Origin of the sequence: Staphylococcus sp. FSL W8-1207, assembly GCF_038003745.1 — a bacterium.
Lineage (GTDB): Bacteria > Bacillota > Bacilli > Staphylococcales > Staphylococcaceae > Staphylococcus > Staphylococcus equorum.
The window spans coordinates 692,056-807,398 of sequence record NZ_JBBOPU010000001.1 but is presented as its reverse complement, the minus strand read 5'-3'; the positions used below and the strand labels follow the sequence as shown (position 1 = coordinate 807,398).

Genomic DNA, 115,343 nt, shown 5'->3' with positions numbered 1-115,343 from the left:
ATTAATTAAATTAGCAATTGCTTCAACCGCAGCCTGTTTCATTGCTTCATTAATTTGTGTTGCTTCTACATCTAAAGCACCTCTGAATATACCCGGAAATGCTAAGACATTATTAATTTGATTTGGAAAATCTGAACGGCCTGTTCCTATTACTTTTGCACCTGCTGCTTTTGCAACATCTGGCTGAATTTCTGGGTTAGGGTTTGCCATAGCAAAGATAATTGGATCATCAGCCATAGATTCGACCATCTCTTTTGTTAATAAATCTGCAACAGAAACGCCTATAAACACGTCAGCATCTCTGATGACATCATTTAAGCTACCCTCAATTTTCTCTCTATTAGTCCACTTAGCTACGTATGCTTTCGTATCATTCATACCGAAAGCACGATCTTCAAAAATAGCACCTTTAGAATCACACATAATCATATCTCTAACACCATAAGAATATAATAATTTAACAATAGCCATACCAGCTGCACCGGCACCATTAAGAACGACCTTAATGTCTGACAAATCTTTATCCACTATTCTTAAGGCATTGATCATACCTGCTACTGTAACGATTGCTGTACCATGTTGATCATCGTGAAATACTGGTATTTTAGTTTCTTTTTTCAAACGCTCTTCTATTTCAAAACAGCGCGGCGCTGAAATATCTTCTAAGTTAATGCCACCATAATTCGGTTCTAATAATTTCACAGTATTCACTATATCATTTGTATCTGTAGTATTTAATGCAATAGGCACACCATCGATACCAGAAAAACTTTTAAATAACACTGCTTTCCCTTCCATTACTGGGATACTCGCTTCTGCACCAATATTTCCTAATCCTAAAACAGCTGTACCATCTGTTACAACAGCTACAGTATTGCCTTTCATGGTATACTCAAAAACTTTTCGAGAATCTTCATGTATTTCTTTACAAGGCTCTGCGACACCTGGTGAATAAGCTAAACTTAATTCTTCTTTATTAGTAACTTGTACCTTAGGTGTTACTTCCAACTTTCCTTGATTTCGTCTATGCATTTCTAATGCTTCGTCTCTCAATGTCATGTAAATCTACCCCTTTACACTCAACTAGTATAAAAATCAGTTCATATATATTTTTATTACAATCTAACTTAAATTACAAATGATATTGCTAACAAGATGTCGATTTAACTCATACAGTTAATATTTGTAATAAAAATATATAGATTGATTTGACATTAAATAATTATTATTTTTAATTTAGTTAGAATTAAAACTGACGGCAAGTTTATGCTTAACCATCAGTTTACTATACCATAGTTCATAGCGCTATTAAAGTTAAATAATTCTTATATCCCAAGGGGAAAACCGTTGTATAAATGTATTTAATACGTCGTTATCACGTGTGATATAACCTATGATTTTGAACTTATTTTGCTCCTCTTGGAAATACTTAACAGGAATATAGTTACTATTTTCTGTTTGAGTTAAAAATTGCTTTAATTCTGTTTCATCGCTTAGGTTTCTAATTACAATTTGTTTCGCTTGTTCAAATGTACTCACTTCAAAAGCTTCAACCGTCTCTATCTGATTAATAATAAGCTGCTTCTTATTATTCCTATTTTCAAACTTACCTTTTAGGATAAATGTCTCATCCGTTTTCAAATCTGTTTCATATTTTTTGAATGTATCTGGAAAAACGACCCCATCCAAACTATTAACTCCATCATTTAGTGTTACAAAAGCCATATTTTGACCGTTTTTGGTACGTATACGTTTAATATTATCAATTTGAACAAAAATCGGTTGATTATCTCGTGCATTGGTAAGTTTATATATACCGAGATATTGCTTTTGTTCAAAAGCTTTTTCGACAGGGTGTGTTGAAACATAAAAGCCTAAATATTCTTTTTCATAATCACTCAATACTTTATCCGGCAATTCCTCTTTGTCTTCATATGTCGCTTTAGGCGTTAATACATCAAATATAAAGCCGTCTTGTTCAATATCAGATGAACTATCAAGTACTTGATCAATTGACTGTAGTAGTGTAGCACGATTTTTGCCAAAGGTGTCGAAAGCGCCTACTAATATGAGCGCTTCAAGTAATTTTCTAGATTTAATCCTTTTAGGAATACGTCTTGTAAAATCAAAAAAGTCTTTAAAATGCCCATTTGTTATGCGTTCATCAACAATTAACTTAACGCTTTGATAACCTACTCCTTTAATCGCACCGATTGACAAGTAGATACCCTGTTTAGTTGCTTTATAGAACCAGTGACTTTGATTAATATTCGGTGTTAAAATATTGATTGATTGATGCTTTGCTTCATCAATAATTTGCGCTGTCTTCTTCTCGCTTCCGATAGTATTGCTCAAAATATTAGCGTAAAAATAGTTAGGATAATGTACTTTTAAATAGCTCATAATATAAGCGATTTTAGAATAGCTTACAGCATGGGCACGTGCAAAGCCATAGTCTGCAAATTTTAGAATCAAATCAAATATTTGTTTACTTAAACTTTCATCGTAGCCATTTTTCAAAGCACCATCCACAAAGTGTTGACGTTCATTTTCTAATACAGCACGGTTCTTTTTACTCATCGCTCGTCTTAAAATATCCGCTTCTCCATAACTAAAGTTTGCGAACTTACTGGCAATTTGCATGATTTGTTCTTGATAAATGATAACGCCATAAGTGTTACTTAATATCGGTTGTAAATCACTATGCAAATATTGCACTTTAGATGGATTATGCCTTCTCGTAATATAGGTAGGTATTTCCTCCATAGGACCTGGTCTGTATAAAGACGTTACGGCTACAATATCTTCAAAATGTTCAGGTTGTAATTTTTTCAATACATTTCTAATACCATCTGATTCAAGTTGGAAAATACCTGTAGTATCACCTTGAGATAATAATTGAAAGACTTTGCTATCATCAAAAGGTATTTGCTCTATATCAATATGTGTATTCGTGTCTTTTTTAACTTGTTTCACAATTTGATGAATAATGGATAAATTCCGTAACCCTAAGAAGTCGATCTTCAACAATCCTATTCTCTCTGCTTCCGTCATCGTCCATTGTGTTAATAATCCAGTATCACCTAACGTCAATGGTGCATATTCATATAATGGGTGATCATTAATAATGATACCTGCAGCATGTGTTGATGTATGGCGAGGTAACCCCTCTAATTTTTTACTAATTTCAAACCATCGTTCATGCCTATGGTTTCGGTGTACAAACTGTTTAAAATCATTTTGTTCGTAAGCTTGATCTAAAGTTATACCTTGCTTGTGTGGTATTAATTTTGAAATTTCATTCAAAGTAACCTCATCAAATCCCATAATTCTACCAACATCTCTAGCTACTGCTCTAGCTAACAAATGACCGAACGTTACAATACCAGCAACATGATTATCACCATATTTTTCCTGGACATATTGAATAACTTTATCTCTATGCGTATCTTCAAAATCAATATCAATATCCGGCATTGTTACACGTTCCGGATTAAGAAAACGTTCAAACAATAAATTATATTGTATAGGATCAACCGTAGTAATATTTAAAAGATAACTTACCAATGACCCTGCCGAAGAACCACGACCAGGTCCTACTAATACATCATGCGTTTTCGCATAGTGTATTAAATCACTTACTATAAGAAAGTAATCTTCAAACCCCATGCGAGTAATGACTTGATACTCATGAACAAGTCTTTCTCTATAAGTGTCGAATTGGTTATGATTTAAATTAAGTTGATTTAAGTTTTCTTGTAATACTTGCCATAAATAATCTTTTGATTGCTGATTATCCGGCGTTTTAAATTTAGGTAATAAAGACTGATGATATATCATTTCAGCCTGGCATACTTTTGCAAGTTGATTTGTGTTATCTAGCACTTCCTTACTTAAATGAAGTGTAGTCAAATCGCTATAATCGTATAAATGTGCATTATAATCAGGTTGTTCACTCACTAAATCTAATTTAGCGTTATCCCTGATGGCAGCGAGCGCAGTAAGCGTATCAGCATCTTGTTGGTTAAGATAACGTGTACTTTGAGCCCAAACCATTGGTAATTCCAATGTTACTTCACTCGTATGATTTACATAAACATGTGTATCATCAGTAAAATTAGCTACAATAGCTTCATTTGATGATGATACATCTTTAAAAATAACAACAATATGCTGTAGATATTTTTTCAGCCACTCTATAGGTGTTTCAGTTTTTTCTTTCATTTTTATAGCAGACGACAGCTTAAACATATCTTTTAGTCCTTGCTCATTTTGCGCTAGCACTATCGTTTCCACTGACTCTAAACCATCTGTCACAAAAATCGTCATACCGAAAATAGGATGAATATTTGCTGCAATACACGCGTCATAAAATTGTGGGTAACCGTATAAGACATTTGTGTCTGTAATCGCTAACGCGGTGTACCCTTCTTTAGCGGCCTTAGCAACAACATCTTTTATTCTCAAACTAGAATGTAATAAGTCGTATGTTGTATGAATATTTAAATGCGTAACCATCAGCAAACACCTCCTATATACTTACAACTTATTATTTAAAGCTTCAGCCAATGACTTAAATTCATTCCAGTTTGCAACAGAAACACCTGATGCATTTGGATGGCCTCCACCACCAAATTCACTTGCAATATCATTAATCACAATGCCTTTTGAGCGGATGCGACATCTTATTTCAGTGCCTTCATCAACAGCAAAGACCCATATCTTCAAGCCTTGAATATCTGCAATCGCATTTACAAATAATGAAGCTTCGTTAGCCGCAATATGAAACTGCTTAAGCACATCTTGTGTAATAATTATTTTACAAAATCCATTTTCATCTAACTCAAAGTTCTGTAATACATATCCTTGGAAGGGTAAGAGTTTCGGGTCTTTTTCGCCCATTTGATTAAGCTCTTCATTATGATTAAATGGATATTTGAGTAACTGGCTTGCAACTTCCATCGTATGGGACGTCGTATTATTAAATAAGAAACGACCTGTATCACCAACAATTCCTAAATATAGTACGCGTGCAACAGAGGCATCTATCACTGTTGTGTCATTAAAATGCGCAATAAAGTCAAAGATAATTTCACTTGTAGAAGAAGCCTGTGCATTCACATAATTAATATCACCATATTGATCCACTGCTGGGTGATGGTCGATTTTAATTAGGGAACGACCTTTATTAAAGCGCTCATCACTAATCCTTGGTGAATTAGCCGTATCACAAACAATCACTAATGCATCTTTGTATTGTTCATCTGTAATTTCGTCAAAAGTTCCAATAAAATCTAACGAAGGCTCTGCTTCCCCAACTGCAAATATGTTTTTTTCTGGAAACTTTAATGTTAAATAGTGTTTCAAACCAAGCTGTGAACCATAAGCATCTGGATCAGGTCTGACATGTCTATGTATAATAACTGTTTCAGCTTCGTTAATTTCACTCATAATTTGATTGAATTCTTTAGTCATTTATATCTTCCTTTTCATTAGTTATATAAAATTCGTTTAGTCTATCATCTGGCAGATAATCATTGCTTTCGCTACATGATGCTCATCAGTAGACATTGTCACTTCTAATTTAGCAAAGTTTCTTCCTACATCTAACATATCATAATGCACATCGATTTCTGATTCGATTTGTACTGTCTTAATATATATGATGTTCAAACTTTCTATCATGACTTCAAGTTTTTTTAACTTTCTCATTTCATAGCGTACTGTTTCTTCAATTATAGCGACAAATACAGCTTTACTTAAAGTACCATATTGATTCGTTAATAACGGGGTTGTTTGTACTTGAATACCATTATTTGTAATGTTGATATGTTTTGCAATTTGATCATTAATAGTTTCTCCCACTTGAGGTTGTCGACTTAATAATTGCATCGCTGTTAATACATCTTTTCTCGTTATAACACCTATAAGTTTTTTGCTACTTGTAGTCACTGGTAACAGTTCTATACCTTCCCAAATCATCATATGGGCACAGTTTGCTACTGTGGTAGTTAATTGGACATTTATAGGTGCCTTCGTCATAAACTGAGCTATCGTGTCATAATCATCCATTTTAATAATTTCTTTGCTCGTAATAATACCTACTAATTTCCATTGTTCATCAATAACTGGAAATCTTGAATGTCCAGTAGCTCTTGCTTTTTCTTTATAATCAATCAACTTCATATTTTCAAAGATTACTGTGCTCTCTTTCACTGATTTTACAATATCTTCAACGACCAATATTTCTTTACGAATCATTTGGTTATACATTGCTCTATTAATGATGTTTGCTACTAGATATGTGTCATAATTAGAAGAAAGTATTGGTAGATCATGTTCATCCGCATACTTTATAATTTCATCAGAAGTTCTAAAACCACCTGTAATCAGCACCGCACTTCCTCTTTTTAAAGCTGCTAATTGTACATCTTTACGATTACCAACAATTAATAATGTATGCGTACTTAAATATTTTACTACATCGTCTATCTCCATCGCACCTATGGCAAACTTGGTTAGTGTTTTAATTAAACCGTTTCTGCCACCTAACACTTGACCGTCTATAATTTTTACAATTTCACCAAATGTAAGTTGTTCAATTTGTTCGCGCGTTTTCTTTTCTATGCGAACAGTACCTACGCGGTCAATTGTTGCTACCAAGCCAATTTGACCAGCATCTTTAATCGCTCGGTAAGCTGTACCTTCAGATACACTTAAATCCTTCGCTACTTTTCTAACAGAAATTTTTTGTCCTACTGCTAGAGATTCTATATATGATAAAATTTGCTCATGCTTTGTCATTTAAATAACCTCATTTTTATTGAACAGTTTCTATGCCATTATAACTTCTTATATCTAAAATTGCGATGTCACAATTCAAATTATGGTAGATTATAACTTTATAATGTTGAACTGCACCTTTTAAATAATATAAATAATTCTTTTTAAGAAATTAATATGTAAGATTTTATATTATAATTGGATTTATCAAGGAATTTTGATTAGAATGATATCAAGGAGGGATGAACAATGTTCAAAAATATTTTACTTGGTGTAGATACAACACTTACTAACGAAAAAGCACTTAAAGAAGTATCAAAATTAGCAGGTGAAGGAACGACGGTCACTATTTTAAATTCAATTAGTGAACAAGATGCACAATCATCAATTAAATCTGGTATTCATTTAGATAAATTAGTTGAAAAGCGCAGCAAAGGACTTGAGCCAACACGTAAGGCTTTAGATGAATATGGCATCAAATATGATGAAATTATTGTTCGTGGCAGTGCCAAAGAACAACTAGTTAAACAAGCAAATAGTGGCAAATATGAAATCGTCGTACTCAGTAACCGCAAAGCTGAGGAAAAGAAAAAATTTGTCCTTGGTAGCGTCAGCCATAAGGTGGCGAAAAGAGCAAACATCCCTGTTCTTATTGTAAAATAATATAAAACTCAAACACCTTTGTATTAATTTGAGTTTATCATCTAAACAAACCTAGCGCACAAATGCATTGGGTTTGTTTTTTTAGTTTATATTCTTAAAAATTTGAAATATAAATGAATGCTTAGAATAATTCTTATAAATAAACATAAAAATGTCGACAAAATAATGAAATTTTGTCGACATTTTATTTTATTATGAATTCTAATCCATTAAAGGTTTTAAAATTTAACTGATTCTCCAGGTTTTAAAATTTGTACCTCTCCTACCGTAACAGAAGATTTAAATTCATTTGGATCTTGTTCAATCAATTCAAATGTATCATAGTGCACAGGTACAGTAATTTTAGGTTTTATAAATGTGTTGATTGCATAACTTGCATCATCGATACCCATAGTAAAGTTATCACCAATAGGTACAAAACAAACATCCACAGGATGACGTTCTGCAATTAATTTCATATCGCTGAATAATCCTGTATCTCCAGTGTGATAAATTGTTTTGCCTTCAACTTCTATAATAACCCCCATCGGCATGCCAAGATAAACTGGAATACCATTATCGTCAGTTAAACTTGAACTGTGAAAAGCTTGTACAAATTTCACTGTACCAAATTCAAATTCAACTTTACCACCAATGTTCATTGGTCTTACATTTTCAACATTTTTATTTGTAGTTAAATAATCACCCAGTTCTGCCGAACCAATTACAGTTGCATTATTTCTATTAGCTAATTCGACTGTATCTCCGAAATGATCACCATGACCATGCGTTAAAATGATATAGTCTACTTCTATAGCATTTGCATCTAAATCTGACTGACCATTGCCAGTAATAAATGGATCTACAATTACTTTTTTACCGTTCGCTTCAAAATAAATCGTTGATTGTCCATGAAATGATAAGTTCATTATATGAATTCCTCCCATAAATCTGTTTATTTACTACATACCACATTCATGCCATTTTATAACATATCCGTTCATTTTATATAGCGCTTTTATGCATATTTTTAAAACATTTAGCTAAAATAGCATCATTATAACATTTTATTTTTGAATTCCGTAATGAACTAACATAAACTTAGAATGATAGTATTTTTAGGAGGATGATGATAAATGAAATTAGAACAGATTACCGCAGAATTAAAATCACAACAAGCTGGAGCAGCATGGATTACAACACCATTAAACATTTTTTACTTTACAGGCTATTTAAGTGATCCTCATGAACGTTTACTCGCATTATTAATCAAAGAAAATGGTGAACAAGTATTATTTTGTCCACAATTAGAAGTTGATGAAGTAAAATCCTCTCCTTTTGAGGGCGAAGTAATTGGATATTTAGACACAGAAAATGCATTAGACAAATATACGTTCACTGTAAATAAATTATTAGTTGAAGCTGAACATTTAACAGTAAAACGTCAACGCGAACTCGTTGAAGCATTTAATGTACAAACTTTTGGTGATATTGACCAAACAATTAAAGACTTACGTAATGTTAAAAGCGAAAATGAAATTGCTACTATTAAAAAAGCATGTGAACTTGCTGACAAATGTATTGAAATCGGTGTAGACTTTTTAAAAGAAGGTGTCACGGAACGCCAAGTTGTCAATCATATTGAGAATGCAATCAAAGATTACGGTGTGAATGAAATGAGTTTCGATACGATGGTACTCTTCGGCGATCACGCTGCTTCACCACATGGTACGCCTGGTGATCGTCAATTACAAAAAGATGAATATGTACTATTTGATCTTGGTGTTATTTATAACAATTATTGTAGTGATATGACTAGAACCGTTAAATTTGGCGAACCAAATGATAAAGCTCAAGAAATATATAATGTTGTTTTGAAAGCTGAACAAGAAGCAATTGCAGCAATCAAACCAGGCGTTACAATTAAAGATGTAGATGATATTGCACGTAATATTATCAGTGATGCAGGTTATGGTGATTATTTCCCTCATCGTTTAGGACATGGATTAGGCTTAGAAGAACATGAGTATCAAGATGTTTCTAGTTCAAATACCAACCAATTTGTTGCTGGAATGGTTATCACTGTTGAACCAGGCATATACGTTCCCGGCGTTGCAGGTGTACGTATTGAAGACGATATTTTAGTAACTGAAGATGGTAATGAAAGTTTAACGGGTTACGAAAAATGATAAAAGAAGCGGTTGTTGAAACAATTCAACAAGTTGAACAAGCAATAAGCAATGGTGCTGATCGTATAGAATTATGTGATAATTTGAGTGTCGGAGGAACAACACCTAGCATCGGAATGATTGAAATCGCGACAGAAATTTGTCATACCAATGAGGTTGAAATCGCAGTAATGATTCGCCCGCGTGGTGGTAATTTCGTATATAATTTATATGATTTTGAAATCATGCAACGAGACATGAAAGCAATCAAACAACTTAACGTAGATTACTTTGTATTCGGATGTTTGACAGAGGATAATGTCTTAAATGAATGGCAAATGAAGACTTTGAACAACCTAGCATCACCTGTACCATCCGTGTGTCATATGGCGTTCGATGAAATTCATTTACATGGTCAAATCAAAGCGCTACATCAGCTGATTGATATTGGCTTTGTTAGATTACTTACACATGGTGGTCCATCAGGGACTGATATTTTCGATAATTTAAATCAACTCGGCAAGCTTGTGGTTAATACAGGCGGACGTATCGAAATCATGCCTGGTGGCGGGTTAAATAAAGATAATTTGCAAGATTTAATATCTTCTTTCCCTTTCCAAGAAGTACATGGTACAAGAATCGTTTAAAACTTGTCATTGATAGTTTAACTTCTTAAAACATAAGATCTTATAGAGTCAATAAAACAGGCTGGGACATAATTACATGTCTCAGCCTGTTTTATTATATTGGCAGCAGCTGACTGAATTGAAAATACGCTTATAACAAACTTTTAAAGAACTACTACTGGCCATATAACACTACTAGACAATTATGTATAAAAAGTGCCGACAAAGTCAGTTACTTTGTCGGCACTTTAGAGTGAGATACATAAATATATGTCCTACTCTTATTTTATTTACATCAATTTAATACAATCAATTCGTTATGGTTGAGTTGTATTATAGGTGTTTTTATTTTAATGCACTTTCAATATCGGTATATGATAAGTTTAATGCATCTGCAACACCTTTATTAGTTAATTCACCATTAATCGTACTTAAGCCTAAAGATAAAGCTGGATTATCTTGTAGTGCTTTTAAATAGCCTTTTCCAGCTACTTGTTGCGCATATGGTAACGTCGCGTTGTTTAATGCGATTGTTGACGTACGCGGTACTGCACCAGGCATATTAGCTACTGCATAATGTACTACGCCATGTTTTTTATAAGTTGGGTCATCGTGTGTAGTAATACGATCTGTTGTTTCGAAAATGCCACCTTGGTCGATCGCAATATCAACAATCACTGCCCCATCTTTCATTTGTTTAACCATTTCTTCAGTAACAAGTTTTGGTGCTTTTGCGCCTGGAATAAGCACTGCACCAATGACTAAGTCACTATTTTTAACGCATTGCTCTATGTTTAATGGGTTTGACATGATTGTATGTACTCGACCACCAAACAAGTCTTCTAATTGTTGTAAACGTTTAGGGTTAACATCTAAAATTGTAACGTCAGCACCTAAACCTAAAGCAATTTTCGCAGCATTAGTACCGGCTTGGCCACCACCAATAATACTTACGCGTCCTTTTTCTACGCCAGGTACACCACCAAGTAGAATACCCATGCCACCTTTATATTTCTGTAAGAACTCAGCACCAATTTGAGCAGACATACGACCTGCCACCTCACTCATTGGTGTTAATAATGGTAAAGAACGATCTGGCAATTGCACTGTTTCATAAGCGATACTAATAACTTTGTTTTCTAATAAAGCTTTAGTCAATTTCTCTTCATTTGCTAAATGTAAATAAGTAAATAAAATTAATCCTTCCTCAAAGAATTGGAATTCTTCTTCCAATGGTTCTTTAACTTTCATAACCATATCTACGTTCCATACTTCAGCTTGTTCATTTACAATTTTTGCACCAGCTTCAGTATAGTCCACATCATCAAAATAAGAGCCTAAACCAGCAGATTTTTCAACAACAACATTATGACCTTGCTCAACTAATGCATGCACACCACTTGGGGACAAACTCACCCTGTTTTCATTGTTTTTAATCTCTTTAGGAATACCTATAATCATTTCATCCACCTCCAAATTTATAGTAACGTGTATTCTATGAAAGCGCAATCAAAGAATAGAGTACTTTTACAACAGTGAATTATGTTAATATTCTGTAAATGGTGGTATAATATATATAAGAAGAATAAGGAGGTCATTGATATGCTAACTTATAAAAACATTTTAATTGCGGTAGATGGTTCACACGAGGCTGAATGGGCGTTTAATAAAGCTGTAGATGTTGCAAATCGTAACGAAGCAAAATTAACAGTTGTGAACGTCATTGATTCACGAACATATTCATCATACGAGGTTTATGATGCACAGTTCACTGAGAAATCTAAAAATTTCTCTGACGACTTGTTAAAAGGTTATAAAGAAGTTGCAACAAACGCTGGTATTAAAGATGTTGAAACTCGCTTAGAATTTGGTTCTCCAAAAGCAATTATTCCAAAAAAATTAGCGTCTGAGGTAGAAGCTGATTTAATTATGTGTGGTACTTCTGGTTTAAATGCTGTAGAAAGATTTATTGTTGGTTCTGTATCTGAAGCAATCGTGCGCCACTCACCTTGTGATGTACTCGTTGTACGCACTGAAGAACTGCCAGAAGATTTCCAACCACAAGTAGCAACAGACGAACTTAGATCGCAACACCAAGCTCACTAAAATATACTAGTTTAATTTTATAAAAATGATTTAGTTACATTTAAAGTCTAAACAAAAGTTATTAATTTGTTTCGCTAGGATAGTTTGTTCATTTATTTAGAGCAATCTATCCTTTTTAATATCCAAAGGAATGAGCATGTAAAGTTATATTGCGCATTCAAAGTGATTTTTACAAACTCCTTATCAAAACTTCATATACACTTTAAACAAAAGATATATGATTGAAGTGAAACGCATAATGAAAGGAGTATGAACAACTTATGAAACCGATGCATAAAGCACTTATAACAAGCATGTTCACATTATTTATTTCGAGCACATCATTACATAGTGAAATAATTGCTGCAGAAAAAGACAATACAACACGTACAGAAGATCGTCTCAAATTAATAGACACTAAAATCTTACCGTTTGATAAAACTTACAAAGATACGAAAGTTGGCGGATTGTCTGGTATAACGTATGACCCTAAAAATGATAAATGGTTACTTATTAGCGATGACCGATCAGAACACAATCCAGCAAGATTCTATGAAGCTGATATTGACTATAATAGCAATGAATTCAAAGACGTCAAATTTAATGGCGTCCACAAGTTAAAACAACCGAATGGCAAAGATTACATCAATAAAGAGCAATATAAGAACGACGATGATAATATTGTTGCTGACCCAGAATCGATACGGTTCGACCCACATACTAATGAGATTCTATATACTAGTGAAGGAGATCGTTCCTTAGGATTGAATCCATTTATTCGTAAAGCAACTGAAGATGGTAAATATTCAACTGAAATTCCTGTTAAAGATACAATAAAAATGGATAAACAAAATAAGAAAGGTTTCCGTAATAATCAAGCTATTGAAGGTAGCACTTTTTCTCAAGATGGTAATACGTTATGGACTTCTATGGAGGGCCCTCTAATACAAGATGGCCAAAAACCTACACCTGAATCAGGCGCTTTATCACGCATCACACAATATGATCGCGAAGGCAACATATTATCTGAATTTGCATATCCACTTGATGCCATTCCTAAAAAACCTGGCAAAAACAAACAAGCTGATAATGGAATCACAGAAATATTAGCCATTAATGATCATGAATTTCTCACTCTAGAACGTGCATCTGTACAAGCAGAAGATGGTTCATTTAGTAATTATGTGCGTATATATAAATTAGATGTTAGTAAAGGAACTGATATCAAAGATATAAATTCACTCAAAGAGACAAACGCAAAACCTTTAAACAAAACGCTGGTTGCTGATTTAAATGAACAAGATATTGGTAAAGTTGATAACATTGAAGGCATGACTTTTGGTAAAAAACTGCCCAATGGTAATGACAGTCTAGTATTGACAGCCGATAATAACTTTAATGAAACACAACAATCTCAAATTATTGCTTTTGAGGTTAAACCAGAGAAAAAATAATCCATTTTAAAAACTGATTAATAAAATAATAAAAGCACCCTTTCATTATTTTTTCTAATGAATGGGTGCTTTTAATTTAAGTATAAATATTTACAACTCATACTCATTTAATGAATCTGGGTTTACTTCCAGATTATTTTACGTTTCCAAAATCTACAACATCGCGAGCAATCATTACTTCTTCGTTTGTAGGAATAACGATGACTTTTACAGGTGAATGTGGATAATTAATGAAACCTTCAGAACCATGGATCATTTCATTTTTCTTAGCGTCCCAATAAACACCCATAAACTCTAAACCTTCTAAGACTTTTGCTCTTACAGGATCAGAATTTTCACCTACGCCAGCTGTAAATACAATAACGTCTACACCATGCATACGCGTCGCATATGAACCGATATATTTGTGAATACGAGATGCAAAGACGTCAAGCGCTAATTGGGCTCTTTCTTTACCCTCTTTAGAATCTTCAATGATATCTCTTAAGTCACTTGAAGTACCTGAAATACCTAATAATCCAGATTCTTTATTAAGTGTATTTAATACTTCTTCTGCATTTTTACCCGTTTTTTCCATAATAAATGGAATTAAAGCTGGGTCAATATTACCTGAGCGTGTGCCCATTGTAACACCTGCTAATGGAGTGAAGCCCATAGATGTATCTACAGATTCGCCACCATCAATAGCAGCGATTGAAGCACCATTACCGATATGACAAGAGATAATACGTAATTCTTCAATTGGTTTATCTAAAATTTCAGCTGCACGTTGTGAAACATATTTATGACTCGTGCCATGAAAACCATATTTACGAATTCCGAAGTCTTCATAATATTGATATGGCAAACTATATAAATAAGATTTCTCTGGCATTGTTTGATGGAATGAAGTATCAAACACAGCGACATGTGGTGTCTCTGGTAAAAGTTTTCGGAATGCACGAATTCCCATTAAGTTTGCTGGGTTGTGTAACGGAGCTAATTCACTTAACGATTCAATTTGTTTTTCTACTTCATCAGTTATATAAACTGATTCTGGGAATAATTCTCCACCATGAACAACACGGTGGCCCGTACCATCAATATCATTAATACTTTCAATGATACCATGTTTTTTAAAGCTTTCTAACATAATGTTTACTGCTACTTCGTGATTAGCAATATCATTGGTATCAGTAATTTTTTCTCCATTTACTTCAATAGTAAAGACAGAGTTTTTTAAACCAATACGTTCAATTAGTCCTTTAGTAACAACTTTTTCTTCCGGCATTTCAATAAGTTGGAATTTCAGTGACGAACTACCAGCGTTAATGGCCAAAATTAATTTTGACATAAGCTTGTTGCCTCCATTTTCAATTAAGTTTTAATATACCTATCTATTTAATCATTAATACAGTTTATTTTCAAGAATAATACAGTTTAATTTTCAGGATGATTTTCTTCCATCCACACATTTAAATCTTGTAAAAATGCTTGGAATTGTTGAGGACTTTTGAAGTCAGGAATGTTCGCTAATAAAACCTCTACTGGTTTAGTAACGTTTGTTTCTTTTTTCTGTAGTACAAGAATAGATTTGCGTGCTTTTTCATTTTTAAATAATGTCGAAGGTAAATTTAAAAATGCTTGCATTTCTGTCTCTGTAGCAATGAAGTTTTGTAACTGTTTCACATTTGAACCTTCGAAAATATTACTTGGAACAACTAAAAATGCATAACCTGATTGTTTTAAAGCTACAACAGCTTGTTCAATTAATAAAAAGTGAGAGAAACTGTGACCTTCTTCAAATCCTAAAGCCATTTCCTTACTTCTCTCATCTGCTGGATAATAGCCAACAGGTAAATCACCAATAACAACATCTGTCTCTTCAAAAGGTAATGGCATAATTGCGTCTTGTGGATAAACATCAAATGGTATTTCTAAAAAGTTGGCTAGATGAACGCTGACTCTTGATAATACTGGATCAACTTCTAAAAGATGATGCATCACCGTATGTTCAGTTAACACTTCATGCACAGACGCACTTAGATGGCCTGCCCCACTTGCGATGTCTACAACGTGTAATTCTTCTTTGTTTTTTAAGAAGCGTTGAGATAAAAAGCCTAAAATTAAGCCAATAGAGTCTGGTGTAATTTGATGGTTTGCTTGAATATCTTCATTTTGCATTAAGCTTAAGTAAGCAAACTGAAATGCTTTTCTTCTATCTTGCAATGTAGCTTGTTCTAACAAGTCTCTTTTACTTGTATAAATGTGTTCCATTGCTAGTCCTAAGTTTTCAATAAAACTTTGACCATTATTTTCATTTAAAGCTTTAGCTTTTTCGTCGAGTGTTTGGAATAACTTTTCCATTACTGTTTCTTCTTGTGTCATTTAATAGTCCTTTCTAAAAAAACTGTCCATAATTTGTTTGAAATTAAGTCAGTTCATGCTAACTTATATTACCAAATAATTATGGACAGTATACTTTATAATGTCAATGATACTGTTTGATTGTTTAACTTCAAATCAAATGACAAATTTTATATTACCTATATTTAATTTAAATAGCACGGTATGCTTCTAAAGCAGCATCGAAGTCTGGGAAATCAGTGCCCTCAGAAACAACTTCAGTATATACTACTTTATTATTTTCATCTAAAACAAAAACTGAACGTGCAAGTAAACGTAATTCTTCCATAACTACGCCATAATTGTTACCAAATGAAAGCTCTTTATGATCACTTAAAGTAACCACGTTATCTAAGCCATTTGATGCGCACCATCTTTTTTGTGCGAATGGTAAGTCAACAGAAATAGTTAACACGACGCCATCTTCCTGCGCTGCTTCTTCGTTGAATTTACGTGTTTGTTTATCACAGACACCTGTATCAATAGATGGTACTACACTGATCAATTTCTTTTGACCATCATAATTTGATAAAGTTACTTCATTTAAATCATTGTCTAACACTGTAAAATCTGGTGCTGTTTCACCTTTTTTTACTTGTGATCCTAATAATGTAATTGGTTCTTGTTTAAATGTAATTTGCGCCATTTGAATGCCTCCTATAAAAAGTGCTTACTCAATAATTATAACTGTTTAATCAGATGAAATAAACCTTAAACCCTTTGAAACATAACAATCTACTTCAAATAAAACAATTTTTCAAATTTATTTTTTATTACGACAGTATCAGCAAAATAATCATGTATACCTTTGTGTTTATCTGTAAATATTGTTACTAAATAAGGTAAATTAGCAAATACGCCACTGACAATGCGACCAATCCATTCTCTAAATAATACGTCTACCCAAGTTAAAGATTGTCTATCTGCACGTTCCACTCTAATATTCAAAATCATTTTACCAATTGTTTGTTTAAAATATTTCGTTAATAACACAAAATACAAATAAAATACGAGTGCATCTAATACGTGACCTACACTAAAATAATCAATCCATAACTTTGCATTATCTATATGTGTGAAATGATAGATTGGTTTCAATATAATACTTTGAATACCCAAAATGATGAGTAAATCAATGAGAAAGCTACAAAATCTTATACCAAATCCTGCATATAGTGCTTTTGCTAATTGATTATGTGCAAGTGCATCTGACTCTGTTTGGGCTTCGTTTGAACCTGCAACCTTATGTGCAGTATCATCTTGTTTCATATTATCCATTATTACACCTAACCTTCGTATAGATACATAGGTTCAGCTTCAGTATCATTTTTAATTATTGATTTAACTTCATTGAATTCATTTTTAAATTGAGCAATACTCGCTTTTGCATTACTAAACGATGAGAAGAAACTACCTTCTTCACTATACTCAAATACTTCTGCATCTTTTGCTTTCATATCTTTTTTCATTGCTTTTAATGTTTCATCTTCATAACCAATTTCGTCAATTAACCCGTTATCTTCCGCTTGTTGTGCACTGTATATTCGTCCATCAGCTAACTCTCTAACTTTACTTTCAGACATATCCCTACCGTCTTTAACTATATTCACAAATCGATCAAAACTATCATCTAATACAGATTGTAAAATATCTTTTTCTTCACTTGTCATAGCTCTTGAGCTACTTAATATGTCTTTATGATCTCCTGATTTTATAACATTTTCTTTAACGCCTATTTTTTCTTGTAATTCTGAATAATCAACACTAGACATAATAACACCGATTGATCCTGTCATTGTTTGAGGACCTGCGTATATTTTGTCTGCTGGTGCTGAAATGTAGTATCCACCAGATGCTGCCATACTACCCATATGTACATAAATCTTTTTATCTTTTTGCTTAATTTCTTTTATCTTTTGATAAATTTCATCACTTGGATATGTGCCACCACCAGGAGTATTCACAGATAACAACATACCTTTGACTGTGTCATCATTTTTTACGTTTTCTAATTGTTTTAAGAACGCCTCATGGTTGTAACCACCACCACCAAACATGCCTCCACCTGTACCTTCAGCTATTTGGCCATCTAATGTTAAATGTGCAATTCGTTTACTTGAATTGCCCTCTTTTTCTACTTTTTCTGTAAATGGGTCCATTTTAGATGTAGCTTGTTCATCAAATAAAGATGAAAAGACCGCTGAAATTGAACTCATCACGATGCCGCCTAACACGATGACAACCGCAAGTATGATTGCGATAATCCTTTTCTTCGACATTTACGCTCACTCCCATAATTTATTTTCCTTTTAACTCCATCCCCAATTTAACCATAATCAATTAAGCTATGTATACCTTATCCCAAATATATATTAAAAGAGTTTTAAAATATAATAGTGTTTTATCAGAATTACAGTAAAAAAGTACTAATAATGCGAAGTGACACTATGCCGTATTTTATAAAACTGTATACAAAAAAGAGCGGGAATACGAAATCAAAATTTGATTTCGTATTCCCGCTTCTATAAGGCTGACAAATAAAGGAAGACAAGCGTTGAGGCTCTTGTATAAGAACTAGTTTATTTTAATATATTTTTGTAATTGCTACATGATTTGCATTAAATAATCGTACGCATTTTTCAAAATTAAAATAGCAGTAACTACAATAAACAGACCTTTGACATAACCAACGCCTTTTTTAATTGCAAATAAAGCACCCAAATATGATCCGCAAATCATACTACCAGCCATGATAAAACCATAAAAATAATCGACTTGATCTAAGAATATAAATAATATTAATGCCCCTAAATTGGATGCAAAATTTAATACTTTGGCATTCCCTGCTGCACCTAGAAAATCAAATCCAAACATTAATAAAACAAAAAGCATAAATGAACCTGTGCCGCCACCTAAAAATCCATCATATAGACCTATTAAGCACATTAAAGCTGCAAATATTATAGCTTTACCGGTAGTGAGTTTTGTAAAAGTACGTATACTACCCCAATCTTTTTTCATTAATGTATAAATCATGACAAGCGTTAAGATAATGATTACCACTGGCTTCAATAGTTCAGACGGTAAAAATGTCGCCACGCTCGCACCACCCATAGCCATTAAGAATACAAATGGGAATAACTTCCCAACAACTTTCAAATCGACATTGCCTGACCTTAAAAAACGAAATGCACTGGTCATCGACCCAAATGCACTAGCTAATTTATTAGTACCTAACGCCATAGCTGGTGGCATACCCACTGCCAAAAGTGCAGGGATAGAAATTAATCCCCCACCACCGACAACTGCATCAATAAACGCTGCTAAAAATCCAAGAAGTATGATGATAATTACAATTGAAATGTCCCACTCTAACATGCGCCAACCCCTGTCTGTTTAAATCATGTTAACTGATTATTCATTATAAATTGAACATCTAAAACTAAGTTTTATATTTTTTAAATGATGCTTACTATAATTTAAACTCGTATTTAAAATAAATCCTCTGCCAAAGTTTGTGTCTCTGAGTCTTTATCACTTTGGTAGTCATTTGAAATTTCTATTGTTTCGATTTGATCCACAGCTTGTTGTACTAATGGTTCAAAATCAAAAATATTTTCATATTTTTCCACTTTTTCAATATCAGGTTCAGTTACAGGATTTTTTGGTGTGAAAATAGTACAACAATCCTCATAAGGTTGTATAGAGACATCAAAAGTTCCAATTTCTTTAGCTCTTTTAACGATATCTTCTTTATCTAATGTGAGTAATGGACGTAACACTGGCGTCGAAGTTACGCTATTAATTGCGTACATACTCTTTAAAGTTTGACTCGCTACTTGACCAAGATTCTCACCATTTACAATGGCATGTCCGTCAATTTCATGTACAAGTTTATCTGCTACTCTCATCATCATTCGACGTGTAGATGTCATTGTATAACGTTCATGTACAACTTTATTAACTTGTTTTTGTAAATCTGTAAAAGGTACAATGTGTAATTTAATTGGACCTACATGAGAAGCTAAAATACGTGTTAATTCAATTACTTTTTCTTTAGCTTTTTCACTTGTAAAGGGCGGGCTATGAAAATGAATTGCTTCAATCATCGCACCTCTTCGCATGACTTCCATACCAGCTACAGGAGAATCAATACCACCTGAGAGCATAAGTAATGTTTTTCCACCTGTTCCAACTGGCAAGCCACCAAGTCCAGCTATAGTTTTGTCATAGACATATATGGCATCTAAACGCACTTCTACTTTTATATTGTGATCTGGATTGTGGACATCGACAGTTAAATCCTTTGTTGCATTTAATACCGCAGCACCAATGCCACGTTGTAATTGATATGTGTCATAAGGAAAGTTTTTATCTGAACGTTTCACGTCTATCTTAAACGTATCTCCGTTTGCGTAGTCTTTTGCAAATTGAACGGCTTGTTCATTTGCCGCTTCTACAGTTTTATCAATTTTTAATACAGGACTAATAGAATAAATGCCGAATACTTTTTTTAGTCTATTACACATTTCATCTATGTCTGCACCTTCATCTAATTCAATATACATTCTATCTCTATTCGCTTTTACTTTATAGCCTTGCAATGGCATTAATGAACGCTTAACATTTGCGCGTAATTTATTCACGAATATTTTACGATTTGCACCTTTTAATGTTAATTCGCCATACCTTACTAATATATGATCATAAATCATACTAACAGCTCCCTTACTTCTTCATATACTTTATAAAAATTATCTTTAAATGTTTGAATATCTTCTTGAGTCGTATTGGCTCCCATTGAAATTCTGATACTACCTTCAATTTGTTTTCTAGGCACATTCATCGCTAAAAGTACTTCGTTTAGACTCGCTTTTTTAGACGAACATGCACTTGTGGTAGATAACATGATATTGTGTTTTGAAAATGCATTGACCAATACTTCACCTTTTACGCCTGATAAACCAACATTAAGAATGTGTGGCGCTGAATTTTGAGGTGAATTCAGCTTGACGCCGTGAAACCCTGTAAGAAATTGACGTAAGTCAGCATTAAATTCATTTAAAGTATGGTTAAGTTCTGTGGTATGATTCACAGCTGCTTTCATGGCTTTAACAATTGCAATATTCATCGGTAAATTAACTGTACCACTTCTCACACCATACTCTTGTCCACCACCGTGAATAATAGGTTCAAGTTGATGAATATTTCGAACAAATAATATACCTTGCCCTTTCAAACCGTGAAATTTATGCCCACTTAAACTCAATGTATCTACACCTTCAAAGCATAATGGCACTTTACCAATCGCTTGTACTGCATCTACGTGAAAATGTGCCTTGGGATATTGGTGCACAATATTTGCAGCCTCTTCTATTGGTTGGGTTTGACCCATAATATTATTAACATGCATACAGGTTACTATAGCAACATCATCCGACATCAATGTTTTTAAATGGTCCAAGTCGATTTGACCCTCGTCAGTAACATCAACATATTTAATAATAAACCCTTCCGTTTCTAATGAACGTACAACTTCTAATACAGATGGATGCTCAAGTACTGAAGTGATGATTTCATTAGCAAAAGCTTTTTTCTTATATGCTACGCCTTTAAGCGCCATATTATTAGATTCAGTCGCACCACTTGTAAAAACAATATCAAATTTTCCATCTAAATTAAACAAATCTTTTATTTGTTTTTTAGTTTGTTGTAACAATTGGTCTGCTTGTAAGCCGGCTTGATGCGGACTATTAGCATTAGAATACAATGATTGATTTACTTTTACATAAGTATCCAACACGTCTTGGTTTGGCTTTGTCGTTGCGGCGTTATCAAGATATATCAATTCTTTCACTCCATTTCATTTTATCATACACACTTATTTAAGAAGTGATACTAATTTTATATTTATATTTAAGTTATTGCATTAATAACAATACTTTTCTGTCATTTTAAAATTAATTTTATACTTTCCCTTTAAGCATTATACTCGCTTTTGATAAAAAGAAAAGACACGAAATCATAATTCATTTCGTGTCTTACTGGTGTTATTTATAATAATTAAATAGTTTAACCAATAACTTGATCCTCTATTTGTTTGGTAATTCCTGGTTCAACACTTTCTAAAGCTTGTTCAGATATTTCAATTGAACGTTTGTATCTATTATTTTTAAATAGTCTTTCAGCCTCATTAAGGCTTTTATCTATGTTCGAACTATCTTTACGGTAACGGTTACCATATTCAATAAGTTTCTCAGCATAAACTGCATTAACAAGCACATCCGTAGCTTCATCTTCAAATTTATTCATTTGTAGCACTACTTTAGATACTTTATCTTTCAATTGTTTAACATGTATTGGACGTACACTGAATTTCTTGTTTACTTCACGCACTTCATAATCAATTTCATTTTTCATTATAATGAAACGTTCTGGTACGCTTGGTAAGTTAGAAGCTAATAGTTTTCTATAAACTTCTTCTTTTTTACTTTGTACACGTAAGATATTTTCTTCTGCTTCTGCTTCATCTTCGCGTAGTTGAATTAAGTGATTTTGTAATTTTTCTTGTTTTTCATTAATCACAGCTACATGCTCTTCGATATATTTCAAGTTATCTTGAACTTCACTGTAGCGTACTACAGATTTGGCCATTTCTTTTAGAATTTCATCATAAACAGCTATTAAGTTTTGAATTTCATTTTCAAACTGTCTTACATTCTGTACATCACTTTCATTTATATAGTAATTTTCACGTACATATTCAATTTCAGTTTGTAAAGTATAATTCATTTCTTTTGCTCTAAACAAATTATCTGTAATGACTTCTTTTGATTCTTCTACTTCATTTTTCGCTTTAACTTCGTGCTCAATTAATTCATACATTTCATCAAGACGATCGTTAATATTATTTAATTTTTCATTCGCTTCATCAAGTTCCAATCTACTAATCATCGGTTCTACAAAGCTAAGTTCTGTTTTAAGCGTTTGTAAAGTGCTATCAATTTTGACATGATCTAAATCATAGCCTTCTACTTTGAGATCTCTACATCCGTATTTCATATCTTGGAACTGTCCAGGTAATTCTTTTTGTGCTTCTCTGATTAACTCAGGAATTTCTGACATATCCTTTTTTAAAAAGTTCATATCTTCATTTAAAGTTTTGATATGTTCATGTGCGTATACATAATTACCTTCTGCTTTATATGATTCATAGCTTTCCATTTCTGGTACGAATGCTTCAATTTCATGTTCTAACGGCACTGCTGCTTCACCGAACTGATGTCTGTTCGCTAACACGTCGCGCTTCATTTCTCGGTAATCCACTTTACATTCTTCATATAAGTGATCACTCTCTTTATGTACACCCATAATATCTTCGACATCTGTAGTTAATACATTGTAATTTTCTTCGTATTTATCCATCAATTCGTGTGCTTCATCAATTTCAGTTTGCGCTTGCGAAAATTTAAATTTATCAAGTAAACCTTCCGCATTGTGAATCTTTTCTTCTAATGGTAACAAATATTGATTTTTACTATCTAAAGACGTTTGTTTTAATCTATCATAAGTAGATTTTGTTTCACCTGTTAAAGTTAAATCAGATAATTGAGATAAACTTTCATCATAGGGTAATTGCTCTACTTGTAATTTTCGTTCTTCAGCCTTCTCAATCATTTGGCTTTTATTTGAACGCATATAGAATAATACACCGACAATAATCAGTATAATAACAATAATTGCTAGAATGATATACAATACCATATGTTTTCTCCTCCTATTTTATCACTATTCATTATAACGTAATTTACCCATGCATTAAAAGAGAAAATGAATTAATCATTGATAATATTTTAAATTTCATAGTAAATCTATCTCTGTTAATATTATGTATCATATTGCAACTAAAAAAAGCCCTTACAAATCATTTGATTGATTACTATTAAAACAGTCTTTATACTAAATGAAAAGTAAAAAGTGAGGTTTTATTAATATGACAGAGGTAAAAGAAACAAATTACGATTTATTACAAAAGCAAGTTGCTAGTCTAATCGAAGATGAATCAAATTTAATTGCTATACTTAGCAATGTCTCTGCTTTACTAAATGATTCGTTAGATCAAATTAATTGGGTTGGCTTCTATTTAATAGAAAATAATGAATTAATCTTAGGACCGTTCCAAGGTCATCCTGCTTGTGTACATATTGCTATCGGCAAAGGCGTATGTGGCACAGCTGTAGAAACAAACGAATCACAACTCGTTGAAGACGTTAATGCTTTCCCAGGACACATTGCATGTGATGCGAATAGCAAATCAGAAATTGTTGTTCCTATTCATAAAGACAATCAAATCATTGGTGTCTTAGATATTGATGCCCCTATTACAAATCGCTTTTCAAACACAGATAAAATTGCTTTAGAAGAAATTGTTAAGATCCTAGAACAGCAAATAGCTTAATATTTAACAATCGTCTTTCTATAGGTAAATCTGGGTTTACTATTGACAGTAATTCAGAACATGGTACAATGTTCTTTGTGTGAATAAACGAAATTAGCAGTTGCCTATTAGTTGGCTCTATGTTGTTCCCAACGCGGACGTGTCGTGTAACCGTAGCTATGAGGTGAGGATACATAAAACAATATATCCAAATAAGCATGCAACACTCTTTTTTGTTTTTTCATAACAACAAAAGAGAAAAAGGAGGAGTCTATTATGGCTCGATTTAGAGGTTCGAACTGGAAAAAATCACGTCGTTTAGGTATCTCATTAAGTGGTACTGGCAAAGAATTAGAGAAGCGTCCATACGCTCCAGGCCAACATGGTCCTAACCAACGTAAAAAATTATCAGAATATGCATTACAATTACGTGAGAAACAAAAATTACGTTATTTATACGGAATGACTGAAAGACAATTCCGTAACTCATTTGAAATTGCTGGTAACCAACATGGTGTCCATGGTGAAAACTTCATGCAATTACTAGCTGCTCGTTTAGATGCAGTTGTATATTCATTAGGTTTAGCGCGTACGCGTCGCCAAGCTCGCCAACTTGTTAACCACGGTCACATTTTAGTAGATGGTAAACGTGTTGATATTCCATCATATACTTTAAAACCTGGTCAAGAAATTTCAGTACGTGAAAAATCTTTAAAATTAGATATCATTGCTGAATCTGTTGAAATCAATAACTTTGTACCTGAGTACTTAGAATTTGATGCAGACAACTTAAAAGGTAAATATGTACGCGTTCCTGAACGTAGTGAATTACCTGCCGAAATCAACGAACAACTTATCGTTGAGTACTACTCAAGATAAGCGTTTTAATTTCAAACCAAGAAGTCCTTTCGAGGATTTCTTGGTTTTTTTATTACTATATAATTAACACCTTTCATCCAAATATTTAATTATAAGTAGAAATCCTTTTAACCCCCTCACTCATGGCACAATATCTTTTTACTTTCTTATAATAATTACTGTATGCTTATGAATAAAGGAGTGTTAAATTTGATTATTAGAGCATTAGAAGAAACAGATTTAGATTTTGTACATCACTTAAATAACGAATATTCCATTATGTCTTATTGGTTTGAAGAGCCCTATCAATCATTAAGTGAACTTCAATCATTATATAAAAAACATTTATTAGATGAGACTGAACGTAGATTTATTATTGAAAAAGATCAAACACGAATCGGTGTAGTTGAATTAGTTGAAATCGACTTTATACATAGTAACTGCGAAATTCAAATTATTATTGATTCAGAATATGGTGGCAAAGGATATGCCAAAAGTGCATTTAAAATGGCTATTGATTATGCGTTCCTAGTACTTAATCTCCACAAAATATATTTATTTGTTGATGTTAACAACGAAAAAGCTGTTCATATTTATAAAGCACAAAACTTCTCCATCGAAGGTACATTACAAGAACATTTTTATACTCGTGGTGAATATAGTGATTGTCATGTGATGGGATTATTAAAAAAGAATTGGGTAAATCATCATGATAATGATTTATCTCACATTAAATAATATACATTTCATTTTTATTAAAACTAGAAAAAGCTTAAATGAACCCTTTAAATTCATTTAAGCTTTTTTAATATTTTCATTTTTATAAAATATCATTTGGATTATCTGAAATCAATCCGTCTACACCTAGTTTTTGCAATACTTTTGCTTGTTCATGCTCATTCACTGTATAGGGCATCACTGACAATTTATACTGATGTGCATTTTTTAAAAACTTCTCTGTAACTAAAGCATAATTTGGATTTACATAATCCGCATAGGCAGCAATGCTTTTGAATGGAGGTAATTTATACCAATATTTCTTTTTACTAATCAATACACCTAGTTCATAGCCTTCATTCATATCAAATATTTTTTTCATACTTTTTTGATTGAATGATTGTACAATCACTTTATTTTTTGGTAAATCTGATGCATTTAATGCATCTATTAATTCACTTTCAATTCCAGGATAATTCTGTGGCTGTTTTAATTCTATTAGTAACTTTTGATGATAATCTCGAATTAAATTAATTACTTCATCCAAAGTCGGTATTGTCGCTCCCGCAAATTGCTTATCTTTAGTTATACCATAATCAAATTGTTGCAATTCCGCTAAATTCATATCCTTGATTTTTCCTGATCCATTCGAAGTACGATCAATCGAATCGTCATGAATAACTACGAGATGGTTATCTGATGTCCTGTGTATATCTATTTCTAATATATCAATATCACTTACAAGTGCAGCTTTAAAAGCAATCATCGTATTTTCAGGAAAATATGTAGCAATACCACGATGTGCCACTAATATGAGCTTGTTCTCATTATTATATATTGTCATTAAAGTTGCTCTCCTCTTTCTTTATATCTTATTTTCATCTAAACTTAAATTATCATAAATCAACTGGAGGTCAATCGTTATGGTTCAACATGAATTCAAAGTAAACACACAATGGTCTGGTGGTCGTGAAGCTGTAGGTCAACTTAACGGAGACGTATTAGATGAACAAATATCTATACCATCAGGTTTAGGCGGCAATGGAACTGGTACAAACCCAGATGAATTATTAGTTTCAGCTGCATCTTCTTGTTATATTATCTCACTTGCAGCTGTACTCGAACGTTCTGGTTTTAATAATATAGAAATTCAACAATCTTCTATAGGTACAGCTGTATTTGAAAATGCCAAATTTCGTATGGACAACATTATCCACTACCCTGTTATTGAAGTTGAAACTGCACAAAAAGATAGCTTAGTAAGAAAATTACCTAAACTCTTAAAGGTTGCAGACAATAATTGTATGATTTCAAATTCAATTAAAGGTAATGTCACTGTAAAAATAGAACCAAAAATAAAATAATTTAAAAAATTTTATATATGACGGAATATGAATGCGATAACAATGTATGCCCTTTCATGATATTTTATTTTGTTTATTTACATAATCTTTTAACTTTTGCACTTTTATATTTTCTGAAAATTTGATAAACTAAGACAATCATAAGCATTGGGGGAATCACATATGAAATACTATCGTCCTATGTTACTTACACCAGGACCAACGCCAGTACCAGATGAAATTTTACACGCAACACAGTCACCAATGGTCGGACACAGATCAAGTGACTTTGAAACAATTGCTGAAGAAGCATTTCGTGCTCTAAAACCAATATTCGGTGCGCAAAATGAAGTAATGATATTAACTTCTAGTGGGACAAGCTCTTTAGAAGCAAGCATGTTAAATATTGCAAATCCTGATGACAACATTGTTATCATTGTTTCAGGTGCTTTTGGTAATCGTTTCAAACAAATTGCAGAAACATATTACGAAAACGTACATATTTTTGAAGTCGAATGGGGCAAGGCTGTAAACGTGCCTGAATTTATTGACTTCTTAAAATCATTGAACACAGATATTACAGCAGTTTATAGTCAATATTGTGAAACATCCACTGCAGTGTTGCATCCTGTCCATGAATTAGGACATGCCCTTAAAGCATACGACGAATCGATTTACTTTATTGTTGATGGCGTGAGTTGTATCGGTGCAGTTGATGTAGACTTACAACGAGATCAGATTGATGTGCTTATTTCTGGTAGTCAAAAAGCTATTATGTTGCCTCCTGGTTTAGCGTTTGTAGCTTATAATAATCGTGCTAAAGAACGATTTAGCCAAGTTACGACGCCAAGATTTTATTTAGATTTAAATAAATATTTGAAATCTTTAGAAGCAAATTCAACACCTTTCACACCAAACGTTTCGTTATTTAGAGGTGTGAATGCCTACGCCAAATTAGTTGAAGAAGAAGGATTAGACCAAGTTATTGCACGTCACTATGCAATACGTGATGCTTTAAGAAAATCACTCAATTCACTAGGCTTAGATTTATTAGTCCAAGATGAGTTTGCTTCACCTACTGTTACGGCCTTTGTGCCTAAATCAAAAGAAGAACTCAACTTCATTAAAAATGAACTTAAAAACCGTTTTGCTATAACGATTGCAGGTGGACAAGGTCATCTAAAAGGAGAAATTCTACGCATAGGTCATATGGGTCAAATTTCACCTTTTGATATTTTACAAGTCGTATCAGCATTAGAAATTCTATTAACTGAATTCAGAAAAGAATCATATATTGGTACAGCAATTACTCAGTACATGGAGGTCGTAAAAGCATATGTATAAAATTTTAGTATCTGATCCAATCTCACCAGAAGGTTTAAAAAGTTTAATTGACCATAAAGACTTCGAAGTCGAAATCAATACAGAATTAAATGAAAGCGAACTCGTTGAAAAAATTGGTGATTATCAAGGCTTAATTGTTAGAAGCCAAACACAAGTCACTGCAGAAATGATTGAAGCAGCACCAAATCTAAAAGTTATTGCTAGAGCTGGGGTCGGTGTAGACAACATTGATGTCGATGCAGCTACCAAAAATGGTGTTATCGTAATTAATGCACCAGATGGTAATACTATTTCTGCTACTGAACACTCTATGGCTATGATTTTATCAATGGCACGTAATATCCCACAAGCACATCAATCATTGAAAAATGGAAAATGGGACCGTAAAACATATAGAGGTACAGAACTTTATAATAAAACGCTTGGCGTCATCGGTGCTGGTAGAATTGGTTTAGGCGTTGCAAAACGTGCACAAAGTTTCGGTATGCATATTTTAGCTTTTGACCCTTACTTATCTGAAGATAAGGCAAAAGAACTAAATGTCACACGTGCAACGGTTGAAGAAATTGCTGAACAAGCAGACTTCGTTACTGTACACACACCATTAACTCCAAAAACTAAAGGTATCGTTGGTAAAGACTTTTTCGAAAAGGCAAAACCAACGTTACAAATTATTAACGTAGCACGTGGTGGTATTATTGATGAAACAGCGCTATTAGACGCTTTAAACAATGATCAAATTCAAAGTGCGGCAATAGATGTATTTGAAAGCGAACCAGCAACTGAGTCCCCTCTTGTTGATAACGATAAAATTATTGTTACACCACATTTAGGTGCATCGACTGTCGAAGCTCAAGAAAAAGTGGCTGTTTCAGTAGCAAATGAAATCGTTGATATTTTCGAAAATGGTAACGTCTTAAACGCGATTAACGCACCAAAAATGACTTACAGTGAAATCAATGATGAATTGAAGCCTTATATTGAATTAAGTAAAATGACTGGTGAAGTCGGTATTCAATTACTTGAAAAAGCACCTCGCGAACTACAAATCAAATACGAAGGTGACATTGCATTAGATGATACAAGTTTGATTACAAGAACACTTGTATCTGGCGTCTTACGTCAAGATTTAGCAGAACGTGTAAACTTAATCAACGCCTTAGTACTCTTAAATGAACAAGGTGTATCTTATAATATTGAAAAGAATACAAAACATCGTGGTTTTAGTAACTATATAGAATTAACATTAATTAATAAAGATACTCAAATTAAACTTGGCGCAACTGTACTCAATGGTTATGGTCCAAGAATCGTACGTATCAATGATTATCCAGTAGACTTTAAACCAGAACATCACCAACTAGTAATAAATCATAACGATAGACCAGGCATTGTAGGCCGCACAGGACAAATTCTTGGCACATATGATATCAATATCGCTTCAATGCACCTTGGTCGTACAAACCAAGGTGGTAACGCCCTAATGGTATTATCAATTGACCACCCTGTTACACCAGATGTTATTGATGCATTATATCAAATTGAAGGATTTAATTTGATACGAAGCGTTGAACTGGATATTCAAAGTGATGCAAACTACAATATTTAAATATTGAATCATCATAAAAGAACTTAGAATATAAATAACTTATTTCTTAAATTAAAAATACCAGTCTATTAGTTTTCTAATGGATTGGTATTTTTTGTTGGCAATAAAAAAAGATACTGACGCATTATTATTTAGTCATCAAATAATAAGCGTAGTATCTTTTAATTACAATAATATTTCTCTAATATCTCCTACATGGTCTACGATATATTCAGCATCGTAAGACTCTAATTCTTCACGTGCATTCTGTCCTTTCAAACCTGTCAATGGACCAATGAAAGTCGCCCCTATTTTTTTAGAACTTAACAGATCTGCCAATGAATCTCCTACCACAAAAACATCATCTTTATTAACACGATTTTCTTGATTTGTAGCATATTTTTCATAATTTTTTAAATGATTACCTTCTAATGTTGCTAAATAGCTAAACGGATTAGGCTTACCTAATGGTTTTAACTTAGGATATTGTTCCTCAGCGATTAATACCTCACTTGCAGTAACAATATGTAAATCATCAAATAAATCTTTGATACCAATTGCTTCAAATGGCACTAATGTTTCTGTTCTAGGTCTACCAGTTGCAATGGCTATATGATAGCCAGCAGCTTTCAAATCTGTTAATAACTGTTTAATTTCAGTTACAGGTCTTAACACAACTTCGTTATATATGTAACCTTCTTTAAATTCTGTACGGTTAGGCTTTTGTTCTACTTCGTTAAATAACTTAGAACCTAAGTACCACTCTTGGTAAACCTCTTGAGCTAGCGTCCAAAACGGACTTTTCAGTTCAAATAATGCTGTTTGCTTTGTATTTAACTGATCACCAGCATGCGTAACAAGTGTTTGATAAATATTATCTTTTCCTGAACTTATACCATCTAAAAACGATAATGGTGACTCAAAGTTCAATTCTATATCAAAAATATTTCCACCAATTTGTTGCAATGTTTCTTGATTAAAGCTTTCTGGATTTAAAACTTCCACTAATTTTTCTTGGGGTAATGTTTTACATATTTCAATAAAGTGAATGGCTACAACTACAAATAACATATCCCAATTTGAATTTAATCCAAGTGACTTTAACTTAGTTAAAATTTCATCATGGTAGAATACGATTTCTCTTATTTCAGTAATTTGTTGATCACTTAAATCATCAAATTGTATAGATGGATCTAAGCCCATATAATTTTTACTCATAAGAATTTCGTAAACCGTTAATGCAGATACATCAAAACACCTTTCTTCACTTAAAAAAACACCATCAACATCAAATAATACCGACTTCATGTCATCTACTCTCCTTAAATCAGAAAATTCTGATACTAGTTCATCGTACTATTTACCCATGAAAAGAGCAATGTATTTTCATCATTTTATCAAACAAATCATATCGTTAAATATTTAATTTTTTTAGATAAAAAATACGCCTTACAAAGTTCCACTTTTCAGTGATAACTATGATTAGGCGTATCCTAAAATAAACTTATTTAGATATTATTGCGTCTCCATTATTTTTGCTGCTCTGATTCCATTTGTACTTCAATTTCATCAGCTACTTGCTGAACTTGAGTGCCGATAATAACTTGGGCATTATGTTTACCACTCTTTGTCACACCGACAGCTCCTGCCCCCTTAATCTTAGCTTCATCAATAATGCTATTATCATGTAATTCCATGCGTAATCTAGTAGCACAGTTTGTTAATGATGAAATATTCTCTTTGCCACCTAATCCATCTAAAATTTGGCTTGCTGTATTTGTATATTTATTAGTTGTCGTTGTAGTTGCTCCTTCTGAATCTGCAACATCTCCCGTTGACGCTTCATCAGAAGTTGGATCTGCTAGTAAGTTATCCCCACGACCAGGTGTATTTAATTTCAATACTTTAATAGCAAATCTAAATACAAAGTAATATATAACAAAGAATACAAGTCCTTGTACTAACAACATGTATGGTTGACTTGATACAGGATTAATTAATGATAATACATAGTCTATTAAACCAGCACTAAATGAGAAGCCTGCTGTCCACTCGAACAATGCTGCTATAAACATGGATAAACCAGTTAAAAATGCATGTATCACAAATAACACTGGTGCCACAAACATGAATGAGAATTCAATTGGCTCAGTAACCCCAACAAAGAATGCTGAAACTGCGCCACCAAACATTAAACCATAAACACGTTTTTTCTGTTTAGATTCTGCTGTATGGTACATCGCTAATGCTGCAGCCGGGATACCAAACATCATTACTGGGAAGAAGCCAGCCATATAACGTCCTGTAATACCATGTACTGCACCATCACCAGTTTGGAATTTAGCAATGTCATTAATACCTGCTAAATCAAACCAAAACACTGAGTTTAACGCGTGATGCAATCCAGTCGGTATCAATAATCTGTTAAAGAAACCATATAAGAAAGCACCTCCTGGACCTAAATCTAAAATCCATGTCCCAAATATTACAATTGCTGAATAAATAAATGGCCAAACAAATAACATCAATACGGCCAATATAATACTAAAGAATGCTGTTAAAATTGGTACTAAACGTTTACCACTAAAGAATGATAACGCTGTAGGTAATTCAGTTTTACTAAATTTGTTGTAAGTATACGCTGCGATTAAACCAATCAATAAACCAATAAACACGTTAGAATTATTCATTTGTTCAAAAGCTTCGTTTACGCTTGTTTCTTTAACACCTAATAATGGTGCTAATTTTGCTGGACTTAAAACAACTGTAGTTAAAAAGAAACCTACTGCAGCCGCGAGTGCTACTGCGCCATCATTTTTCTTAGCCATTCCTAATGCTACCCCAATTGCAAAAAGAATACCTAGTTGTTCAAGAATCGTCGAACCGGCAGAAGAGAAAAACGCTGCTACCGTTGGTAAGACTCCCATTGCTGTTAATGCGTTACCGATACCCGTAATAATTGCGGCGGCTGGTAACACTGCAACAGGAAGCATAAGAGACCTACCAAGACGTTGAAAGAAACTAAACATAACAATTCCCCATTTCAAAATAGATATTTACACAAACAAACACCACATGCACAATATGTCCACGTGGTGTTTCTAAACGTTTTACTTGCTGTCATTGTACAGTTACATAATAACACAAGTTTAAAAAAATTCGTATATAAATTAAAATGTCTAACTATTTAAAAAATATTGAAACTTACTATTTATGATTCACATAATCATTTAATTCATTTTGTAATTGTGTCGTTCTACTTTCTAATTCTTTTGTTAAATATTCTAATTTTTCATTGCGCTTCATGTTTTTTGGTAAATGCTTCGTTTCGATAGGTTCCCCAAATTTAACAATCGCTTTACCCGTAACAAGTCCTTTAATTTCTTTAGGTCCTACATATGCAGCTGGTAAAATAGGAGCTTGGGCCATCAAAGCAATAGTTACTGCGCCACGTTTCATAGGTGATCCCTCATCATACTTCATGCGATGACCAGTTGGGAATATTCCTACTGTTTTATTTTCTTTTAATAATTTAACCGGTTTTTTCAATGTGCTAGGTCCTGGATTTTCTCTATCTACAGGAAAAGCATTTAAAGAAGTTAAAAACTTACCAAACCATTTATTATTGAATAACTCTTTTTTCGCCATGTAATGTGTTTGATTTGGGTAAATCGCAGTAGCTAACATGATAACTTCATTATAGCTTTCATGCGTACAAGTCACTACATATCTGTGAAGTTGAGGTATATTTTCTTTACCTTGCACTTCTAATGATTTACTTAGCTTAGTAATAATTATATTTAACAAACCGCTAATGAATTTATACATTTCTCCACCTACTTCATTTTCCATTATATTTACCTATTGATTCTATCATTTAGTCACCTTATGAACAAGAATATTTATATTTCAGTCTAAAGTTGTATAGTGCTATACTAGAAAAAGTTGTATAAACCTATCATAATAGGTTATATAGAATAAATCGGAGGTAAAGTATGTCAGATTTTAATAACGATCATAACTCTAATGAAACACAAAACCCTCGGCAGCCGCAACAACCGGAACAAGCTCACAATAAAAGGTCAAAAAACAAAACCAAATTCCCATGGTTTAAAACGATAATTGTGGCCTTAGTTGCCGGTATTATAGGCGCACTTTTGGTATTAGGTATTGGGAAAATCATGGAAAGCACAGGCTTAAATGATAACGGTTCTTCCGTTCAAGAAGCTTCTAATAGTAGTAATGGTGGCAATACACTCGATGGAAAAAGTGAAAAATATGATTCTGTGAACCAAATGATTAACGATGTCTCCCCTGCTATTGTAGGTGTTATTAATATGCAAAAAGCTCAAAATTTAGATAGTTTGCTAAAAGGTGATTCTTCTAAATCAGAAGAAGCTGGTGTTGGATCAGGTGTCATTTATCAAAAAAATAATGGTTCTGCATATATCGTAACGAATAATCACGTTATCGATGGTGCGAATGAAATCAAGGTACAATTGCACAATTCTAAACAAGTCGATGCGAAATTAGTAGGCAAAGATGCCTTAACTGATATAGCAGTACTAAAAATCAATGATACGAAAGGCACTAAAGCAATTGACTTTGCCAACTCTTCAAAAGTAAATACAGGAGATAGTGTTTTTGCAATGGGTAATCCCCTAGGTCTAGAATTTGCTAACTCGGTGACTTCAGGCATTATTTCTGCTAGCGAACGTACAATTGATACGAAAACATCTGCTGGTACGAATAAAGTAAACGTATTGCAAACAGATGCGGCAATCAATCCTGGTAATTCCGGTGGTGCACTCGTAGATATTAATGGTAATCTCGTAGGTATTAACTCAATGAAGATTGCAAGTGAACAAGTTGAAGGTATTGGCTTTGCAATCCCAAGTAATGAAGTTAAAGTTACCATTAAAGAACTTGTAGAAAATGGCGAGATTGAGCGCCCTTCCATTGGTATTAGTTTACTTAATGTAAGTGAGATACCAGAACAATATAAAGAAGAACTGAATACAAAACGCAATGATGGTGTCTATATTGCCAAAGTTCATGCTGATAACGAGCTTAAAGAAGGTGATATCATCACTGCGATAGATGATAAAAAAGTCAAAGAAGATGCTGACTTACGCTCTTATTTATATGAAAATAAAAAACCTGGTGATTCAGTAGAAATGACTATTGAAAGAAATGGTAAGGAGCAAACAGTGGAAGTACCATTAAAAGAACAAAAATCAACATCTTCAGAGTCATCTGAAAAAGAAAATGAAAGTCCTGCACCATTTAATTAAAACAATAACTTAAACTTAATAGTTATTTTGAACCAATCAAGTAAGATTAGTTTACTTGATTGGTTTTTTATATTTTATAAATTATCCTTATCTAGTTCTCTAATAATATTTGTTTCAGTATAAAGTATGTTTAGTTCAATACTACATAAAGTATACAAAATGACAATTTTCATTTTAAAAATTGACAATGCTTTAGGCCTACTACTACAGGAAATACACTCGCAGAGGAATCCAAGATGAGTCTATTCCAAGAAAAACTTACACAAAAATAGCCAACAAAATCATAAGGTTTTGTCGGCTGTTTTGACGATAATTTATATATATATCGCGTTATTCATCTATCTATCTTCAAATATTATTTATAATTAACCATGAAATATTTTTTCTTACCACGACGAATAATAGTAAATTCATTCTCGATTATATCGTCATCGTTTAATTCATAATTCACATCTTGTTGTCTTATACCATTGATATAAATTGCACCATTATTCACATCTTCACGTGCTTGACGCTTAGATGATGAAATACCAGTTTCAACAATCGCTTCAACAATATTTGTAGTTTCTTTACTCAATTCAACTTGTGGCACATCCTTGAATCCTGCTTTTAATTCTGAAGCTGACAATGATTGTAAGTCACCTGCAAATAATGCTTTTGAGATACGAATTGCATCATCTAATGCAGCTTGACCATGGATGAAACGTGTGACATTTTCTGCTAAAGCTTTTTGTGCTTCGCGTAAATGCGGTGCTTCATTTAAGGATTTTTCTAATGCTTCAATTTCTTCTTTTTCTAAGAATGTAAAATATTTCAAGAATTTGATTACATCATCGTCTGTAGTGTTAATCCAAAATTGGTAAAATTCGTATGGACTCGTTTTTGTAGCGTCTAACCAAACTGCGCCACCTTCTGATTTACCGAATTTTTTACCATCTGATTTAACGACTAAAGGAATCGTCAGTCCGTATGCTTCTGTTTGACCGTACATACGACGCATTAATTCAATTCCACTTGTGATATTGCCCCATTGATCAGAACCACCAACTTGTACTTTACAATTGTAAGTTTTGTTTAAATGACCAAAATCAATTGCTTGGAGTATTGTATATGTGAACTCAGTGAACGAAATGCCGTATTCTAAGCGACTTTGAATTGAGTCTTTACCCAACATGTAATTTACACCGACATGTTTACCGTAATCTCTTAAGAAATCAATCAATGAAATTTGGCTTAACCAATCTTTATTATTAACAAGTTTAGCACCTTTATCAGTACCAAATTCAAAAATTTTATGCATTTGTTCACTGATACCCTGTACGTTTAATTCAACTTGTTCTTCTGTTTGTAAGACACGTTCTTCAGATTTACCTGATGGATCACCAATCATTCCTGTTCCCCCACCTATTAATACAAGTGGACGATGCCCATGTTCTTGGAATCTACGTAAAGTTAAAAATGGTAATAAATGACCGATGTGTAAACTATCTGCAGTTGGATCGGCACCACAGTATAATGTAACTTGTTCTTTATTTAATACATTTTCTATACCAGATTCGTCTGTTTGTTGATAAATTAAGCCTCTCCATTTTAAATCTTCTAATAATGCATTTGTCATTGTATTTACCTCCTATATTTATTAAGATATTATTTTGAATAGATTTTAAATACCGTCCAAAGTTCAAGTCACTTTTAGCAAGTACGACCGAATAACACTTAAAAAATAAAAAAACGCCCCTACAAATTAATGTAAGGGCGCATGCGCACGGTACCACCATACTCTAAGTCAAACAACTTTATTAATGATACGTTCATTAACTTAAACGTTTGGATGATTGAAATCATTAAGGTGTATTCACATATTAATCATCGTTAGTTCACAGCAACCACTAACTCTCTGAAGATGACACCATATGTTACTTCTCCTTTATCCAAAAACGATATCGAATTGATATTAATTATAAGTAACTCTATTTTAAAAGTCAACATCATTTATTATGTTATAATATTGCATACGTAAGGAGGTCAAACATGGAAAATCAAACACATGAAAATAATGTTCACAATCATTTACATAACTCTAAATTCTCTAAATTTGAAATTATCTATAAAAAATTAAAGCATCTTTTCATTGGCTTGTTTGCAATTTTCGCATGTACCTTTATTATTTTATTGGCCATATCAGTATTTTACTTCCAAAGTTTGACTGATGAATCTGTAAACATGTCAGATAATGAATTACGTACAAAATTGCTGAGCATTGCTGGTAACCAAGATATAAATTATAACAATAAGCATATTTTAGCAGAATACAATAAATCGACAAATTCACTCATCGTAGGACCTAAACATGTAAATAGCAACGTGATAAAGGCATTGACTTCTTCAGAAGACAGCTTATTTTTCTATCATAATGGTATTTTACCAAAAGCTATCATTCGAGCAGTTGGGCAAGATATATTTAATACAGAAGCTGCAACTGGAGGTAGTACCATCACCCAGCAACTCGTAAAAAATCAACTACTGACAAATGAAAAAACATATAATCGCAAAGCTAATGAACTTATCTTATCTATGCGAACTGAAAAGATTTTAACCAAAGATGAAATTATCTATACTTATTTGAATATCGTGCCTTTTGGACGTGATTATAATGGTTCTGATATCACAGGTATCGCTTCAGCATCTTATAGTTTATTTGGAAAAGCCGCTACAAACTTAAATATTGCTGAATCAGCCTATCTGATTGGACTTTTACAAAGCCCTTATTATTATACCCCTTATGACACGGATGGTTCACTCAAATCTGACGCTCAGATACAGATTGGTTTGGATCGCCAACACTATGTGCTCAAACGGATGTTGGTTGAAGGTGAAATTACTGCTTATGATTTTAAAAAGGCTGAAAAATACGATATCAAACAACATTTAATGACAAAATAAAATGGCTAGTTCATAAACTACTCAGGCAAATAAAAAATAGCTGTGAAGAAATCTATCGTTATAGATTTCCTTACAGCTATTTTTAATATGTTTGTATCATATAATAGTTAAAATTTAGAATAGTCCAATTGCATGTCCATCATCAGTAACATCCATGTTTAATGCTGCTGGTTTTTTAGGGAGACCAGGCATAGTCATGATTGCTCCAGTCAATGCAACTATAAATCCTGCGCCTGTTTTAGCTTCTAATTCACGAATAGTGATTTCAAAACCTTCAGGTGCGCCTAATTGTGTTGCATCATCTGAGAATGAATACTGTGTTTTAGCCATACATACTGGATAGTTATCCCAGCCATTTTCTTTAAACTGTTTAAGCTGTTTCTGTGCTTTACTACTAAATGTGACTTTTGATCCACCATAAATTTCTTTAACAATTGTTTCGATTTTTTCTTCAAGTGGTAAATCTAATTCATATAAATGTTTGAAATCTTGTGGTTCATCAAGTACTTCTAGCACTTCATTCGCTAGATCGACACCACCTTTGCCACCTTTTTCCCATACTTCAGTTAAAGCAAGTCTCACACCATTCTCTTTTGCCCATTGTTGTACATATTGTGTTTCTTCTTCAGTATCATGTACGAACGCATTCAATGCAACTACAGGTTCTAAACCATATTTTTTAACATTTTTAACGTGGCGTTCTAAGTTCACGATACCTTTTTTAACCGCTTCAACATTTTCTTCTTTTAAGTTGTCTTTAGCTACACCACCATGCATTTTAAGCGCACGAACTGTCGCAACTACTACAACTGCTGAAGGTTCAAATCCTGCTTCACGTACTTTAATATCGATGAATTTTTCAGCGCCTAAATCTGAGCCAAAGCCTGCTTCAGTTACAACGACATCTGCTAAATCTCTCGCAGTTTCTGTCGCTAAAATTGAATTACAACCATGTGCAATATTTGCAAATGGCCCACCATGTACAAGAGCTGGTGTGCCTTCAATTGTTTGTACTAGGTTTGGTTTAATTGCATCTTTAAGAATCATCGCTAATGCGCCTTCTACTTTTAAGTCAGCTACAATAACAGGTTTACGTGATCTAGTATAACCTATAGTAATTCTACTGATTTTTGCTTTTAAATCATTAAGGTCATTAGATAAACAAAGAATTGCCATTATTTCAGAAGCAACAGTAATATTAAAACCATCTTCTCTTGGGACCCCTTGCGTTGGTCCACCTAAACCTACATTTACGTTACGTAATGCACGGTCATTCATGTCTAAAACACGTTTCCATTCAATACGTCTTTGATCGATTTCTAATTCATTACCTTGATGCATGTGGTTATCAATAAATGCTGACAGTGCATTATTTGCAGTAGTGATTGCGTGGAAGTCGCCATTGAAGTGTAGATTTATATCTTCCATTGGTAATACTTGTGCATAGCCACCACCAGTTGCACCACCTTTTATTCCGAAAACAGGACCTAAAGCCGGTTCACGTAACGCTACCATGACGCTTTTCTTAAGTTCGTTGAATGCGTCTGCTAATCCAACTGTAACTGTTGATTTACCTTCACCTGCTGGCGTTGGACTCATCGCAGTAACTAATACTACTTTACCCTTACCATTTTTTTGTTGAACTTGATTAATATCAATTTTAGCTTTATAGTGCCCGTATGGTTCTAATGCATCTGCAGGGATACCCGCCTGTTTAGCAATATCTCCAATCGGTTTTAATGTTGATTGATTTGCAATATCTAAATCAGATAAGTGTGCCAAATTCGTTCGCCCCTTCTTAAATAAATTTTAAATCAATAAATATATTTCCCATATATGCTACTGATAAAAATAAATCCTTACATATTAATATTAACTAACTTATGTTGTGTTGTCGATTAATAGAGAAAGCGCTTTCAAAATAATTAGTGAATATTTTCACCTTATGTGTCCTATGTTACGCTAAAAATGTTATTTTACACCAAAAAAACTCCCTAGATATCATCATAATCTCTAGTGTGTCGAATAAACACATACTTAAAGTTGATGATATAAAGGGAGTCTGGAAATAACTTGCTTAATTTTAAATTGGAAATACAGGTTAGCTATTTCTGATTAAACTACTATTTTGTTTAATTAGTCTTCCATTGTACTTAAATCGCCTTCAGGTAAATCAAGTTCCCAAGCTTTAAGGACACGACGCATAATCTTACCAGAACGTGTTTTAGGAAGTTTTTCTTTAAATTCTATTTCGCGTGGTGCAGCGTGTGCGGCTAAACCTTCTTTGACAAATACACGAATTTCTTCTTTCAGTTCATCTGATGCTTCATACTCAGGTCGTAAAGCAACGAACGCTTTAATAATTTCTCCTCTTACTGGGTCTGGTTTACCAATCACACCTGCTTCTGCAACCGATTCATGTTCCACTAATTTTGATTCGACTTCAAATGGACCGACACGTTCGCCTGCAGTCATAATAACGTCATCTACACGACCTTGGAACCAATAATAACCATCTTCATCTTTATAAGCAGAGTCTCCAGAAACATACCAATCACCAATGAAGTATGAGTCATATTTTTCAGGATTTTTCCAAATGGAAACCATCATAGATGGCCATCCTTTTTTAATTGCGAGGTTACCCATTCGATTCGGTGGCAACTCGTTACCTTGATCATCAACAATAGATGCTTCTATGCCTGGTAAAGGTTTACCCATAGAGCCTAATTTAACATCCATGGATGGATAGTTAACAATCATATGGCCCCCTGTTTCAGTCATCCACCACGTATCTAAGACACGTTTGCCAAAGACATCTTTGGACCATTTAATGACTTCAGGATTAAGTGGTTCACCTACGGATAAGATACTTTTTAGTGATGATAAGTCGTATTTGTCTATAACATCATCGCCTGCACTCATCAACATTCTTAATGCCGTTGGCGCTGTGTACCATATTGTAACTTTATACTCTTCAATCATACCGTACCAAGCTTCAGGTGAGAATCTACCACCAACAATACAATTTGTCACACCATTTAACCAAGGACTGAAAATACCATATGAAGTACCTGTTACCCATCCAGGGTCAGCAGTACACCAATATACATCGTCTTCTTTAAAATCTAGTACATATTTACCAGAAATGTAATGAACGAGCATAGCTTTTTGAGCATGTAGCACGCCTTTAGGTTGGCCTGTTGAACCTGAAGTATAATGCAATATCAAACCGTCATCTAAGTTTAGCCATTCTGTTTCAAATTGATCACTAGCATTTTTTAATTCACTATTAAAATCAACATATTCACTTTCTACTTCCTCATCTACAACTACAATCGTTTCTAAATGTGGTAATTTATCTTTAGGAATACGTGGCAATAATGCATTCGTTGTCACAATCACTTTTGCTTCACTATTTTCTAGTCGATCTGCAACAGCTTTTTCCATAAATGCTTCAAATAATGGTCCTACAATTGCACCTATTTTTAATATACCGAATAAAGCAAAATAAAGTTCTGGCGTTCTAGGCATAAATACAAAAACACGATCACCTTTTTCAATATTTGCTTTATCTTTTAATACATTTGCCGCTTTATTAGAATTTGATTTCATTTCTTCAAAAGTATAACTTTCTTTACGTTTATCATCTTTATAATGTAACGCAACTTTTTCACCATTACCTTCATCCACATGGCGATCAATACACTCGTGTGCCATATTGATCTTACCAGTTTCTGACCATGAAAATGCTTTTTCTATTTCTTTCCAGTCAAAATTAGCGTACTCTTTTTCATAGTCTTTAAGGTTAAAATTTCCATTTTCCCCTTTGTATACTTCTACTTTCATTTTGAATCCCCCTCTTAATGAAATCGCTTGCTTAAAAATTATTATAACTAATATTGTCAAAATTTTCAAAATAATAGTGTGTAAACGAATACATTATTGTGTTATTTTAAACTTTTTTAACTTATAATAGACTTATATTAGATTGTTTACTGTATGTGTATGCGGTAGTTTGGAGTGAAAAAATGGAACATATAAAAACATATCAATCTCAAACTTATCACTTGGATGAAGGAACATTTGTGATAGAAGGTCCTGTTTTAAGAAGTAGTCTTGAATCTATGACATTTGATGATGGGCTCTTTGCATTTCGCCCACCTACGGATCAATTTGAAGCAATAAAAGAAATTAGTGAATTAGAAGAAGGTAGAATTTTTGTGTTGCGCAATTCACAACACATTATCGGTTATGTCACTTATCATTACCCAGATCCATTAGAACGTTGGTCTAGTGGTAATTTGGAATACTTAATAGAATTAGGAGCTATAGAATTAAGTTTAGCTTATCGCGATTTACATTTAGGAAGTGAGCTTATCAAAGTCAGTTTAGCTGCTGATGAATATGAAGATTACATCGTGTTAACTACTGAATATTATTGGCATTGGGATTTGAAAAATTCTGGGCTTGATGTATATGAATATAAAAAATTAATGCAAAAACTGATGGGTTATGGGGGCCTTGAAGTATTTGCCACAGATGACCCAGAAATTACAAGTCATCCTGCTAATTGTCTTATGGCAAGAATTGGTTCAAGAATTTCTATAGAACAATTACAAGCATTTGATGACATTCGCTTCATGAATCGCTTTTTCTTTTAAAGGGGAGAAACATATGAGTAATACGCAACAATCAACGGGCTTTGTCTATTCTAATGAAATACTGCAATATCGTTTTAGTAATAGCCATCCATTTAACCAAATGAGATTAAAATTAACAACAGAATTATTAACAGATTTAGGTTATTTAAAATCACATCATATTATTAAACCACGTATAGCTAATGATACCGAATTATCATTAATTCATTCTCATGATTATATCCAAGCTATCAGACGTGCTTCACATGGTATTTTAAGTGACAATGAAGCTAAGAAGTATGGATTAGACGGTGATGATACGATGCAATTTAGAATGATGCACAAGCACAGTGCACGTATTGTGGGTGGAGCATTGAATTTGGCTGATCACATCATGGATGATACAGTCACCAATGGCTGCCATTTAGGTGGCGGTTTACACCATAGCCTACCAGGTCGTGCGAATGGATTTTGTATTTACAATGACGTTGCAGTTACTATCGCTTATCTCATACAAAAATATGACCAACGCGTGCTATGTATTGATACAGATGCACATCATGGTGATGGAACACAATGGAGTTTTTATACAAATGATCAAGCTTTAATTTATTCGATACACGAAACTGGAAAATTTCTTTTCCCTGGATCAGGACGTTACACGGAACGAGGTAGTGAACAAGGTTTCGGTTATACAGTAAATATTCCACTTGAACCTTATACAGAAGATGATTCATTTTTAGAAACCTTTAAAGAAACGATAGAACCTATAGTGGCATCATTTAAACCAGATATTATTGTGAGTGTACATGGCGTTGACATTCACTACTTAGATCCACTCACGCATTTGAATTGTACTCTAGAATCACTCTATGAAATTCCATATATCATTAAAGATTTAGCAGATAAATACACAAAAGGTAAAGTATTAATGTTTGGTGGCGGCGGCTATAATATATGGAAAGTTGTCCCACGGGCTTGGAGCCACGTTTTTTTAGCTTTAATCGGAGAAAAACCACAAACTGGCCGTTTGCCTGATAAATGGTTAACAAAATGGCAACAATACGCGCCTTGCGAACTACCACAAACTTGGACCGATGAAAAAACTGACTATCAAATAATACCTAGGCAAAAAGAAATTACAGAAACAAATTTAAAATATGCCAAACAAGTACTGAGTTGGTTTTAAATAAATCAACATCTTATCATACTGGTTTAAGTTTTCAATTTAAATAAAAAAACGAAATTCTTAATTAATAAGAATTTCGTTTTTTATATTTCATTATCATTTATTAACACTGAAGTTATTGTTAATTATACATTGTTGAATCTATAAAAAATCTATTTTGTAGTACCTCTATACTCAACTCTATGAGGTAAAATCACATTAGGCTCTTCGATTTCTTCATCATTCATATATTTAGTAAGAAGTCTCATACCCACTGCCCCAATATCGTATAACGGTTGGATTACACTAGATAATTGAGGTCTTACCATTTCAACAAGTCTAGTATTGTTAAAACTTACAATTTGTAATGACTCTGGAACGTTAATACCTGCATCTTGAGCAGCATGAACTAGACCTATTGCTTGTTCATCACTGATTGATAGAATTGCATCTGGCTTAGCAGATTTCAATGCATCAAATGCACGTAGACCATCTTTATATGTTTCATTACCATTAAAAATCAATGATTCATCTAATGAAAGTTTATGCTCTGCTAAAACGTCTTTTAATCCTACTAGCACATCTTCTTGTGCTTTTTTAGAATAATCGCCACCGACAAAAGCAAATGTTTTTGCGCCGTTTTCGATTAATTGGTTCGTGATTTGTTTAGCTGCTGATTTAAAATCAATATTTACAGATGAAATACCTTCATCTTTACCATTTGTACCTGAAACTACTACAGGTACTGAAGATTTATTAATCAATTCTTTAATTTCTTCAGAAATTGTTCCACCTAAGAAAATAATACCATCTACTTGTTTACTTAAAAGATTGTTAAAAATTTCTTTTTCTTTACTTGGATCATTATCAGAATTTGAAATAATTGAATGATATTTATACATTGTTGCTATATCTTCTAACCCTCGAGCAAGTTGCGAATAATAGACATTAGAAATATCTGGAATAATAACGCCTACTGTTGTAGTTCGTTTACTAGCTAATCCTCTTGCTACTGCGTTTGGACGGTAGTTCAATTTATTAATAACATCGTTTACTTTGTCACGTGTTTCGGGTTTAACATTTTGATTGCCATTAACAACACGTGAGACAGTTGCCATAGAAACTCTTGCTTCTCTAGCTACATCATATATAGTTACAGTCATAATTTCCTCCTTGAAAGCGATTTCTTTATTATTATACTCTGTTTTCATAATATTTTCAAAGTTTACCATATTTTTACTAAATGTAAAATAGTTTTGTTTTGAATGTCATAATTATGTCATCTTATAAAATTATAAACCTACTAAATGTATTATATTTCTTATTTCCAGTGAAAACAAACCTTTTTCGTTTAAATTTTTATGTTTTTCATTAAAATCAAGCGTAATATGATGATTCATCATTTATTTTTTATTTTATATTTAAATACTCTATACATTTGTCATATCACTCCAAAGTATGAGCATTTTATAAATTGCTAACATTATACTTCATTCATTTTAAAAACAATATGAAAGCAAAAAAACCCCTATTACAGTTCACTACTTAAGTAGTAACGTAACAGGGGCTTTTTTATATTTCTTATTTTAATTGTTTGTTATTGTACATATCAGCTAATGGTCTAATTTCATTATAGAAATTCTCGAATTCATCGAAGTCCATTTGTTGTCCACTATCACTTAATGCAACTGATGGGTCAGGATGAACTTCAGCCATAATACCATCTGCACCTACTGCTAAGCCAGCTTTAGCTGTTGGTAACATGATATCTTTACGTCCTGTACTATGGGTAACGTCAACCATTACTGGTAAGTGAGTACCTTGTTTTAAAATAGGTACTGCAGAGATATCTAATGTGTTTCTTGTTGCTTTTTCGTAAGTACGGATTCCGCGTTCACAAAGAATAATGTTTTCATTACCTTGAGAAGCAATGTATTCTGCTGCAAAGATAAATTCTTCAATTGTTGCAGATAAACCACGTTTTAATAATACTGGTTTATTTGAACGACCTGCTTCTTTTAATAATTCAAAGTTTTGCATATTACGTGCACCAATTTGGAATACATCTAAATAATCATCTGCTACTTCAAAATCTGCAGGATTTACAATTTCACTTACTACATTTAGACCGTATTTATCTTTAGTATTTTTAAGAATTTTAAGACCTTCAACACCTAAGCCTTGGAAATCATATGGAGATGTACGTGGTTTGAAAGCACCACCTCTAATGAATTTTTCGCCTCTAGCTTGTAAATTAGCTGCAACTGCATCAACTTGCTCTTGAGATTCAACTGAACATGGTCCAAATACGAATGATTTGTTACCACTTCCAATAATACCTCCATTATCGAATTGAACGATTGTATCTTCTGGTTTTAATTTTCTTGATACATATAAATGTTTTTCATTTTCAGATTTTTGTAAATCAGTAGAGGCTTTAAAAATTTCCTTGAATAATTGTTTGATCACATTATCGTTAAATGGACCTTCATTTTTATCTATTAGTTTGTTAATCATTTCTTTTTCACGTTGAGGATCGTACACAGCTGTACCTTGCTTACGTTTTTCCTCACCAATGTTTTGTGCTATTTTTCCTCTTTTAGATAAAAGATTTAAAATTTCTTCATTAATATTAACAATCTCGCTTCTGAATTCTTGTAATTTGTCTGTCATTTTATTCACCTCTATGAAAAATTTAAAATCGATATTTTATTCTGCTTTAAAGCGATAAAATATTTGTTAAACGTAATTCTAACAATAACTAGTTATAAGTTCAAGTCATGATTGTTAAAATTTCACTTTCTGCAAGTGAATATCCCTAATGGTAACTGAATTTTCAGTCATTTACCAGTAATATTTTACACTATTCATTCATTTTCTATACTTTATTAACTTAAGTTTCATTTAATTCAATTTATTTTTCATATAAATGCTGAATTGTACTTTCTAAATGATGATTTAATCATTCATCTATTAAATAAATACATTTATGTCACACAGTTTTTTCCTTTAAAAAGCACTAAAAAAAAGGTTCTCGTTAATTTTAAGCGTCCGATTAAATTTTTAAAGCATATTGCACGTTGAGGCATCAAAATATAGCTATATCGTCTAATCAATCAAATATATGCAATAAAGCATTTATAAGCATTCTAGATGACTTAAATAATGTTCTAGATGCATCCTAGTTATTTGTGTAATTATAATACTTCAAAAATGGCAAAATAATCGTTTCAAGAGACACAATGAGTATAATAAATTCTAATTCGTATTACACTTTACATAACCTAGATCCTAAAAAGTATAAATTAAAAAGGCATCGAACAAGTTTTGTTCGATGCCTTTTATTATATTTCATTTGTAGTAATGATTAATCATTAAAAGTTCTTTTATCTATTTTACTTTGAGATTTTTCTGATTTTTTCAATTGCGATCTGTTTTTAGAGTAAGTTGGTTCATTATCTACATCTTTACTTTGTTGTGTCTCACTATTATTTGTTGTTTTATTAGTTTCTACTTCATCATGCACAAGGATGCCATCTTTAAATGATGATGTTTTATCTGTTTCATTTGTAGTGGCTTCGTTCTGTTGCTCTTTGCTTGCACTTTGATTGCTAATATCAGTTTCTGCTTTATCATGCACAAGGATACCATCTTTAAATGTTGACGTTTTATCTGTTTCATTTGTAGTAGCTTCGCTCTGATGTGCTGTGTTTGCAGTTTGATTGCTAAGACCAGTTTCTGCTTCATTATGAACAATAATACCATCTTTGAAATTTACAGATTTATGTGTTTGTTTTACACGTTGTTCAGCTTTTTCTGGTTTTACAATCGCATTACTTTTATTTTTGTCTGCAGAGTTTTCTACTTTATCAGTTGATTCTACAGCATGACCAACTTTTGGTGTTACTAAATTAGGCACATCTTTTTTGATGCTTTGTTTAGGTGATTCTGGTTTTAATAAACTTGCTGTGTTTTCTGCAACTTTATCATCGTCATTTAAAGCTTTGTTTTTATTTTTAGCTGCTAACGCTAATCCAGATGCTGTGACAGTACCTGCTAAAGCGCCTGCTTTCAAATGACTATTATTTTTGCTTTCATCTTCTTTTGAGTTTTTAGTTTCTAGGTTAGGCGCATCTTTTTGAGTATCACCTTTCGTTGTTTCTTCAGATTTCAAAAGATTATCAGTGTTTTCTGAAACTTGTGAATCATTATTTAATGATTGCTTTTTATCATGTGCAACTTTAGCTAAACTACCTGCTGCTATTGCACCACCTGTTGCTGCAGCTGCAGTTTGTGCACCATTATTATTTGAAGGTGTAGTACTAGAATCAGCTAAGTTATTATCTGCAGATTCTTCTTTAATAGCATTCTGTTGCGCATTGACCTCGTCCTCAGTCGGTTCTGAATTAGGATCAATATGTGTTGTTGTATCGTCACTCTGCTCCAAATTATTATCATCTTGAAGGTCTTGTGCTTGTGGTGACGTATCTGCTAAATTGTTGTCTGAAGTTTCTTGCTGAATTGCCACTTTTTGAGCAGCAAGTTCAGAATCTGTTATTTCAGTATCTTTGTTTTGCGCATCTGCAACAGTAGATTTAATACCATCTACTTGTTGTTCAGCGTCAGCTTGTTCACTTTCAGACTGCTCAATAATACTAGATTTAAAGCGTGATTCACCTTCAGAATCAACTTGAGATTTATCTTTAGTGCGTGACTTGCTTATAGAAATTAAACCAACAGCTGAACCAATAAATGCGCCTATGAGAAATCCGTAAACAAAATCATTTCTGGCACCTTTAGTAAAATATTCCGGTACTTCATAGCTTTCTACATTTCTTTCGTAATTATCACGGTTATAGTACTTCATAATTGAATGCCCCCTATAACAAATGCACTTAAATAAGTTTCATACCTCATTTAAGTGCATTTGTTTGTTTAAATATACGAATTATTTATTATCTACACGTGTAGTATAGCTATGATTAGAATCATCTGCTACACTGCTCGCTTTATAATTTGCACTATCTCTACGATTTCTTCTGTTTTGCCATTTGTCAGCAACTTCCATTGCTACATTTGACCATTGAACTACTTGAGAAATTTTATCTTCATTTTGAGAAATATTGTGCGTGATTGAGTTTGTAACTCGATCAACTGAACCATTTAACGTTTGAGCTGATTCGCCGATGCCTTTCACTGCATCAACTACAGAATTCAAACGATCTGATTTGTCTTGGATATCTTCAGTTAAGCGATTTGCTTTATGAAGTAAGTCCGTAGATTCACGTGTAATACCTTGAATTTGTCCTTCAACACCATCAAGAGTTTTTGCAACGTGATCTAAGTTTTTCTTAACTGAAAGTAAAATTACAACGATACCAATTACTAAAATAAGAAAAGCAATCGCCGCAATAATACCAGCTATAGGTAAAATCCATTCCATTTAAAACGCCTCCTATTAATCATATGTTGTTATTTAATATAAATACCCAAATCATTTTAACATAAACATATTAAAATGAGGTAGTAACACCCATTTCTTTCATATAAGCACGTTGAATCTTCTGAATATCGCCCGCGCCCATAAATAAAATAACTGCATCACTATATTGTTCTAACGCATTCACAGTGGTTTCATCAATTAATGTCGCATTATCAATTCTTTGGAGTAAATCTTGAATTGTTAAATTACCAGTATTTTCTCTTATTGAACCAAAAATTTCACATAAGAAAGTTTTATCTGCTAAATTTAAACTTTCAGCAAAATCATCCAAGAATGCTTGCGTTCGACTAAAAGTATGAGGCTGGAATACAGTTACAACTTCTTTATTTGGATATTTCTTTCTAGCTGTCTCAATTGTAGCACTAATCTCTCTAGGATGGTGTGCATAATCGTCAACTAATACTTGTTTTCCCACTTTTGTCTCATTAAATCTTCTTTTTACGCCACCAAAAGTTTCTAAGGCTTCTTTTATATTATTTACATCTAAACTTTCAAGATAGCTAACTGTAATAACGGCAAGTCCATTTAATATATTGTGATCTCCAAATTGTGGAGATAAGAACGTATCATAATATTCATCTTTAATGTATACATCAAATTTAGTTCCATTTTCACTAATTTGTAGGTTATCCGCATATACATCATCATTTTTTGAAAAACCATAATAATATACTGGGACATCTGCTTCTATCTTACGTAAGTGATCATCATCACCCCACGCAATAATTGCTTTTTTTACGTTATGTGCCATTTCTTGGAAAGCACTAAACACGTCTTCAACATCTTTAAAATAATCTGGATGATCAAAATCAATGTTTGTCATAATAGCATAATCTGGATGATAGCTTAGGAAATGTCTACGGTATTCACAAGCTTCAAATGCGAAATAATCACTTGCAGGAATACCTAAACCAGTGCCATCTCCAATTAAAAATGATGTCTTTTTATCCCCATTCATCACGTGTGACAATAAACCGGTTGTAGATGTTTTACCATGTGCACCTGTTACAGCTACAGATGTATATTGACTGATAACATGACCTAAAAAGTCGTGATAACGTATGACATCAAGTTTTAATTCATTCGCCTTAACAACCTCTTCGTGTGAATTTGGAAATGCGTTACCTTGAACAATTACCATGTCTTCTTTTATATTATTTTCGTCAAAAGGTAATATTTTAATACCTTTATTTTGTAATGCCACCTCTGTAAAAACATAATTATTTATATCTGAACCTTGTACTTCATTTCCAAGATCATGCATTATTTGTGCTAATGAACTCATGCCGGCACCTTTTATGCCGACAAAATGATAATGTGTCATTGTAACACTCCTTTATCTCTATTTAATTCTCATTCAAATCTAATTCTGTAATGTATACATCTCTTGGTTTTGAACCATTTGCTCCAGAAACATAACCTAATTGTTCTAATTGGTCTACAATTCTCGCTGCACGATTATAACCGATTTGGAAATGGCGTTGGACTAATGAAGTGGAAATATGACCTTCTTTCAACATAAATCTACATACATCATCAAATAAACTATCCTGAGGTTGTGCTTCCGTTTTTTTCAATAATTCTTTTTCTTCAAATAAATATTCTGGATCTCTTTGTTGTTTTATAAAATCAACAACATCGTCAATTTCATCATCCGATACAAATGTGCCTTGAACACGTATCGGTTTATTCATACCACTGCCTAAATAAAGCATATCTCCATATCCTAACAAGCGTTCAGCACCGCCACTATCTAGAATTGTTCTTGAATCGACACTAGACGATACCATAAATGCAATTCTTGTAGGTATATTTGCTTTAATTAAACCTGTAATGACATTCACTGATGGGCGTTGTGTTGCTACTAACATATGAATACCACAAGCACGTGCTTTTTGTGCAATACGTGCGATAGATTGTTCTACTTCTTGTGGAGCCATCATCATTAAATCAGCTAATTCATCTATAACTATAACAATTTTTGGCATTCTATCTTCATATGTTGCTTTCTTATTAAAAGCAGTAATATTTCTTACGTGATATTTTGCGAACACTTTATAACGACGTTCCATTTCTTCTACAGCCCATTTTAAGCTTTGCGTAGCCGCTTTTACGTCAGTAATTACAGGCGCTACCAAATGTGGTAAATCATTATATGGTGCCAATTCTACCATTTTAGGATCAATAAGTAATAATTTTAGCTCTTCTGGATGATTTTTATATAATAGTGACATTAAAATACTATTTATACATACAGATTTACCAGAACCTGTTGCACCAGCAATAAGTGCGTGTGGCGTTTTAGATATATCCATAAGTAATGGTTCATTATTAATTCTAAGCCCCATAGCAACAGTTAATTTAGACTCTGCATTTTTAAATGTAGGATCTTCAATAATTGAACGTAAATTGACTGTGGCAGGATTCTGATTAGGAACTTCTATGCCCACAAGGCTAGTACCAGGAATTGGTGCTTCTATACGAATATCTTTAGCTGCTAGCGCCATTTTAATGTCATCTTGCAATGCAGTTATTCTAGAAACTTTGACACCTTTTTCTACTGACAATTCAAAACGTGTGACACTTGGTCCTTCAGTAACATTTTGAACTTCAGCTGGAACATTAAAATAATAAAATGCATCATTAAGCTCTTGTTTTTTATCTTCGATCCAAACGTTATCAATTTCGTGTTGTTTAGGTTCTTCTAATAAATCTAAGTTAGGCAACTTAATATTAGGCCCTCTTCTAATTGTTGGCTTACCACTGTCATCAGTTGTCTTACTAGCATCTAACTGATTGTGTACCTTCTCAGGTTTTAATTTTGGTTCTTGATTTTGTGTTATTTGTGACACATGTTCATTATTGTTTTTATTAAATTTAGTTTCATCATGGCTTACGTATTGATTGCCATCCACTGAAGATGGATTCATTTCATTGTCATGTTTTTCTGACGTTCCATGATTGATAGATTGTTCACTATGATTTGATGCATCTATTGAATTTGATGGATGTTCTGTCGTTTCGGACGTCGATGTCAGATTTTGCTGTGGTTGCTCTTGTCCAACTGTTTCAGCTTTAACTACGCTTTCAGTACCAAGGTCATTGGATTCAATTTCTTTACTTTCATTTCGTGACGATTGTGATGTGTTACTTGAATTTGTAAAATGCTGATTACTATTCTTAAGTTTTTTAGCATCCATCATACGTTTTTTATCAGAAGGTGTCATAACAACATTAAACGGTTTGCTACCTTTTCTAATTGATGTTTGATTTCTGTTTGAAGTCAATTCGTTAGATTCAGTTGTTTCATTATCAAGTGCATTTGATTGCGTACTACTAGAAAGGAGCTGTGTTTCTTTACTAGCAACTTCATCTTCGGTTTCAACTTGATCAGTATCAGATTGCGCTGTATTGTATTGTGCTGAACCTTGTTGCACTTCAGCTATTTCATTAGATACAGACTCCGATGACATGTCTGATTCTGATGGTTGTGTCATATCTTGAGCACTGTTTAGTTCTGTTTCAGTCGCTGATTCCTGATCTTCAAACTCTCTCTCTGTCTCAGACTCAAGTATAATACTTTCCGCTTCTGGTGATTCATTTTGTGGCATTGTCACTTCTCTATATTGAGCGTCTGATATATCGTCATTATCTTCTACTTCTACATAAAGATCTTCATCAGAAATATTTTCATTATTATCTTCAACTGTATTTAAAGTATCATCGTTTGAAATGGTTGTTTCGACATCATCATTTAGTGATTTGTGTTCAGCTGATGTATGATGTTCAATGTCATTATCACTATCAGGTGATTCTGATTCTAAATCTGCATCTACATTTACATATTCATCATTAATTTTATGTACATCGCGCACATTATCTAAATCAATTTCTTCATAATTAAATGGTGATGTAGCACCTATACGGGTATCATCCTCATTTTGTTGACTATCATCAGATAGTTGAGCGTCTTGAATCGATGCTTCTGTTTGATTTTCAGAAACATTTTTGGCTTTGCTCTCTTCGTCTAAAGAACTTTCACCAATAAAATGGTGTGCTTGTTTGGCATACATTTCATCTATTGCTTTTTGTATGCTGTCTTCGTTATTATCTTGGTTTTCTTGACGTTTTTGTTGCAACGCTTTTTTGAATTGGCGTTTTTGAAGTACTTTACGTTCACGTTCTCTTCGAATTTCTTCTACGATTTGTGATGCGTAAATATTTTCAATATTAATTGTGTTGTTTACTTTAGGTTGTTCATTTGAAGATTGCTGCTTTTGTTCAGAAGGTTGTTGTGGTTGTTTATTATCTTTTTCCACTTGCGCTTCTATATAGTCATTACCTTCAAAAGAGTATGGTTGCTTATTATCAACTTGTGAAGTTTCGTCGTCTGCTACATCAATTGATGGTTCTACAAATTGATCATTATAAATTTTAGTGTCATGTATTTCAGAAGATTCCTGTGCTGAAGTTTGCGATTGCGTTTTGTTACCTTCATAATTTGAAACTTGCTCGTTATTGCCGTTTTCAGTTTCATCTGAAGGTTTTATAACACCATTTTCCAGCGGGTGGGGTTTTTGAGTACCAAATATAGCAGATGGCACTTCACTCGCTTTAAAATCACTCTCATGATACATAGGTGTATCTCTTTTAGTTTTCTTAGAAGCATTTGCACGTAAAACATCAGTTTGTATTCTCATTCGTTGACCTTTATGAGATTTTGATTCTCGTTTTGGTTCTGAATATGTTTCTTTTGGTGACTCCTGATTTTCTGTTTGTGTATTAACATCATTAGAAGCTGTCTTATCATACAAATGTCTACGTCTTCTCTGCTTATGATTGGCATTTATAGAGTCTGAAGTATGACGATCACTGTGTTGTTGATCACTATGATTCGAACTATCTTTTGAAATTGAATCTTCTTCTGGATGCTGTGCTTCATTCGCTTCTTCTAAAATACGCATTGGAAACCTGAATTTTCCTTTGGGTCTTTCATAAACATCATTGTTCTGAGGAAGTAATGAATCTTGTTCTTGTTGTGTAGCTTTTTGACGTCGTTGGTTTCTTTTACTAAGATAATCTTCTGTAGAATCATTATCTTCTCCAAATAACTTGTCGAACCAGCTCATTCGTACATTACCTCCTTCTATTCTTCAAAAAATGCTTGGCCAACTGTGTAATCATCAGATAAGACCATAATCCCTTTTTCTTGAGGTGCATTTGGTAAATCAAGTTCCTTCATAGAACAAATCATACCACTTGAAGCTACGCCTCTTAACTCAGCATCTTTAATAACCATACCGCTTGGCATTACAGCACCTACTTTAGCTACTACTACTTTTTGTCCAGCATCGATATTAGCTGCACCACAAACTATCTGTAACTTTTCAGAACTTACATCAACACTGAGTACACTTAATTTATCTGCATCTGGATGTTTTTCTTTAGTTTCAACATAGCCTACAACAAACTTAGGAGACAAATCTGCATTTAATTTAAATGTAAATCCAGCATCTTCAATGGCTTTTTGAAATTCATTAACTAGTGTTTCAGTTAACTTAACATGCCCATTTCCACTTATAGTTGATTTTTCTGATACATTAAAAATGTTATAACCTACAACTTGAGATTCATTTTTAATTTCAACAACATCACCTTTATACTCATAATTGAACTCACCACTAGCTGGTTCAACTTGTAGAAACGCAACGTCTCCTACTGCTTCTTTGTTATAAAATAAATTCATGTCTATAGACTCCTTATTTCTTATCTTTATTTTCGTATTGCTTTCTTGTTGCTTCTAATCTTTGTATCACGTTAGGATCTCTTTTTTGTTTATTATTTTTTCCTAATATAAAAATAGGCTCAAAATGACCTTTGTCGTAACCTAATGATAATGATGTAATTGGGACTAAACCTTTTGTAAAGAATTCCATAGTTAAATGCGCCATTACGTCATAACCCGTTTTATTACGGATATCTGCAATAATTAACACATCCTGATGTGGCACTGCAACTAACATTTCACCTTCACATTGGTCTTGGATTTCATTTAAAAACGTCGTGTTTAAGATTCTACTCGCATCATAGCCATCGTTAGAGTTAATAAAATAAAATATATTGCCTTTTACTTCATCCGTAGTATATTTATTATCTAATTTTCGCACATTAAATAAGGCCATTTCTTTTAATTGTTGCTTAGATAACTTCATTGACTCTAACATTTTTTCATCCATAAGACGATATGATTTCCCTAGATCAACTACGTAGTAAATATTTGTTTCTGCAGTGTGTTCTTCTATAACAAATGCATTACCATCTTTATCTTTTTTATCAAAACTTGGGGATCTCAATACTGGCATGATTTGGGCACTATTAACCTCTGATAGCCCCTCCCCTTTCATTTGTTCAATAGCTTCTTCTACATAATATACAATTTCATCTACTATATTTTCTTTTTGTTCTTTATATTTAGCTACTATCGTAGCAACTTTTACAGTGACACCTTTGCCATTGTCTACTCTAGATATACGTAGCGTTTCATCTTCTCGATTAAAAGTAAACTTCACTTCTGGTTTGCTTAATCGATCTTTTAATTTATCTCTCATTTGAAAGACATTCATTGTTAACACTCCTATTTACGTGCCTTATTATAGTTTACAATAAATACACCCTTAGGAACAGAAAAAATGTAAGTTCTAAGGGTATATATTTTTATATTTCAACATGAATTATTTACAAAATAAATTTTTTTATAAAGATGCTAAAAAGTCATCAATTTGTTCGATGGATTTTCGCTCTTTTCCAATATAACTACCGATTTGTGAGCCGTTACGAAAAACTAGAAAACTCGGTATGCCCATAATGCCATTTTCCACACAAATATCTATAAATTTATCTCTATCAACTGAAATGAATTTATAATCAGTGTATTTATCCTCTAACTGTGGTAATTCGGGCTCAATCACTTTACAATCAGGACACCAATCAGCCGTAAATAAAAATACTGTTTGCTCGTTTTTAAGTTGCTCAAATTGTTGTTCAGTTTCTAATTGTTGCATCTAATCTCTCCTTCATGTGTTATTTATATTGTAATTCTTCAATTTTCGAATCATCTAATTGGGTAGTAGCTTGTGTTAATAATTCTCTTGCAGCTTCGTAATCTCTTATATCAAACACTGCGTTTGTACTATGAATATATCGTGCACAAACTCCAATTACTGCGGTTGGGATACCGATTTTTGCTTTGTGAATTTCGCCACCATCAGTGCCACCAGGTGAAATATAATATTGATGCTTAATTTTAAATTCATCAGCTAAATCTAGTAAGTAATCTCTAAAAGTTGGCTTAAGTAGCATCGTACCATCTTTAATTCTAATTAGTGTACCTGCACCTAATTCTCCAGATAAATTTTGTTTACCCTTCATATCATTGGCTGGTGAACAGTCTACTACAAAAGCCACATCAGGGTCTATCAATTCAGCAGATGCTTTAGCTCCTCTTAAACCAACTTCTTCTTGAACATTGGCACCTACATATAAGTCATAGCCAAGCTCTACATCTTTTAATAATTCCAATAATTCAATACCAAGCAAACAACCATAACGATTATCCCACGCTTTACTTGAGAAACGATGCTCTGATAATTGTGTGAAGGGTGTTTCTGGAACAATTGAATCACCAATTTCAATGCCACGTTTTCTTACATCTTTTTGATTTTCACAGCCAATATCTAAAAGTAAATCTTCAATTTTCGGTGCACCTTCATTACCTGTTCTAAAATGTTTAGGTATATTCGCAACCACACCGGTGATTTCTTCATTTTTACGCGATTTTACTTTAAGTCGTTGACCTTGCCAAATATCTGTAGCAACGCCGCCCAAATTTGTAAATTGTATCATACCATTTTCTGTAATATTTGTGATCATAAAACCAATTTCATCCATGTGAGCAGCCACCATTACACGCTTTGGATTCTTTACTTTCGAACGTTTAACACCGTAAATGCCACCCATGCGATTATAAACAAAATCATCTACGAATGGTTCTAATTCTGTTTTCAAGTATGCTTTTACATCATCTTCGAAACCAGGTGCGCCATGTAATTCTGTTAATGTTTTCATTCTAGCTAATGTTTTATTATTGTCTATATTCAATGTCTCTCACTCCTTACTATTTATTATATCATCTTCGTTATGGTAAACTATAAATATGACTTTATTGGAGGTAGATTGTGTTATGTTAAATAAAAAGAATAGGCTTATCATCTTATTTATTTCACTAACAACAATTGTCGGAGCGACTTATTTTTATAAACGTCAAAAAGATCTACAATATCACGATCCAGATAAAATTATTACTGAAGTAAGAACATACTTTATGAATGTTGTAGGATCTTATATATTGAATGAACCGATTACGTATAAAAAATCCGATAATAATTTTATTGTTTTTCAAGGTGGTATTACCACACAAAACAATAAAACATTAACATATTATGACTTTTTTGCAGATGCAAAAAGTGGAGAAGTTATAGATATTCTTGAATGTGAATCATAAAAGTAAAAGGTTAAAGTTTTGAACATGTAATGTATCAATCGCTTAAAGCACTGATTATACATTACGAGAGATAAAGATTAACGCTGTTTAGACATAGGACTACACCCATCCTTTTTTAAAACAGTAATAGTCCGTATCTCTTCGTTCATAACTTTAGCCTTTTTAATTTCTCGTAATATAAGTTTCTATCTCATTCAATTTATGCTTATCAAATTTCACAGCAAAGTATTTCGCATCATGATAATATAAGAACCAATAATCTTGCAAGATATAATTTGGAATTAAACGTTCTTTCTCTCTTATGGATTGCATAGGATAGTCATCATATGCTGTTACCCACAATGGATTTCTATGAGCTAGCGTCGGGAAGATGTCTCCCATGTGCACTGCTTTTTCTCCTTCACTTTCTATTGTGACTACTGAATGTCCATAACTATGCCCTCCAGTATGACGGATTTGAATGCCAGGATATATTTCTATCTCGTCCTCAAATAATATTAATTTATTTTTAAAATCTCCATTATTTTTCTGCCAGTAAGTCGATTTACTACGTATATTGGGACTTTGGAATTCATGCCATTCATCTTGTTGAAGGACATGTATTGCATTACTGAAAATAGCATGTCCATCGTTATCCGTTAGCCCAGCTGCATGGTCAAAATGAAGATGAGTCATTAATACATAATCAATATCCTCTAGTGTTAGATTTAATGCTTTTAGATCATTTTCCATATCACTCTCATAATGGACACCAAATATTTTACGTTCTTTATCAGTTAATTTTCCAGTACCAATACCAGTATCAACAATAATATTTTTATCCTCAGTTTGGATAAGTATCGGATGTGTAGGTAATGGGATTTGATTTTTTTCGTTCACCTCGTATTTTTTTGTCCATAGTGCTTTTGGTACAACGCCAAACATTGCACCCCCATCAATATGAGTAATACCCCCGTTTAAATAATGTACTTTATAATTGCCTAATTTCATCATTTAATTCCTCCTCATCTTCCATTTAACAACGTCGATTACTTTCTATAGTAATACAATACATTTACTACGTAAAATAATGGATATGATTTGAAAACACTGATTCTTCAATTTCCTTCCTCTACGCAATCAATACTATTATGAATAATATAAAAAATGCCAACAAAGTTATATAACTCTGTTGGCATTTTTTAATAATTATAAATTTTTATGGAATTTTGCTTCCATGCGATAAATTCTTGAGCCCTTGTCAGAAAACTTTCTTTCATACTCAGTTTCTATATTATCTTCGTCATCTTCCTGATGAAGATTTAAATTGAGTTTAGTAAAATACATACCGAATTGAGACATACTCTCTAAACTATAAGCAAATAGACCTCTGTTGTCAGTTTTAAAATGAAGTTCCCCATCTTCTTTCAAAACTTGCTTATACAGTGCTAAAAACGTATGATACGTCAATCTACGCTTAGTATGTCGTTTTTTAGGCCATGGATCTGAAAAATTCAAATATATACGATCAATTTCGCCATCTTTGAAATATTCATTGAGCTCCAGTGCATCATTACATATCAATTTAATATTTGTAAGGCCAAGTTCTTTAACTTTATCTACAATATTAACTACTACACTTTTTTCTCGTTCTAAAGAAATAAAATTTATATCAGGATTTTGACCAGCAAGTGTCGTAATAAACTGTCCCATTCCTGACCCTATTTCAATATATATTTCTTGATCTTTATCAAACCAGTCACTTATGTGCCTTGCATGACTACCATCCATATCCACTAATTCAGGATGTGATTTTAAATAATCTTCTGCCCAAGGCTTGTAACGCATTCTCATTCTGATAACTCCTTATATAAAAGCATTGTTATTCATTACTTCATTTAAGAATTTAAGCCACATATTCATATCTTTGTAGCGCTTTTGTTCTTCGTACCATTGAACCATACCTATAGACTGGATAACTGTATACCATTTCATACGTTTTTGTAAGTCCATTGAATCTTTTGTTCCATATACATCTAACCAGTGAGGCCATTTCTTTTCAGGAACGTAATTGTATAGCAGCATACCTAAATCAATTGCAGGATCAGCAATCATCGCACCTTCCCAATCAACCAAGTAAAGCTCGTCACGATCTGATAATAACCAATTATTATGGTTGACGTCGCCATGCACAACCGTAAAGAAACGTGGATCTAAATTAGGCATATGATCTTCTAAATACGTCAATGCTTTTCTTACTACATGATGCGTTAAAACTTCTCTAGATAATGAAGCGTTAATTTTGTTTAACAAAATATCGGGTGTGATCGGCTCCATTTCCATTCGTTTTAACATATTCAATAGTGTTCTTGAACTATGAATTTTTTTCAATAAATTAGCTACTCTTTGTTCGTACATTTCATTGAAAGTAAGTTCTCTACCATTTTTCCAATGCTGCGCCGTTACAACTTCTCCAGTTTCGATACGTTTCGTCCAAACTAGTTTTGGCACAATACCTTCAGCAGATAAGGCTGCAATAAAAGGGTTTGAATTTCTTTTTAAAAATAATTTCTGTCCATCCTGTTCAGCCATATAAGCTTCACCAGATGCACCACCTGCTGAATCAAGCGTCCATCCTAATTGATAAAACTGCTCCAACACGTTCACCTCACTTTCAACTAGAAAATGGCTCCTGAAAAGAATTTTCGAGAGCCATATATAATAATTTTTAATTCAAAATTATAAACTCCAACCAAAATTGTGCAGCCTCAAGTTTTATGACTGACACATTGTCCCATCGTGGTTCAAGTCCTTTTTAATTTATTAATACTCATACTGTCTGAGCTAATTTACAATAACTTTTACATCATATCATAAATTAGCTCTTAACAGAGTATTAATTTAATATTTCTTTATCTTTTTTTGTGAAATTTTTTACTTCCAAATTTCATGACATATAAAAGATTTTATAATCTTTAATACTTTATTTCAACTATAAATGAGAAATTAAAATTCACATTTTGATTCCATACCTTTATGGAATTCTATTAAACGGCTCAGTAAGAATTATAACATAATTTGACCTTAATATATGTTACATTTTCTATCCATTTATTGAAATTATTAACTATGCGTGTCAATATATCTATTAAATCCTTCTTGTAACGATTTAGTGATTGGTCCTACTTTTCCATCACCCACAGCTTCACCATTTAATTTAACAACTGGCATCACTTCAATTGATGTACTTGAAACCAAAACTTCATCCGCATTTTTCAAAAAATCTAAAGTAAATGTTTCTTCTTTAAACGAAACACCTTTTTCTTGAGCAATTTCTTTTATAACCATACGTGTAATGCCGTTCAAAATATAGTTGTTGATTGGGTGTGTATAAATCACTCCATCTTTAATTGCGTAAACATTACTTGAAGATCCTTCTGTAACAGTTTCACCACGGTGCTGAATTGCTTCTTGTGCATTATATTTAACAGCATATTCTTTTGCTAATACATTGCCTAATAAATTCAAGCTTTTTATATCACATCTTAACCAACGGATATCTTCAGTTGTCACGGCATTTATGCCTTCTTCTAATAGCTTATATGGACGATCATAAGTCTTTGTAAAAGCTGTGATGTTCGCTTTTACTGATGGCGTAGGAAAGGCATGGTCACGTGGTGCAGTACCACGTGTTACTTGAATATATACACCGCCATTAACTACACCATTTGCAGCTATCAGTTCGCGTACGAGTTCTATAAGGCCATTAACAGTATAGTTTAATTCTAAGCCAATTTCTTTAGCACTTCTTAATAATCTTTCAAAATGTGCATTGGCAGTAAAGGGATGATTGTCATAAACTCTTATATATTCATAAATACCATCACCAAATACATAACCTCTATCGTTATAAGCTACATTTGCATCTTTTTCTTCTAGTAATCTTTCGTTTATTAACACTTTTGTCATATTTATTCCTCCACACACAAAGTATATAGTGACTCTAAATAGATACTCGTCGCATCAAATAATTGCTTCTTACTGATATATTCATTTTTTTGGTGCATTAAATCTTCAGAATCATTGAACATTGCTCCAAAGGCAACACCTTTATCTAAATTACGGGCGTATGTGCCACCACCAATTGTGTATGGTTCAGTTTCATCGCCTGTTTGGTTTCTATAGGCTTGTACGAGCGTTTGAACAAATGGATCATCTTTTTCTACATAGTGTGGTGTTTGATTTTTACCTAATTCAATTGAAAATCCAAGTGATTGAACTTCACTCTTGAAACGCGTCATTGCTTCTTCAAATTCAAATCCTTGCGGATATCTTAAATTAACACCAAATGTCCCACCTTTGACATTGTCATAAGACATAACACCAATATTCGTCGTTAAATCACCCATAACATCTGTGTGGAATTTCATACCCATTTTTTCTCCGAAATGAGAATTGAATAAATATTTTTCACTGAAATCTACGAAATTAGCTGCTGTTTTATCTAAATCTAGGCTTGATAAGAAATTTAACAAGTATAAACCAGCATTGACACCGATAGAAGGATCCATACCATGTACAGCTTTTCCTTGAACTTTTAATACAAGTACACCACTATCAACGATACTTTCCCCTTCAATATTGTTCTCTTGAACAAATTGTTCGAAATTTTGAATGACATCAGTCATGTTTTCTTTTACAGATACATTTGCCACGGCTTCATCAGGTACCATATTATATCTTTGACCTGAGTTAAATGAAATTAATTCATATTCTGGCTCGTCTTGGTCTTCTGCTTTTTCATTTTGTATCACATCAAAAGTAGTAATACCTTTTTCGCCGTGAATTGCAGGGAATTCTGCATCCGGTGCAAATCCTAATGCAGGCATTTCTTCAGTTTCAAAATAACGCTCAGTGCATTGCCAATCAGATTCTTCATCAGTACCTATTATAATATGTATACGTTTTTTCCAATTTACATTCATATCATTTAATATTTTAACTGCATAGTACGCTGCAATTGTTGGACCCTTATCATCAAGCGTACCTCTTGCAATAATTCTATCGTCTGTCACAACTGGATCAAATGGATCAGAATCCCAACCTTCTCCAGCAGGTACAACATCAACATGGCATAATATACCAAAAACATCTTCTCCAGCACCCGCTTCAATACGACCAGCGATATGGTCTACATCATGTGTGCCAAATCCATCGCGTTCAGCTATTTTGTACATGTAATCTAAGGCTTTTCGTGGACCAGGTCCAACTGGATATTCTGCTGTTGCTTTATTATCTTCCCTAACACTCTCAATAGATAATAAACCTTTCAAATCATCAACGATTAGATCTTCATACTCTTTCACTTTGTCTTTCCACATTTGTGATCCACTTCCTTCTCCAAACTTATATATTTAATATTTTACATGAAGTGTGGAAGAAACTACAGTGAGATGTCATTATTATTTAAAAATTCCAACTGTTTAGTCAACAAAGAAAACAGTTCAACCTATATATATTAATATATTTCAAAAACTGTATTAATATAAAAAAGAAGTGAGACAAAATACATGTCTCATCCTTAATTATTATATTGGCAGTGACTGACTGAACTGAAAATGCGCTTATATTAATCTTTTAAAGCACTACTACTTCATTTATGAAGACAAGTAGGTCTTATGCAAGCGCTCCAGCTCATGTATTCGATTTTCTAGTTATCTTTGTGGGACTCGGCTCATACGACGAAATCTCGTTAAAAAATATAAATTTCTGTCGCACTTACATAAAAAAACCTAGTTCACTAAAATGAACTAGGCCGTCAAAACGTAATCTACTACTTATTATCACGTTTATTACTATTATTTTTTAATTCTTCTTCAGTTACGACACGTAGATTATTAGAAGGATCTCCGCCTTCATCATCGAATCTAGCTTCTTCAATTTCTACGTCTTCTTTTTTGACACCATTTTTGAAATGATTTTTTTGATCTTTAAGGTAACCTTTAGGGTCTTGTTTTACTTTTGAAGCATAGCCTTTAGGATCTTGTTTTACTTCACTATAAGTTTCGCCTGCTTTTGAACTAATTTGACTAGCGATATCTTTCGCGTTTTGTTTATATGATTCTGGATTAGACTTGTATTTGCCATACTCGTCTTTTAATCTATCTCTATTTTCTTTTTTAGAAAGAACAACTGCAGCCGCTGCTCCGCCGATACCTAATACTGCTTTAAATAAATTTGACATAAAAACACCTCTTCATTATTTTAATCCTAATTGTTTAAAATCTTGTTGAGTTAGATGACGATATTCTCCTGGCGCTAATGCTGAATCTAGCTTTAAGTCGCCAATGCTAATACGTTTCAAAGCTAAAACTTCATTATCTATAGCATGAAACATACGCTTAACCTGATGATACCTTCCTTCGTATATTGTGACAAATGATTTGTTCTTTTCATCACCTTCAACTAATTGAGCAGGTTTCGCCAATCCCTCATTTAATTCAATACCCGTTTTAAAGGATTCTATATCATTTTTTGTAATAGTTTTTTCAGAAATTACTTCATATGTCTTAGAAACATGCTTTGTTGGACTCATCAATTGATGGTTAAACTGCCCATCATTAGTGATGAGCAATAACCCTTCAGTATCTTTATCCAAACGTCCAACTGGAAATAGTTCTAAATATCTAAATTCTTCTACTAAGTCTATAACTGTCTGTTGATTATTATCTTCAGTAGCCGATAAATACCCTTTTGGTTTATTTAACATCAAATAGATTTTATCTATATACTGAATTTGCGTTTCATTAACGCTTACAGTATCCGTATCTGGATTGATTTGTGTTTTTGGTGATTTCTCTTTTTTATCATTCACGGTAACATTGCCTTTTTTTAGTAGTTGTTTCACTTCTGTACGTGTTCCTACGCCCATATTAGCTAAGAATTTATCTATTCTCATTCTGCGATACCTAATTTACGTCTAATTTTCTGTGGAATATCACCTAAAAACTGATCTGCAAGTCTTGTCTTCATAGTCATGCTAGCATAAACTAACATACCAACAATCACACTAACAATAATTATAATCAGCGATCCAAATTTAGATTGTGTTGAAATAAAGAATTGTAAGATAAAGAATGTTAATTCAACTGATATCATCATAATTAAGCTATACAAGAATATTTTACCAAAGTGTAACCATGTTTCTGAAAAATCAAATTTAGCATGTTTTTTAAGTATATACAGATTACATGACACTGCAAATAATAATGCAATTGCCGTACTTAATATCGCACCAGCAGAATGGAACGCTATAATTAATGGTGTATTTAACACTACTTTTATTACAACTGCCGCTAATATAACAAATACTGTTAATTTTTGTTTATCAATACCTTGTAACATCGATGCTGTTACACTCAATAAACCAATTAGAATTGCTACTGGCGCATAGTAGAATAGCATTTGGCTACCATCAACATTATAACTATAAAAGACTGTATATAATGGTAACGCTAATGCCATAATACCTAAACTTGCAGGCACTGTGATGAACATTAGAACCCCTAATGACGTACGTATTTGTCTGTGCATCTCATGTAATTCACCTTTTGCATACGTTTTAGTAATAAATGGAATTAAACTTACTGCAAAACCAGCTGATAGTGCTGTTGGAATCATAACGATTTTATTTGTCGTCATATTTAAAATTGTAAAGAAATAGTCATGCATATTGCTAGACACACCTGCTAAACCGAGTGCGCTATTATGTGTAAATTGATCGACTAAATTAAATAATGGGAAATTCAGACTCACGATGACGAACGGAATACTGTAAGAAATAATCTCTTTGTACATTTTACCGTATGATATATCAATGCCCGTTGTATCCGTTGCAACCATTTTTTCAATATTAGGTTTTCTTTTTCTCCAGTAATACCATAGTGTGAAAATCCCTGCAATTGCTCCTACAGCCGCTGCAAATGTAGCAATACCATTAGCTGCAAGTACACTGCCGTTAAATACATTAAGAACTAAATAACTACCAACTAAAATAAATAGTATACGTGCAATTTGTTCAATAACTTCTGACACTGCTGTTGGTCCCATAGATTTGTAACCCTGGAACACACCGCGCCATGTAGCAAGTAGCGGAATAAAAATAACTACCATACTAATAATTCTAATAATCCATGTAATTTCGTCTACTGACCACCCGCCATTTGCACCTGCTTTATTTGCTAAAGTAATAGATGCAATTGTTGGAGCTAATAAATATAAGATGAAAAATCCTATAAATCCTGTTACAGTCATAACAAGAAAGCTTGATTTATACAGTTTTTCACTGACCTTATATGCACCCATTGCATTATACTTAGAAACATATTTAGACGCTGCTAATGGGACTCCCGCAGTTGCAATAGCAATCGCTATATTATACGGGGTGTATGCATAGTTGAAAGGCGCCAAATTTTCCTCTCCACCAATAATCGAGTAGAATGGAATAATATATATAACACCTAAAACCTTAGTAATCAAAATACTAAGCGTAATTAAAAAGGTGCCCCTCACTAATTCTTTACTTTCACTCATTCAGATCTTCCTATCTCAAATTAATTTTTACACTCATAACTTTAATAATAACGTTATAACTACTTTTTTTCAAAAGTATATTACTATAAAATAACACTATATAGCTAAGGGAGGCAATAAAATGTATCAAACAATTATAATCGGTGGTGGGCCAAGTGGACTCATGGCTGCCGCTGCAGCAAGTCAAAATAGCGAAAATGTTTTATTAATTGAGAAGAAAAAAGGATTGGGTCGCAAGCTAAAAATTTCTGGTGGCGGCCGCTGTAATGTTACTAACCGCCTTCCTTATGATGAAATTATTAAAAACATACCTGGCAATGGAAAATTTTTATACAGTCCTTTCTCTGTATTTGATAATGAATCCATCATTCAATTTTTCGAATCAAGAGGTGTAGGTTTAAAAGAAGAAGATCATGGTCGTATGTTTCCAGTATCTAATAAAGCACAAGACGTGGTAGATGCCCTCATTCATACGTTACAACAAAACAATGTAAACGTTAAAGAAGAATCTACTGTCCAATCTATTGAATATACACCACAACAAACGTTTCAAGTTACACTAAATGAGCAACAACAATTTGAAAGTAAGAGTCTCATTATTGCGACTGGTGGTACTAGTGTACCCAAAACGGGGTCTACTGGAGATGGTTATAAATTTGCTAAACATTTAGGTCATACGATTACAGAATTATTTCCGACCGAAGTCCCTATTACGTCTTCTGAACCTTTTATTAAGAACAAGCGTTTAAAAGGTTTAAGTTTAAAGGATGTTGCACTATCCGTATTGAAAAAGAATGGCAAACAACGTATCACACATCAAATGGATATGTTATTCACACATTTTGGTATAAGTGGACCTGCCGCACTGAGATGTAGTCAATTTGTATATAAAGAGCAAAAAAGTCAAAAACAAAAAGAGATACAGATGCAACTTGATGCTTTTCCAAATCTGAGTGTCGCTCAATTAGAAGCACAAATTAGAAATATATTAAAAGATACACCTGACAAATATATTAAAAATAGCTTGCACGGGTTAATCGAAGAACGTTATTTATTATTCATTATTGAACAAGCACAAATTAGTGATGACTTAACTGCCCATCATATTTCAAATGCACAAATTAATAAGTTAGTTGAATTATTTAAAGGTTTTACTTTTACTGTCAACGGAACGTTGCCCATCGATAAAGCTTTTGTAACTGGTGGTGGTGTGTCATTAAAAGAAATACACCCTAAAACTATGATGTCAAAACACGTACCAGGGTTATTTTTGTGCGGTGAAGTATTAGATATACATGGTTACACAGGTGGATATAATATCACAAGCGCTTTAGTCACTGGTAATGTTGCTGGCTCAAACGCGGGTGAATTTCATCTTTAATACTTAAATATAATCTTCACAAATCAAAACAAACAAAATGCTCTTATAGCATTTTGTTTGTTTTTTTGATTTATATTGTCATCGAGACAATATTTGCCTTTGACAAGTTCATAGCTGAAGACTATAGGATGACGCTGCGCTTGTGGAATACTTGCACAAAAAAATGCCAACAAAGTCAGAGACTTTGTCGACACTTTAAAATTACAATTAACGCTCTAAAAAGAAAGCTAATTAGAATTTATTAAATCAAACATTTTCAATTCAATATTTTAAGCTTTATTTCAACTTAAATACTATTGATTTCTAAACCTTCGTCGCCCCACGCGTCCATACCGCCTTCAACATTAACTGCATGTATATCGTTTTGTTCAAGGAATTGAACAACTTGTGCACTACGTCCGCCCACTTTACAAATGATATAATATGTTTCATCTTTGTTAAAATGATTTAATTTATCTGGAACTTGATTCATTGGTATTTTTTCTGCGCCTGGTATTACACCCATAGCTGTTTCTTCATCTGTTCTAACATCAACGATATGAATTGGATCAGAATTTAGGACCTTATCTTTCAACTCATCAATTGTAATAGATTCCATAAATAATTCCTCCTACTATTATTTAGCTACAATGTTAACTAATTTTTTTGGTACTGCAATGACTTTCTTGATATCTTTACCTTCAATTTCAGCTTTAACATTATCATTATCAAGTGCTAATTGTTCCATTTCTTCTTTTGAAGTGTCTTTTGGAATATTAATCTTAGCACGTACTTTACCGTTCACTTGAACAACAATTTCGATTTCATCATCAACGAGCAATGATTCATCATATGAAGGCCATGGTTGATAAGTGATTGTTTCTTCATGTCCAAGTTGCGTCCATAATTCTTCAGATATATGTGGTGCAATTGGTGCCAACATTTTAATGAATCCTTCAATATATGGTTTGTAAATTTCATCTGTTTTATAACAATCATTGATAAATACCATAAGTTGACTTATCGCGGTATTGAAATTCAAAGTATTATAATCCTCAGTAACTTTTTTCACTGTTTGATGATAACTTTTATCTAAAGCTTTATTATTAATATTTACCACTTTATCGGAAATCAAACCATCATCAGTAACTAATAAGCGCCAGATTCTGTCTAAGAAACGTCTTGAGCCGTCTAAACCATTTTCACTCCATGCAATTGCTGCATCAAGTGGTCCCATAAACATTTCATACATACGTAAAGTATCAGCACCATGTGATTTCACGATATCATCTGGGTTGATTACATTACCTTTTGACTTACTCATTTTTTCATTACCTTCACCGAGTATCATGCCTTGGTTAAATAATTTTTGGAATGGTTCTTTCGTAGGGACTACACCTAAATCATATAAAACTTTATGCCAGAATCTCGCATATAATAAGTGAAGTACTGCGTGTTCTACACCACCAATGTATAAATCAACCGGTAGCCAGTGTTTTAATTTTTCTGGATCAGCAAGCATTTGATCATTATCTGGATCAATATATCTTAAATAATACCAACAGCTACCTGCCCATTGTGGCATAGTATTTGTTTCGCGACGACCTTTCATTCCAGTTTCTTCATCAACCACATTAACAAAATCAGCAATGTTAGCTAATGGAGATTCGCCTGTACCTGAAGGCTTAATTTCATCCGTTTCAGGTAAAAGTAACGGCAATTCTTCTTCTGGAACAGTGGTCATTGAACCATCTTCCCAATGAATTACAGGTATTGGTTCGCCCCAATATCTTTGACGACTAAATAACCAGTCTCGTAATTTATAATTTACTTTTCTAGTACCCGCACCTTTTTGTTCTAACAATTCAATTGCTTTAGCAATCGCTTCTTCGTTATATAAACCGTTCAACTCGCCAGAATTAACATGTGGTCCATCTCCATCATAGGCTTCTTGCGATAAATCGCCACCTTCGATAACTTCTAAAATTGGCAAATCAAATGTTTGTGCGAATTCATAGTCTCTTTGGTCTCCACTTGGTACTGCCATAACTGCACCAGTTCCGTATGTGGAAAGTACATAATCGGCAATCCAAATTGGAACTTGTTGTCCAGATAAAGGATTCGTTGCATATGCACCAGTGAATACTCCGGATTTTTCTTTAGATAAACCTGTACGTTCTAAGTCTGACTTTTTAGCCGCTTCTTGCTGATAATCTTTGATAGCCACTTCTTGATCTGCTGTTGTAATTTGATTTACAAGTTCATGTTCAGGACTTAACACTAAGAATGTTGCACCGTACACAGTATCTGCACGTGTTGTAAATACTTCAATTTGGGCATCATTGTCTTCTACATCGAATGAGATAGTAGCCCCTTCTGAACGACCAATCCAGTTACGTTGCATGTCTTTTAATGATTCAGGCCAATCTAAGTCATCTAAATCTTCAAGTAAACGATCTGCATATTCAGTAATTTTTAATACCCATTGTTTCATTGGTTTTCTTACCACAGGGTGACCGCCACGTTCGGACACACCGTCAATAACTTCTTCATTTGAAAGTACTGTACCAAGTTCTGGACACCAGTTTACTGCAACTTCATCAACGTAAGCGAGTCCTTTATTATATAATTGAATAAAAATCCATTGCGTCCATTTATAATATTCTGGGTCTGTAGTATTCACTTCTCTATCCCAATCATAACTGAAACCTAATTCTTTAATTTGACGTTTAAACGTCTCAATATTTTTTTTAGTAAATTCACGAGGATCATTACCAGTGTCTAAGGCATACTGTTCTGCAGGAAGACCAAATGCATCCCACCCCATTGGATGTAACACATTATAACCTTGCATACGTTTATAACGAGAAATAATATCTGTAGCTGTATAACCCTCTGGATGGCCTACATGAAGTCCTGCACCTGATGGGTATGGAAACATGTCTAGCGCATAGAATTTTTTTTGACCTAAATTATCGCTCGTTTTAAAAGTTTTATGTTCTGCCCAATAATCCTGCCATTTCTTTTCAATTTCATTATGATTGTAGTTCACTACTTTTCCTCCTATTCAATAAAAAAACACCTCAAACTATTATCGATTTCAAAAGGGACGACTTTTACCGCGGTACCACCCAGTTTCACATTAAATGTGCGCTCATTTAAATTAATAGTTAGAGATGTTATAAATTCATTTAAGTCCTGGTAAGTTCACTCAATGCTTAACACTAGGTTCCACCTTTCCTAGTTCTCTGTAGAAAAGCTTTCAAGTTACTACTCCTATACATTACTAATGATATTTGAAAAAAGGTTTTATTTCAAGTGGAAAACGCGAAATAAAGCTACACTAAAAGTTTCTAAGTTGCGATTTATTAGTTTTTATAAAAAAATCGAACAAGCAACCTTACACCTGTTCGAGAAAATGATTATAATTTTTATTTTCCATGTAAAATTTATACATCTTTTGGTAATTTCCTATCATAAATCATTAAGAAAAACACTGCGATAACAAGTAAACCTATCATACTTAAAAACATCGCTTGCATATTAAATGTATCTACAAGAACTCCGCCTATAAGCGGACCAAAAGCCTTGCCTACAGTTGCTGCTGAGTTAACATACCCTTGAAACGCCCCTTCTTTTCCTTTTGGAGCTAATTGATTTGCAATTGTTGGAACGGCTGGCCAAACAAACATTTCACCTAATGTTAGTATAATCATACCTATCATGAACACTGAAAATTGTTCAGCAAAACTTGTCACTAAGAACGACATTATAAAAATCGCTATACCTACCAACATTTGATATTTTAAATTACCTTTTAGTAACCTGATTACCGGCATAATTAGCGGTTGTGCAACCAGAATCATAATACCATTAACAGTCCATAACAAACTGTATTGGCTCATTGACATATTAATTTCTTGAGTGAAAGAAGCAATCGTACTCTCCCATTGAATGTATGCAATCCAACAAATACTAAACATCACACATAAAAGTGATAGCGCAATAAATTGAACTCTGTTTTGTTTAGATAATAAGGACATCGTATCATTCGATTTTACTTTCACATCAAGTTTAATATTAAATTGTGTGATTGCTACAACTGCAAATGCTACATACATTAATAAGTTTGCTATAAATATGTAATTGAAACTCAACTCTGCCACAAAACCTCCGGATGCTGCTCCTATAGCGACGCCTAAATTTTGCGCTAAATAGATTGCGTTAAATGTTTGGCGGCCACCTTGAGGCCATGCAGCGCCTGCGAGTGCATAAACAGCTGGAATAATCATACCCCCGCCAAAACCTAATGCTACGAGCCAAACCGCATACCAAGGCCACCCATGGAAGAAATTTAATAGCGTTGTACTGATTAAACATATAACTGTACCTATCATAATCGTTGGGTAGCCACCTAATTTATCAAATAAATTACCACCTAATAAATTACCAATAACCATACCAAACGAATTGATCATTAGGACAAAACCAGCCATTGTAAGACTTTTATCTAATTGTTCATTCATATAAATTGTATTTAAGGGCCATAAAAAACTTGAGCCAGTGATATTTAATGCCATCCCAATAACTAACCACCACACTGATTTAGGCATTTTCATAACAGTAAGCTCCTCTCTATTTTTAAAATTTCTAATTTTACACTAAACACTATATCATTAAAATATGTTAAAATCTTTAACTAGAATGAATTCAGAAAGGAAAATGTTTTATGGGACAATTTTTCCCTTACGCATTCGAGAATAAAAGATATCACACTTGGAATTATCACTTAAAAAATAAATTCGGACAAAAGATTTTCAAAGTAGCAATTGACGGTGGCTTTGATTGTCCTAATAGAGACGGTACTGTAGCACATGGAGGATGTACTTTCTGTTCAGCTGCAGGTAGCGGAGATTTTGCAGGTAATCGTGTGGATCCAATCGATGTACAATTTCAACAAATTAAAGATAGAATGCACGAAAAATGGAGTGACGGTCAATACATTGCTTACTTCCAAGCATTTACAAATACGCATGCACCTGTCGAAGAATTACGTGAAAAATATGAAACTGCTTTGAAGGAACCTGGTGTTGTTGGCCTTTCAATAGGTACACGACCTGATTGTTTACCTGATGATGTGGTTGAGTATTTGGCAGAGTTAAACGAGCGTACATATTTATGGGTAGAACTTGGTTTACAAACAGTTCACCAAGAAACATCAGATTTAATCAATCGCGCGCATGATATGCAAACATATTATGAAGGTATCGCCAAATTACGGAAACATAACATTAATATTTGTACACATATTATTAATGGTTTGCCAGGCGAAGACTATACAATGATGATGGAGACGGCTAAAGAAGTCGCTCAAATGGATGTCCAAGGTATTAAAATCCATTTACTACATTTACTTAAAGGCACACCAATGGTGAAACAGTATGATAAAGGCATGTTAGAATTTATGTCACAGGATGAATATACTAAATTAGTTTGTGACCAATTAGAAATTATTCCAAAAGAAATGATTGTTCATAGAATTACTGGTGATGGTCCGATTGATTTAATGGTAGGTCCAATGTGGAGCGTAAATAAATGGGAAGTACTGAACGAAATCGATAATGAACTTGGTCACAGAGAATCATATCAAGGAAAACATTTTGAAAGTAAGATAAAATCATGAAATTAGAACGTATTTTACCATTTGCGAAAATGTTGCTTCAACAACATATTACATCAGAAAGCATTGTCATAGATGCTACTTGTGGTAATGGCAATGACACACTTTTTCTTGCGCAACAAGTGCCTCACGGTAAAGTATATGCAATGGATATCCAAATAGAAGCTATTAGCAATACAAAACTAAAAACTGAAGGTTATCACAATGTAACGTTGATTCAAGATAGCCATGCACATGTAAAACAGCATATTCCAGATATTGAAGTTGGTAAAGTGGATGCTGCCATTTTCAATTTAGGATATTTACCTAAAGGTGATAAATCGATTGTTACCCAACCTGAAAGTACATTATCAGCTATCAACGCAATTTTTGATATATTGGCTCCAGAAGGCGTCATTATATTAGTGATTTATCATGGTCATGATGAAGGCAAGTTAGAACGTGATGCTTTAATTGATTATTTATCACAGTTTGACCAAACTAAAGCACATGTATTGCAATATCAATTTATTAATCAACAGAATAACCCGCCGTTTATCTGTGCACTTGAAAAAATTTAGACTGTGAATACCTCATGATTTCAAGGTATACTTTCTTAACGCAACCACGGTTATTAACAATTTATTCGAAGATAAAATAACTATTTTAAATCTCAAACAAACCAAACTTGTATTATTTACGTTTAGTTTGTTTGAGATTTTTAATTACTATCAATGATTTAGCACGACTCCTGTGTGGAAGGATTGAGCTAAAGACTATAAGCTAAAGCTAGTCCTGAAGAAAGTATGCACAAACCTTATTTATAATAAAATAAAAAAGACAAACAAAAGCCTCGGTATTTGACTACCGAGGCTTTGCTTATTCCCTATAAGTTAATGATAGATTTAAGACTAGTTTGAATGCTAGTTGATTTTGATTCAATTTCTTCTTTGAAGAAATTTAAAAGGCTTTCCCGTTGCGCTTTTAAATCTTCATTGAAATGAATGATAACTGTACGTTCGTCATTTTGTGGTCTTTCTTTAATGATCCACGCTTTTTCCACTAAATCATTATAAGTTCTTGTACGCTTATAAGATTTAATGTGCACAAAATCATCCATTTCCTTTAAAGTCATCGATCCTTCTTTCCAAAGCGTTAAAAGAATCAAAATTTCTTCTTTCGACATCTTGTACTGCTTTTGAACTTTGTTAAAGATATCTTCGATGTCATTCAACACCATTTCTAATCTTAAAACACCATCAACATTATCAGTAAATGTCTTCCCCATAGAATAATCCCCCAATCATAGTATAAAGTTAAACATGTAAAATTAATTTATCAAAAAACATCATTCTTAGTAAATAAATTCTTCACTGAATTAACATTAGAATTTTTAATAAAATTAATCTTATATACAGTTTAAATTTAAACTATGAATTATGCAATTATATGAGTTATTTTATTTTGCATTTCTTTCAAAATAGTGGCTGATTTTTCGAATAATTTGCGCTCATGGCTGTCTAGAGGCATTTCAAAAACTTTTACAGCACCTTCTTTATTTACTTGTGTTGGTACACCAATATAGACTTCTTCTTGGTTGTATTCACCCTCTAAATAACTAGAAACTGTTAATACAACATTTTGATTATTTAAAATTGCTTTAGTAATGTGTAGTAACCCCATTGCAATCCCATAATACGTCGCACCTTTTGCTTGTATTATATCGTAAGCTGCATCACGCGTGTTTGTAAAAATCTCTTCAACTCTGTGTTGCTTTTCAGGATCATCTTTTAAAAGTTGATATAAAGATTGACCAGCAATATTAGCTTGAGACCATACCGCCAATTCTGAATCACCATGTTCACCGATAATTTGACCATGCACGCTTCCTGATGAAACGCTAAATTCTTCAGCTAACTCATATTTAAAACGTGCTGTATCTAAAATTGTTCCAGAACCTATCACTTTTTCTTTTGGTAAACCTGATACTTTGTATGTCACATATGTTAAGACATCTACTGGATTTGTAGCAATCAATAAAATACCATCGAATCCAGATTTCATAACTTCAGAAACAATTCCTTTAAAAATTTTGGTGTTTTTTTCAATAAGATCTAAGCGTGTTTCACCTGGTTTTTGAGCTGCACCAGCAGTAATGACGACTAAATCTGCATTTGTACATTCATTATATGTACCTGCTTTGATTTTCACTGGTGAATCACCATATGGCGCACCGTGATTTAAATCCATGACGTCGCCCTTAACTTTTTCTTCGTCTAAATCAATAATTACTAATTCATCTGCAACACCTTGAGCTACTAACGCAAAAGCATAACTTGAGCCTACTGCCCCATCACCTATTAAAACTACTTTATTATTTTTAACTTGTTTCATTATATGACGCTCCTCACGTATTCAATCGTTAAGTTATTATTTGTGATTTATTTCACAATATAAATATAACAGTATTCTATGAGTTTTTCAATAAAATTATGATTTATTTCACAAAATTATTTCAATAACATTCATTATAGCGAAGTACAAGCTCTTTATTCTAAATGATATTTTATAAGAAAAGCGTCAGATACCATAAAATGTTATCTGACGCTTTTCTTACTCTATTTTAGTGTGGTGATGCTTTTAATTAAGATACTTCATGTTCATCATGTACAATAAAGCCGTTATTGCTTGCACTATTATTTAAAAATGCCAATATATATCTCATTACTTCATCTCTTTCGGGTTCATTATGTACCTCATGATAAAGTCCTTCCCATGCTTTGAAATATAATTCATCCGTTTTCACTTTGTCTTTAATTAATTCCATTGTTGATGTATCTGCAACTTGATCTTCTAGACCATACATTAACAGTAGTGGTAACGGTTTAATATCAGTTAAATGTGTTACTGTTTCTTTCATAATTTCTATGATTTGTTTATACCAGTGATAAGTTACTTTCTGCAACATCAACTGGTCATTTTTTGTTTCTTCAATTACTTCTTCGTTTCGTGTTAAGTCTTCAACCGTGATTCCCACTTTAAATCTTGTGTCTTTAGCTACTTTACCTATATTTGAAATTATTTTGTCTTTACGAGATTTATTACTCTTTTTAAATTCTAAAAGTGGAGATAAAAGCATCAAACCTTCAATTGGTACTTCTACTTTTTCAAGTAAATTAAGTGTAATTAAACCACCTAAACCGACACCTAACACGTAAGTAGGTATTTTATACTCATTCGCTATTCTAATCCACTCTAAAATATGCTCATGATATACATCAAAACTGTCAATTTGACCTTTGTTAGAACGTGACGTTTGCCCTTGGCCAGGTAAATCGCCCATAATAACATGATATCCATTTCGGCGAAGCATCGTAATTACATATGCGTATCTTCCCGTATGTTCAAGCATGTTATGTGCAATTACAACGACACCTTTAGCTTCCTTTTCGGTTTCCCATTTCCACATAATACATACTTCCCCTTCTCGTTAAATTTCATTATATTTATTGTATCAAAATATGATGTACTTTTTCCATTTTAAAGATAGCCATGGACGTGAAAAACTCAATTTGTTTTAAAAATAAAAAGCATCTTATAATCAACACTTTGCTATAAGTGTATTTAATAAAATAAAGTGTAATATATTCTATTGCAAACGATTTCATTCCCTTTAGATTCATGCTACACTTATATTGAAAGATCAGCTGTAAGCAGAATGGGAGGAATTAATATGCCAATTGTGAAAAATTTTTTTATCGGGTTATCTAACAACCCTTTTTTAAATAAGACTGCTAAGGAAATCGGTCCAATGCTCGGCGCTAATAAAGTGGTTGCTGGCAATACAATCGAAGCCTTATTAAACACAATTGAACGTCTAAACAGCAAGGGAATTACAGTTACTGTAGATTGCCTTGGAGAATTTGTTGTAACTGAAGGTGAAGCAATTCAATCAAAAGATCAAATATTAGAAGTGATGTACGCTATTTATAATAATAGCTTAGATGGTCACATGTCTATTAAATTAAGCCAGTTAGGCTCTGAATTTGATTTGGATCTTGCTTATCGCAATCTACGTGAAATATTATTAAAAGCGAATGAGTTTAATAATATGCATATTAATATCGATACTGAAAAGTATGATAGTTTATTTGACATCACGCAAGTGTTAGATCGTTTAAAAGGTGAATTCAAAAATGTAGGTACCGTAATTCAAGGTTATTTATATGAAGCTGATACACTTGTAGAAAAATATCCAGAATTACGATTGCGCATGGTTAAAGGCGCATATAAAGAAAGTGATACAATAGCTTATCAAACTAAAGAAGACATTGACGAAAATTACATACGTTTAATTGAAAAAAGATTATTAAACGCTAAAAATGTAACGTCAATTGCAACTCATGATGATAAAGTTATTACACATATAAAACAATTTATCAAAGATAATAATATCGAAAAAAATCAGTATGAATTTCAAATGTTGTATGGTTTCCGTACTGATTTAGCGGAGAAAATAGCTGGGGAAGGTAACAATTTCTGTATTTATGTACCATATGGGGATGATTGGTTTAGTTACTTTATGAGGCGACTAGCTGAACGACCTCAAAATTTAAATTTAATGTTTAAAGAATTAATGAAACCCGAAGTAATGAAAAAAGCGGGCGTTGTTACAGGTATAGTTGCAGCCTTTGGGGCAGCTAGTGCCTTAGTATATCGCCTTTTCAAAAAATAATAGTGAACAAAAAAGAATTGGACTTAACGAAATCGTTATTGTCCAATTCTTTTTATTTTAGTAGAAACGCCTATATCCAGTTATATAAACGTTGACGTTTCAATCTTATTCTATTATATTTCTTTTAATAAATTAGCCATTTCTATTGCACTAATTGCTGCGTCTGCACCTTTATTCCCTGCTTTTGTACCTGCACGTTCTACTGCTTGTTCAATATTTTCAGTTGTTACAACACCGAAGATAACTGGTATATCAGCAACATCATTTGCCTTAGAAACACCTTTCGCCACTTCATTACACACATAATCATAATGAGAAGTAGATCCTCTTATTACACAACCTAACGTAATCACTGCATCATATTCACCTTTTTGAGCTAATTTCTTAGCTACTAATGGAATTTCAAATGCGCCTGGTACATATGCCACATCAATATTTTCTTTTGGTACTTCGTGTCGTACTAAAGTATCTTTTGCACCATCTAATAAACGGTTTGTAATAAAATCATTAAACCTACTTACAACAATTGCTACTTTTAAATCGGAACCTATTAATTTACCTTCAAAATTCATCCTATTGACCTCCTATATTAAATGACCCATTTTTTCTTTTTTCGTATCCATATAATCTTGATTAAATTTATTTGTTGGAACTACAAGATCAATTCTTTTATTAATATTCACACCATAAGTTTCTAGACTTTCAAATTTTTTGGGATTATTACTTAACAAATTCACGCTTTCAATGCCAAAATATTTTAAAATTCTCGCGGCGTCTTTATAATCTCTCAAATCTTCGTCGAAACCTAAAGCAATATTAGCTGTGACAGTATCATAACCTTGTTCAATAAGTTCATATGCTTTTAACTTATTAATTAAACCGATACCTCTACCTTCTTGAGGTAAATATAAAATAATGCCACCATGCTCACTTATATATTTCATTGAAGCTTCAAGTTGTTCACCACAATCACATCTTTGACTATGAAAAATATCGCCTGTCAGACAAGAAGAATGAATACGCACATTTTCTGTTTTCTTTATGTCTCCACTTACAATAGCCACAAGTTCTTCTTCATTCGTCTGAGAAGTAAAACCATACATATCAAACTTACCTTGTTTAGTAGGCAACTTCACTTTTGCTTTTGCTTCTAACTTAGATGTTAATGATTTTCTATATGTTTCTAAATCTTCAATAGAAATCATTACAAGCTCATGCTTCTCCTTAAAGGCTTCTAATTCTTTACCTTTAGCCATAGAACCATCTTCATTCATAATTTCACAAATTAATGCTGCTGGTTTTGCGCCAGTTAGTTTAGCTAAATCTACAGATGCTTCTGTATGGCCACGTCTTTCTAACACACCATCATCTTGTGCAATTAAGGGGAATAAGTGGCCTGGTTTATTAAAATCACTAGCTGTTGCATTTTCCTCTATTAACGCTTTTGCTGTCATTGTTCTTTCTCCAGCACTGATACCTGTCGTCGTATTAATATGATCGACACTCACAGTAAATTGCGTACCATAGATATCAGAGTTATCACTCACCATTGGATTGAGTTCTAACTTTCCAGCTATACCTTTGCTAATTGGCGCACAAATGAGTCCTCTACCATATTTCGCCATGAAATTAACGGTATTGTCTTGCATCCATTCTGTCACAGCTACTAAATCGCCTTCGTTCTCTCTGTTTTCATCATCAACGACAACAATACTTTTACCTTTTTTCAGTTCTATAAGTGCTGTCTCTATACTATCTAATTTCATACTACCCCTCCTAAAATCCAAATGCTCTAAGTTTTTCGGTATTTAATCCTGATTCATTATTACTGACAATTCTCTCTACATATTTGAATAACATATCAGTTTCAATATGGACCGGATCACCTACACGTTTTTGATTTAAAATAGTCGATCTTCGCGTTTCAGGAATGAGATGGATATCGAATTCAGCATCTTTTAATTGAAAAATAGTTAAGCTTACGCCATCTACAGTTATGGACCCTTGTGGCACCATTTGTTTAATAAGCGTAGTAGTAGGCTTAATTGTTACAATTTTAGAATTATCTGATGCTTGTATACGTGTAATCTTAGCTACTTCATCTACATGTCCTAGCACAAAGTGACCTCCAAAACGACCTTGACCACTCATCGCTCTTTCTAAATTCACTTCTGTAGATTGGTTTAAATGATTTAGATAAGTCTTATTTTCTGTACCTTTAATTACTTGTACAGAGAACGAATGCTTATTAAAATCAACAACAGTTAAACATGCGCCATTCACACTTATAGAATCTCCTATATGCATGTCTGATAAGATGGTCTCGCAATCAATTGTTAAGTTAACTACAGATTGTTGTGTCGTTATTTTTTTAATCGTGCCTATTTCTTCAACAATACCGGTAAACATGGTTATTCACTTCTTTCGCAACTCTAATTTAATGTTTTGCTCAAGCATTTGGGTATTAACAATTTCGAATTGTGGTACTTCTGATAATCCAAAAATATTTTTAGTTTGATAAAATTGATAATTACCAGAACCACCTATAATTTTCGGGGCATAATATAAGATAAGTTCATTCGTATATTGAGATTGAAGAAATGCTGAAGTTACGGTTGGACCCGCTTCTACCAATAATTTTCCAATTCCCTTTTGATATAAATCTATTAAAATATTTTCAATTGAACAATCAGTTAAAATAATAATTTCCACCTGTTCAATATCTGTTTTTAAGTTTTCATTTTGTGTATAAATCCAAATAGGTGTATGAGTATTTTTGAACATGTCTAATTCAAAATCAATTTGGCCTGATTGCGATAAAATTACTTTTGTTGGATGCTTACCTTCCTCAATTCGTGTTGTATATTGAGGGTTATCTGCATCTAATGTGCCTCTACCTGTAAGTACAGCATCATGCGTATGACGTAAGTTGAATACATCAGCTTTGACGGCTTTATTCGTAATCCATTTACTTTCACCTTCGTCAGTAGCCTGTTTACCGTCTAAACTACAAGCAACTTTAACTGACACTTCAGGTACCTCTTTACTTTTGCTTATAAAGAAGTCTTTATACAAGTCTTCTGCTTCTGTATTATGACGAAATTCAACTTCTATTCCTGCATGTTGTAATATTTCGTCACCGTTAGATGGTAAAGTCGTATCTTTAACAGCATATATGACTTTCTTTATGCCAAAATCGATAATTTTATTCACACAAGGTGGCGTTGAACCAAAGTGTGTACATGGCTCTAATGAAATAAATATAGTAGCATCTTTAGCTTCATCTTGTGCCATATCTAACGCTTGTACTTCAGCATGTTTATCGCCTTTTTTCAAGTGTGCGCCCATACCTACGATTCGTCCGTCTTTAACAACTATCGCGCCTACAGGTGGGTTTACGCCCGTTTGACCACTTACCATTTTTGCTAATTGGATTGCATAATTTAAATATTGACTCACATTATCACCTCTAAATAATAAAAAACACCTGAAATAAAATATTTCAGGTGTGGGATATATATTGATATAACATCATTAGCTTCAAACTAAATACACTTATCCACTTTCAAATATAAGTGTATGCCAAATAAACACTTAAAAAGTGTCATTTTTGTTATACTTCATTCTTTCTCCCATCCAGACTTTACTGTCGGCTCTAGAATCTCACTAGATCAGCCACATTTGAATAATCAAATGCAGGTCGCAGGCTTTGTTTACTGCCGGTTGGGAATTTCACCCTGCCCCGAAAGAATATCTATGAAATTGTAAATAATGATTGAGTCAAGTAACTCTTATTAAGTTACATCAATATCGTACTACATTTTAGGCAGTATGACAATTCATATTATCTAAGTCGGCTTTATTTTCAACGTATTATTATTATTAAAATGCTTTAAATACTAATAAGAAAAGCTTTTTACTCAAATCAATAAAAAATAAATTAATTTTTATTATGACTTTTATCCCCTTTATAATTTAGTTATTATTAAAAAATTAAACTCTCACAAAATATACTGCTAAAGAATTCATTTTACAATCACTTATCTGCTAACAACTGATTTACTACGCTAACCGCTTGTTTAACTATCATAGCTACACCATTACGAGACTGATTGATTCCATTTGTTAGTTGACCTAATGCGTACATGTGTTTAAGAGTTCCGTAGCGTGGACTTATAACTTGATTTGTTTCAGCAATAATTTGGATACCACCAAGCGGATGTGCTTGTATAACCTGTCTATTTTCAAGATTTAAAATTAATTGATCATCACTATCAAGATCTGAAAGTTGCGTTTTTGAACCAGTAGCATTAATTACGACATCGAATTTATGAAGTGCCTCTGTTTCATTTTTGTATTTGAAATAAAATTGGCTTGCTTCATACTGAACATTCTCTAAACCACTTTTAATTTCAATAGTCCCATTTTCAATATGATCTATTATTAATTTAGCCGTACGTGGAGGCATGGGGTTAGAATTATCCTTTAATATAGATTGGTAATCTTTTAAAAATTGTTGTTGATCTTCTCTACTAAAACTATTCCATATCCAATTTAAATTTTCTTTTACTAATTCAAGTATACTTTGGAATGTCCCTAATTCAGTTTCGTGTTCTAAATCATATGTTAAATCCTTCACCGGGTCATTTTGTCTACGGTGCACTAATTTTTCAATTGCAACATTATAATATGCACAATCTTTCAAAAATAAACTTAGCGCTTGTTCCAAAGGTACGTTTCCGAAATTTTCATTCTTTATTGCATTAAAATTTTCAGGTGTTAAGTATTTAAATTCAATGTCAGGCATTTCACCTCTTACACTTGGCAATTGACCTTTGCGACTAGTTAAAGTAATTGGTAATTTAGGATGATGTGCAGTAACATAACGAATTACATCTAAAGATGCTAAACCTGTGCCAATGATTGCAATTCTGTCAGTTTCATTTACATCATCTAACGTATTATAAGTTGGATAAGGTGTATGAATATATCCTTTTTTCCCTTTCAAATGATACGGGTCATGGTATGACATTGTACCAATTGTTAAAAATACAACATCATACTTTTGACAATTTGACATGTCTTTCGAAGTACAAACATAATATTTAACATCTATTTGACCTACATCAGCTTCAATGAAAACTTCTGACACTTCTTCTTTAATCATCTGGATATTTTCAAATTGGTGATTATATTTTTCTAAAAAATCTTTCATATAATGTCCAAATATAAACCTAGGTAAATACTCCGGGTTTGAAAACTTAAATATCGATTGTGATTTGTACCATTCATAAAACTCGCCTTGATTCTCTAAATTCAAAGTCATTTGTTTGGCAGGTACATTTATTAATAATTGATCACTGTCATTTTGAAAAGGTACACCTTGCCCCATATTTTTAGGATTATCGTACATGTCTATATTCATCGTTGCAAAATTATCATGTTTCACTAATTCTTTCAGCAAGCTTACACCTGCTGTGCCCATTCCTATGATAGCTATTCGCATTGTACACATCCTTATTAAATTTATTTATATTCATTATAGCAATGATTAACCTTATATTACATGCTAATCTATTCAACTACCGTACAATTTAGCGTTGTTATAATATTTTGATGAATATGTTAATATTAATATATTCATCAAAATATTATTTCTGTACTTATTTTAAGGAGCTAGACAATGAAATTTTCAAAACATTTATTTTTTTAATTATAGCAAGCACAATATTATTATCCGGTTGTGGATTGCCAGGGCTTGGTGGAAGCCAGTCAAAGGACGAGATTAAAGTTTCAGCGTTGGCTACGAGTGAATCTCAAATCATGGCATATATGATAATCAACCTTATCGAACATGATACAGAAGGTGAAATTAAAGGTTCAATCATTAATAACTTAGGCTCAGCAACAATCCAGCATAATGCACTAATGAATGGCGATGCAGATATCTCGAGCACCCGATATACTGGAACAGATTTAGTGGGTGTCCTTGAGTCTGAGCCCATTACTGATCCTAAAAAAGCGATGAATTTAACTAAAAAGTTGTTTCAGCAAAAATTTAATCAGATCTTTTTTGATTCATATGGTTTTGAAAATACCTTTGCCTTTATGGTAACTAAAGAAACTGCAGAAAAATATGATTTACAGACTGTTTCAGATTTAGAAAAAGTAAAAGATGAAGTAGACGTAGGAACAGATACAACTTGGATTAAACGTGGTGGTGATGGATACGCACCTTTCCAAGAGCATTATGGTTTTGCTTTTAATTCAATTAAACCGATGCAAATTGGACTCGTTTACGATGCTTTGAAAAGCAAAAAATTAGATGTTGCACTAGGCTATACGACCGATGGTAGAATTGCAGCTTATGATTTAGTAGTACTTGAAGACGATAAAAAGTTCTTCCCAACATATGATGCAAGTGCTGTAGCACCAAACAAACTTTTAAAAGAGCAACCAGAAGTTAGGAAAGCACTTAATAAATTGAACGACAAAATAAGTACGGAGCAAATGCAAAAATTAAATTATGAAGCAGATGGAGAAGGCAAAGAACCAGCAGTTGTTGCAGAAGAATTTTTAAAAGAGCACAATTACTTTGAAAAAGAATAATGCACAGTATATGCACTTGTGAGTAGTTATCAATGTATCTTCACACCCAATTAATGTTAACATGTTGGCATAGAATAGGAAGTGATAATATGAAATTTACTATAAAAGTGTTTATATCAGCACTCATGTTCTTCATTCTTATAAGCCAAAAAAATAAAATAGAATAACAATAAAGCGTTTCCAAAATTGGAGACGCTTTTGTATATATTATAATATTAGCAGTAATTTGGGCTGACTTTTGACTCGTTTATAAAGTACTAGCCGAAGATTACAGTCTAAGGTAGTGCCGCGGAAAGCATGCACAAAAGACTGTCGACAAAGTCGGGGGCTTTGTCGACAGTCTGATGGGAGTGGGACAGAAATCTATTTTTTTAACAAGATTTCGTCGTATGAGACAGTTCGGCAAAGCTGACTAGAAAATGGAATACAAGAGTTGAAGCTCTTGCAAAAGCTTGATAAAAGCGCATTTTCAAATCAGTAAGCCACTGCCAATATAATAATTGAGGCTGATACATGTATTTTGTATCAGCCTCTTATCTACGTTCTGTTAGTTTTCTATTGTAGTAGAAATTAATATTTCAAACGCTTATCTATTTTTTATGTTTTTCATCATCTTTATAAACAAAATATTTATAATATTTGCCCTCTGTTTTCATATCTTCATAGAAATGAGCCATTAAAGTCGCATTACTTTCAGCCCACTTAATGTCTGTAGCATATTGATGTTCTCCTGGATTTTTAGGGTTCCATCTCATACTATAAAGCGTGTTTTGATCTTCATTAGATAAAAAGTGATCATGAATAAAGTTAGCCCCACCACTAATTGCTTTTTGTGGTGTGTCCCAGCCATGTTTTTTAGCATATTCTGAACCTGTTTTAATTGGATCTTCATCAAGTGCACCTACACCAAAGAAGTTATAATATTTTTTACCATCAATTTCTACACCACTTGCAAGTTCACTTTTAGCAGAGCCTGTTTCAAGTAGCGCATGTGAAATTAAATAAACTTCATTAACGTGCTTGTCTTGTGCGGCTTTTATAAAATCATCTGAATGCTCTAACAGTGTAGGGTTATCTATGAGCATACGTTTTATTCTATTTTCATCAATACCTTGATACTTATCTAATTCTAAAAATTGGTATTTTTGCGTATCACTTTCAATAAATTCACTACTATTCATCGCAGATTTTATCTCAGTAGATGACGCATCTCTCCATGTTTTATTATCTTTACTTGAAATTTGTTGGCTAGTATAATTATCGATTTGTTTTTTAGATGCTTTATCCAAAGTTACTTTAAGATTTTCCACTTTTTCTTGTTCGTCAACTTCTTTAAAAAAGATTTGATCTGAGATCATTGAAAAAACAACAACCGCAGCTACACCTAAGACTATCAATAAACCAATGATTGATAGAATTGAGCCTTTTTTGTGCTTCGTCATGTTTACACCTCTTAGGTAATAATTAGGAAGGACACGCCTTCGTCATATGTATCATAGCTTTAAAGCTATCCGATAATAAAGTTTAACACTAATTACTTGAACAAACAATTTAATATGAACGTTGTTACATATTCATAAAAAAAGTAATGAAATTTTAATTTCATTACTCTTGACTTTTATAATAATCCATTATAATAAAGCTTGCAGCTTGTGATCTATTTTTATAAAAATAACGATTTAAATCAATCGTACCTTCTATTTCCCCGTCCCGATACATCATTTCTTTTGCCATATTGTTTATCATAACAAAATCTGATTTATCTTTAATCAGATCCAAATCATCATGCCTTGCAAAAAAATGTTCTAAATTTAAATATGCGTAATCCATATAAACCTCCTGATAATTGTCCGAAGATAATAATATACCTCTAAAGTGTTATATCTTTAAGTTGAATACGCGCTAATGTTATAAAACTTAAAATTTATCTATCTTATGACTACTATTTAACACCTATTATCCCTATTTGGCAAATGAAAATTACTATTTCTTATAATAAAATAATAACATCCGGAAATACATGTTGTATATACGACAATGGAGAGAATGAATGACCTTCGAAGAAGTTTATAAAAAATACAAATATATTATTCATTATCTATTAAAAAAATACAATATTCAGTACAATTATGATGAATATGCTCAACTCCTCTTAATTAAAATGTGGGAGCTAAGTAAAATCTACAATTCACAAAAACGCAGCTCATTAAACACTTTCTTATATTCACGATTAAATTTCTATTTGATAGACCTTTTCCGCAAACACCAAGCTCTAACTCTAGTTGATATTTCAGAACAAGAAGTTAAATCTTCTTTAATTAATGATGATTATGACAACATGCTAGTATTTCAACAATTTTTATCGTTATTGACTGATAAAGAACAGCAATGGCTACTATTAAAATTTGCAGGACTTAAACAATATGAAATTGCAAAACTTCTAAATTGTTCTGTCTCAACTTTAAAAAACTATCAAAAACGCATTCGACAAAAACATTTAAAATTTTATACCCATGATTGAGGTGAATATGATATGACTCCACTTACTAAACTACTCTATTTCAAAACAGTTGTTGGGCCAGAAATATTAACAATAAGCCAATATACGACACACCAATTCACTTACCCTACTACAATTAATCTCACATTAAAGTATTTTTAGAATCAAGACATTTATCTTTAACTCTTCAGACAAAACAAGCCAAACATTTACTAAAAATACGTAAACTCGTTCCAATATTTATTAATAGCGATATAACATTATTCCCAATAAAGCCACAGCGCTCACCAATACAATATTATATTAATGCAATTCCAATCACGGGATTAAAGTCAAAAGGGACACAAACAATTATATATTTTGAGAACGCTACCTATATTACAGTCAATGCTCCCTATCTATTTATTCATAAAAAATGGCAAGAAAGTTTAACGCTTTCTCACCATTCAACATAGCGCTATCCAACTATAACGCCTTATTATGTTTATATTCTAATAATTTTTTCGTAAAATAAGCAGTTACCATTTTAATCAAATATAAACTGACGATTAATAGTAATATTGAGCCAATCAAGGTCAAAATAACAGTTGTAGTAGATAATTGCACTTCAGGTTTAATAAAGTACTGTACAGATGATAGACTTGTCAAAAACCCAAATAAAAACAAACCTAATAGCACGATATAAGTGATTAAAATACCTATAAGCAATGCAAATAATTGTGTTGATGATACAACTTTCTCTTTAAAGACATATTCCTTTAAAAATTGGTTTGAAAATGCAATAGGACGATTTAAACTTTGTCCGTCACTAGACTTAGTAACTTCTTCTAACACTTCATTCAATTGATTTTTTTCTTTTTTATTTAAAAACCATAATTGCTTTTTAACTTTTTGTTTAAAGATATCTAGTTTCATAAATGTTTCTCCTTTAGAACTTACGCAGAACTTTATACTCATTAAATAATAAATCAATTATCTAGGTTATTCAATTAAATTTTAAAATATTTTTATTATCTTTAATTTTATTAATTGTTATATTATCTACTCTACGATAACTAAGCCCATTAATGCAGCAAATTGTACAGCTTGATTTCTAGAAACTTTACAACCTAATAAGTCTTCTTTGTTAACCACAAATGACTCAAAATAAGATTGGCTTAAATCACAACCTTTTAATGGGGTTTGATAAATTGATAAATGCTCTAAGTTACTATCATCAAAAACTACCTTTTTCAAAGTTGAATTATGAAATTCTGCATTTTCAAAGTTACTTTTTTGGGTCATTAGTGTTTCTATTTTAGAATCCACAACACTTATAAAATCAGCTTTCACTTCATCAAATACTATATTGCCAAATCTCATATAATTAAATAAAGTTCCTGTCATACGGCAGTTTTTAAATGTCACTCTATGTATGGAGCCATGATCCATTTTCGTATTCGAAAAATCACAATTTTCAAAAATAACATCTGTAAAATCAGCACGACCTAAATCAGAGTTAGAAAAATCACAATCCTTGATATAAGAACCATAAACTACAAATCTTTGTAAAACTTTATTACTTAAATTAGCATTTTCTATTTTCGCGACTTCAACTATATCATCTTCATCTTGAAAAATTTCTTCTAATTCTTTAAGTTCTAAATTTGCACTAATTTTGGGTTGTTGTATTTTCATAAATAATCTTCCCCTCTTTATTATTCATAGTTTAATTGAACAAGTAGTTATATGTATTTGAAACTCAAGACATTCAACAGTATAACAGATATCTTAGCATCCTATACTTATGCTCAATAAAAAAGCTGAGACAACTCATTTAGAATGAATTGCCTCAGCCTATTATTATCTGAAATTTAAATTTCTTAATCTTCTATTAAAGAATAGATAATCCTGAACTTTGAATATCTTTAGCAAATCCTTGTACTGTATCAACTGATAATTCGTTAACATCACGGCCAAGGTTGTTATTTACTTTTTTCACAACGTCTGCAGGACATGTAATGATATCTGCGCCCACTTCATCCGCTTGGATTACATTGATTACTTCACGACAGCTTGCCCAAAGTAATTTAACACCTTTTTTACTATGTGTAACTTCTGCTGCATCTTTCATCAATGGAACTGGATCTACACCAGTATCAGCAATACGACCAGCAAATACTGATACATAAGTTGGAACACCTTCTGTTACAGCTTCTGTAATTTCTTTAACTTGATCTAAAGTATAAACAGCAGTTACATTTAAACGCACATTGTCTGCTGATAATTTTTTAATTAGAGAAATAGTTGATTCACCTTTTGTGTTTACAACTGGAATTTTAACAAATACGTTTTTACCATATTGTTTCAAAATCTCAGCTTCTTTTTCCATTGTTTCTAAATCATCAGCGAATACTTCGAATGAAATAGAAGCATCAGGAATTTCACGAACAGCTTCTTCTGCGAAAGCTTTATAGTCTGTTACACCTGCTTTTGCCATTAAACTAGGGTTAGTAGTAAAACCATCTACTTGTTTATTTTTATAAGCTGTTTTCATTTCTTCAATATCTGCACCATCTGCAAACACTTCAACATTTAATTTTGCCATTACTAATTCCTCCTGACTTAAATAAATAATTCAATAAAGAATTATTTTTATAACGGTTATTAACCATACAACTCATTTATACCACCATTAATCAATAAATTCTAATTTTTTGCTTGAATTGTCAAAATCTTTAGAGTAAAAAGAAACATTACGCGTACTTAAAGCTCTATTCAGTTATGACTTACAGTAAATCTAAATTTATATATATTCTAAATTTACAAATTAGTTAATTTTTTGTAAATCTATGGTATTATTATTTAATGAATTGTACTAGGAGGTAAATATGGCACGTTCAAAACTTTATTTTTATTTATCTAGTTTATTGGTTATTATTAGCTTGTATTTTAATACTAGAAATCCTCTAATTACTATGCATTTTAGTTCAATGATCAAATTAATTTTTGTTTGTAGTATTATTAACGCTATTATTTTAATAATTTCAATTATTTTAGCAGATAAATCAATTAAACACTTACATGAAAATTCTGGGTGGGTTAGAAAAGCTAGTAAGATATTACCTTACGTAATATTAGTAGTGCTTATCATCCATATCGTTGCTTCACTTTCAACATTTGGTATTATTTTCTAATTAATGCTACAAAAGTTATAATACTTTTGTAGTTTTTTATTTTTTGTCGAGAGGAAGAATAAAAACAATGCAATACTTATATATTTTTATAGGTGGTGCGATTGGTGCTTTACTAAGATATCTATTAACATTCATCAACCAAACTGCTGAATTTCCAACAGGCATATTTATTGCTAATATTGTTGGTGCTTTCTTAATGGGCCTTATTGGAACTTTGACAATAAAGTATTTTAGAAATAATCCATTACTTAAAAAAGGTATAACTACTGGATTTTTAGGCGCACTCACTACTTTTTCTACTTTTCAATTTGAGCTCGTTTCATTTTTAGAACAACAGGCATATTTATTAATGATTTTATACGCTTTAAGTAGTTATATTATAGGTATACTCGTCTGTTATTTCGGGGTAAAATTGGGGGCTCGTTTATCATGACACAATTACTGTTAGTTATGTTAGGTGGCGGTCTCGGAGCTGTAATCAGAGGAGTGATTACTAACGTTTGTACAAGTAGATTTAATAGTAAGTTACCTATTGCAACGCCAATCGTTAATATATTAGGCAGTTTAATAATCGGTTTATTGATGGGTATGACATTAAATATAGATTGGGTCCATCCCTTTGCAATTGTCGGCGTTCTCGGCGGATTAACGACATTTTCTACTTTATCTTCAGAGTTAGTCAAATTATTAATAACTGAAAAGAACATATTTATTTTTTTATTTTATTCTTTACTACAATATGGCGCGTCATTTTCAGCCTGTTTATTAGGATACATCATGATTTAGCCGATTAATTGAAACTCAGATGCATATAAATACAATCATTATTAATAACTTCAATCACCATCCCTTTTATAAAATAGTTAAGCACATACCTTCAAAAGAAAAATAGTTAAAAAGCCCAATCTATTAAAAAAACTAATAGATTGGGCTTTTTTATTTAGGAATTGCGAATTTGTAACGGTCACTTCTTTTAATACTAGTGTCCACTATATTCAGATGGATCTGGACCGATTCTTCTATCCTCATTGAGTTTATCTAATTTTTCAATTTGTGCTGATGTTAATTGGAAATCAAATACATTTAAATTTTCTTCTATTCTAGAAGGTGTCACTGATTTAGGTATTACTACAACACCATGTTCTATGTTCCAACGAATAATCACTTGTGCTGGTGATTTTCCTACTTCAGTTGCAACATTTCTTACAGTATCATCTTCTAAAATTTGCGCATTCATAAGTGGTGACCATGATTCCATATGAATATTCTGTACTTCTAAATATCTTCTTAATGATTCTTGCAATAAATATGGATGGAATTCAACTTGGTTTATCACAGGTTTAATAGAAACTTGGGCTAACAAGGCTTCAAAATGCGCCGTTTCAAAATTACTTACTCCAATATTTTTTACTCTGTCATTTTTATATAAGTCTTCCATACCTTGCCAAGTGTCTATCATTAAAGCTTCATCTGTACCCGGCCAATGCATGAGATACAAGTCTAGGTAATCTAATCCAAGTTTATTTAAACTCGTTTCATAAGCATCTGTAACATTTTCACGGCCATAATCTGCTAACCATAATTTAGATGTGATAAACAAATCACTTCTATTTTTACCTGTAGCTGCTAAACCTTCTGCAATACCTTCCCCTACTTTTTCTTCATTTTCATACACCATTGCAGTATCTATATGTGTGTAACCATTTTCTATCGCATGTTTTACTGACATTTTACATTCGTCACTGTTTTCGACACGAAAAGTACCTAAACCAACAATTGGCATTTCATTGCCATTATAAAAAGTTACATTTTCCAAATTAAAATCCCCTTTTCTATTTAGATAACTATTATATTAATCAATTTTCTTTAAATTATAAATTAAAAGGACTTTAAATAACCAAATTATATTGTATTAATCCATAAAACACATTGTTTGTGCATTTAAAACTCCAACAAAAAGATAGATAACCTGTATGGTTACCTATCTTTTTAAAATTAAGTATTTCACATTAATTAAATGTTTCTATTTCATCCATAACACGTTGCAAATCTTCAACATTGTATTGAATTCGACCGTGGAATACAAATTTATTAAAGAACTCATCAAGTTGCTCTGCACCCACTAGTACCTTAGTATTTGAACTTTGTGCATAATTTGAAATCGTTACAGCACCTTCATTTTTAGGATTGAAGTATAAAATAGTAGTTGGTGTGAATTTTAAATTAAGTTCTGTTTGAATATCACCGGCAAGTTTTTCTATTTCATTTAAATGCGATGTATAATTTACAAACGATAATGATTCCGCATCTTCATTCTTATCTAATACAAGCGTTTGTGGCGTGTGCTTATCAAGATCTAAAGTATTAAATACCTGCTCCATCATTGGTTGTTCTTTGAATTGGGCTGCGCTAACGCCATTATATACATGCCCTTTCAATAACTGTGAATCTATGATGTATAGACCAGTACGTGTCAGTACTAAGTGGCTAATACGTTGAACGTCGCTAAATTCATTTCTAGGTAAAAATATATTAGCCATAATATGCATATCTTCAGGACGAATTCTTTTCTCATTTACAAGACGTTCACGGATACCAATCAATCTCATGTCAGTTACATATTCACTATGGTTCTTAGAAAATAATTTCAAGGCATCAATTTCTCTGTCTTTAGAACTAACTGTAGCTGCATATTCTTCCTTTTGTTTTGTTACAGTTTTTTTATTTTCTATTCTTTCTTTTTCCAACTCTTCCTCATGTTCATCGCTTAATTTTTGTTCTCTAGATTTATATTGCTCTTCAGCCTTTTTTTGCGCTTTCTTTTTACTTTTTAAAGCAAGCATAAATAATATCAAACAAATGACTGCTACGATGATTGCCACGATTAAACCAATTTCTATTGGCCCTAATGAATTCATAACAAAAACGCTCCTTTATGTGTTCAGTAACTTAATTATAATAGATAATAGCTCATCATTCGATAGAAAAGTCCATAAAATTAAATTTTAGTTTATTATACTTCTACAGAATCTTTTAATAAGTTTACTTTATCTAATTTTTCCCATGGCAATAAGATATCTGTACGGCCAAAGTGGCCATAGGCAGCTGTTTGTTTATAGATTGGGTGTTTTAAATCTAACATTTTAATAATGCCAGCAGGTCTTAAGTCAAAATGCTTACGTACCGCTTCCACTAATTCATTTTCACTGACACTACTTGTTCCAAATGTATCAATAGAAATTGAAACTGGTTCAGCAACCCCAATTGCGTATGCTAATTGTACTTCACATTTGTCTGCTAATTTAGCCGCTACAATATTTTTAGCTACATAACGTGCAGCATAGGCAGCAGAACGGTCAACTTTTGTTGGGTCCTTACCACTGAAACAACCGCCGCCATGACGTGCATAACCACCATATGTGTCTACAATAATTTTACGACCAGTAAGTCCAGCATCTCCTTGAGGACCACCAATCACAAAACGACCAGTAGGATTAATATAAAATTTAGTGTCTTCATCTAATAGATTTTCAGGCACTGTTGGATAAATGACGTGCGCTTTAATGTCATCTTGTATTTGTTGCAATTCAGTATCTTCTGCATGTTGCGTAGAAACAACGATAGTGTCTATACGTTGTGGTTTATCCTGTTCATCATATTCAACTGTTACTTGTACTTTCCCATCTGGGCGTAAATATTTTAATATTTCATCTTTACGCACATCAGATAATTTCTTAGCGAGTTGATGTGATAAGAAGATTGGTAAAGGCATATACGTATCCGTTTCATTCGTAGCATAACCAAACATTAAGCCTTGGTCGCCAGCACCAGTTGCTTCAATTTCTTCTTCAGAAACATCATTACGATACTCTAATGCTGTGTCAACACCTTGCGCGATGTCAGGAGATTGCTCATCAATTGCTGTTAATACGGCCATAGTTTGACTGTCATACCCATATTTTGCACGTGTGTAACCAATCTCTTTAATTGTTTCCCTTACTACTTTTGGAATATCAACATAAGTTGTTGTAGATATTTCACCTGAAATTAACGCCATACCAGTAGTTACCGTAGTTTCACAAGCTACCCTTGCATTAGGATCGTCTTTTAATATCTCATCTAATATTGCATCAGATACTTGATCCGCTATTTTATCTGGGTGCCCTTCTGTTACAGATTCTGAAGTAAATAATCTTCTATTGTATGTCATAATTTGCTCCTTTAGTTTTAAATTACGAAAATTCTCTCTCTGTTGAGCTCATTAAAAAGGGCCTTCATCACTATATTAAATAGAGAGAAGGCCCTTATACGTCCATTCGCTCTTATCGTTCAGACGATATATGTCTGCAAACGGTTTGGCACCTTTCTTCGTATTAAGAAGAGGTTGCTGGGCTTCATTGGGTCCATGTCCCTCCGCCACTCAGGATAAGAGAATCCGTTAAGTCCTATAGTACCTAATCTATGATATATTGTCAATTTAACAATTATTATTATTTATTTAAATTTCCTTTTAATATGATGTGGACTAATAATACATATGTGTTATACTCTTTAATTGTAAAGGCTTACATTAACTAAATAGCGTTGGAGGGATTAGTATGGCGGTAGATACATACACATACACAAGCAAGATTGAAAGTATATTGGACAAACCATCATCATTATTTCAATTATCTACAACACAGTTGTATAACAAAATTTTAAATAATGATGAAGGCGCATTGACTGAACTTGGAGCAATTAACGCTAAAACAGGTAAATACACAGGTCGTTCTCCAAAAGATAAGTTTATTGTAAATGAACCATCTTATAGAGATGACATCGATTGGGGTAACATAAATCAACCTATCGAAGAAGAAACTTTCTTAAATTTGTATGATAAAGTTTTAGCCCATTTAAACAAAAAAGATGAACTTTATGTATTTAAGGGTTATGCAGGTAGTGATGAAGATTCACAATTAAAACTCACAGTGATTAATGAATTAGCTTGGCATAATTTATTCGCACAAAATATGTTCATTCGCCCAAGTACTAGAGAAGAAGCTAGCGAAATCAAATCTGATTTCACTATTGTTTCAGCACCTTCTTTTAAAGCAGTTCCTGAAGTTGACGGCACAAACTCCGAAACATTTATAATTACCTCTTTCAAACATAAAGTAATATTGATTGGTGGCACTGAATATGCTGGAGAAATGAAAAAAGGCATATTCTCAGTAATGAACTACTTACTCCCTAAAGATAAAATCATGAGCATGCACTGTTCAGCTAATGTTGGCGATAAAGGTGATGTTGCTTTGTTCTTCGGATTATCCGGTACAGGTAAAACAACACTTTCTGCTGACCCAACACGTAAACTGATTGGTGATGATGAGCATGGTTGGAATGAAAACGGCATTTTCAATATTGAAGGCGGCTGTTATGCTAAAGCAATTAACCTTTCATATAAAAAGGAACCACAAATTTACGACGCAATTAAATATGGTACTATTTTAGAAAACGTAGTTGTCGATGAAGATGGTGATGTAGACTTCGATGATAACTATTACACTGAAAATACAAGAGCCGCTTATCCAATTGATCATATCGATAATATCGTGACACCCTCTAAAGCAGCACATCCGAATACAATTATTTTCTTAACTGCTGATGCTTTTGGTGTATTACCACCTATTTCTAAATTATCTAAAGATCAAGCAATGTACCATTTCCTAAGCGGCTTCACAGCTAAATTAGCTGGTACAGAACGTGGTGTTACAGAGCCAGAACCATCATTCTCAACTTGTTTCGGTTCACCATTCTTACCTCTCAACGCAAAAGTATATGCAGACCTATTAGGAGATTTAATTGATGAACATGACGTAGACGTTTATCTAGTTAACACGGGTTGGACTGGTGGCCAATATGGGCTCGGACGTCGTATCAGCCTTAACTATACAAGACAAATGGTAAACCAAGCTATTACTGGACAATTAAGTGAAATAGAATATATTAAAGATGATATGTTCGGATTAGATATCCCATTAGAAATTGAAGGTGTACCTCAGACATTATTAAACCCTATTAATGCTTGGAGTAAGCCAGAAGCATATAGAGAGCAAGCTCAAGATTTAATTAATCGTTTTAAACATAATTTTGAAAAATTCGGTACAGAAGTAGAAGATTTAGCTAACAATGGCGGTTTCAAATAAGTTAAATAAATAAAAAAAGCATGAACTACGAAAGAATTTGTAGTTCATGCTTTTTATTGTTCATTATAATTTTGTTTAATATGCTGGGCTTCAACATCTGTCATCCATTGTTTGATGGTCGACAATGTAGATTTTAATGCAAACGGCCTAGGAATATGCCCTTCTTCCATTTGATAAAACGTACGATAAGTCGCACCTATACGCTCTAATTTTTCCGCTAAATAATATGCTTGATGAATACCAACTTGATAATCTTTTCCACCGTGTACTATTAAAATTGGTGGGCTATCCTTAGTAATTTGGGAAACTGCATCTCGTTGCCTATACGCATCAGCGTTCTTTTTAGGATGACCAATCATACGTTTAAGCATTCCTCTTAAGTCAACACGTTCTTCATACATTAAATATATATCAGAGACTCCACCCCAAATTATATAACTAGATATCGGTAAATCTTGAAACGTTAATAACCCTTGTAGACCACCTCTAGAAAATCCAACCATATGAATATGTGCTTTTGGATACATACAATTTAATATTTTAATAGCAACAGTAACGTCGTTTAAATCCGCACCGTAAAATGCATCTTTACCTTCACTGCCATTATTCCCACGATAATAAGGACCGAAAACTAATGTATGATCGTTTGCAAATTGCATTAAACGTCCTGTACGTACCATACCTACTTGCCCTTTTCCACCTCGCAAATAAATAACAATTCTTTCTACATTAGCTATAGGTGCCATTAAGAGACCACGCACTTTTAAAGCATCCACATGATATGTGACTTCTTCAAAAAAATGTGTTGATGATTCAACTGGCATACGTTTTCTATGAATAAAATCCAAGCTCCATCACTCTCTCTAAACATTGTAAAATTGCTGCATCTTTCAATAAGTAGCTTTTGCGTTCTTCTGGAATATCATAAACATTATTATAAAATAAAGGTCCATTTGTTTCTAAATAGTCTTGTTGTTGCTCTACATCCTTAACGACAACCATAAATACATCTTTAGTAAAGCTTAATCCATTTTGCCTTACTACACGATATTGCGCAATATAATTACACTTTTTTATCGTTGCACCTGTTTCCTCGAACAATTCTCTAGCTGCTGCTACTTCACTGGATTCTCCTAATTCTTTTTTGCCACCAGGAAACTCTATACCTCTTATTTTATGATTGGTAAACAGCAATTGTCCTTGATATATAGGTATAATCAGGACATGGTTACCATCAGCATGATTTTCGTCATTTTTATATGATAAAAACACATCATCATTTTCGCTATCTTTAAACTTCACGTTCATCCTTCTCCCTTTAATTATGTTAAACTGTCTATGCTAAGTTATTTGTTGGAGGCAAAATTATAATGAAAACATTGTTCCTAGGACTTATACGTATTTACCAACGTTTCATTTCGCCAATGACACCTGCTACATGTCGTTTCTATCCTACTTGCTCTGAATATACGAGAGAAGCGATACAAGTCTATGGTGCATTTAAGGGTACCTGGTTAGGTGTTAAAAGAATTTCGAAATGTCATCCACTTCATAAGGGTGGCTTTGACCCAGTACCATTAAAGAAAAAAGAAAAGAATAAAGATTAATAAACGCGCTTTAATTGTGCTGTATTAACTTCAGGAGGTTCAAAATATATTGAACCTCCTTTTAATATGCCTGCATTATTTACTATATCATTTTTAAAATAATAACCTTCTGGTGTGATATCACTTGGATAGTCAGCAAATTGAGCTAACAATGCGGTGAAATATCTACTTAATCCATATTCATACATACCACCGATAACGATTTTGATATCTTTTGCTTTTAAAACGTTAATGATTTCTAATACTTTATCTACTCCACCTAATCTAAAAGGTTTCAACACAACTACATTAATAGGATTATTAGCAATGATTTTCATAATTTCATCTTGAGATAATGCTTTTTCATCTATTGCGATTGGTGGCAGTTCAGATTTAGTAAAAGCCTCTAATTTATCTAATGATTTAAAAGGTTCTTCGATATAGAGTATTGATTTATTAGCAAGTTGTTTTAACTTGTGTGACTCATTTTCTTGAATAGATTCATTCGCATCTATTGCGATATTCGGTTGAAAGTCTAATTGTTTTAACATTTCAATATTTTGTAGTATATGCTGTGACCATTTTATTTTAACACGTTGTGGTTGGGTATCTACAAGTTGCTTTAAATTCCCTTCAGTCAAACCACTGACTGTTGCGCCATATGGAACATTAAATGAATGCATTTCATAAAACATTTGATAAAAAGCCATTACCAGCATGCTTCTTGTAGCTGGAAATGCCATCAAATTATCTAATGTTGCTTGTGCCTCTCCAAAATGATTAAACGTTTCATTCTGATATTGTTTAATCCATTTCTCAGTTTGGTGGCGCACAACTTCTATCGTTTCTGGTGAGTACCAATCCGTCTCAAAAGCATTACATTCTCCAAAATAATGTTGCCCCGTATTAGTAATTAATTCAATAATTAATACCTTCCGACAACTCAATTTAATTTTCGGCGTCACAATAGCATGTTTAAAACTAGCATTATATTCGTATAATTTCACTGCTTGTAATTTCATATCCACCTCGAATTTAAAGTTTCAAACGGTTTCTCTGTAACTTTCCTGTTGATGTATAAGGTAATGATTCAACGCGTACAAATTGCTTAGGTATTTTATATTTTGCTAAATTTTGTTTGAAATGCTCTAATAATTGCGCATCAGATATTGTTATATTCGCAACGTAATATAAATATGGGACTTCCCCCCAGGTATCATCTTCTACGCCGACACACATTGCATCTTCTATGCCCAAATAATTCTTAGCAACCGACTCAATTTGATAAGGGTAGATATTTTCTCCACCACTGATTATTAAATCTTTTCTGCGATCATAAACCATGACATAACCTTCGTCATCTATTTCTGCAATATCACCAGTATTAAAATAGCCTGCTTCAAAGATGTCTTGCTTATTTTCAGGATATAGGTAACCTTGCATAACATTATCACCTTTGATTAACAATTCACCATGACCTTGTGAATTTGGGGCTTTAATTTTCACATCAACATTTGCACTCGGTTTACCTACTGTATCATAACGATGTGTTAACATCTCTGGTGAAGCAGTTAAAAACTGTGAACACGTTTCTGTCATACCGAAAGAATTATATATTGGCAGTCTATTTTGAAGTGCTTGATCAATCAGAGCACTAGAGAGTTTCGCGCCGCCAAGTAATATCTTTTGAACTTGATAAGGTTGATCAAATCCTTCATCCATTAACCATTTTAATGTTTGGGGCACGAGTGACACATGTGTAGGTAATTCTTCTTTTATAATCTTTAACATAGCTGCAGAATTAAATTTAGATGCTATACGAACTGTAAAGCCTTCAATTAATGCTCTTAACACTACACTTAATCCTGAAATATGATAGATAGGCAATACGGATAGCCATTTCGTATTCTGATCAAACCCAAGGCTTTCCTTACAACCACTTGCACTTGCATAATGATTGCTAAATGTCTGTGGCACAGCTTTTTGAGCTCCCGTTGTCCCTGATGTAAACATAATCGATGCAATACGTTCTATTGAAAATGATGTTTCATATTGATTATCATCCAAATGAGTCCATAAGTTTTCAAAATTAACTATATGAATACCTTTTAATTGTATTGGCTCTCGTGCTATCACAGTATCAACTTCAATTGATACCATTTGTGCAAGCATTTCCTTCTTAGTCAGTCTTGTATTTAACATAGCAATTTCAATACCAGCTAGCCACGCTGCATTAATTAAAATGACAGATGCTATCGAATTATCGATATATAATCCAATTCTTGGCTTATCTAACTGTTTTAATTGATATGCTAATCTCGAAGCATATTGATAGGTCTTATTAAATGAAATTTGCTTTGTGCCGTCATCTATAAACACCTTTTCACCATTTAGTTCTGCTTGTTTTTTCAACCAAAATTCCACGCCTACATTCCTCCATCTCATATTATATTATAACGCTTTTATTATTATTTAACATGGTCCAAATCTTCACTTTAATGTTATGACTACGCAAAGGTTTTATAAGTTAAATTTTTAGTCACACATTCTATTTTTTAAAGTTTGTTTTATTTCAAATCGCTTTTGAATTTTCATACATCTATTTTTTTACATTTGCAGTTATATTTTTTACACTTTTCTGAACCTTATTCCATCTCCTATTTAACTTTGCTATTTTAGTTTAAAGGAGTGATTTCTTATGAAAAAGGTTAGTGTGATCATGCCTACATATAATAACGGGAATATGATTTCTCGTACTATCGATTCAATTCTAAATCAAACTATGAGTCATAAAGATTTTGAATTAATAATTATAGATGATCATTCAAATGATATTGAAACTGTTGAAACTATTAAATCATATTGGGTTAATTATAAGCATTTAATAAAATTTAAAAGATTAAATAAAAATACAGGAAGCGCAAGTGCTCCAAGAAACAAAGGCATAAGCATGAGTAATTCAGAGTACATTTTCTTCTTAGATTCTGATGATTACTTGCATGAAAGAGCGTTAGAGGATCTTTACATATATGGGAAAGAAAATAATAGTGATTTAATTATTGGTAAGTATGGTGTGGAAGGAAAAGGTAGAGGTGTTCCGAAAGCAGTGTTTGAGAATGGTAATGTGCCAAAAGCGGATATTATAGAAAACAGTTTGTTTTATGCATTATCAGTTTTAAAAATGTTTAAAAGTAATATTATACATAAAAATAAAATTCGTTTTAAAACAAATGCTAAAACTGCAGAGGATCAACTTTTCACTATAGAATTCCTTATGAATTCAAAAAATTATTCTATTAAAACTGATTATGAATACTACATTGTTGTGAATGATTTCTCGTCTAAAAATCATCTGTCTACTAAAAAAAGCACACCGAAACAATATTTTTCTACTATAAGCAATATCTATAACGCAATATATTGCAGTAAAGTATACAAAAAACGAGTACTCCGTGACAAACTTGCAGCGAAGTATACAACAAGGCTATTGAGACATGGACAGAATAAGCATTTTTCAATTAGTAAAATGAGTTACAAAGAGAAAAAAGAATGGCTTAAATATTTATCAAAAACTATAAATGAAGTTCCTAGAACCGCAGATACATATGTAACACCTATATTTAATTTAAAATTGGAAGCTATACGTCAAAATAACCTATTAGCTGTGATGACTGCAGATAAAATATTAAAAGGTGGTTAAAGATATAATTGGAAAACTTTAATTATGAAAATAGACATTACTTAGCATTGAAGCAAGAAGATTTAAAACTAAACAAAGAAAAAATTGAATGGATATTCACGAATTATGAGCAAATTACATTTTCAGTTAAATGGAACAAAAATAAAACACCAATATTAATGATGAATGGGTATAAAATAGCAAGTATTAGCAATTTAAAAATCCATATAAACATTCATGATTTAAAAGGAGACTTTAATTTTAATAATACCCCTCTTCTCCGTGTATCTTGTAGATTTTAAATTTCTTTAAGGCGGTAAGATAATGAACCATATAAGTGAATAGATTCATAAAATTCTATTACTGGAATTGCTTTAACAGTCTTATTAACTGCTTGAGTGATATCATTGTTTGTGATTAACATCTCAGTTTACATTGGCAATGCTAATTGATCATATTATAAAAAACAAGACAAACATGTCCTTTCAAAATCGGAATATTGTAAATGAAAACTTATTTAATTTATCATTTTTAATTATTAATACTAAAAAATATAAATTTTATCACAGTAAAATTCTCAAAAAATTATTTTTTAAAATTATAGTTTGAAAGTATTATTACTGGGTATAGATTAATGATTGAATCATTTACAAGGAGTGTTAAAAATGAAGTTAAAATTGGTGACTGCGGTAGCACTGTCAGGTATTTTGCTTACAGCATGTGGTAATGGAGATTCAGAGAGCGATACTAAATCTGAGGATTCTAGTAATAAAGATACAGATAAACAAGTCATTGCTTTAGATAAAATCAAAACAAGCCCCAAAGATGCTATTAAAAAAGCACAAGATGAGTATAGTGGACAAGACTTAAAAGGCATTACTTATGAAAAGAGTAATGGTGAATGGGCTTATAAAATAGAGCAACAAAAAAATGGTGAAGAATCAGAAGTTATCATTTCTGATAAAAACAAAGAGGTTTTAAATAAGGAAACTGAAAATGAAGATTCAGAAAATGAAAATGAAACATTTAAATATAATGATGCCATCGACTATAAAGAAGCTATTAAAAAAGGACAAGAAGAATTTGATGGCGACATCAAAGAATGGTCCCTATCTGAAGATGATGGCAAACTCGTTTACGATTTAGACCTAAAAGATGACAGCACTAAGCACGAAATCACAATCGATGCTAAAAGTGGTGATGTACTAAATAATGAACAAGACGATTAAAATTCACTAAATAATAAAGGAGGATCAATATGAAGTTATTGATCCTCCTTTATTTATGATTTCTATAAAGTTATGACTTATATGATGTGTTTGTTCCCCATAGAAATAGACAATCTATTCCACATATTGATTTGATTAATGATTAATATTAAGTCTGTGTACTCCTCTTCTGTATACAGTTTACGAACTTCGTTAAATAGTTCCTCTGAAACACCATTTACAGTAATATTCGTTACTGCTTCTGTAAGTTCAAAAGCCAGTTTCTCTTTATCAGAATATATATTTGTTTCATGCCATGCATTTAATAAATAGATTTCTTCTTCTGATACTTTCATTTTTCTAGCATCTGCAGTATGCATACCAATACAAAAAGCACAACCATTTATTTGAGAGACACGTATCTTAATCAACTCTCTTAACTTTCTATTAATAGATGTTTTCTTTAATTGTTTTTCCAAATCCATTATTAATGCCATTTCTTCTCCAGCAATTTCATAATAATCTATTCTATTTTCCAAAAATGAACCCCCATAATCATGATTATTCTAATTCAGTATAATTTCTAAGGTTAAGAATCACAATTTGTTTGTTTACACTCTTCTTGTATAACCTCATTTTGTATTACTATTTCACATATTTCAGATTGTAAAAGACTTGAATGTAACAAAAAAATAACCATCTCCGAAGAGATGGTTACGTCTGAGAGTTTGTCTGAACCCACACCCTAAGGTGTACGTTAGACCCACTCTATCTGACAACACCCTAGGGTGTCCACAACAATAATATAATAATTTCTGATAAAAGTAAATCCTTATTTAATTTAATGAAAGTTATAGTTTGACAACATATTTTTTAATATTAATTATGGGGATTACAATTTTTATAGTAGTCTATTGAAAGTAAAAACACCGAAACCCTATTATATCAGGTTTACGGTGTTTCAAAAAAGTTCAACTTATGTAAATAGCAGAGAGTGAGGGATTCGAACCCTCGAGACGCTTGTGACGTCTACACACTTTCCAGGCGTGCTCCTTCGGCCAACTCGGACAACTCTCCAATATAATATAAAAAAACAGAAGCGATATTTCACTTCTGTTTGTATGACCCCGACGGGACTCGAACCCGTGTTACCGCCGTGAAAGGGCGGTGTCTTAACCGCTTGACCACGGGGCCATATGGCTCCACAGGTAGGACTCGAACCTACGACCGATCGGTTAACAGCCGATAGCTCTACCACTGAGCTACTGTGGAATAATTTAAATGGAGCGGGTGATGGGAATCGAACCCACAACATCAGCTTGGAAGGCTGAGGTTTTCCCATTAAACTACACCCGCTTAATTAATCATTATGGGGCGGATGATGGGGATCGAACCCACGCGTGTCGGAACCACAATCCGATGTGTTAACCACTTCACCACAACCGCCAAAGCAATATTAAAAAATGGTTCAGGACAGAGTCGAACTGCCGACACATGGAGCTTCAATCCATTGCTCTACCAACTGAGCTACTGAACCATAATGATAATGGCGGTCTCGACGGGAATCGAACCCGCGATCTCCTGCGTGACAGGCAGGCGTGTTAACCGCTACACTACGAGACCTAAAATAAAAATTGCGGGAGGCGGATTTGAACCACCGACCTTCGGGTTATGAGCCCGACGAGCTACCGCTGCTCCATCCCGCGGTAATATTATTAATGACGCCTACCCAATTAATATACCATGAATCTTTACTTAATGTCAACAACTTTTTAAAAGTAATTTACATTGGCTTAATCAGGAATTAAAACTTTAATGCGATAATTGATGTTTGTACATCCCCTATCAATCAATACTTACTTAGTATATAAATTCCTAACGCTTTAGTCAATAACTTTTAAAAACTATTTTGTGTAAAAAAGGAATATAATAATAATATTTTATCTTTAGTTCCTTATTTATACAAAATTCTATTGTTTTCACGCTTAAATACTACATTTGTTATGATGTCATTACAATAAATATTGTACATTAAAGAACAATAACTAATTAAATAATGTTCTTTAATGTTAAATACTAAATTACTTACTCATGATACCTTGCATTTTTCCGTGTAAAATTGTGAATGTGGTAAAGCCGTCATCTTCCATAAAATGGCCACCATTCTCTGTTACTTTACACACACCATTTAATGTATCCATTAATCTTTTAGTTTCTAAGTAAGATACATATTTATCATTTTTAGAACACAAACCATAGAATTGATCTACTTTATTTTTAACAATCTCATAGTCGATTGCTTTCGTTTCAGGATCAATATATGCATCTATTTCTTCCGCGTCATCCATGAAGCCTGCAACACTAAACAGACCTTCTATATGATTTATATTCGTTTCTTCTATGTACTTTAATGATGCTAAAGTACCAAAACCATGTGTTATAAAATATGTTTCATATTTATCAACAGTGATTTGGTCTTTCATTCTTTCCACCCACTGCTCAAGATTATCATTTTCTTCTACTGGTAAATCAAATAATGTTACATTGTAACCTTCTAAAATAAGATTATTAGCTAACCATTGATACCAATGGTTTGTAGCATCTCCAATTTTGGAATGTACAATTACAATATCTGTCATAAATATTCCTCCTGTACAATAGCTCATAAATCATTGTTATTTTGCTACCGTATCCGATTCTACTACGCTATATATTAAGTATCTCACAATTGTTATAAATATTAAATTTTCCAACAATTAAAAATATAAAAATAAGCCGTTACTTCGATATAACGACTTATTATATCGAAAAACGACTCTTCAAAGTTTTATTATAGTTCAGCTATTAATTCTTCTACAGCATTTTTGCCTTGTTGAATACAGTCAGGTAACCCTACTGCTTCAAATGAGGCGCCAGTAATACGTAGCCTTGGATAACTTGTTCTAATATGAGCTTGTATTTCTTTAATACGATCTATATGACCTACATGATATTGCGGCATGCTTTTAGGTAATCTATTCACGATGCTGAAATCTGGCGCACCTTTAAATGTCATCATTTGACTCAAATCATTTTTAACAATATTCACTATTTCGTCGTCTGTGTGATCGTTCACGACCGTGTCATTAGGTTTACCTACGTATGCACGAATAAGTACTTTACCTTCTGGTGTTGTAAATGGCCATTTTTTACTTGTCCAAGTACAAGCAGTGATACTCGTCTTACTTGTACGCGCAATGACAAATCCTGTACCGTCATATGTGTTTTCAATATTTTGCTCATCAAAAGCTAATACGACTGTTGCAACAGTCGTAGAATCCATAGTATTGAAATAGTCAAAGGAAGGATCATTGCCAAACCATTGCATAAATGTTTGATGTGGCGTAGTAACCAAGACACCATCATATCCTATTTTCGATTCTGCCGTAACGATTTCATAAGATTTTTGAGCAACGATAATATCTTGAATAGGCGTATTAAACTCTATTTGGACACCTAGATCTAATACATATTTAGTTAAAGCCTCTATAAATGAACTCAGGCCATGTCTGAATTGCTTGAATTGGCCTTTTGGCGCTCCTGGATATAGTTGACGTTGTTTCTGTCGCTGTACTTTTTCATATCGCATACCTTTAATTAAACTACCAAATTGTTCTTCTCTTTGCTTGAATTCTGGAAAAGTACTCATTAAACTCAAGTCATCTATATTCGTACCGTAAATGCCACCCATTAGAGGCTCTATTAAGTTTTCTAACACTTCATCTCCTAGGCGCTGGCGGAAAAATGATCCGACTGAAATATCATGTTCTATTTCTATCGATTTCTTAAATAAATCTAACCCAGCTATTAATTTACCTGTAGGAGAAATTAGTTTTGTTTTTAAAAAGGGCTTAACATCAGTTGGTACACCTAAAATTGACCCACCTGGGATGGGGAATAATTTATTTTTAGCATATATATAAGACTGCCCTGTTTGGTTTGTAATAAGGTCACTTTCTAAACCAACCTCTTTAGCAATATCTGTCATTATCTGTTTGCGTCCTAAATAAGATTCTGGCCCAAGTTCGATAGTGTATCCTTCAGTTCTATATGTTTGAATTTTACCACCAGTTCTATTAGACGCTTCATATATAGTGACATCAATATCAGGTCGTTGTTTTTTAATAAAATATGCACTTGATAAACCTGTAATACCAGCACCAATAATCGCAATACTTTTAGTCAAAACAGTTCACGCTTCCTTTAATAAACATTTTTGATTTCATCAACGATTGCTCCAATAAACAAAGGGTCCGTATTAGGCATTGACGGACGGAAATAGTTAACGCCTAATTCGTCGCAGACTACTTTACATTCATAATCATTGTCATATAACACTTCTAAATGTTCACATACAAAACCAACAGGAGTGTAAATGAAATTTTTATAGCCATGTTCATTATATAATGCTCTAGTTAAGTCTTGAACATCAGGTCCTAACCACGGTGTACCAGTGTTACCCTCAGATTGCCATCCTTCAGCTACATGGATAATATTAGAATGTTCTTCTAATAATTGTGCTGTATGATGTAATTCATTTGGGTAAGGGTCATTATTCTGCTCAATAAGTCCTTTCGGTAAACTATGCGCTGATACAACTAATACAGTTTCATCATGTTCTTCTTGTGGAATTTCCGATAATGATTCATTCACTTTTTCTGTCCAATATTGAATGAATTTAGGTTGTTGATAATAGTGCTCTACATGTTTAAATGTAATGCCATATTTATCCGCTTCTTTTTGAGCCCTTGTATTATATGAACCTACTGAGAAACTAGAATAATGTGGAGCCAACACTACTGTAACAGCTTCTTCTATACCTTCTTCATGCATTGATTTAACCGCATCTTCTATAAACGGGTGTATGTGTTTCAAACCAACGTATAATTTAAATTCAACATCACTGTATGCTTCGTTTAGTGCATCACAAAGTGTTTCAGCTTGACGATTTGTTGTATTAGCTAATGGTGATAACCCACCGATATGTTTGTATCTATCTTTTAAATCTTGTAATTCTGCTTCTGTAGGTTTTTTGCCATGTCTAATATCTGTGTAGTAAGCCTCAATATCACTTTCTTGATATGGCGTGCCATATGCCATAACTAATAAGCCTATTGTTTTTGTCATTTTTAAATCATCCTTTTGTATAATAAATTTTAGATGTATATGACATAATAAATTGTTACTCTTGGTGACGTGTGTTTATGTCTACTATCTCTTCGTATAATCATGAACGAATGTCGTTATACGTTTAAGTGTCTCAGGTTTAACTTCAGGAAAGACGCCATGTCCAAGATTGAAAATGTGCTGTCCATGTTCCATTCCTTGATCTAATATTGGTTTTAATCTTTCTTCAATAACGTCCCATGGTGCTAATAACAATGATGGGTCTAAATTGCCCTGTAAGGTTCTAGTGATATGCAGATCTCCAGCTTCTTTGATAGAAAGTCTCCAATCTAAACCTAATACATCGATTGGTAATGAATTCCACTCATGTGCTAAATGACTCGCACCTACACCAAATAATATTACAGGTACATCATGCTTCGCTTTTATACCATTAATAAGTTTCTCCATCGCTGGTTTAATATAATAACGATAATCTTTTACATTTAACGCCCCAGCCCAAGAATCAAACACTTGAATTATCTCTGCTCCAGCTTCAACTTGAGCAGATGTATACGTGATGGACATGTCTACTAAATGATCCATAAGTGCAAACCAAGTTTCTTCGTCACTATACATCATCGCCTTAGTAAAATTATAATTCTTTGAAGGTCCACCTTCAATCATATAACTTGCTAATGTAAATGGTGCTCCTGTAAAACCAATTAATGGCACATTTAATTTTTCTTCAGTCAATATTTTTATTGTATCTAAAACATAAGGCACATCACGCTTAGGATCAATCTTCCCTAACTTTTCAACGTCGTGTATATTTTTTATAGGATTGTGAATTACTGGACCGATACCAGATTTTATCTCCACATCTACACCAATCGGCTGAAGTGGTGTCATAATATCTTTATACAGCACCGCTGCATCTGTATTATAATTATCAACTGGTAAATGTGTCACATAAGCACATAACTCTGGTTGATGTGTAATTTCAAATAAAGAATACTTTTCTTTCAATTTTCTATATTCAGGCTGTGACCTACCAGCTTGACGCATAAACCATACTGGTGTGTGGTTTACCGCCTCACCATTTATCATATCTAGGATTGTATTATTTTTATTATGCACCTTGAATCCTCCTACATTATAATCATTCTTATTTATAATACCATACTGTTATATACGCCGTATTTCATTGTGTTAAAATGTCATAAAAAAGACAAACAGTCTACTTTTGTTATCTTAATCATTTGACTATTGTTTTCTTTTAGAAATCTATTATAATGTTATCAAAGACTATTGTTATATTTATTTGATAACATAGATATATCTATAGTACAGTATAATAGTTATATGCACTTTCTTAAACAAAGCAAGGGGGAAATCTTATGAAAATTTATGCATCTTATGGTACGTTTGGTTATTTGAATCAAATCAGACTAAATAACCCTAGTCATAACTTATTACAATTTTCAGCTTCTGACTCTTCAGTAATCATAGAAGAAACAGATAATCAATCCGTTTTAAAACAACCTTTAGTTTATGAAGTTCTAAAGTCTGACGGCGATTTAGATGAGAACAACTTTTATTCAGTAATATTTATTCCAACTTCAGAAGATCATGCTTATCAATTAGAGAAAAAATTGGAAGGCTTTTCTACTGATTTCAATCAATTTGCTGGTTATAGAAGTTATCGTTTCTTAAAACCGGAACAAGGTTTAACATATAAGATTTACTTTGGCTTCGAAAGTAGAAATGCTTATGAAGATTTTAGAGCTTCGTCTTTATTCAAAGACAACTTTGATAAGCTGGCATTAAGCCAGTTCTTCGGCTCAAGTCGTCAACATTCGAGTTATTTCGAAAGACATTTATTCCCGATTGATGATAATTAATATTGAAAATTACAATTTTTAAAATAAAAAGTCGTTTCTTATGCGATGGATAAACTATCTATCGCACCGAGAAACGACTTTTTTTAATCTCTTAACAATGTTTCTTGATATTTAAGTTTTTTAATGACATTTATTATTGTTAGCCAACCTACAAGGAAGAATAACAAACCAAAGTAACTATAGAGTGGAAATACAAAAGCATAAACGATAATAAATAACGCTCCTACAATTAACATTAATCTATATAAGAATTGTTCATATCCTTTTATTACTTTTGATTCAGTAACCGGCCATACTTGTGGCCACAAACCATAAGCTTGTTGTGTATAAAATTGTGCCATTTGTAATAAGATAATGTACATAAACAAGCTACCAATAATTAACATGATAATGGGTTGTTCTAACCAAAACATTAAAACAAGCGCAAGAATTACTAATCTTAAAATGATGTTAAAAGCATCTTTACCGCGCACAAAACTTCTTATAAATAAATAAAGATACATATAATTTGAATTAAACCTTTTACGCTTAGGCGTAATTAGCAATGGATCTAGATAACTTCTTCTTACCGCTGTTTCTTTTAGATGTTTTACATCCGTAAACATATTAACGAATTTATAATAATTCATATGATGTTGATGTTCTGATTTAATCATTTTTTCCCAAGGATATAAATGTGTCTTATTTTGATAACGGATCAACATTGTTATGCCGATTAGGATAAAAACAGAAGTAATACTTGATAGTTGTTTCGGCTCTAATGCTAAGTAATATCCAGATGTGAAAATAATAAAGAGTAATACATAAAGAGACCAACGTTCTAATCGGTATTTATACCATTGCCATTTTAGTAATAGCCCTAATAATGGAAAAATGAGTGCTAATACAGCAAACAAAATATAAAAACCAAAAGTTTGATTATTAATCACAAAAAACAATGGGAATAACACAATTAGTATTACTACTTGTATCCCTATTCGAGAAAAGTAACTATATATTAAACTATGTTTCATATATTCCGACATGTGTTTTTCAAATGGTAATAGAAAAAGTCTATCTGCATCTTTAAGCAACGTTCTAATTGGAAACATTGATGTTAATGCTACGACGATACTAGCAACCAAAGCGTAATTAAAATGCTTTGGTGTAGATTGTAACCAATCACCATAGCCTACTAGAAAGGCACCAAACATAATTACAAGAAATACAGAGAAATGACCATTAAATATGAATTTATTATAGTATTGTTTTTCTTTGCTTATCTCTTGTTTTCTTGTACTAAATAATTGTTTCGCATTTTGGTTCATGTTTGTTGGCCACCTTGTGTGACATGGATATATATTTCATCTAGCGTTTTACCTTCTAAACCTGTTTGTGCTCTTAGTTCATCTAAGTTTCCGAATGCTACAATTTGCCCTTCGTCCATAATTAAGAATCTATCGCAGTATCTTTCTGCAGTCGCTAAAATATGTGTACTCATTAATACCGTACGACCTTCGTCTTTTTTCTCAACCATTAAATCTAACATGGATTGAATGCCTAAAGGATCTAATCCTAGAAATGGTTCATCAATAATGTATAATTCTGGATCTACAATAAAAGCACAGATAATCATCACTTTTTGCTTCATACCTTTAGAAAAATGGCTTGGAAATATATTCAATTTATCTTCTAAGCGAAATGTTTTTAATAAAGGTTGTGCCTTTTCCATTGCAGCTTCTTTGCTAATATTATAAGCCATAGCTGTCATGTAGATATGTTCTTGCAATGTTAATTCTTCATAAATAACCGGAGCCTCTGGAATATAAGATAATTTCCTTCTATAAGTTTCAACATCTTGCTTTATATTTATATTAGAAATTGTCATTTCACCTTCCATAGGCGTCAGCAAACCAAGCATGTGCTTAATTGTCGTACTTTTACCTGCTCCGTTTAATCCAATAAGCCCAACAATTTCACCTTGGGTTAATTCGAAATTTATATTTTTAATTACAGGTCGTTTACCATAACCGCCTGTTAAATGTTCTATTTTTACTGTCATATGGCACCTCCACAAATTATATTGTATCAAAAATCAGTCTATAGGCATAAATTTACTGCGAAAAATGACGGAAATAATATACTAATGCTATAATAGTCAGTAACAATCTTACAAGGAGTGAAGATTCATGTCAGAAACAGTCTTTAGTAAAATTATTGATGGTGACATACCTAGCCATAAAGTATACGAGGATGATTATGTTTACGCATTTTTAGACATTTCTCAAGTTACAAAAGGTCACACACTTTTAGTTCCTAAAAAAGCATCAGCCAATATTTTCGAAACAGATACTGAGACGATGAAACATATTGGCGCAGCATTACCTAAAGTAGCCAATGCGATTAAAAAAGCATTTAACCCTGATGGATTAAATATTATACAGAATAATGGTGAATTTGCCGATCAATCTGTCTTCCATCTTCATTTCCACTTTTTACCAAGATATGAAAACGATGTGGATGGCTTTGGCTATAAATGGGAAACGCATGAAGAGACGATTGATGATGACCAAAAAGCTAAACTCGCACAAGAAATAGCAGCTCAATTCGACTAAATATGCTTATTTTATCTCATATGGGGTATATAAAACATATTAAAGAATGCGATATTATTTAGAAATGAGGAGAATTTTTATGAAAACAGCTCAAATATTATTAGGTCTTAGTGCTGGCGTTGCAACTGGTCTTGGCTTTGCTTTGATGAACCGCGATAAAAGAGAGTCTAACCAATTTAATGCACAAACAAAAAGACCTGCCGGCGCTGAATCAGAAGTTGATAGAGAAATTAATACCATTAAGCAAAGTATAAATGATATTACAAATTATATCTCTCAAATTAAATCTGAAAGTACAGAATTTGGCAGTACGATTGGTGATGAGGTGAAAACAATGATTGGTGATTTCAAATCTGATATCAATCCTAACATTGAAAAATTACAGTCTCATATCGAGAATTTACAAAATCGTGGCGAAGAAATTAGTAAAACTTTTGAAAAAGATAAATAACTTACAGTTATTCAATTGATTTTATGCTAAACATCTATCAAGCCTAAACATAGAGCTGTAAACCTAAGCATTGTCCATAATGAGGTTTACAGCTCTTTTTATATACTGATAAAACCTTCTATAAAAGTATTCAATTGATCGCTTATTTCTTCTTTAATATACGCCCTATTTCATATTCAAAATTATCTTGACCTTTTTCCTGTTAGGATAGATAATACGAAAGTATATAAGTGCTGTTATTTATTAAGTAGAGGAGCATGATTTAGTTATGTATCTATGTACACGCCAAATTGATATTAATGCACGTTTCGGCTTACCTAGAATAGCATTTCTAAGTTTAGTCACAACGATCATTACATTCTTGATTGCCTATGAGATTTTGTATTTTTTTTCCAATACGAAATTAACAGATCAATATTTTTTAGTATTTTTAGTATTAGTGGTGATCTTATACCCTATTCATAAAGCAATTCATTTAGTATTTCTGTTTCCTTATTATAAATCTTTCAAAAAATATAAGTTAGTGCGACATAAATCCGTACCTTTTTATAATACGTATGTGAACACACCTGTTAATAAATATTATTTTTGTTTTGATTTAATTACACCTGTAATCATTATTACGAGCATCTGTGCATATGCCAGCATACAATTCCCACAATTTGGTCATTACTTTATGTTTATTCTTGCATTAAATATGGGTTATTCAGTAATGGATTTTCTTTATTTAAAAATAATACTATTTTCCAATGAAGGTTCATATATAGAAGAACATCAAACAGGCATTAATATTTTAAATAAAGTTGACACTAAATATGAACAATAAAGTGAAGTGACTTTGCCATAAATCCAGTATGCTATGTTACACATGTAAATGGGATATTGCATAATAACTATCAGTTATCTAATAAGTATTATGGATGGGATAGAAATCAAATTTTAAATTTTGATTTCTATCCCACTTTTTTGTTTTTAATTCAAATTAATTTTAATAATCTATTTTTTTATAAATTTACTAATACTATAGTCCTAGAAACAGGGTTTCTTATTGGTGAACACAGCATAATATGTTATATTTACGTTGTTATTATTACAAAAGGAGTTTCCAACCATGAAAACATTTAAAAAAGTTATACTTCCGGTTACAGCAAGCGCGTTGCTATTAAGTGCTTGTGGTAGTAGTGCAACAGATTCAAAAGATGATACGATTATTTCATCAAAAGCTGGAGACGTTAAAGTAGAAGATGTCATGAGCAAAATGGGCGATGAACAAATTGCCAACAGTTCATTCTCAATCTTATTAAACAAATTACTAGCAGATAAATATAAAGACGAAGTTAATACGAAAGATATTGATAAAGAAGTCGAAAAAGAACAGAAACAATATGGCGGTAAAGAACAATTTGAAAGTATGTTAAAACAGCAAAAAATGTCTATAAG

At 32.7% G+C, this 115,343-nt stretch carries 107 protein-coding genes, 8 tRNA genes and 2 riboswitches (2 of these 117 only partly in view); of the genes, 36 read left to right on the top strand and 79 right to left on the bottom strand.

Translation table 11 applies throughout. The features are described 5' to 3' along the window. The 4 genes from NSR03_RS04110 to NSR03_RS04095 form a co-directional block, all read right to left on the bottom strand. Positions 1-1,059 carry the 5' portion of an NAD(P)-dependent malic enzyme gene (locus NSR03_RS04110; protein WP_021339081.1) on the bottom strand. Its footprint begins 174 nt before the window's first position, so the window shows 1,059 of its 1,233 coding nt (coding positions 1-1,059); it begins with the start codon at positions 1,057-1,059; its stop codon lies beyond the left edge, outside the window. Positions 1,060-1,314: 255 nt separating this feature from the next. Next, the gene (locus tag NSR03_RS04105) at positions 1,315-4,518 is read right to left on the bottom strand and encodes a DNA polymerase III subunit alpha (RefSeq protein WP_069801594.1); all 3,204 of its coding nucleotides are present in this window, start codon (positions 4,516-4,518) and stop codon (positions 1,315-1,317) included. A 21-nt stretch (positions 4,519-4,539) separates the two neighbouring features. Continuing rightward, positions 4,540-5,475, bottom strand: coding sequence for a DHH family phosphoesterase (locus tag NSR03_RS04100; protein WP_021339079.1), 936 nt, complete (start codon positions 5,473-5,475; stop codon positions 4,540-4,542). 36 nt (positions 5,476-5,511) lie between these two features. Next, positions 5,512-6,804, bottom strand: coding sequence for a DRTGG domain-containing protein (locus NSR03_RS04095; RefSeq protein ID WP_021339078.1), 1,293 nt, complete (start codon positions 6,802-6,804; stop codon positions 5,512-5,514). A gap of 228 nt (positions 6,805-7,032) precedes the next feature. Between NSR03_RS04095 and NSR03_RS04090 the strand changes: the two genes are divergently transcribed. Continuing rightward, the gene (locus NSR03_RS04090) at positions 7,033-7,446 is read left to right on the top strand and encodes a universal stress protein (protein ID WP_002507354.1); all 414 of its coding nucleotides are present in this window, start codon (positions 7,033-7,035) and stop codon (positions 7,444-7,446) included. A 218-nt stretch (positions 7,447-7,664) separates the two neighbouring features. On the opposite strand, the gene NSR03_RS04085 is transcribed toward NSR03_RS04090, so the two are convergent. Beyond that, positions 7,665-8,354: a metal-dependent hydrolase gene (locus tag NSR03_RS04085; protein ID WP_021339077.1), complete on the bottom strand. Its 690-nt coding sequence runs from the start codon at positions 8,352-8,354 to the stop codon at positions 7,665-7,667. A gap of 207 nt (positions 8,355-8,561) precedes the next feature. Between NSR03_RS04085 and NSR03_RS04080 the strand changes: the two genes are divergently transcribed. Both NSR03_RS04080 and NSR03_RS04075 read left to right on the top strand, forming a co-directional pair. Beyond that, positions 8,562-9,614: a M24 family metallopeptidase gene (locus tag NSR03_RS04080; protein WP_021339076.1), complete on the top strand. Its 1,053-nt coding sequence runs from the start codon at positions 8,562-8,564 to the stop codon at positions 9,612-9,614. Then, a complete protein-coding gene (locus NSR03_RS04075; protein ID WP_002507351.1) occupies positions 9,611-10,240 on the top strand; it encodes a copper homeostasis protein CutC in 630 nt (209 codons plus the stop codon). The genes NSR03_RS04080 and NSR03_RS04075 overlap by 4 nt, the downstream gene beginning before the upstream one ends. Before the next feature lie 324 nt (positions 10,241-10,564). Here NSR03_RS04075 and ald read toward each other — a convergent pair whose 3' ends face one another. Next, positions 10,565-11,680: an alanine dehydrogenase gene (gene ald, locus NSR03_RS04070; protein WP_002507350.1), complete on the bottom strand. Its 1,116-nt coding sequence runs from the start codon at positions 11,678-11,680 to the stop codon at positions 10,565-10,567. Positions 11,681-11,821: 141 nt separating this feature from the next. Here ald and NSR03_RS04065 point away from each other — a divergent pair, with 141 nt between their 5' ends. Together NSR03_RS04065 and NSR03_RS04060 are read left to right on the top strand one after the other, a co-directional pair. Continuing rightward, positions 11,822-12,325: a universal stress protein gene (locus tag NSR03_RS04065; RefSeq protein WP_002507349.1), complete on the top strand. Its 504-nt coding sequence runs from the start codon at positions 11,822-11,824 to the stop codon at positions 12,323-12,325. Positions 12,326-12,585: 260 nt separating this feature from the next. Then, positions 12,586-13,758, top strand: a complete 1,173-nt coding sequence (locus NSR03_RS04060; RefSeq protein ID WP_069801596.1) for an esterase-like activity of phytase family protein — start codon at positions 12,586-12,588, stop codon at positions 13,756-13,758. A 133-nt stretch (positions 13,759-13,891) separates the two neighbouring features. Here the strand turns inward: NSR03_RS04060 and NSR03_RS04055 are convergent, their stop codons facing one another. The 9 genes from NSR03_RS04055 to ezrA all read right to left on the bottom strand — a co-directional run bounded on the left by NSR03_RS04055 (position 13,892) and on the right by ezrA (position 23,907). Further along, complete coding sequence (locus NSR03_RS04055) at positions 13,892-15,091, bottom strand: acetate kinase (protein WP_021339074.1); 1,200 nt, start codon at positions 15,089-15,091, stop codon at positions 13,892-13,894. Between the two features lie 86 nt (positions 15,092-15,177). Then, positions 15,178-16,125 carry a class I SAM-dependent methyltransferase gene (locus tag NSR03_RS04050; RefSeq protein ID WP_021339073.1) on the bottom strand — a complete coding sequence of 316 codons (948 nt, stop codon included), beginning with the start codon at positions 16,123-16,125 and terminating at the stop codon, positions 15,178-15,180. A gap of 169 nt (positions 16,126-16,294) precedes the next feature. Continuing rightward, on the bottom strand, positions 16,295-16,789 hold the full coding sequence (tpx, locus tag NSR03_RS04045; RefSeq protein ID WP_002507345.1) for a thiol peroxidase: 495 nt from the start codon (positions 16,787-16,789) through the stop codon (positions 16,295-16,297). Positions 16,790-16,878: 89 nt separating this feature from the next. Continuing rightward, positions 16,879-17,421, bottom strand: a complete 543-nt coding sequence (locus NSR03_RS04040; protein ID WP_069801598.1) for an RDD family protein — start codon at positions 17,419-17,421, stop codon at positions 16,879-16,881. A gap of 8 nt (positions 17,422-17,429) precedes the next feature. Further along, entirely contained in the window at positions 17,430-18,422 is a 993-nt protein-coding gene (sppA, locus tag NSR03_RS04035; protein ID WP_002507343.1) for a signal peptide peptidase SppA, read from the bottom strand. Positions 18,423-18,747: 325 nt separating this feature from the next. Beyond that, a complete protein-coding gene (locus NSR03_RS04030) occupies positions 18,748-19,521 on the bottom strand; it encodes a sulfite exporter TauE/SafE family protein (RefSeq protein WP_021339071.1) in 774 nt (257 codons plus the stop codon). A 113-nt stretch (positions 19,522-19,634) separates the two neighbouring features. Beyond that, positions 19,635-20,858 (bottom strand): tRNA uracil 4-sulfurtransferase ThiI, encoded by a 1,224-nt coding sequence (gene thiI / locus NSR03_RS04025; protein WP_021339070.1) that lies wholly within the window; start codon positions 20,856-20,858, stop codon positions 19,635-19,637. Next, positions 20,855-21,991 carry a cysteine desulfurase family protein gene (locus NSR03_RS04020; RefSeq protein WP_021339069.1) on the bottom strand — a complete coding sequence of 379 codons (1,137 nt, stop codon included), beginning with the start codon at positions 21,989-21,991 and terminating at the stop codon, positions 20,855-20,857. The genes thiI and NSR03_RS04020 overlap by 4 nt, the downstream gene beginning before the upstream one ends. Positions 21,992-22,215: 224 nt before the next feature. Continuing rightward, positions 22,216-23,907 (bottom strand): septation ring formation regulator EzrA, encoded by a 1,692-nt coding sequence (gene ezrA, locus NSR03_RS04015; RefSeq protein ID WP_069801600.1) that lies wholly within the window; start codon positions 23,905-23,907, stop codon positions 22,216-22,218. A gap of 229 nt (positions 23,908-24,136) precedes the next feature. Between ezrA and NSR03_RS04010 the strand changes: the two genes are divergently transcribed. From NSR03_RS04010 to NSR03_RS04000, 3 genes are all read left to right on the top strand, one after another. Next, on the top strand, positions 24,137-24,601 hold the full coding sequence (locus NSR03_RS04010; protein WP_021339067.1) for a GAF domain-containing protein: 465 nt from the start codon (positions 24,137-24,139) through the stop codon (positions 24,599-24,601). 255 nt (positions 24,602-24,856) lie between these two features. Then, positions 24,857-25,459: a 30S ribosomal protein S4 gene (rpsD, locus tag NSR03_RS04005; RefSeq protein WP_002507337.1), complete on the top strand. Its 603-nt coding sequence runs from the start codon at positions 24,857-24,859 to the stop codon at positions 25,457-25,459. Positions 25,460-25,648: 189 nt separating this feature from the next. After that, on the top strand, positions 25,649-26,176 hold the full coding sequence (locus NSR03_RS04000) for a GNAT family N-acetyltransferase (RefSeq protein ID WP_002507336.1): 528 nt from the start codon (positions 25,649-25,651) through the stop codon (positions 26,174-26,176). 82 nt (positions 26,177-26,258) lie between these two features. Here NSR03_RS04000 and NSR03_RS03995 read toward each other — a convergent pair whose 3' ends face one another. Continuing rightward, a complete protein-coding gene (locus NSR03_RS03995) occupies positions 26,259-26,999 on the bottom strand; it encodes a glycerophosphodiester phosphodiesterase (protein WP_021339066.1) in 741 nt (246 codons plus the stop codon). A gap of 79 nt (positions 27,000-27,078) precedes the next feature. On the opposite strand from NSR03_RS03995, the gene NSR03_RS03990 reads away from it, so the two are divergent. The 3 genes from NSR03_RS03990 to serA all read left to right on the top strand — a co-directional run bounded on the left by NSR03_RS03990 (position 27,079) and on the right by serA (position 30,451). Then, on the top strand, positions 27,079-27,519 hold the full coding sequence (locus tag NSR03_RS03990) for an SACOL1771 family peroxiredoxin (RefSeq protein ID WP_002507334.1): 441 nt from the start codon (positions 27,079-27,081) through the stop codon (positions 27,517-27,519). 162 nt (positions 27,520-27,681) lie between these two features. Beyond that, positions 27,682-28,842: a pyridoxal-phosphate-dependent aminotransferase family protein gene (locus tag NSR03_RS03985; protein ID WP_021339065.1), complete on the top strand. Its 1,161-nt coding sequence runs from the start codon at positions 27,682-27,684 to the stop codon at positions 28,840-28,842. Further along, on the top strand, positions 28,835-30,451 hold the full coding sequence (serA, locus tag NSR03_RS03980; protein ID WP_002507332.1) for a phosphoglycerate dehydrogenase: 1,617 nt from the start codon (positions 28,835-28,837) through the stop codon (positions 30,449-30,451). Before NSR03_RS03985 ends, serA begins: the two co-directional genes overlap by 8 nt. Before the next feature lie 165 nt (positions 30,452-30,616). Here serA and NSR03_RS03975 read toward each other — a convergent pair whose 3' ends face one another. The 3 genes from NSR03_RS03975 to NSR03_RS03965 form a co-directional block, all read right to left on the bottom strand. Continuing rightward, a complete protein-coding gene (locus NSR03_RS03975; RefSeq protein WP_069801604.1) occupies positions 30,617-31,738 on the bottom strand; it encodes an HAD family hydrolase in 1,122 nt (373 codons plus the stop codon). Between the two features lie 221 nt (positions 31,739-31,959). Beyond that, the gene (gene nagE / locus NSR03_RS03970) at positions 31,960-33,459 is read right to left on the bottom strand and encodes an N-acetylglucosamine-specific PTS transporter subunit IIBC (protein WP_021339063.1); all 1,500 of its coding nucleotides are present in this window, start codon (positions 33,457-33,459) and stop codon (positions 31,960-31,962) included. A gap of 178 nt (positions 33,460-33,637) precedes the next feature. Further along, complete coding sequence (locus NSR03_RS03965) at positions 33,638-34,258, bottom strand: lysophospholipid acyltransferase family protein (RefSeq protein ID WP_002512495.1); 621 nt, start codon at positions 34,256-34,258, stop codon at positions 33,638-33,640. A 167-nt stretch (positions 34,259-34,425) separates the two neighbouring features. On the opposite strand from NSR03_RS03965, the gene NSR03_RS03960 reads away from it, so the two are divergent. Beyond that, complete coding sequence (locus tag NSR03_RS03960) at positions 34,426-35,724, top strand: S1C family serine protease (RefSeq protein WP_021339061.1); 1,299 nt, start codon at positions 34,426-34,428, stop codon at positions 35,722-35,724. A 355-nt stretch (positions 35,725-36,079) separates the two neighbouring features. Here NSR03_RS03960 and tyrS read toward each other — a convergent pair whose 3' ends face one another. After that, a complete protein-coding gene (tyrS, locus tag NSR03_RS03955) occupies positions 36,080-37,342 on the bottom strand; it encodes a tyrosine--tRNA ligase (RefSeq protein ID WP_021339060.1) in 1,263 nt (420 codons plus the stop codon). A 413-nt stretch (positions 37,343-37,755) separates the two neighbouring features. On the opposite strand from tyrS, the gene NSR03_RS03950 reads away from it, so the two are divergent. Continuing rightward, positions 37,756-38,667, top strand: a complete 912-nt coding sequence (locus NSR03_RS03950) for a transglycosylase domain-containing protein (RefSeq protein WP_021339059.1) — start codon at positions 37,756-37,758, stop codon at positions 38,665-38,667. 114 nt (positions 38,668-38,781) lie between these two features. Here the strand turns inward: NSR03_RS03950 and NSR03_RS03945 are convergent, their stop codons facing one another. Both NSR03_RS03945 and acsA read right to left on the bottom strand, forming a co-directional pair. Then, complete coding sequence (locus NSR03_RS03945) at positions 38,782-40,449, bottom strand: formate--tetrahydrofolate ligase (protein WP_069801606.1); 1,668 nt, start codon at positions 40,447-40,449, stop codon at positions 38,782-38,784. A gap of 354 nt (positions 40,450-40,803) precedes the next feature. Then, positions 40,804-42,513 (bottom strand): acetate--CoA ligase, encoded by a 1,710-nt coding sequence (acsA, locus tag NSR03_RS03940; RefSeq protein WP_021339057.1) that lies wholly within the window; start codon positions 42,511-42,513, stop codon positions 40,804-40,806. Positions 42,514-42,695: 182 nt separating this feature from the next. Here acsA and NSR03_RS03935 point away from each other — a divergent pair, with 182 nt between their 5' ends. Both NSR03_RS03935 and NSR03_RS03930 read left to right on the top strand, forming a co-directional pair. Continuing rightward, the gene (locus NSR03_RS03935) at positions 42,696-43,328 is read left to right on the top strand and encodes a hypothetical protein (protein ID WP_021339056.1); all 633 of its coding nucleotides are present in this window, start codon (positions 42,696-42,698) and stop codon (positions 43,326-43,328) included. A 13-nt stretch (positions 43,329-43,341) separates the two neighbouring features. Then, a complete protein-coding gene (locus tag NSR03_RS03930) occupies positions 43,342-44,496 on the top strand; it encodes an acetoin utilization protein AcuC (RefSeq protein WP_002507322.1) in 1,155 nt (384 codons plus the stop codon). A gap of 152 nt (positions 44,497-44,648) precedes the next feature. Here the strand turns inward: NSR03_RS03930 and ccpA are convergent, their stop codons facing one another. The 10 genes from ccpA to NSR03_RS03880 form a co-directional block, all read right to left on the bottom strand. Continuing rightward, a complete protein-coding gene (gene ccpA / locus NSR03_RS03925; RefSeq protein WP_002507321.1) occupies positions 44,649-45,638 on the bottom strand; it encodes a catabolite control protein A in 990 nt (329 codons plus the stop codon). Between the two features lie 418 nt (positions 45,639-46,056). Then, positions 46,057-47,148, bottom strand: coding sequence for a bifunctional 3-deoxy-7-phosphoheptulonate synthase/chorismate mutase (locus tag NSR03_RS03920; RefSeq protein WP_021339055.1), 1,092 nt, complete (start codon positions 47,146-47,148; stop codon positions 46,057-46,059). A gap of 694 nt (positions 47,149-47,842) precedes the next feature. Next, positions 47,843-49,342, bottom strand: a complete 1,500-nt coding sequence (locus NSR03_RS03915) for a hypothetical protein (RefSeq protein WP_069801608.1) — start codon at positions 49,340-49,342, stop codon at positions 47,843-47,845. 81 nt (positions 49,343-49,423) lie between these two features. Then, positions 49,424-49,918 carry a DUF948 domain-containing protein gene (locus tag NSR03_RS03910; RefSeq protein ID WP_002507318.1) on the bottom strand — a complete coding sequence of 165 codons (495 nt, stop codon included), beginning with the start codon at positions 49,916-49,918 and terminating at the stop codon, positions 49,424-49,426. 70 nt (positions 49,919-49,988) lie between these two features. Then, positions 49,989-51,302: a UDP-N-acetylmuramate--L-alanine ligase gene (gene murC / locus NSR03_RS03905; RefSeq protein ID WP_021339053.1), complete on the bottom strand. Its 1,314-nt coding sequence runs from the start codon at positions 51,300-51,302 to the stop codon at positions 49,989-49,991. A 22-nt stretch (positions 51,303-51,324) separates the two neighbouring features. Further along, positions 51,325-55,107 carry a DNA translocase FtsK gene (locus NSR03_RS03900; RefSeq protein ID WP_069801610.1) on the bottom strand — a complete coding sequence of 1,261 codons (3,783 nt, stop codon included), beginning with the start codon at positions 55,105-55,107 and terminating at the stop codon, positions 51,325-51,327. 17 nt (positions 55,108-55,124) lie between these two features. After that, positions 55,125-55,724 (bottom strand): YtpR family tRNA-binding protein, encoded by a 600-nt coding sequence (gene ytpR / locus NSR03_RS03895; protein WP_002507315.1) that lies wholly within the window; start codon positions 55,722-55,724, stop codon positions 55,125-55,127. A 13-nt stretch (positions 55,725-55,737) separates the two neighbouring features. Next, entirely contained in the window at positions 55,738-56,601 is an 864-nt protein-coding gene (locus NSR03_RS03890) for a DUF1444 domain-containing protein (protein WP_021339051.1), read from the bottom strand. 129 nt (positions 56,602-56,730) lie between these two features. After that, entirely contained in the window at positions 56,731-57,039 is a 309-nt protein-coding gene (locus NSR03_RS03885; RefSeq protein WP_021339050.1) for a thioredoxin family protein, read from the bottom strand. Between the two features lie 19 nt (positions 57,040-57,058). Further along, positions 57,059-58,102: a M42 family metallopeptidase gene (locus NSR03_RS03880; protein ID WP_369965107.1), complete on the bottom strand. Its 1,044-nt coding sequence runs from the start codon at positions 58,100-58,102 to the stop codon at positions 57,059-57,061. Positions 58,103-58,217: 115 nt separating this feature from the next. On the opposite strand from NSR03_RS03880, the gene NSR03_RS03875 reads away from it, so the two are divergent. Beyond that, entirely contained in the window at positions 58,218-58,538 is a 321-nt protein-coding gene (locus NSR03_RS03875) for a hypothetical protein (protein WP_021339048.1), read from the top strand. Between the two features lie 162 nt (positions 58,539-58,700). Here NSR03_RS03875 and NSR03_RS03870 read toward each other — a convergent pair whose 3' ends face one another. The 8 genes from NSR03_RS03870 to NSR03_RS03835 form a co-directional block, all read right to left on the bottom strand. Next, positions 58,701-59,528, bottom strand: coding sequence for a YtnP family quorum-quenching lactonase (locus NSR03_RS03870; protein ID WP_031265958.1), 828 nt, complete (start codon positions 59,526-59,528; stop codon positions 58,701-58,703). A gap of 198 nt (positions 59,529-59,726) precedes the next feature. Beyond that, entirely contained in the window at positions 59,727-60,371 is a 645-nt protein-coding gene (gene trmB / locus NSR03_RS03865; protein WP_002507309.1) for a tRNA (guanosine(46)-N7)-methyltransferase TrmB, read from the bottom strand. A gap of 12 nt (positions 60,372-60,383) precedes the next feature. Next, positions 60,384-61,175, bottom strand: coding sequence for a phosphotransferase family protein (locus NSR03_RS03860; RefSeq protein WP_002507308.1), 792 nt, complete (start codon positions 61,173-61,175; stop codon positions 60,384-60,386). A 465-nt stretch (positions 61,176-61,640) separates the two neighbouring features. Further along, positions 61,641-62,486, bottom strand: a complete 846-nt coding sequence (gene dat / locus NSR03_RS03855; RefSeq protein WP_021339046.1) for a D-amino-acid transaminase — start codon at positions 62,484-62,486, stop codon at positions 61,641-61,643. A gap of 2 nt (positions 62,487-62,488) precedes the next feature. Next, complete coding sequence (gene pepV, locus NSR03_RS03850) at positions 62,489-63,898, bottom strand: dipeptidase PepV (RefSeq protein WP_021339045.1); 1,410 nt, start codon at positions 63,896-63,898, stop codon at positions 62,489-62,491. Between the two features lie 452 nt (positions 63,899-64,350). After that, complete coding sequence (locus NSR03_RS03845) at positions 64,351-64,761, bottom strand: YtxH domain-containing protein (RefSeq protein WP_021339044.1); 411 nt, start codon at positions 64,759-64,761, stop codon at positions 64,351-64,353. Positions 64,762-64,776: 15 nt separating this feature from the next. Further along, positions 64,777-65,475: a pseudouridine synthase gene (locus NSR03_RS03840; protein ID WP_002512504.1), complete on the bottom strand. Its 699-nt coding sequence runs from the start codon at positions 65,473-65,475 to the stop codon at positions 64,777-64,779. Beyond that, positions 65,472-67,109 carry a putative polysaccharide biosynthesis protein gene (locus NSR03_RS03835; protein ID WP_021339043.1) on the bottom strand — a complete coding sequence of 546 codons (1,638 nt, stop codon included), beginning with the start codon at positions 67,107-67,109 and terminating at the stop codon, positions 65,472-65,474. Before NSR03_RS03835 ends, NSR03_RS03840 begins: the two co-directional genes overlap by 4 nt. A 121-nt stretch (positions 67,110-67,230) precedes the next feature. Between NSR03_RS03835 and NSR03_RS03830 the strand changes: the two genes are divergently transcribed. Beyond that, positions 67,231-68,490, top strand: coding sequence for a BaiN/RdsA family NAD(P)/FAD-dependent oxidoreductase (locus NSR03_RS03830; RefSeq protein ID WP_002507302.1), 1,260 nt, complete (start codon positions 67,231-67,233; stop codon positions 68,488-68,490). A gap of 286 nt (positions 68,491-68,776) precedes the next feature. Here NSR03_RS03830 and NSR03_RS03825 read toward each other — a convergent pair whose 3' ends face one another. The 3 genes from NSR03_RS03825 to NSR03_RS03815 form a co-directional block, all read right to left on the bottom strand. Then, positions 68,777-69,088: a rhodanese-like domain-containing protein gene (locus tag NSR03_RS03825; protein WP_002507301.1), complete on the bottom strand. Its 312-nt coding sequence runs from the start codon at positions 69,086-69,088 to the stop codon at positions 68,777-68,779. Positions 69,089-69,106: 18 nt separating this feature from the next. Next, the gene (gene leuS, locus NSR03_RS03820; protein ID WP_069801612.1) at positions 69,107-71,521 is read right to left on the bottom strand and encodes a leucine--tRNA ligase; all 2,415 of its coding nucleotides are present in this window, start codon (positions 71,519-71,521) and stop codon (positions 69,107-69,109) included. Between the two features lie 397 nt (positions 71,522-71,918). Then, on the bottom strand, positions 71,919-73,088 hold the full coding sequence (locus tag NSR03_RS03815) for an MDR family MFS transporter (RefSeq protein ID WP_069820859.1): 1,170 nt from the start codon (positions 73,086-73,088) through the stop codon (positions 71,919-71,921). Positions 73,089-73,198: 110 nt separating this feature from the next. Here NSR03_RS03815 and NSR03_RS03810 point away from each other — a divergent pair, with 110 nt between their 5' ends. Both NSR03_RS03810 and NSR03_RS03805 read left to right on the top strand, forming a co-directional pair. Further along, positions 73,199-74,152 carry a TIGR01212 family radical SAM protein gene (locus tag NSR03_RS03810; protein ID WP_002507298.1) on the top strand — a complete coding sequence of 318 codons (954 nt, stop codon included), beginning with the start codon at positions 73,199-73,201 and terminating at the stop codon, positions 74,150-74,152. Next, positions 74,149-74,709: a tRNA (mnm(5)s(2)U34)-methyltransferase gene (locus NSR03_RS03805; RefSeq protein WP_069818608.1), complete on the top strand. Its 561-nt coding sequence runs from the start codon at positions 74,149-74,151 to the stop codon at positions 74,707-74,709. The genes NSR03_RS03810 and NSR03_RS03805 overlap by 4 nt, the downstream gene beginning before the upstream one ends. A gap of 305 nt (positions 74,710-75,014) precedes the next feature. On the opposite strand, the gene NSR03_RS03800 is transcribed toward NSR03_RS03805, so the two are convergent. From NSR03_RS03800 to NSR03_RS03790, 3 genes are all read right to left on the bottom strand, one after another. Next, positions 75,015-75,416 carry a transcriptional regulator, SarA/Rot family gene (locus tag NSR03_RS03800; protein WP_021339039.1) on the bottom strand — a complete coding sequence of 134 codons (402 nt, stop codon included), beginning with the start codon at positions 75,414-75,416 and terminating at the stop codon, positions 75,015-75,017. 149 nt (positions 75,417-75,565) lie between these two features. Then, on the bottom strand, positions 75,566-76,522 hold the full coding sequence (locus tag NSR03_RS03795) for an L-lactate dehydrogenase (RefSeq protein WP_340719179.1): 957 nt from the start codon (positions 76,520-76,522) through the stop codon (positions 75,566-75,568). A gap of 250 nt (positions 76,523-76,772) precedes the next feature. Next, positions 76,773-77,597: an alpha/beta fold hydrolase gene (locus tag NSR03_RS03790; protein ID WP_002507294.1), complete on the bottom strand. Its 825-nt coding sequence runs from the start codon at positions 77,595-77,597 to the stop codon at positions 76,773-76,775. 264 nt (positions 77,598-77,861) lie between these two features. Between NSR03_RS03790 and NSR03_RS03785 the strand changes: the two genes are divergently transcribed. After that, the gene (locus NSR03_RS03785) at positions 77,862-78,863 is read left to right on the top strand and encodes a proline dehydrogenase family protein (protein ID WP_002507293.1); all 1,002 of its coding nucleotides are present in this window, start codon (positions 77,862-77,864) and stop codon (positions 78,861-78,863) included. A gap of 113 nt (positions 78,864-78,976) precedes the next feature. Here NSR03_RS03785 and ribH read toward each other — a convergent pair whose 3' ends face one another. The 5 genes from ribH to NSR03_RS03760 form a co-directional block, all read right to left on the bottom strand. Further along, positions 78,977-79,435: a 6,7-dimethyl-8-ribityllumazine synthase gene (gene ribH / locus NSR03_RS03780; RefSeq protein ID WP_069820861.1), complete on the bottom strand. Its 459-nt coding sequence runs from the start codon at positions 79,433-79,435 to the stop codon at positions 78,977-78,979. A 12-nt stretch (positions 79,436-79,447) separates the two neighbouring features. After that, positions 79,448-80,629 (bottom strand): bifunctional 3,4-dihydroxy-2-butanone-4-phosphate synthase/GTP cyclohydrolase II, encoded by a 1,182-nt coding sequence (locus NSR03_RS03775; protein ID WP_069820862.1) that lies wholly within the window; start codon positions 80,627-80,629, stop codon positions 79,448-79,450. Positions 80,630-80,639: 10 nt separating this feature from the next. Beyond that, positions 80,640-81,272: a riboflavin synthase gene (gene ribE / locus NSR03_RS03770; RefSeq protein ID WP_002507290.1), complete on the bottom strand. Its 633-nt coding sequence runs from the start codon at positions 81,270-81,272 to the stop codon at positions 80,640-80,642. Positions 81,273-81,278: 6 nt separating this feature from the next. Continuing rightward, positions 81,279-82,322: a bifunctional diaminohydroxyphosphoribosylaminopyrimidine deaminase/5-amino-6-(5-phosphoribosylamino)uracil reductase RibD gene (ribD, locus tag NSR03_RS03765; protein WP_069820863.1), complete on the bottom strand. Its 1,044-nt coding sequence runs from the start codon at positions 82,320-82,322 to the stop codon at positions 81,279-81,281. Positions 82,323-82,483: 161 nt separating this feature from the next. After that, positions 82,484-82,617: riboswitch (FMN riboswitch) on the bottom strand. A gap of 282 nt (positions 82,618-82,899) precedes the next feature. Continuing rightward, positions 82,900-84,369 carry an FAD/NAD(P)-binding protein gene (locus NSR03_RS03760; protein ID WP_002507288.1) on the bottom strand — a complete coding sequence of 490 codons (1,470 nt, stop codon included), beginning with the start codon at positions 84,367-84,369 and terminating at the stop codon, positions 82,900-82,902. Positions 84,370-84,485: 116 nt separating this feature from the next. Here NSR03_RS03760 and NSR03_RS03755 point away from each other — a divergent pair, with 116 nt between their 5' ends. Continuing rightward, positions 84,486-85,472 carry an osmoprotectant ABC transporter substrate-binding protein gene (locus NSR03_RS03755; protein ID WP_141714484.1) on the top strand — a complete coding sequence of 329 codons (987 nt, stop codon included), beginning with the start codon at positions 84,486-84,488 and terminating at the stop codon, positions 85,470-85,472. Positions 85,473-86,062: 590 nt separating this feature from the next. Here NSR03_RS03755 and NSR03_RS03750 read toward each other — a convergent pair. Both NSR03_RS03750 and NSR03_RS03745 read right to left on the bottom strand, forming a co-directional pair. Then, the gene (locus NSR03_RS03750) at positions 86,063-86,914 is read right to left on the bottom strand and encodes an N-acetylglucosaminidase (protein WP_002507286.1); all 852 of its coding nucleotides are present in this window, start codon (positions 86,912-86,914) and stop codon (positions 86,063-86,065) included. 163 nt (positions 86,915-87,077) lie between these two features. Continuing rightward, on the bottom strand, positions 87,078-87,302 hold the full coding sequence (locus NSR03_RS03745; protein WP_002507285.1) for a hypothetical protein: 225 nt from the start codon (positions 87,300-87,302) through the stop codon (positions 87,078-87,080). A gap of 220 nt (positions 87,303-87,522) precedes the next feature. On the opposite strand from NSR03_RS03745, the gene NSR03_RS03740 reads away from it, so the two are divergent. Further along, on the top strand, positions 87,523-87,993 hold the full coding sequence (locus NSR03_RS03740; protein WP_065367463.1) for a sigma-70 family RNA polymerase sigma factor: 471 nt from the start codon (positions 87,523-87,525) through the stop codon (positions 87,991-87,993). 125 nt (positions 87,994-88,118) lie between these two features. Further along, positions 88,119-88,427, top strand: a complete 309-nt coding sequence (locus NSR03_RS03735; protein WP_317134734.1) for a competence protein ComK — start codon at positions 88,119-88,121, stop codon at positions 88,425-88,427. A 10-nt stretch (positions 88,428-88,437) separates the two neighbouring features. Here NSR03_RS03735 and NSR03_RS03730 read toward each other — a convergent pair whose 3' ends face one another. The 3 genes from NSR03_RS03730 to NSR03_RS03720 all read right to left on the bottom strand — a co-directional run bounded on the left by NSR03_RS03730 (position 88,438) and on the right by NSR03_RS03720 (position 90,559). Then, a complete protein-coding gene (locus NSR03_RS03730; protein WP_002507281.1) occupies positions 88,438-88,887 on the bottom strand; it encodes a hypothetical protein in 450 nt (149 codons plus the stop codon). 126 nt (positions 88,888-89,013) lie between these two features. After that, positions 89,014-89,649, bottom strand: a complete 636-nt coding sequence (locus NSR03_RS03725) for a pentapeptide repeat-containing protein (protein WP_002507280.1) — start codon at positions 89,647-89,649, stop codon at positions 89,014-89,016. Positions 89,650-89,845: 196 nt separating this feature from the next. Further along, positions 89,846-90,559 carry a transaldolase gene (locus tag NSR03_RS03720; RefSeq protein ID WP_002507279.1) on the bottom strand — a complete coding sequence of 238 codons (714 nt, stop codon included), beginning with the start codon at positions 90,557-90,559 and terminating at the stop codon, positions 89,846-89,848. Positions 90,560-90,842: 283 nt separating this feature from the next. Between NSR03_RS03720 and NSR03_RS03715 the strand changes: the two genes are divergently transcribed. The 3 genes from NSR03_RS03715 (at position 90,843) to NSR03_RS03705 (ending at position 91,934) form a co-directional block, all read left to right on the top strand. After that, positions 90,843-91,148, top strand: a complete 306-nt coding sequence (locus NSR03_RS03715; RefSeq protein ID WP_002507278.1) for a hypothetical protein — start codon at positions 90,843-90,845, stop codon at positions 91,146-91,148. A gap of 67 nt (positions 91,149-91,215) precedes the next feature. Next, positions 91,216-91,581 carry a fluoride efflux transporter CrcB gene (gene crcB / locus NSR03_RS03710; protein ID WP_002507277.1) on the top strand — a complete coding sequence of 122 codons (366 nt, stop codon included), beginning with the start codon at positions 91,216-91,218 and terminating at the stop codon, positions 91,579-91,581. After that, complete coding sequence (locus NSR03_RS03705; RefSeq protein ID WP_069820864.1) at positions 91,578-91,934, top strand: fluoride efflux transporter FluC; 357 nt, start codon at positions 91,578-91,580, stop codon at positions 91,932-91,934. Before crcB ends, NSR03_RS03705 begins: the two co-directional genes overlap by 4 nt. A gap of 193 nt (positions 91,935-92,127) precedes the next feature. Here NSR03_RS03705 and NSR03_RS03700 read toward each other — a convergent pair whose 3' ends face one another. The 3 genes from NSR03_RS03700 to metK all read right to left on the bottom strand — a co-directional run bounded on the left by NSR03_RS03700 (position 92,128) and on the right by metK (position 95,358). Then, positions 92,128-92,964, bottom strand: coding sequence for an aldo/keto reductase (locus tag NSR03_RS03700; protein WP_002507275.1), 837 nt, complete (start codon positions 92,962-92,964; stop codon positions 92,128-92,130). Between the two features lie 193 nt (positions 92,965-93,157). Beyond that, positions 93,158-94,066 (bottom strand): nuclease-related domain-containing protein, encoded by a 909-nt coding sequence (locus tag NSR03_RS03695; RefSeq protein ID WP_002507274.1) that lies wholly within the window; start codon positions 94,064-94,066, stop codon positions 93,158-93,160. A gap of 95 nt (positions 94,067-94,161) precedes the next feature. After that, the gene (gene metK, locus NSR03_RS03690) at positions 94,162-95,358 is read right to left on the bottom strand and encodes a methionine adenosyltransferase (RefSeq protein ID WP_002507273.1); all 1,197 of its coding nucleotides are present in this window, start codon (positions 95,356-95,358) and stop codon (positions 94,162-94,164) included. 109 nt (positions 95,359-95,467) lie between these two features. Beyond that, positions 95,468-95,580: riboswitch (SAM riboswitch) on the bottom strand. 166 nt (positions 95,581-95,746) lie between these two features. Between metK and pckA the strand changes: the two genes are divergently transcribed. Further along, positions 95,747-97,336, top strand: a complete 1,590-nt coding sequence (gene pckA / locus NSR03_RS03685; RefSeq protein WP_021339026.1) for a phosphoenolpyruvate carboxykinase (ATP) — start codon at positions 95,747-95,749, stop codon at positions 97,334-97,336. Positions 97,337-97,389: 53 nt separating this feature from the next. Here the strand turns inward: pckA and NSR03_RS03680 are convergent, their stop codons facing one another. Both NSR03_RS03680 and ytkD read right to left on the bottom strand, forming a co-directional pair. Next, a complete protein-coding gene (locus NSR03_RS03680; protein WP_021339025.1) occupies positions 97,390-98,184 on the bottom strand; it encodes an alpha/beta hydrolase family protein in 795 nt (264 codons plus the stop codon). Further along, the gene (gene ytkD, locus NSR03_RS03675) at positions 98,168-98,644 is read right to left on the bottom strand and encodes an RNA deprotection pyrophosphohydrolase (protein ID WP_002507270.1); all 477 of its coding nucleotides are present in this window, start codon (positions 98,642-98,644) and stop codon (positions 98,168-98,170) included. Before ytkD ends, NSR03_RS03680 begins: the two co-directional genes overlap by 17 nt. A gap of 62 nt (positions 98,645-98,706) precedes the next feature. Here ytkD and yidD point away from each other — a divergent pair, with 62 nt between their 5' ends. Next, positions 98,707-98,943 (top strand): membrane protein insertion efficiency factor YidD, encoded by a 237-nt coding sequence (gene yidD / locus NSR03_RS03670; RefSeq protein WP_069820865.1) that lies wholly within the window; start codon positions 98,707-98,709, stop codon positions 98,941-98,943. Here the strand turns inward: yidD and menC are convergent. Next, the gene (gene menC / locus NSR03_RS03665) at positions 98,940-99,944 is read right to left on the bottom strand and encodes an o-succinylbenzoate synthase (protein WP_069820866.1); all 1,005 of its coding nucleotides are present in this window, start codon (positions 99,942-99,944) and stop codon (positions 98,940-98,942) included. The genes yidD and menC overlap by 4 nt on opposite strands. A 13-nt stretch (positions 99,945-99,957) precedes the next feature. Further along, positions 99,958-101,346 carry an o-succinylbenzoate--CoA ligase gene (menE, locus tag NSR03_RS03660; protein WP_069820867.1) on the bottom strand — a complete coding sequence of 463 codons (1,389 nt, stop codon included), beginning with the start codon at positions 101,344-101,346 and terminating at the stop codon, positions 99,958-99,960. 274 nt (positions 101,347-101,620) lie between these two features. Here menE and NSR03_RS03655 point away from each other — a divergent pair, with 274 nt between their 5' ends. After that, entirely contained in the window at positions 101,621-102,622 is a 1,002-nt protein-coding gene (locus NSR03_RS03655; RefSeq protein WP_002507266.1) for a glycosyltransferase family 2 protein, read from the top strand. An 8-nt stretch (positions 102,623-102,630) separates the two neighbouring features. Continuing rightward, positions 102,631-102,903, top strand: a complete 273-nt coding sequence (locus NSR03_RS03650) for a hypothetical protein (RefSeq protein ID WP_002507265.1) — start codon at positions 102,631-102,633, stop codon at positions 102,901-102,903. Here NSR03_RS03650 and NSR03_RS03645 read toward each other — a convergent pair. Next, complete coding sequence (locus tag NSR03_RS03645; RefSeq protein WP_002507264.1) at positions 102,900-103,025, bottom strand: hypothetical protein; 126 nt, start codon at positions 103,023-103,025, stop codon at positions 102,900-102,902. The two genes, NSR03_RS03650 and NSR03_RS03645, sit on opposite strands and share 4 nt — an antisense overlap. A 241-nt stretch (positions 103,026-103,266) precedes the next feature. On the opposite strand from NSR03_RS03645, the gene NSR03_RS03640 reads away from it, so the two are divergent. After that, entirely contained in the window at positions 103,267-103,830 is a 564-nt protein-coding gene (locus tag NSR03_RS03640) for a PepSY domain-containing protein (RefSeq protein WP_002507263.1), read from the top strand. A 77-nt stretch (positions 103,831-103,907) separates the two neighbouring features. Here the strand turns inward: NSR03_RS03640 and NSR03_RS03635 are convergent, their stop codons facing one another. The 13 genes from NSR03_RS03635 to hemE all read right to left on the bottom strand — a co-directional run bounded on the left by NSR03_RS03635 (position 103,908) and on the right by hemE (position 110,094). Beyond that, positions 103,908-104,348 (bottom strand): carboxymuconolactone decarboxylase family protein, encoded by a 441-nt coding sequence (locus tag NSR03_RS03635; RefSeq protein WP_002507262.1) that lies wholly within the window; start codon positions 104,346-104,348, stop codon positions 103,908-103,910. A gap of 449 nt (positions 104,349-104,797) precedes the next feature. After that, a tRNA-Ser gene (locus NSR03_RS03630) sits at positions 104,798-104,886 on the bottom strand. A gap of 45 nt (positions 104,887-104,931) precedes the next feature. Beyond that, positions 104,932-105,003, bottom strand: a tRNA-Glu gene (locus NSR03_RS03625). Positions 105,004-105,006: 3 nt separating this feature from the next. Further along, positions 105,007-105,081 (bottom strand) — tRNA-Asn (locus NSR03_RS03620). A 10-nt stretch (positions 105,082-105,091) separates the two neighbouring features. Beyond that, positions 105,092-105,165, bottom strand: a tRNA-Gly gene (locus NSR03_RS03615). Between the two features lie 14 nt (positions 105,166-105,179). Next, positions 105,180-105,255: transfer RNA gene (locus NSR03_RS03610), tRNA-His, on the bottom strand. A gap of 18 nt (positions 105,256-105,273) precedes the next feature. Beyond that, a tRNA-Phe gene (locus NSR03_RS03605) sits at positions 105,274-105,346 on the bottom strand. A gap of 10 nt (positions 105,347-105,356) precedes the next feature. Continuing rightward, positions 105,357-105,432, bottom strand: a tRNA-Asp gene (locus NSR03_RS03600). 11 nt (positions 105,433-105,443) lie between these two features. After that, positions 105,444-105,515 (bottom strand) — tRNA-Met (locus NSR03_RS03595). A 375-nt stretch (positions 105,516-105,890) separates the two neighbouring features. After that, positions 105,891-106,448 carry an RBBP9/YdeN family alpha/beta hydrolase gene (locus NSR03_RS03590; RefSeq protein ID WP_002507261.1) on the bottom strand — a complete coding sequence of 186 codons (558 nt, stop codon included), beginning with the start codon at positions 106,446-106,448 and terminating at the stop codon, positions 105,891-105,893. Positions 106,449-106,639: 191 nt separating this feature from the next. Next, positions 106,640-108,034, bottom strand: a complete 1,395-nt coding sequence (gene hemY / locus NSR03_RS03585) for a protoporphyrinogen oxidase (RefSeq protein ID WP_002507260.1) — start codon at positions 108,032-108,034, stop codon at positions 106,640-106,642. A gap of 17 nt (positions 108,035-108,051) precedes the next feature. After that, on the bottom strand, positions 108,052-108,975 hold the full coding sequence (gene hemH, locus NSR03_RS03580; RefSeq protein ID WP_002507259.1) for a ferrochelatase: 924 nt from the start codon (positions 108,973-108,975) through the stop codon (positions 108,052-108,054). A gap of 84 nt (positions 108,976-109,059) precedes the next feature. After that, positions 109,060-110,094 (bottom strand): uroporphyrinogen decarboxylase, encoded by a 1,035-nt coding sequence (gene hemE / locus NSR03_RS03575; protein WP_002507258.1) that lies wholly within the window; start codon positions 110,092-110,094, stop codon positions 109,060-109,062. Positions 110,095-110,354: 260 nt separating this feature from the next. Here hemE and NSR03_RS03570 point away from each other — a divergent pair, with 260 nt between their 5' ends. Beyond that, positions 110,355-110,858 carry a signal transduction protein TRAP gene (locus tag NSR03_RS03570; protein WP_002507257.1) on the top strand — a complete coding sequence of 168 codons (504 nt, stop codon included), beginning with the start codon at positions 110,355-110,357 and terminating at the stop codon, positions 110,856-110,858. An 83-nt stretch (positions 110,859-110,941) separates the two neighbouring features. Here the strand turns inward: NSR03_RS03570 and ecsB are convergent, their stop codons facing one another. Next, positions 110,942-112,165 (bottom strand): ABC transporter permease EcsB, encoded by a 1,224-nt coding sequence (ecsB, locus tag NSR03_RS03565; protein ID WP_002507256.1) that lies wholly within the window; start codon positions 112,163-112,165, stop codon positions 110,942-110,944. Next, a complete protein-coding gene (gene ecsA, locus NSR03_RS03560; RefSeq protein WP_002507255.1) occupies positions 112,162-112,899 on the bottom strand; it encodes an ABC transporter ATP-binding protein EcsA in 738 nt (245 codons plus the stop codon). The genes ecsB and ecsA overlap by 4 nt, the downstream gene beginning before the upstream one ends. Positions 112,900-113,026: 127 nt before the next feature. On the opposite strand from ecsA, the gene NSR03_RS03555 reads away from it, so the two are divergent. From NSR03_RS03555 to prsA, 4 genes are all read left to right on the top strand, one after another. Continuing rightward, positions 113,027-113,452 (top strand): HIT family protein, encoded by a 426-nt coding sequence (locus NSR03_RS03555; RefSeq protein WP_002507254.1) that lies wholly within the window; start codon positions 113,027-113,029, stop codon positions 113,450-113,452. Between the two features lie 79 nt (positions 113,453-113,531). Then, a complete protein-coding gene (locus NSR03_RS03550; RefSeq protein WP_002507253.1) occupies positions 113,532-113,903 on the top strand; it encodes a YtxH domain-containing protein in 372 nt (123 codons plus the stop codon). Positions 113,904-114,171: 268 nt separating this feature from the next. Further along, positions 114,172-114,729: a DUF3267 domain-containing protein gene (locus NSR03_RS03545; RefSeq protein WP_002507252.1), complete on the top strand. Its 558-nt coding sequence runs from the start codon at positions 114,172-114,174 to the stop codon at positions 114,727-114,729. Positions 114,730-115,014: 285 nt separating this feature from the next. Then, positions 115,015-115,343: the start of a peptidylprolyl isomerase PrsA gene (gene prsA, locus NSR03_RS03540; protein ID WP_069820917.1), read on the top strand. The gene runs 664 nt beyond the window's last position; the window shows 329 of its 993 coding nt (coding positions 1-329); its start codon is at positions 115,015-115,017; its stop codon lies off the right edge, out of view.

Excerpts from the sequence above, each read along its gene's own strand:
- NSR03_RS03740 (WP_065367463.1), top strand. The coding sequence starts at position 87,523 with ATGACCTTCGAAGAAGTTTATAAAAAATACAAATATATTATTCATTAT.
- acsA (WP_021339057.1), bottom strand. The coding sequence starts at position 42,513 with ATGAAAGTAGAAGTATACAAAGGGGAAAATGGAAATTTTAACCTTAAA.
- NSR03_RS03640 (WP_002507263.1), top strand. The coding sequence starts at position 103,267 with ATGAAGTTAAAATTGGTGACTGCGGTAGCACTGTCAGGTATTTTGCTT.
- ecsA (WP_002507255.1), bottom strand. The coding sequence starts at position 112,899 with ATGACAGTAAAAATAGAACATTTAACAGGCGGTTATGGTAAACGACCT.
- ytkD (WP_002507270.1), bottom strand. The coding sequence starts at position 98,644 with ATGAACGTGAAGTTTAAAGATAGCGAAAATGATGATGTGTTTTTATCA.
- NSR03_RS04085 (WP_021339077.1), bottom strand. The coding sequence starts at position 8,354 with ATGAACTTATCATTTCATGGACAATCAACGATTTATTTTGAAGCGAAC.
- pckA (WP_021339026.1), top strand. The coding sequence starts at position 95,747 with ATGGCGGTAGATACATACACATACACAAGCAAGATTGAAAGTATATTG.
- ecsB (WP_002507256.1), bottom strand. The coding sequence starts at position 112,165 with ATGAACCAAAATGCGAAACAATTATTTAGTACAAGAAAACAAGAGATA.
- NSR03_RS03745 (WP_002507285.1), bottom strand. The coding sequence starts at position 87,302 with ATGGATTACGCATATTTAAATTTAGAACATTTTTTTGCAAGGCATGAT.
- sppA (WP_002507343.1), bottom strand. The coding sequence starts at position 18,422 with ATGTCGAAGAAAAGGATTATCGCAATCATACTTGCGGTTGTCATCGTG.
- NSR03_RS04075 (WP_002507351.1), top strand. The coding sequence starts at position 9,611 with ATGATAAAAGAAGCGGTTGTTGAAACAATTCAACAAGTTGAACAAGCA.
- NSR03_RS03890 (WP_021339051.1), bottom strand. The coding sequence starts at position 56,601 with ATGAATGTCTTTCAAATGAGAGATAAATTAAAAGATCGATTAAGCAAA.
- hemH (WP_002507259.1), bottom strand. The coding sequence starts at position 108,975 with ATGACAAAAACAATAGGCTTATTAGTTATGGCATATGGCACGCCATAT.
- thiI (WP_021339070.1), bottom strand. The coding sequence starts at position 20,858 with ATGATTTATGATCATATATTAGTAAGGTATGGCGAATTAACATTAAAA.
- NSR03_RS03715 (WP_002507278.1), top strand. The coding sequence starts at position 90,843 with ATGGCACGTTCAAAACTTTATTTTTATTTATCTAGTTTATTGGTTATT.
- NSR03_RS03930 (WP_002507322.1), top strand. The coding sequence starts at position 43,342 with ATGAGTAATACGCAACAATCAACGGGCTTTGTCTATTCTAATGAAATA.
- NSR03_RS04030 (WP_021339071.1), bottom strand. The coding sequence starts at position 19,521 with ATGTTAGAGTGGGACATTTCAATTGTAATTATCATCATACTTCTTGGA.
- NSR03_RS03915 (WP_069801608.1), bottom strand. The coding sequence starts at position 49,342 with ATGAAGTACTATAACCGTGATAATTACGAAAGAAATGTAGAAAGCTAT.
- NSR03_RS03885 (WP_021339050.1), bottom strand. The coding sequence starts at position 57,039 with ATGCAACAATTAGAAACTGAACAACAATTTGAGCAACTTAAAAACGAG.
- NSR03_RS03775 (WP_069820862.1), bottom strand. The coding sequence starts at position 80,629 with ATGAAATTAGATAGTATAGAGACAGCACTTATAGAACTGAAAAAAGGT.
- NSR03_RS03760 (WP_002507288.1), bottom strand. The coding sequence starts at position 84,369 with ATGCGAATAGCTATCATAGGAATGGGCACAGCAGGTGTAAGCTTGCTG.
- rpsD (WP_002507337.1), top strand. The coding sequence starts at position 24,857 with ATGGCTCGATTTAGAGGTTCGAACTGGAAAAAATCACGTCGTTTAGGT.
- pepV (WP_021339045.1), bottom strand. The coding sequence starts at position 63,898 with ATGTGGAAAGACAAAGTGAAAGAGTATGAAGATCTAATCGTTGATGAT.
- NSR03_RS03550 (WP_002507253.1), top strand. The coding sequence starts at position 113,532 with ATGAAAACAGCTCAAATATTATTAGGTCTTAGTGCTGGCGTTGCAACT.
- NSR03_RS03870 (WP_031265958.1), bottom strand. The coding sequence starts at position 59,528 with ATGAAATTAGGCAATTATAAAGTACATTATTTAAACGGGGGTATTACT.
- NSR03_RS03695 (WP_002507274.1), bottom strand. The coding sequence starts at position 94,066 with ATGAATTCATTAGGGCCAATAGAAATTGGTTTAATCGTGGCAATCATC.
- NSR03_RS03830 (WP_002507302.1), top strand. The coding sequence starts at position 67,231 with ATGTATCAAACAATTATAATCGGTGGTGGGCCAAGTGGACTCATGGCT.
- NSR03_RS04065 (WP_002507349.1), top strand. The coding sequence starts at position 11,822 with ATGCTAACTTATAAAAACATTTTAATTGCGGTAGATGGTTCACACGAG.
- NSR03_RS03995 (WP_021339066.1), bottom strand. The coding sequence starts at position 26,999 with ATGACAATATATAATAATGAGAACAAGCTCATATTAGTGGCACATCGT.
- NSR03_RS03910 (WP_002507318.1), bottom strand. The coding sequence starts at position 49,918 with ATGGAATGGATTTTACCTATAGCTGGTATTATTGCGGCGATTGCTTTT.
- NSR03_RS03935 (WP_021339056.1), top strand. The coding sequence starts at position 42,696 with ATGGAACATATAAAAACATATCAATCTCAAACTTATCACTTGGATGAA.
- NSR03_RS04050 (WP_021339073.1), bottom strand. The coding sequence starts at position 16,125 with ATGACACAAGAAGAAACAGTAATGGAAAAGTTATTCCAAACACTCGAC.
- NSR03_RS03985 (WP_021339065.1), top strand. The coding sequence starts at position 27,682 with ATGAAATACTATCGTCCTATGTTACTTACACCAGGACCAACGCCAGTA.
- NSR03_RS04100 (WP_021339079.1), bottom strand. The coding sequence starts at position 5,475 with ATGACTAAAGAATTCAATCAAATTATGAGTGAAATTAACGAAGCTGAA.
- NSR03_RS03810 (WP_002507298.1), top strand. The coding sequence starts at position 73,199 with ATGGGACAATTTTTCCCTTACGCATTCGAGAATAAAAGATATCACACT.
- NSR03_RS03880 (WP_369965107.1), bottom strand. The coding sequence starts at position 58,102 with ATGAAAACATTAACAGAATTACATGGCGCACCTGGTTTCGAAGATGAT.
- NSR03_RS03645 (WP_002507264.1), bottom strand. The coding sequence starts at position 103,025 with ATGTTAATCACAAACAATGATATCACTCAAGCAGTTAATAAGACTGTT.
- yidD (WP_069820865.1), top strand. The coding sequence starts at position 98,707 with ATGAAAACATTGTTCCTAGGACTTATACGTATTTACCAACGTTTCATT.
- NSR03_RS03805 (WP_069818608.1), top strand. The coding sequence starts at position 74,149 with ATGAAATTAGAACGTATTTTACCATTTGCGAAAATGTTGCTTCAACAA.
- NSR03_RS03990 (WP_002507334.1), top strand. The coding sequence starts at position 27,079 with ATGGTTCAACATGAATTCAAAGTAAACACACAATGGTCTGGTGGTCGT.
- trmB (WP_002507309.1), bottom strand. The coding sequence starts at position 60,371 with ATGAGAATGCGTTACAAGCCTTGGGCAGAAGATTATTTAAAATCACAT.
- NSR03_RS03950 (WP_021339059.1), top strand. The coding sequence starts at position 37,756 with ATGGAAAATCAAACACATGAAAATAATGTTCACAATCATTTACATAAC.
- NSR03_RS03705 (WP_069820864.1), top strand. The coding sequence starts at position 91,578 with ATGACACAATTACTGTTAGTTATGTTAGGTGGCGGTCTCGGAGCTGTA.
- NSR03_RS03590 (WP_002507261.1), bottom strand. The coding sequence starts at position 106,448 with ATGACAGATATTGTAATTGTACATTCCAAAATTGGAGATGCTACAAAC.
- NSR03_RS04095 (WP_021339078.1), bottom strand. The coding sequence starts at position 6,804 with ATGACAAAGCATGAGCAAATTTTATCATATATAGAATCTCTAGCAGTA.
- NSR03_RS03795 (WP_340719179.1), bottom strand. The coding sequence starts at position 76,522 with ATGAAACAAGTTAAAAATAATAAAGTAGTTTTAATAGGTGATGGGGCA.
- NSR03_RS03845 (WP_021339044.1), bottom strand. The coding sequence starts at position 64,761 with ATGTCAAATTTATTTAAAGCAGTATTAGGTATCGGCGGAGCAGCGGCT.
- NSR03_RS03800 (WP_021339039.1), bottom strand. The coding sequence starts at position 75,416 with ATGGGGAAGACATTTACTGATAATGTTGATGGTGTTTTAAGATTAGAA.
- murC (WP_021339053.1), bottom strand. The coding sequence starts at position 51,302 with ATGACACATTATCATTTTGTCGGCATAAAAGGTGCCGGCATGAGTTCA.
- serA (WP_002507332.1), top strand. The coding sequence starts at position 28,835 with ATGTATAAAATTTTAGTATCTGATCCAATCTCACCAGAAGGTTTAAAA.
- NSR03_RS03725 (WP_002507280.1), bottom strand. The coding sequence starts at position 89,649 with ATGAAAATACAACAACCCAAAATTAGTGCAAATTTAGAACTTAAAGAA.
- NSR03_RS03825 (WP_002507301.1), bottom strand. The coding sequence starts at position 69,088 with ATGGAATCTATTACAATTGATGAGTTGAAAGATAAGGTCCTAAATTCT.
- ccpA (WP_002507321.1), bottom strand. The coding sequence starts at position 45,638 with ATGACTGTAACTATATATGATGTAGCTAGAGAAGCAAGAGTTTCTATG.
- metK (WP_002507273.1), bottom strand. The coding sequence starts at position 95,358 with ATGACATACAATAGAAGATTATTTACTTCAGAATCTGTAACAGAAGGG.
- dat (WP_021339046.1), bottom strand. The coding sequence starts at position 62,486 with ATGACAAAAGTGTTAATAAACGAAAGATTACTAGAAGAAAAAGATGCA.
- NSR03_RS04040 (WP_069801598.1), bottom strand. The coding sequence starts at position 17,421 with ATGGATAATATGAAACAAGATGATACTGCACATAAGGTTGCAGGTTCA.
- ald (WP_002507350.1), bottom strand. The coding sequence starts at position 11,680 with ATGATTATAGGTATTCCTAAAGAGATTAAAAACAATGAAAACAGGGTG.
- NSR03_RS03790 (WP_002507294.1), bottom strand. The coding sequence starts at position 77,597 with ATGTGGAAATGGGAAACCGAAAAGGAAGCTAAAGGTGTCGTTGTAATT.
- NSR03_RS03840 (WP_002512504.1), bottom strand. The coding sequence starts at position 65,475 with ATGAGAATAGATAAATTCTTAGCTAATATGGGCGTAGGAACACGTACA.
- NSR03_RS04090 (WP_002507354.1), top strand. The coding sequence starts at position 7,033 with ATGTTCAAAAATATTTTACTTGGTGTAGATACAACACTTACTAACGAA.
- ribH (WP_069820861.1), bottom strand. The coding sequence starts at position 79,435 with ATGAATTTTGAAGGTAAATTAATAGGTTCCGATTTAAAAGTAGCAATT.
- NSR03_RS03975 (WP_069801604.1), bottom strand. The coding sequence starts at position 31,738 with ATGAAGTCGGTATTATTTGATGTTGATGGTGTTTTTTTAAGTGAAGAA.
- crcB (WP_002507277.1), top strand. The coding sequence starts at position 91,216 with ATGCAATACTTATATATTTTTATAGGTGGTGCGATTGGTGCTTTACTA.
- NSR03_RS03920 (WP_021339055.1), bottom strand. The coding sequence starts at position 47,148 with ATGACAGACAAATTACAAGAATTCAGAAGCGAGATTGTTAATATTAAT.
- NSR03_RS03720 (WP_002507279.1), bottom strand. The coding sequence starts at position 90,559 with ATGGCAAAATTAAATGTTGAAGTGTTTGCAGATGGTGCAGATATTGAA.
- NSR03_RS03755 (WP_141714484.1), top strand. The coding sequence starts at position 84,486 with ATGTTAATATTAATATATTCATCAAAATATTATTTCTGTACTTATTTT.
- NSR03_RS04060 (WP_069801596.1), top strand. The coding sequence starts at position 12,586 with ATGAAACCGATGCATAAAGCACTTATAACAAGCATGTTCACATTATTT.
- NSR03_RS03555 (WP_002507254.1), top strand. The coding sequence starts at position 113,027 with ATGTCAGAAACAGTCTTTAGTAAAATTATTGATGGTGACATACCTAGC.
- NSR03_RS03875 (WP_021339048.1), top strand. The coding sequence starts at position 58,218 with ATGTTAAATAAAAAGAATAGGCTTATCATCTTATTTATTTCACTAACA.
- NSR03_RS04080 (WP_021339076.1), top strand. The coding sequence starts at position 8,562 with ATGAAATTAGAACAGATTACCGCAGAATTAAAATCACAACAAGCTGGA.
- NSR03_RS03965 (WP_002512495.1), bottom strand. The coding sequence starts at position 34,258 with ATGTATAAATTCATTAGCGGTTTGTTAAATATAATTATTACTAAGCTA.
- NSR03_RS03570 (WP_002507257.1), top strand. The coding sequence starts at position 110,355 with ATGAAAATTTATGCATCTTATGGTACGTTTGGTTATTTGAATCAAATC.
- ribE (WP_002507290.1), bottom strand. The coding sequence starts at position 81,272 with ATGTTTACCGGTATTGTTGAAGAAATAGGCACGATTAAAAAAATAACG.
- NSR03_RS03655 (WP_002507266.1), top strand. The coding sequence starts at position 101,621 with ATGAAAAAGGTTAGTGTGATCATGCCTACATATAATAACGGGAATATG.
- NSR03_RS04010 (WP_021339067.1), top strand. The coding sequence starts at position 24,137 with ATGACAGAGGTAAAAGAAACAAATTACGATTTATTACAAAAGCAAGTT.
- NSR03_RS03785 (WP_002507293.1), top strand. The coding sequence starts at position 77,862 with ATGCCAATTGTGAAAAATTTTTTTATCGGGTTATCTAACAACCCTTTT.
- ytpR (WP_002507315.1), bottom strand. The coding sequence starts at position 55,724 with ATGAATTTATTTTATAACAAAGAAGCAGTAGGAGACGTTGCGTTTCTA.
- NSR03_RS03730 (WP_002507281.1), bottom strand. The coding sequence starts at position 88,887 with ATGAAACTAGATATCTTTAAACAAAAAGTTAAAAAGCAATTATGGTTT.
- tpx (WP_002507345.1), bottom strand. The coding sequence starts at position 16,789 with ATGGCGCAAATTACATTTAAACAAGAACCAATTACATTATTAGGATCA.
- NSR03_RS03815 (WP_069820859.1), bottom strand. The coding sequence starts at position 73,088 with ATGAAAATGCCTAAATCAGTGTGGTGGTTAGTTATTGGGATGGCATTA.
- NSR03_RS03545 (WP_002507252.1), top strand. The coding sequence starts at position 114,172 with ATGTATCTATGTACACGCCAAATTGATATTAATGCACGTTTCGGCTTA.
- nagE (WP_021339063.1), bottom strand. The coding sequence starts at position 33,459 with ATGTTTAGTTTCTTTCAACGTCTTGGTAGGTCTCTTATGCTTCCTGTT.
- NSR03_RS03960 (WP_021339061.1), top strand. The coding sequence starts at position 34,426 with ATGTCAGATTTTAATAACGATCATAACTCTAATGAAACACAAAACCCT.
- NSR03_RS04055 (WP_021339074.1), bottom strand. The coding sequence starts at position 15,091 with ATGTCAAAATTAATTTTGGCCATTAACGCTGGTAGTTCGTCACTGAAA.
- NSR03_RS03900 (WP_069801610.1), bottom strand. The coding sequence starts at position 55,107 with ATGAGCTGGTTCGACAAGTTATTTGGAGAAGATAATGATTCTACAGAA.
- NSR03_RS03835 (WP_021339043.1), bottom strand. The coding sequence starts at position 67,109 with ATGAGTGAAAGTAAAGAATTAGTGAGGGGCACCTTTTTAATTACGCTT.
- menC (WP_069820866.1), bottom strand. The coding sequence starts at position 99,944 with ATGAAATTACAAGCAGTGAAATTATACGAATATAATGCTAGTTTTAAA.
- NSR03_RS03750 (WP_002507286.1), bottom strand. The coding sequence starts at position 86,914 with ATGACGAAGCACAAAAAAGGCTCAATTCTATCAATCATTGGTTTATTG.
- tyrS (WP_021339060.1), bottom strand. The coding sequence starts at position 37,342 with ATGACAAATGCATTATTAGAAGATTTAAAATGGAGAGGCTTAATTTAT.
- NSR03_RS04105 (WP_069801594.1), bottom strand. The coding sequence starts at position 4,518 with ATGGTTACGCATTTAAATATTCATACAACATACGACTTATTACATTCT.
- ezrA (WP_069801600.1), bottom strand. The coding sequence starts at position 23,907 with ATGGTATTGTATATCATTCTAGCAATTATTGTTATTATACTGATTATT.